The following is an 83,232-nucleotide window of genomic DNA, read 5'->3' as shown; positions in this document are numbered from 1 at the left end:
GTATTAATTATTAACAATCCATACATATATAATTATGTATGGATTAATTTATAAACAGAATATGGATTAAAATAACTTAAAACCAAAAAAAACCCTGCCATTGGCAGGGTTTGTTGATGCTGGACGATAAATTAACGCGCCAGCCAGCCACCGTCGACCGCAACGGTATAACCGTTAATGTAGTCAGATGCGCTGGAGGCCAGGAACACAACAGGCCCCATCAGATCGCTTGGCAGACCCCAACGACCCGCTGGGATACGATCGAGAATTTCGGCGCTACGCTGCTCATCAGCACGCAGCTGCTGCGTGTTATTGGTCGCCATGTAACCCGGCGCGATCGCATTCACGTTGATGTTATGTTTTGCCCACTCGTTGGCCATCAGACGCGTCACGCCCATTACGCCGCTTTTAGACGCGGTATAAGACGGAACACGAATGCCGCCCTGGAAGGAGAGCATAGAGGCGATATTAATAATTTTACCGCCGTTACCCTGGGCAATGAAGTGCTTCGCCGCCGCCTGAGACATAAAGAACACGCTCTTAATGTTCAGGTTCATCACGTCGTCCCAGTCTTTTTCGCTGAAGTCGATAGCATCTTCACGACGGATAAGACCGGCGTTGTTCACCAGAATGTCGATATGACCGAATTCTGCAACCGCACGCTCCAGCAGTGCCGGAATACCATCAATCTGACGCAGATCGGCGGTCAGGCTTAAAAAACGGCGGCCCAGTGCAGTAACACGTTCGATGGTTTCAGTCGGCTCAACAATGTTGATACCCACGATATCACAACCCGCTTCCGCCAGACCCAGCGCCATCCCCTGACCCAAACCGGTGTCACAACCCGTCACAACGGCGACTTTACCTTCAAGAGAGAATGCATTCAAAATCATTGTAAATCCTTATTTTTTATAATGCCCGTCACAGACAGGCTGAGTAGCCGCCCGCGACTAGCGCAGATCTTTGACTGCAACGTGGTCCATATCATCAAAGACCTGATTTTCGCCAACCATACCCCAGATGAAGGTATAGGCTTTCGTACCAACGCCAGAATGGATAGACCAGCTAGGGGAAATTACCGCCTGCTCATTGTGCATGACGATATGACGCGTTTCCTGAGGCTGCCCCATCATGTGGAAGACACAGGTGTCTTCTTCCATATTGAAGTAGAAATAGACTTCCATACGGCGTTCATGGGTATGGCACGGCATGGTGTTCCACAGGTTGCCTGGCGCCAGTTCGGTCAGGCCCATGCTCAGTTGGCAGGTTTCCAGTACGTCCGGCACAAAATACTTGTTGATGGTACGGCGGTTACTCGTGAGATCATCACCCAACGTCACTGGCGCAACGTCGGCTGGGGTCACTTTTTTGGTTGGATAAGTCATGTGTGCCGGCGCGCAGTTATAATAGAACTTGGCGGGTTTTGCAGGGTCAATGCTTGCAAAAACAACTTCTTTTGCCCCTTTACCGACATACAGCGCATCGCGATGACCAATTTCATAGCACTGGCCGTCAACAGTAATCGTGCCCGGCCCACCGATGTTGATCACGCCTAACTCACGGCGCTCCAGGAAGTAGGTTACGCCCAGTTGCTTACCCACTTCGCCACCCACGGATACGGTTTTTCCCACTGGCATAATGCCGCCAACAATAATGCGGTCAATGTGGCTGTAGACCATGGTGTATTCGTCAGCAACAAACACTTCTTCTACCAAAAACTCATTACGCAGCGCCTGGGTATCCAGGGTTTTAGCATGCGCACTATGGATGCTTTGTCTTACGTCCACATTTACCTCCAGTGATAAATTGACCGTGAATTCTTGAGCGATAGCAAAACGCCGTTCCGTTTTACCTAATGCGTTCATGATATCCCTCCCGGAACGGGTTTTCAATTATAACTAAAACGATGTTTCACTTTTTCCGCATCTTATTATCAAAAGTGTAATTGCGATCACGCTAGCCTGGGTAATCTACGAAAGCAGCACCAAAGAGAACAAATAAAACACAAACAAAACAGTTGGTTATAAATAACCAGCAAAGAGTAGATAATAAGAGGTAAAAGAAGCGCTGTGAAAAAACAGCCCTGCTGAAGAGGAATTCACACACCTTTTCTTACAAAGTGCGTTGTGAATCACACGAAATGAAACGCCGTTTTGATAAGTTAACGTTGTTTTAGAGTGGATGTTTCTGTAACTGGCCTTGCCCTCCTTGTGGAGGGCTTTTTTACATGAACCGGAACTGCGCGGTGGTGGTGTATCTGATAGGGGATTTTAAAGAGTTAATCACGTTCGATGGCAAGTGCAACGCCCTGGCCACCACCAATACATAACGTTGCCAGCCCTTTATGCGCCCGGCGTTTAACCATCTCGTGGACCAACGACACCAGAATACGGCAACCAGAGGCACCAATTGGGTGGCCGAGCGCAATGGCCCCACCGTTCACATTCACCCTACGCTCGTCCCATTCCAGCATTTTCCCAACGGATAATGCCTGCGCGGCGAATGCTTCATTGGCTTCAATCAAATCGACATCCGCCAGCTGCCAGCCGACGCGCTCAAGGCAGCGACGCGTCGCGTACACTGGCGCAATCCCCATGAGTGCGGGGTCAACGCCGACGCTGGCAAAAGCGCGAATACGGGCCAGTACCGGTAAATTCAACGCCTGCGCTTTGGACTCGCTCATCATCATCACGGCGGCAGCACCATCGTTTATCGATGACGCATTACCCGCCGTTACCGACCCAAGCCTGTCAAAAGTGGGGTCCAGACGCGCCAGCCCCTCTGCACTGGCATCGGTGCGCGGTTGCTCATCGGTATCCACCACAAAGGATTGCCCATTACGCTGGGTCACCACCGGCACGATTTCATCTTTAAAGCGTCCAGCGTCGATTGCCATCCGCGCTTTGTGCTGCGAGTGCAGCGCGTAGGCGTCCTGTAATTCGCGGCTGATACCGTATTCCCGCGCCAGGTTTTCCGCGGTAACGCCCATATGGTAGTCGTTGAAAGCATCCCACAGACCGTCGTGCACCAGGCTGTCAACCAGTTGACTATTACCCAGTTGCGCGCCAGTTCGGCTGTCGGTGAGGACATGCGGGGCGCGGCTCATATTCTCTTGCCCGCCTGCTATCACGATATCAGCTTCACCACACTGGATAGCCTGAGTCGCCAGGTGCAGCGCTTTCAAACCTGAACCACACACATCATTAATGGTAATAGCGGAAACGGTATTGGGTAATCCACCATTGATAGCAGACTGACGGGCCGGGTTCTGTCCGGCCCCCGCAGTGAGGACCTGACCAAGGATCACCTCATCAACGGCGTGAACATCCACGCCAGTGCGTTCCAGTAATGCCCTGACCACCATGCTGCCGAGTTCAACGGCAGAGTGGCGCGCCAGCGTTCCCTGGAAGCAGCCAATCGGTGTCCTTAACGCCCCCACTATCACAACCTCTTTCATCACCACCTCAGCGCAAAATAACATCGCAATAGTAGATGATTGTTAAAGATAGTTATCGTAGTTGTTTAAAAATGGTGATTTTTATCACAAAGGAAATAGGTATCATTTATTCGTCATCGCGACGCCACTTTGCTGCAAATGGTCACGTAACCAGCTTCCCGCTACCCCCGGAGGGGATTTCTTATTCCATAACAGATCGATTGAGATAGCTTTTGGCCAACCCGGTATCTTCAACTGAACCAGTGGTTTTTCTGCCGCAAACTCTTCCACCAGCGCGCAAGGTAGTGCGCACCAGCCAAATCCCTGTACCGCCATACTCAGCAACAACAGATAGTTGGGAGCAGACCAGACAGGGCCACGTGCGACGTTGGTCCCACTTTCCAGATAAGTATTCAGACGCAGTTCGCGCCAGGTGTGGAGCTGCTCCCATTGCAGATTTTTTAGCGTTGCCAGCGGATGCGTGGCCGCAACGTACAGTCCCATCCAGGTTTGCATCGGCAAACGCGTGACGCCCATATCTGTCGGATAATTTTCTCGCGCTTCGATCAGCCCAACCTGCGCGCGTCCTTTTTGCAGCAGATCGATCACATCGTCATCTTCACCAATCAGACATTCAAATTCTGTGTGGGGGAACTTGCGGTCAAACTGCACCATTAATTCTTCCAGCACATCCGGATGCAGCGTGTCCGAAAGCACAAAGGTCAGACGCGCTTCGGTATCCCCCGACAGCGAAATCGCCGCTTCATCCAGACGCTCGCTGGCTGACAAAATCGCCTGTACGTAGCCAAGCACCCGCTTGCCTTGTTCGGTAAGCGTTGGCTGACGTGACGAACGGTCAAACAGCGCAAAGCCAAGATCGGCCTCCAGATGTGCAATCGCCGTGCTGATGGTGGACTGGCTTTTACGTAGCCGCCGGGCCGCCGCAGAAAATGAACCGCAGGACACCGTCTCAACAAATGCCGTTAATGCTTCAGGAGAGTAACGCATGAACTATCTACTTTATCGATGGATACTATCTTTTAGATATCACATAAAACGATAAAATTGCCACCATTCCGTTATCCGGGCATCAAAGAAGGTTTGTAGGTTATGCAACACGATACTGTCCAACGCCGCTCGTTAGTGGAGCGCATTTTTCATGCTGTCTGTTTTGAGGGCATTGCTACCGCGATTCTTGCACCAACCACCGCATGGTTGATGCAGCGCTCGGTACTGGAAATGGGCGGGCTGACCATTCTGCTGGCAACAACAGCAATGATCTGGAATATCATTTATAACGCCCTGTTTGACCGCTTTTGGCCGTCGCATCAGGTCAAACGTACGGCGAAAGTCCGCGCATTTCACGCCTTAGGTTTCGAGAGTGGTTTTATCGTCATCGGGGTCAGCATCGTGGCGTATGTACTGAACGTTAGCCTGCTTCAGGCATTCACACTGGAAATAGGTTTCTTCCTGTTCTTCCTGCCATACACCATGTTCTATAACTGGGCTTATGACACATTACGCGAGCGCGTAATGAAGCGTCGTCAGCAGCGCGTTACTGCCTGATAATTCAAAGAATAGTCGGAATTTTCTCAATTCCGGCTATTCATCCATTCACCAGCCCACTTGTTCACACCTCCCCCAGCCCCTCTCATTTGTGGTAAATTGCGCTTCTTTTTGTTTATTTTATAGTTGATACGTTCAAATAATGTCGAAATTTTGGTCAAAAGAAGAGACTCTCTGGAGCTTCGCACTATATGGGACTGCCGTCGGCGCAGGAACCCTCTTCCTCCCCATACAGCTGGGTTCTGCAGGCGCAGTGGTACTTTTTATCACCGCACTCGTCGCCTGGCCTTTAACCTACTGGCCGCACAAGGCGCTGTGCCAGTTTATCCTGTCATCAAAAACCTCTGCAGGTGAAGGGATCACCGGTGCAGTCACCCACTACTATGGCAAGAAGATAGGCAGCCTGATCACGACGCTTTATTTTATCGCCTTCTTTGTGGTGGTGCTGATCTACGCTGTCGCGATCACCAATTCACTCACCGAACAGTTGGCAAAACATATCACGATTGATCTACGCGTTCGTATGCTGGTAAGTCTCGGCGTGGTGCTGGTCCTGAATTTAATTTTCCTGATGGGTCGCCAGGCCACCATCCGGGTGATGGGCTTTCTGGTATTCCCACTGATCGCGTACTTTCTGTTTCTCTCGCTGTACCTGACCGGAAGCTGGCAGCCGACGCTACTCACCGGCCAGATGTCTTTCGATCAGCACACGCTGCATCAGGTATGGATCTCGATCCCCGTGATGGTTTTCGCTTTTAGCCATACGCCCATTATCTCCACGTTTGCCATCGACAGACGCGAGAAATACGGCGAGCAGGCCATGGGTAAATGCAAAAAAATCATGAAGGTCGCCTACGTCATCATCTGCCTGAGCGTACTGTTTTTTGTCTTTAGCTGTCTGCTTTCTATTCCGGCAAACTACATTGAAGATGCCAAACATGAAGGTGTAACCATCCTTTCGGCGCTGTCGATGATGCCCAACGCACCGGCATGGTTGTCGATTTCCGGGATTATCGTTGCCGTGGTGGCGATGTCAAAATCGTTCCTCGGCACCTACTTTGGCGTGATTGAAGGGGCGACAGAAGTCGTAAAAACGTCGCTGCATCAGGTAGGCGTGAAGAAAAGCCGGGCCTTTAACCGCGCCCTGTCCATTATGTTGGTTTCGGCCATCACGTTTATCATCTGCTGCATTAACCCTAATGCCATTTCAATGATTTACGCGATCAGTGGCCCGCTCATCGCCATGATTTTGTTTATCATGCCGACTTTATCGACCTATCTGATCCCGGCGCTGAAGCCGTATCGTTCAGTGGGGAACCTGATCACCCTGATTGTCGGTCTGTTGTGCGTATCGGTGATGTTTTTTGGCTAAATGACGTTATCAACGGCTCATTCATCAATGCGTGGATGAGCCGCACTCCGCCTTACTTGATGTAAGAATCCAATACCTTCAGGACCACGTCCAAATCCTCTTCACGCTTTATTTCATCGCCCTGATGCACGATGTGCTCGGTCAGATGACCTTTAATCACCTCACGCATTAATCCGTTTACCGCACCGCGGATCGCCGCAATTTGCTGCAACACAGCCGCGCATTCATGCGGTTCATCAAGCATGGTTTTCAACGCCACTACCTGGCCCTGAATCTTACTGGCACGGGCTTTGAGCTTTTGTTTGTCGCGGATCGTATGTGACATAGCATTACCTTAATTAACGTAAATCCGTAGCGACAATACCATCGACATTCTACTGGGGGGTAGTATTTGATACTGGGGGGGAGTAGAATCAAGCGAAATTAGACAACTAAGAATCATTCTCATGGGTGAATTTTCTACGCTTCTTCAGCAAGGCAACGCCTGGTTCTTCATTCCCAGTGCAATTTTATTGGGGGTGTTACACGGCCTGGAACCGGGACATTCAAAGACAATGATGGCGGCGTTTATTATCGCCATAAAGGGGACTATCAAGCAGGCAGTGATGCTGGGGCTGGCGGCTACCCTGTCGCATACGGCCATAGTATGGTTGATTGCACTCGGCGGAATGTATATCAGCAAAGCGTTCACGGCCCAGGCCGTCGAACCCTGGCTACAATTTGTCTCTGCGATCATTATTTTGGGCACTGCATTCTGGATGTTCTGGCGGACCTGGCAAGGCGAGCAGAACTGGCTGACTCAGACACATCACGACCATCATCATGATCATGACCATGGCCACGCTCACCACCATCATCACGAACATGACCACGATCACGATCACCACCATCATCACGAACATGACCACGATCATAACCATGCCGCGTTGGCAGGGCTGAGCGAGGGTTCGAAAGAGTATCAGGACGCGCACGAACGCGCACATACCAACGATATCCAGCGCCGTTTTCAGGGTAAAGAGGTGACCAACGGGCAAATTTTACTGTTTGGCCTGACCGGCGGGCTGATCCCGTGCCCTGCGGCTATTACCGTCTTACTGATTTGTATCCAGCTCAAAGCCTTTACGCTGGGGGCAACGATGGTACTGTGCTTTAGCCTCGGACTGGCGATAACGCTGGTAACGGTAGGGGTTGGCGCGGCTATCAGCGTACAACAGGCGGCGAAGCGCTGGAGCGGATTTAACACACTGGCGCGTAAAGCGCCCTATTTTTCCAGCGCACTCATCGGCATGGTCGGACTCTACATGGGGATTCACGGCTATCTGGGGATCGTCGGTTAACAGCCAACAGAGGGAAACGCGCAGCAACCTGTGCCGCTGCGCGTGTAGCAAGACTAGCTTGCGACGCTTCCCCACACTAACTGCCCTTTGTGGAAGGTCGCGGTACGAGGGGAAATCCTCGCGACCGCTTCCGCAGAGCAGGACGCATCGACCAGCACAAAACTTGCATCATCCTGTGCTTTCGGCCACACACGTTCGCCTTTATCGTTCAGCGGCAGTACATCACCTGTGGCGAGGAATAGCGCGCGCGACAGGTTGAGTTCGTTCGGGCGAATATACAGCTGAGCATACAGATTGGCTTTCTCCAGCATATCCCCCAGCCCATACGGCGACCAGTGGTCAATCACGCTGTCGGTGCCGGTAATCACCTCCACGCCTTTATCACGCAGCTGTTTCAGCGGCATGTGCAAGGTGCCGATAGGTACCGTCGAGGCAATGGTAATCTGCTGCGCCGCCATACGGGTTGCCAACGCATCAACCTGCTGTTCGTTCAGCGTTGCCAATGCGAAAGCATGGCTGATGGTCAGTTTGCCCTTCAGCTGTGGCGTTTTCTCCACCGTCTCCACCATGTAATTTACCGCCGCCACACCTGCCGGGCTGGTTTCATGCAAATGGATATCCACACCTTTATTGTAATCGAGCGCAATCTGGAACATGGTGTCGAGGGATTTTTCCATGGCCCCATCAACGCTGGTCGGGTCCAGACCGCCCACGTACTGTGCCCCCGCCTGCATTGCTTCACGCATCAGCGGTTCAGACTTCGATAACAGCAGACCATGCTGGGGAAACGCCACGATTTCACAAGCGAAACCGGGCTGACGACGCGCCAGTACCGCCTGCAGGTTCTCCAGATTTTTCAACCCGGAAACTGGCTCAATATTGCAGTGGCTGCGGGCAATCGATGTCCCTTTCGATTGCAGCAGATCGATAAGCTTTTCCGCCCGCTCCTGAGTATAAGGCTGCAGTTCAGGCAGCAGCTTTTGTTCCAGGCGGATCATATCCTGAATGGTGGTGCCCGCCGGACGGTTCAATGAGCGCCACGGGCCACCGTAAAAGGTTTTATCCAGATGAATGTGCATATCGCGCATCGCGGGCAGCATGAGCTTTCCGCCCGCATCGTAATGCGGCAGCGCCGCATCCGAATGCTGCTTATTCTCGTGCAGCGCAACAATCTTCCCGTCCTGAATTTCAACGGTTTGCAGTGCAGTACGGGTATGTACCACCACGGCATTTTCGTAATCAAATCCCGCTTCCAGCAGAACGTTATCAAGGTAGTAGTGTTTATCGTTAATCGTCATGGTGTTCTTCGCCCCGCAGGCTGTCCCGACAGGATTAGCAGCATACGCGACTGGTGCTACTGCGCCAAACAGCGCAGCAGCAGTGACCATTTTTCCGCTCTGACTTAAAAATTCGCGGCGGCTGTTACTTTCCTTCATTCGCATCTCCTCTCAGGAATGGACAATGTGGGTACCCGTTTCACCGCGCAGTGCGGCAGGCAGGCATTCCGGCGTGGTGATGATCACCCGCTTACCGCCACGAGCCAGGAACGTCAGGCTGGCGATAATTTTGGGTAGCATGCTGCCTGGCGGGAAGTGACCTTCCTGCATGTAACGGGTCATTGCCGCGATATCCACTGTATTCAGCGCCTGCTGGTTGGGCTTGCCGAAGTGAATACACACTTTCTCTACGCCAGTGGTGATCACCAGAATGTCGGCGCGGATCTCCTGCGCCAGCAGCGCAGTAGAGAGATCTTTATCAATCACTGCGTCCACGCTGTGATAATCCCCGTGCTCGCTACGGACTACCGGAATCCCGCCGCCGCCTGCGCCAATCACCACAAAACCTTGCTGAGTCAGCGTTTTGATAGCCTCTGCTTCAACAATACGTTTTGGCTCAGGGGAAGCCACAACCCGCCGGTAACCGCGCCCGGAATCCTCTACAAACCGCCAACCCGGATTAACCCGCAGCAGCTCGTCACGCTGAGCTTCACTGAAGAATGCGCCGATAGGCTTGGTTGGATTCGCAAACCCTGGATCGTTCTTGTCGACTTCTACCTGCGTAACCACCGTCACCGCTTTCTGCTCACCGCGTCGCGCCAGACGGTTATTCAGCGCCTGTTGGATCAGGTAGCCAATACCGCCCTGAGTATCAGCGACGCAGTTTGCCAGCGGAGTGAGCGGCAAGCCTTCGCGTTCGTGCGCGATTTCAGCACGCCGTAGATCCAGCCCCACCTGCGGCCCGTTACCGTGTGTCAGCACAATGTTGTAGTCCGATGCCAACATCTCCAGCACCGTGTCCGCCACCGCTTTCACCGCTTCAGCCTGGTGCTCAATAGACTGGCTGGCGTTATCTTTGATAATGCTGTTGCCGCCAATGGCAACGACCACAAGTTCTTTCATCGTATTTTCTTCCGCTTGCAGGCGATTCAGGTTGTTTTCGTCGGTTCCTGCTCAGGCGCAGTAGCCGCTTCACGACTGTCGAGAATATGTTTGACGACGAACATGCCGCTCATCATCAGGTAGGCCACAACAAACATCATCGAGCTGCCTTCGGCAAAACCCACTGCCGGGGAGTGAATCACACCAAACAGCGACAGCAGTGCACCGAAGGCGGCAGCAATCGCCCCACGTAACGGCTTGTTCATGATGGCGAAGATAGCGACACAGCCCCACAGCATACTGGCCAGCGGCGCACCGCTTCCCAGATGCACCAGCCCGTCGTAGTACACGCCTTTACTGTGCAGCAGGTCACTGCCCAGTTTCCCCGCAGAGGTTCCGGCGGCCCCCATCACGCTGTTAACGATGGTCAACGCCCAGTTGGCAATCCACGGGAACAGACAGATGAAGATGACGGGAACCTCGACTTTGGGGGTTTCTCGTACCACCTGGTTGGCGGTTACCACGCCGATAAACACCAGAATCGGCACTATCGCGGTCATCGGAATAATGGCGAGCATAAACGCGCCCAGCCCAAACAGCGGTACCAGGAACATGGTGATACCAGATGCCAGGGTATAACCGATGCTGGCACCCATTGCTTTCCAGCCCGCGTGCCCAACATACACAGTCACCGGGAACGGGTTACCCAACATGCAGCCAAGCATGGAGGCAAAACCGTTCGCCATCATAACTTTACGGGTGTTGTACTCATCGCCCGCGGCGTGCGCACTTTCAATGTTCTCGAGGTCAAAAATATAGTTCGCCAGACCCAGCGGAACTGCAGAAGCCAGATACGGCAGCGCATGCGGTAATCCTTGCAGGAAGCTGTCGACATGGATTTCTGGCGGGTTAAAGCCAAAAGACGACATCGAGGCTTTAATCGCTTCCGGGCTTTGCAGACCGGAGATCCATGCCAGGGCCGTACCGGCAATCAGCAGCAGCAAACCGGTCGGAATGCGGGCAAAAATCGGTTTCTTACCGAACCAGTTGATGAAAATCAGCAACAGGACGATGAAAGAAACGGTTGGCGCTTCAAACGCCTGCAGCATGGGGTTCATCGCCAACAGCAGCAGCCCCAAGCCGGATAAACAGGAGAGCAGTACCGTACGCGGGATCATCTTGCGGATGGTCTCGCCAAGGAAGGAGCCACCCACCAGGATCAACGCTTCCACAAAGCACCATACCAGTGCTATCTGGATGGCGAAGTTAGCATCTTTGGTTTGCTGATAAACCGGCATCAGCACCAGGAACGTCACGGTAAAGATTGACGGTGCGCTGGGACCGGACGGCAACGCCGTCACATCATTACGGCCGGTGTGTTTTGCCATCTGCAAACCAAACCATGCGTAGCAGATACTGGCCACCAGCACCGCCAGACCAAAGGCGGGCGCAATGCGGCCGTAAACTATTTCAGTCGGGATGCCGACAACAAAAATGAGCAGCCCCATCATTGTCAGCAGGTTAGTCAGGTTGTTGGTCATCAGCCCGAAGTAAGCCGCCCAGTCACCACGTTTCCATTCTAGTTTTATGCTGTTCATGGAATATCCTTTACAGGTTAAGCATCGTTTGCGATCGCGGAGATCGCCCAGCCCTGCAGGTAAGCAACGTTTTTCGCTTCGCTACCGTGGGGCTAACGGTGTTAGCCCCAGTTATTGTTATTAGCAGTAGCGGTCACGCCAGTTGAGGATCGCCTTTTCAAAACAGGCGAACGGCGGGTGAACGATTCCGGCGCCGATCATGCCGATCCCCGCATCTTTGTGCGCAATGGCGGTGTTGATCACTGGCAAAATGCCGGTGCTGCCCACGCGCGTAATGTCGATAGCGGTCGGTACGCCCATAAAACCGAGCAACGGAATGGTGACGTTCGGGTTTTCACCAAGCGTGATTTCACGCATCTGGCGAGAGAAATCGACGGCTTCTTCAACCGTACCGCCCACCAGCGCCACGATGGCCGGTGCCGTCGCCATGGCGAAACCGCCAATACCGTAGGTTTCGGTAATCGCGCTATCGCCGATATCGCGTCCTGAGTCTTCCGGCTTGTAGCCCGCAAACATCGGGCCAATCACCTGCTGCGCCGGACCGGTAAACCATTGACCCGGTAAACCACTGATACGCAGACCGAACTCGACGCCGTTACGCGCCATCGTCGTGACCACGGTGCTGTATTCAATGCCGTGTGCGGCGTCCATCGCGGCTTTACACATCGCCATCCAGGTCGGGCCGGAAAAGTAATCGCTGCTAAGGACGAACTCGAATACTTCACGCTGCTGCTCAACCGGATAACCGGTCTGAATAATCCACGGCGTCAGCGCCTGAATCAGTAGCGCAGTCCCGGCATTGTTGCGGTTATGGCATTCATCCCCCATGTGCAGCGCCTGCGCCAACATCAGACGCAGATCGATTTCACCCGCCAGCTTCATGGCATCACGCAGCATTGGGCCCATCACATCGCGCATCCAGTTCAGACGATCGATAACGCTCTGATCGTTCGCCCCCATACGCAGGATCTTCGCCATCTGCTCGCTCATATTGGTATATGCGCGGTTGCCGTAGGTTTTGTTCTCAACGATGTGCATGAACATTGAGGCAGAGGTGACGCCCGCCATCGATCCCACACAGTCATGTTCGTGGCATGGAGAGAAGATAATTTCGCCAGAAGCCGCCAGTTCTGCGGCTGCATCCAGATCTTTTGCCAGCCCTTCAAATACCAGCGCCCCGGTGACCGCCCCTTTCATCGCACCGCACATTTTTTCCCAACGGATTGGCGGCCCGGCGTGCAGGATGGTGTTACGGGTCATACCCGGCACCACGTTAATGGCCTGGTCATACCCCACCAGCACCGGATGTGACTGGATAATGCGTTCCAGCGCCAGCTGATTAGCGGCAGTAATTTTGTCTGCCAGCGGAGAATCGGCAATCTGATCCAGCGCCGCGACCACCTGCATGTTGCCCTGCCCTGGCGGAGTCCAGTCGAGTTGGGTCACAGGTACGTTCTGCTTTTTCAGGTCATCGCTGAACATCGCGATGCCGACGTTAATCACATTCAGCGGCTGGTTAAACAGTGTCTGGCTCATCAGGCTTCCTCCCCTTTACAGATAAATTCACGCGCCAGCAATCCGGTGTTGGTGCTACTGCTCGCCCAGATAACCCCGGCATCGGTCAGCATCTGGCACTGTTTTTCCAGTGACGGCGTATCCTGATCGGTCCCCAGCACATAGCCAAGAATTTCAAGCGGACGCCCCTCTGCAGCGGCGATCGCTTTGGCTTCAACGATCGCCTCAAGCATCACGCCAACCGGATCTTCATGCGATCCAAAGCCGAGGACGAAATCCATCACGATCACGCCCACTTCAGGATCGCGCGCTTCCTGCAACAGACGACTAATGCGGTTGGTCGGATCGATCATCGGGTGCGGTTTGCCGTTGGTAAAATCGTCATCACCGAAATCGAGGAAGGTATGTGCAATACTGTGGTTGAGATCCTGTAGACGGAATGCCGGGTCCGGATGAATGTTGCTGTACACTTCGGCATGTTTTTCCATTGCGGCAAACATCGCTTCATCGCACAGCGTGCCGCCGCAGAACAGCCCACGAATGTACTTTTGCTGTGGCGTCAGACGGGCGCGAACCTCTTCAATCAGCGGCCAGTTCAGCGGATGCAGGTCCAGACTCTCTTTTTTCACACCCGTCAGCAGTACCGCTTTCAGCGCAGCTTCTTTTGTGCCACGTGCGAACTGCAGCCCCGCTTCATCTGCAGGAGCGGCATCACGTCCGAGGAAACAGACCACGACCGGTTTGCGGCAGGCGCGTGCGCGTTCCAGTACCTTACGGGCCACCGCAGGCGCAGGCGGTTTGGAGATCAGTGCAATGATTTCGGTTTGCGGATCGGCTTCCAACATGCCAATCGCGTCAAGCATCATCAGACCACCAATTTTCTCGCTTAGATCGCGTCCACCCGTACCGATCAGTTGGGAAATACCGCCGCCAAACTCATGAATACGCACGCTCAGTTCCTGGCTACCGGTACCGGATGCCCCCACAATGCCAATGTTGCCGCGACGTACCGCATTACCAAAACACAGCGCCGCGCCGTTAATAATGGCGGTCCCGCAGTCTGGCCCCATCATCAACAGCCCTTTTTCGTGTGCCAGCTGCTTAAGTGCCAGTTCGTCCTCAAGAGAAACGTTGTCTGAGAACAGCATCACATTGAGGTTATTTTGCAGTGCCTGGCGTGCCTCACGTGCGGCAAACAGACCGTTAACCGAGATAACCGCCAGGTTGCTGTCAGGTACGTGTTTTTTAGCACTGGCGAGCGTGGCGTAGCGCGCTTCATGCTGACCGCCCTGCTCTTTATGCGTGAACAGATCCTCAATCGCCACCAGCGTCTGCTCGTTCGCCGCTTCACTCGCGCCTTTAATGACAATCATCAGATCGCCACTCTTCGCTTCTTCCAGCTCAGGCGTAAGCAAGCCAAGATTCTTCAGCACGCCCTTGTTCATTTCTGTCGCCATTGCCACGAACGCCTGCTCCACACCATCGAGCTTATTTGCGCGTGTTGAAATAGACATCAGTGAGACAGAATCAAAATACGTATTCTTTTTAACAACTATCCTGATCGACATAATTCCCTCCGGACCTGTGGCTCAGGGCGCAGGCATCCGCCATGCCGTATAGCATGTCGCAGCCAGAACTTGAGCCGATATTTTTAATATCAGTTATATATTGCGTAGAAACGTGTTGTTGCTCATTAATAATATGGTTCAGCAGTCGTGCGACACTTTCCCGATAGCGCTGATGAAAAGCCTCCTCCAGCGTAATTTTACTGAGTAATGTCGTATTATTTCCGTCACGCTGCAAGGCGGCTAAAAACTCTCTCCGATATTTTTCCAGCGGGTGTCCTGGAATAAATAAGATGGTACTTAGACCCACTAAATAATCATCGGATGATGGCGTCAGCCCAATACCGAGACCAATTAAATAGCTGACGGCAGCAGAGATATTTTCTCCTGTGTTCAGCGCCGTCATTAATGACTGGCGACGCTGTAGTAATTCGCGGGTGATCTCCTGATAAAACGGGTTGTCACCCTGGTACAGAAATAATGTGTCATCGTTTTTAAGCTGTTGGCGGATATCCTCTTCCCAGCGTTGCCACCGAATAGCTGAGAACGCGGTTGCATCTGGCGTCCACTGCGGCATTCGCCACGGCAGGCACCCGGAAGTCTCTATCCACTTATCCTTACCAACGACAATCCCTGATTCGGTAAAACTGACCGGCTCACCGGGATGAAACAGGTCTTCACAATGCGTCAGCGCCAGCCGACAGCTATTGGGCGCGTTATCACAGCCTTCACTCAGTAACGTCAATAATCGCTGCTGCTCGGGTATGAACAGATTCACCGCGCGGGAAAATACCTGTTCTACTCGCCCGGTTCCCCGGAATGAAAGAAACGCGCCGTCTGCGGTTAGCGCCCGAACGCATCGCCGTGATGGCGTGGCGATAGCGGCGCTCCTCTGTCAGGCTCCGGCGGCAATCAGCAGCTCGGCAATTTCGTGATACCCCTTTTCCCTCGCCAGCTCTAGCGGGGTTTTACCGTATTTATCCGTCATGTGCGGGTTCGCGCCATGGTCGAGCAGCAGCTTGACGATTTCCTGCTGCTTCGCGCCACCGTCATTGAGTACGATAGCTTCCAGCAACGGCGTCCAGCCAACGAAATTAGTGTGGTTGACGTTAATATCGGTATGCAGCAGCTCACGCACGATCTCAACATGACCTTTCTCACTGGCAGGCGTAATGCCGACACCGCCAAAACGGCTCAGGCGCTCAAGATCCGGGTTAGCCGGTAATACCGTGCGCAGCAGTGTTAAATCATTTGTCAGGCAGCTAATCAGAAATGGATTAAAACAGGTTTGATCTTGTTTATTAATATCAGCACCGGCAGCAATCAATAAAGAAACGCAGTCATAATGTTTATTCAGGCTGGCAATAATAATGGCAGTACGGCCCTGGCGGTTGGTGGCATTAATATCCACATTTTTTTCCAGACAGGATTTTAATCCTTCGGCGTTACCCTGTTCTGCCGCCAGCAGAAATTCAGTAATAAGTTCTTTCTCTGACATAATCACTCTCCTGCAGTTTTTTAGACTCTTCGTATTTCCGATAACCTGAGAATAGCAACAGAGTTTAGAGAATAACATCCGCTTAAATTTCATTCATCGTAAGTGTGTCGATTGTTGAATCAAATTTAATAATGAGAGTAAAACGTGCTGTAGTGCAATCTTTCCCTTATGACTGAAGCCGTTTTAGCGATGAATCAGAGCCTGGGGAAATCAGGCGGCATGCAGCATAAATAGCGGGTCGCAACTAAAATACAGAAGTGTGATTGCCTTCAAATCAAATGTAACTCTAGTGTTAAATTCTGTTCAAAACTGATTGCTCTCGATAAGGATTACAAATACATTCAACAATCATCGTATCGTGGACATCGCAGCATGGCCTGAGGGGAGAACGGATGAATTCAATTTTTACCGAGGAAAACCTGCTGGCCTTTACGATGGCAGCGCGCTATAGCAGCTTCAGCAAGGCCGCTGAGGAGCTTGGCTTAACAACGTCGGCCATCAGCTACACCATCAAACGCATGGAGATGGGACTCGATGTGGTGCTGTTTACCCGCAGTACCCGCAGCATTGAGCTCACCGAGTCCGGTCGCTACTTCTTTCGCAAAGCAACCGATCTGCTGAATGACTTCCACGCCATCAAGCGCAGCATCGATACCATCGCCCAGGGGATTGAAGCCAGGGTGCGCATTTGCATTAACCAGCTGTTGTATACCCCACAGCACACTGCACGGCTGTTACAGGTGCTCAAAAAGCAGTTTCCGACCTGCCAGATAACCGTGACCACCGAGGTCTATAACGGCGTCTGGGACTCCATCATCAATAACCTGGCCAATATCGCTATTGGCGCGCCCGATACCCTGCTGGACGGTGGCGGGATTGATTACACCGAAATCGGTGCGATTCGCTGGTCGTTCGCTATCGCACCGGATCACCCACTGGCTTTTATGCCTGAGCCGATTTCAGAAAGTCAGTTGCGTCTGTACCCAAACATTATGGTGGAGGACACCGCGCACACCATCAACAAGAAGGTCGGCTGGTTGCTGCACGGGCAGGAGTCGATTCTGGTTCCTGATTTTAATACCAAGTGTCAGTGCCAGATTCTGGGTGAAGGCATCGGTTTTTTACCGGACTATATGGTACGCGAAGCGATGGAAAAGTCGCTGCTGGTCACGCGACAGATCCATAACCCTCGTCAGGATTCACGCATGCTGTTGGCAACCCAGCACGCGGCAACCGGTCGCGTGACGCAGTGGATTAAAAAAGAGTTTGGCCCACAAGGGGTACTGACGGGGATATATCAGGATCTGCTGCATCGGCAGTGATGTGCCGGATAAGACTATCCGGCGGAAATCAGTCTTCAGGCGCGAATATCGTCGTACTCGCGCGTTTTATCAAACTCATGTTTGGCAAACGGACACAGCGGGATCACTTTGCGGTTTTCGGCGCGCATTTTCTCCACCACCTTCGCCACCAGCAGTTTACCCACGCCCTGACCTTTCAGACTGGGGTCAACATCGGTATGCTCAATGATGCTCAGATGCTCGCCTGTCGGCACAAAAACAATCTCGGCGACCTGCTTGCCTTCAGCATCGTTAACATAAAACTTGTTATGGCCTGCAAGAATTTCCATGGTTCCCTCACTTATTTCTGGCGATATTTCAGCGCACCGCTCGGACAGGTATCGATGACCCGGATGACCGTCGCAACATCGACTTCATCCGGGATGATCCACGGCTTACGTTTCAGGTTGAACAGCTTTGCGCTGCCCCGCACGCAGTTGCCCGAATGCTGACACATCGCCGTATTGAAGTAGACGTCAATTTTTTCGCCGGTATAGGCCCGGTAACCTGCATCCAGTAGTTCCTTATCCACGACATTGCCTCGCATTTTTTTATTGTCTGGGTCTAATCATAGACCCATGCGAGGCTGAAGGAAGCGGCTGAAAGCAGAAATATCACTCGGCCCTTGTGTGCAACGACGGCTGCGGCTCCATCGGCAAATACTCCAGCATCGCCGGTGTTGGCGGCGGCAGGCGATTATCGGCAATATCTCTGTCCACATCGATATGGCTGATCTCGCCATTCTCATGATGGTGAACCGTCAGCACCCTCGCCTTGTTCAGCTCGATAACCAGTTCCCGGGTAATACGCAAGCTTTCGGCCAGCTCATGGTCTTCCAGACCCGGCCTGCGACTGCGTCGCTCCACCCGGAAACGATACTGGTTGTACTTCGCCCAGCCTATTAGCACCAGCCCGTTGACCAGCGCGATAAGAATGTAAAACGTCACCGTATCCAGGGTCGTGAAAAAGGGACGAACTCCCATATACGGTGAATGCGCCAGTGCGACGATCAGCCCTTTATAAATCAGGTATAAAAACCCAATCCAGGCAATAAGCGTCAACACAACGTCGATGAGGCGCGGCAGCAGGCGCCGTTCGGTAAAAATCAGCGGTTGGTTCATGATTCAATCCTCCCGATACCGCGGTCAGGACTGACCCAGCGCGCCCTGCCGCGTTTGCGTTTGAGCATCACTTTGGGGAACGCCACCAGCGTGGTGAACAGACTCAGCATCCAGTACACCACCGGGAACCAGATGATCCAGAACAACGAGGCCCCAATCCCTTTTTCATAGCGCCGTTCAATCATCAGACTCACCGCGAACTGCAACAGGCAGACCACGCCGAGGATAAGTCCAGTGAAGGCTGGCGGGAACAGATGCTGGACATACAGCGTGTCTGGCATCGGGAATAGCAGCCCTAACAGGAACAGCACGATACTAACCGCATAAGCAAATGCCCAGGCGGTAGAGAAACAGAACTCAAGGAACAGCGGCCACATACGGCGGAATTCCCACGACCACAGGCGACGCATGTTAACGATAAACACCTCCGCCCCACCTTGTGCCCAGCGCAGACGCTGCTTCCACAGTCCTTTCAATGTTTCAGGCATCAGGATCCAGCACAGTGCGCGTGGCTCAAAGAATACCGACCAGTGGCGCAATTGCAGCTTCCAACTGATGTCGATATCTTCGGTGATCATGTCCGGGCTCCAGTAGCCAACTTCAGCCAACGCCCGGCGACGAAACGCGGCAACGACACCTGAAACGGTAAATATCTGCCCGTAGACTCGCTGGGTACGCTTGATTAAGCCGATAATCGACGAGAACTCACCGACCTGTACACGGCCAATTAACGTCGAACGGGTGCGAATACGCGGGTTACCAGTCACCGCACCAACGCGCGGGAACTGGATAAGCGGAGCCACGATATAGGCGACCGCATCACGATCCAGTAACGCATCCCCATCGATGCAGACCAGGTAATCACTGCGCGCTGCTGCTGCACCGGTCTTAAGCGCCAGGGCTTTCCCCTGGTTTTCCGCTAAGTGAATCACTCGCAGGCTTGGGTACTCTGTTGCCAGCTGTTCCAGTACATCGTGCGTGTCATCTGTCGAACCATCATTGATGGCAATAACTTCAATATTCTTATATCGCTGAGCCAGTGCAGCCTCGATCGTCTCACGCGCGTTGATCCCTTCGTTAAAACACGGGATCAAAATCGAGACCAGCGGATTTCCCTCCAAAGTAGGCGGTGGCGTTTCATCTCCCCATTTCCAGTGACGCTCACGGTAAAACCAGAAATAGACCCCGCCGCTTATCCACAATGCAGACATGAACAAGGGCCAGAAGAAGACAAAGTTCAACATCACTTCACCCGTGAAGACGACAGCCACGCCAAACGGCAGGCTGAACATCAGGCAAAGTATCAGGAAAGCAATTATGCGATCGGTCATTTTTGCGGGTACCAGTATGAGGAGAACGTCGAACGAATCTCTGACATCTCAGGTTTATCGCTGATGAAATCATCCGGGTAATAGCCGTAGTTGCCTGCGCCGCTTAACTTAAGCTGACGCATCCATTCGGCGAGTTGTTTACCACTGATTTCGGCCTGTTCCCCGGATTTACGCCAGTCGCGTGCCTGCAGTTCAAACACGGTTTTATCCAGCGCGCCGGGAGTCTGTGCAACAGCATTCACCAGTCGGTCGAGCCAGGCGTTAGCATCATTAGCCGGAATTTTTTCCATGAATGGCATCGCCATGGGGGCTGTCCAGTCATAGGTATTCAGGAAGTCATTCAGGTTTTGTGCAAACCAGGCTTCACTTTCAGGTTCCAGTACCGGCATAGCATAGATATTACGGGCGGTTTGCACCTGCGGACCGCGAATATTGCGTACCGATTGCGTCAACTGCTTAGTGAAGTCGATCAGCATCTTACTTTTCAGGCGAGTCCAGCGCTCAAACGCCTGAGGGTTATTACGGATTTGCTCGATGCTTCCCGGAAGTCCTGCGGCACGGTAGGCGGCTAACGCCTCCGGCGACGCATCTTCAAAATCCGTCAGGAAGGCATCATCATGGAACAAGATACCTTTGAAGCTGGCGTGCTTCGCCAGGTCTTCATAGATCTCGGTAATGCGTTTACGCGCTTCGCTATCCCACGGAGAAAGACGCACATACTGTTCACGATCGATAGCCGTACGTCCGGTTTTTGGATCCCATGCCGTTACACGCGGAATTGAGGCATCCAGATCGAAAGCCAGTACCGGCATCCAGGCGTACACGGTAACCCCAGCACGGGTTTGTAACTGCCAGGAGATATAGTTAAACAGATCGGCGCGCATCGGCAGCCAGCGGTTAGGGAAATAGACCTCGCGAATATTCCCGTCGCCCTGCGGATCGGCATATGCCTGCAGGAAGACATGAGAGATACGCATGTCATAAACACGCTGAATCAGCTTATCGATGTTTCTCTTCTGCTGGGCGGGATCTTTGTCATAGACGTAATCCAGGTCAACATGCATCACGCGCATCGTCTGCGGTTCACGCACCTGAGCAACCTGGCTGGCAAAACGCTTGAGCGATGGGTTATCAGAAATCAGTACGCGAGGGATATCATCAAGGAATGCCGCATTCGCCAGCCCTTCATTGAGCGTAAACGCCATCTTATAACCTTGCTCTTTGGCCAGGTTTAAAGTCGTCCCGCTGGCGGCACCGTATGGCCAGACCCAGGCACGTGGCGATTTCCCCGTTACCGCTTTAATTTTATTGGTAATCAAAGAGATATCGGTATTAATACGGCGATAGTATTGCTCGTCCGTTTCGTAAGTGCCGGTTTTCTTATCGTAAAGACGGTTTGCCACAGCAGGTTCTTTACTTCCCTGCGGGTTCGCCTCAGCACCGAAATGCGAGTTCCAGGTATGCGCGCCGATTTCCACCAACGGCGATTTGCCCATTTCCTCGACCATCTTCCAGGTGGCGAATTTATCGCGCGCCGTCATCAGGCCACCAAAATCGACTTTTTTGTCCGCAGGGGCATCCACCCAGCTTCCAACCGGTGCCCAAAGAGCTGGCCAGTTGTAAGCTTTCAGCAGCGGCCAGACGCGGGTATAGAAACTGCTATACCCGTCATCAAAGGTGAGCAGAACTGCTTTTTCCGGCAGCACGATTTTACCGTCATGAGCATCCAGAATTTGCTGGACGCTGATCGGGTTATAACCATTATCACGCAGCCAGGCTATTTGATCGCTCAGCGCGCTGGTACGCACAGAGAGGTAACGCTGATCGGCTGCATCATCCTCTACATCGTGATAGCCGAGAACCAAAAAACTATTTTTCGGCCACGGGTGATCGGCCGTCAGCGGCGTTCTCTCATCAGGAGGAACGTAGCGAGGCGTCGTATTGTGCGCACTACTGCACGCGGTAATCATCAACCAGCCAGCGATGAGTGCGCTAAGCCATAGGCATCTTTTCAGCATGAACAATCCTTAAAACCTGACATTCAAATCGAAAGCGAGGGAGATATTCCGCTCACGTTTACCGTCGTAGGGGCGTTTATCCCACACCAGCATCACCCCGCCATCTACGACGTTGTTCCATTTAAGCCGTTGACCGTAACCCAACTGGACGATGGCCCCTGCGTCTTCACCTTGTTGCCAGTAGCCGCCCACGCCAGCCACTCCCTGCTGTGTCCACACGGTGTCATAGTGTCGGTAAAGAACCTGCTCCGCGGTCAAGCCGGGTACCACGGAGAAATCACTTTTGGGGTTGTAATACGGCACATTCTCTTTGGTGTTGGTGCTACCGCCGATTCCCGGGGTAAAGTCCAGCGTGAAACGCGGTGTTGTCCACATACGCTCTTTTCCGCTAAGCCCGTATTCGATACGATCGTTACCATCCGAGAAATGTGAGGCAGCAAACGACAATTGATACTCTCGCCGTTCGTTTTGGTACCAGCGGACATACATATCGCCGCCGTTGGCATATACGCCGCTACGCAGCGCTCGCAGTGGCGTATTGCGGGAAAGACGCTCAGCTGACCCACCCACACGCCAGTTATCATTGAAGTCATGCCAGGCTGAAAGACGGCCCCCCATTTTCTGCCCGTCGCCATAATTACGACCAGACAGTTCCATTTCGGCCCAGTAATCACGTGAAGTCCATTCAGCACCGGCCGCCAGATCGCGGCTGATGCCTTTTCCTTCTTCAAACTCGCCGGTGGCAAAGTTGAAACCGGTAAACAGTCGCCAATTGTCATTAATCGGCGGGCTGTAAATCGCAGTATTAATGTTGAAGTCATTCTTACCGCTCACCGGGCTATCGGAGGAGATCCCCTGCGTACCGCTGATACGCACTTCCGACATTTTATGCACATCACGGATCCGTGCCAAGCGCAGCGTCGCTTCGTCATCCGGGCTACGGGCGATGACATCATCGGTCAGCTCGTCGGCCTGTTTCCACTCCTGAAGATCCAGCGCCACATAGGCCTGCTGACGCTCCAGCTCCAGGTTGCTGGGCTCGATCACTTCCGCAAGCTTTAGCTCTTTTTCCGCCGCATGTGGCAATCCACGGGCTTCCAAAACGGAGGCATAGGTTATGCGCAGCCCCTGGTTACCAGAACCCGTTCGTGCCAGATGTTCTGAGAGTTTTTCTGCCTCTGGCAGTTCATTGGCAGCAAGATGATATTGCGTCAGCAGCGTCTGCCCGAGCAGCCAGTTATCGTTAGGCTGTGGCGTTGGCGAGCCATAGATACGACGCAGATACGGGCTCTCTTTGATCAAGTCATCGACTTGTTTTTTAGCGGCAGCAAAGTTTTCATTATCAATATGCGCATAGAACAGATCCTGTTGATCTTCAGGACTGAGCGGCGTCACAGGGATAGGTCCGTTCGGATAATAGATGCTCGCCAGCATTGCTTCGGTCTTTTCCGGCTGACGTTCGCTGAGCCACGCCGAAGCCACCCAACGTTTGGCATAGTTGGGCACTTCACCGTCCGCGGAGAGAGATTCGTATTCCTGAATCACGTCGGCAGTACGCTTACGCACCAGCAGGGCGCCCATGCGATCAATTCTCGCCCGGCGCACATCGCCCTGGGCTGCGGGATCATCTTTCCAGGCTGCCAGCAACTGGTCATAGCGGGCAAGCGCTTTATCCGCCACGAGAAAACGCTCATCTTCATTTCGTGCAGAGGTATAAGAAGCGCGCACCTTTTCGGCTGCAGCATCAAGCGCCAGACGCCGCTTAACGGGGTCAGATGTCGGAACCTCTTCCGTCAGTTCCAACGCAGGTTCAGCGACACGGTTGGCTGACAGCGCTGACAACAGCGTGGATTTCGCATTTTTGTTACCCGGATCGACTTCATCCGCCTGGCTGGCGACTAACAGCGCATCCCAGTTTTTCCCCTGTGAATGATACACATAGGCAAGCAGTGCATCAGAGTCAGCCCCCGGATGCGCGCGTGCCCATTTATTTGCTTCAGTCAGGGCCTGCTGATTGTAACGTGCATCCGCCAGCGTCATGATCCAGCCGGTACGTACATCGGCGTTCTCAGGCTCTTCCTGTACAACGCTCTCCCAGAGCGCTAATGATTCATTCCAGCTCTTCTGATTGCGATACGCACGCGCAGCGGCCACTTTACCGCGTGCAGGCACATCCATCTGCCCACGATACCGCTGCCAGATATCAATGGTTGCTTTATCGTTGTTATCAACCCAACCAGATACTTGCAGCCAGTCAGCCACCTGATTTGGCGTTAACGCACTTTTCTTTCCCTGCTCCTCAAGGTAGCGCAATAACGGTGTGCTATTACCACCTCGCGCTTCAATAATCAACGCATCATAATCTGATACTGCTGCAGAGGCTTGCATTGGGAAAAGAACGCTTGCCGTAAATAAACAGGTTACTGACTTAAAGCGTTTAATAAAGTTGGCATGTCGACGCATACTGAACATATCTGCCCTTATATCTTACATCACAGTAAAAATAAGCGTTTTCAATAAGTTATAGTCATTCCATGACGATTGCCGACCATGTAAAGTGCACTGCCGCTTATTTCGTAATATGACTAGAAATCATTTAATTCTTTCGTCTTATTGACTCTCTATGACTCATCCACTCGTCGTTGAGAGGCAGGCGAAAGCTCAGGAATTTTATCACTCAGTGTGGGGTCTTGCTATGTTATAAGAAAACTCTTAGGCAAAAAAAGTATTTTAAACCAAATTATCCTAATACTCTTGGGATCGAATACTGGATTTAGATTAAGTTTCCGTGACGAAACCACGTAACGATGATAACTATTATCAGCAAATATAGAAACACCAGGTAACTGTTTGCCTGATAAGCATTTTGAGAATTGACAGGAAAAACCTGATAATTAACAGTAACTGATAACACTATAAATAACATCAGTTAATTTTAAACGGCTAAGTTTCAGGGTGAAACGAGCAACACAAAACCAGGTAAAAAGAATTAGATAAAGATGTAACAAAATGAAATTAAAGGATTTTATGAACAGTGGATTTACCCCCTACCAAAAATGGCATTGTGGAATCCCCTAATGAACCACCGCAGGTAATTGTTAATTTCACTATGCCCAAGTGTATTTATCATTCCACAAAACTGTACTTATCTATTTGTTAAATTATTGGCGATATCAACGACAATCAATTTTTACCCTTACAAAATACAAGCCTAATGCTATTGAATGATGTCCATTGAGCCATAAGCGTTTGCGCTTACCCTTTGCGCATTCTTTCAGGTAATCTGGCAAAAGACGCCAACGGGAGCTGGTCAATGAAAATCGTTAACGCAGAAGAAAAGCATATCCCCGCTATCCATACTATCTACGCACATCATGTTCTTCACGGAACTGCCAGCTTTGAGACTGATCCGCCAGATACCCGCGAAATGCTTGTTCGCCTGACTAAGATCCGCGAGCTGGGGTTGCCGTGGGTTGTGGCCCTGCAGGACGAAAAAGTCATCGGTTACTGTTATCTCACCCGCTACCGTGAACGCTATGCCTACCGTTATACGCTCGAAGATTCGATTTATATTGATCCGGCAGCACAACGTCAGGGTGCGGGCAAAGCGCTACTACACCATGTCATTACATGGGCAGAAACACACGGCTACCGACAGATGATTGCCATCGTCGGCGACAGCAATAATCAGGGATCGCTGAAAGTCCACCAACAGGTCGGATTTACCGAGGTCGGCACGTTAAAGAATATTGGCCTCAAGCATGGTCGCTGGCTCGATACCGTATTGCTACAACGTAATCTGGGTGAAGGTAACAGCACACTGCCGCCCGATGCTGGCGTGATACTCTGAGGGAAAACGGAGGGGGGGAAGACCCCCTTAATACTAATTAAGGCCGTTTGCCTGCTTTACCGACCAGCTACTCGCCATCTTCCTTTGCGAAAGCACCTTTTGCGCATCCGGGAGGATTTCCTGCACCTCATCAGGCTCACCGCATCTGCGGGGCGTTTTGGAACATAAAGAATATCTCATTCAAGGATAACCAGTTATCGCAGGTAAATTTATTTTTATAAGCGTTATCAGAGATTGAGTGGTTAATATTAAATCTAATATACTCTTATAATTCTAAAGTGATGCAGGGGGATTATTCAATAGCGAATAATCCCCCTGCACCCCCTATCGTTCTATAAATGGGACACTGCTTCCCACTTTTCAATCTGGACGGGTTATAACACATGAATTATAAATGCATCTGTTTTCTATCTCTGAGGTTACACCATGAACAAGAACATATTGATCGCAGTATGCGCATTAGGTTTTGTGAATATTGCACATGCCGAAGTATATAAATTAGATAGTACGCATACGAATGCGACATTTAATATCGACCATTTTCAGACATCAACCAACCATGGTGGCTTTTACTCCATCAGCGGAGAAGTGAAATATCTTCCAGAGAAACAGCAAGGTGAACTGCAGGTAACCATTCCTGTAAAGTCTCTAAATACCGGTCTGGAAGCATTTGACAAGCATATCCGTAGCAGCGATATACTCGATGCAGAAAAATATCCGGATATTGTATTCAAATCAACAAAATGGAACTTCTCTGAGGGCAAGCCCGCCTCCATTGAAGGGATGTTGACGATGAAGGGGGTTACTAAACCTGTCACGTTAACGACGACAAAATTCGGCTGCTATATGAGTCCGGTTTTCAACGCTCAGGTCTGCGGTGGTGATTTCTCTGCAAAAATTGATCGTACCCAATGGGGGGTTGATTATCTCGTCAACATAGGAATGAGCAAAACAGTTGATATTAACATTCAGGCTGAAGCAATACGCCAATAACAAGGAAGTAAGAATGAAAGTGAATAAAACAGTTCTGGCCATAGCCTCTGTGGCTATGATGATGTCATCGGGTCTGGCGCAGGCCGAAGCATATAAAGCCAGCACCGAAGAGCACCCCATTAAAATGGTTAACATTGACTCTCTTGAAAATCAAGTAAAAGCCAGAATGGAAAAGGGAGCATTTGGTTATATTCGTGGAGGCGCGGAAGATGAAAATAATCTGCGCAGCAATACCGAGAGCTTTGATAAGAAATTTATCGTTCCACGAGTATTGCAAGGTATTGAATTAAAAAATATCAATCTTTCAACCAGCTTGCTGGGCATTCCGCTAAAAACACCAATTATCCAGGCGCCAATGGCAGCCCAGGGGCTGGCGCACGAAACCGGTGAACTCGCCACAGCCAGAGGGATGGCCCAGGTTGGTTCAATTTTCTCTTTAAGCACCTACGGAAATAAAACCATTGAGGACGTTTCCAGAGCATCAGGGGGAAATCCGTTCTTCTTCCAGCTCTATATGAGTAAAAATAATAAATTTAACGAATTTATATTAAATGAAGCGGTTAAACATGGTGCAAAAGCGATCATTCTGACAGTCGATTCACCTGTTGGTGGATATCGCGAAGACGATATAAAGAATAATTTCCAGTTCCCTCTCGGCTTCGCAAATCTTGAGATGTTTGCGAAGCAGAGTGATGACGGTTCAAAAACAGGCAAAGGTTCTGGTATCAGCGAAATTTACGCACAAGCCAAACAAGCCTTCACTCCGGAAGATATTAAATACGTTCACCAAATCTCCGGTCTGCCAGTCATTGTGAAAGGAATTCAGTCGCCGGAAGATGCAGAGGTTGCTATTAAGGCCGGAGCTGCAGCTATCTGGGTTTCTAACCACGGGGGAAGACAACTCGATAGTGGGCCATCCTCATTTGATGTACTGCCCTCTATCGCAAAAGTTGTAAATAAACGCGTGCCAATTATTTTTGATAGTGGTGTACGTCGTGGTTCACATGTATTTAAAGCTATCGCTAGCGGCGCTGATATCGTGGCTATTGGACGTCCTGTCCTGTACGGTCTAAACCTCGGCGGAGCTCAAGGTGTTGCTTCTGTTGTCGAGCAACTCAACAAAGAATTAGTCATCAATATGATGCTCGGTGGAACCAAAGATATCGAACAGGTGAAAAAAACCAAATTGTTGACCTTACGTGATCTGGAAGAATAAGAGCATACTTTGGGTTAACGGCATGAAATATTAGCCCCCTCTATTCCACTCAGCAGAGCCATTATTAAAGAATAGATAATAATGCTGAATACCGGCCACTATGGCCGGTATTTTATTTATTCGCCATGAAGGAAAAACGCCTTAATATCCAAAGTTCAAGCAGGATCTAATCCTGAACATTAAATTGTGAAACGGTTCGCACGCATATGACATGCATATTTTCAATATCGTCAAGGTTCAAGTCAGAAAAAATCGTGGTTGCACGTCTTTTCGGGTTTAACCCGTCGAAGTATGCTTTTCCCGACTCTCATCAGATTCAGGATCGCTTTTCGGCAGTTGTATTAATGCCACAATAGTCCCGACAACGGTCACGGCTACAACAATACCTATCCACACCCCGTAAAGCGCATACCCCATAATGAATCCACCCAGCACTGGCGCGAATATATCCGTAATCGCATTCAAGGCCTGCGCGCTTCCCATTACGAGACCTTGCCGTTCATTAGGGGCATGAACTGACAGGGCGGCTAGATAAGTCGGTTTCGCCAGCGCATCACCAGTACTTATGCAGAGTACCGCAAGAGCAAGTACGGGGATGGTACTGGCAAAACCGGCTATCAGAACGCCACAACAAATAAGCGAGAAAATAAAAATAATCAGATTTCGCTCCGTTGCGTATCTGTTGAGCGAGCCCAGCAGAAATATCTGGACAATCACGTTAATGATACCATCAGCCACAATAATAAAACTCAGTTCCTTTGTACCGAACGCATGACTATTCCAGATAAATGTCTCACCAAGAAAGACGGGCATCTGTGAACTGTACAACCCATATGCAAAGCAATGGCACAGCATCAAAATAATCAGGGTACGGATCACAGGAGACATCAACACAGTACTGAAAGGGACTTTTCTAGTACCGTTAATTACTTTTTGCGGGGGAACCGACGAGGCGTTATTTAGCAGGAGCAATGTAACAACACCAGCTACAAGAGTGAACATCACCGCAGCGTATAATGGTGCGACCAGCGAGTATTCTGATAACAGACCCGCAAGACCGGCACCCAAAATGCCTCCCAACCCTACGCAGCCTGTCAGAATACCAATGGCCTGTCGCCGGTGCGATGGCAATGAATAATCTGCAATGTAAGCCGCTGCAACCGGGATATTTCCAGCCGTGATACCGAATAGCATCCGCGCCAGCATGACAATAATTATACCAGGGGCACTTGCCAACATAAGCAGGCTGACGGTGCCGAGGAACTGGCTCGCAAACAATATCCTTTTGCGTCCAAACCGATCGGATAGTTGGCCCAGCACAGGTGCTGAGGTGAACTGGATCAAGGCTTCAGTGGCCATGATTATCCCCAGAATGAGCGGAGAACCGCCCATATCCCGCACGTAGAAGGGTAACACTGGCAGTACCGCGGCCGTACCTGCGGCATACAGACTGACCATCACAAAAATAGGCAGGCACATACGCCATTCCTGAGTACTCATCTTCTCTGCGGCTATTTTCAGTGAGGGATTAATAGCCATCTCCGGCTCCTCCTGCATCCATGATGAATACCGTACGGCAGCGACTGTCGTCACAGCCCCATGCCCGTTCAAAGTCGGAAAATGGAACTGGGCTGTACGCTATTTGTAGCCCTGCAGGAATGGTTGCGCGCAGGACGTCACTTGCTATATCCATCAGACGTGGCATCGGGACACTGCCGTGACCGCTACCCATAATGTGTATCGCCGAGGACCGCAGAACGGAGCCAGGAAGCGTGATGTCAGGGGCCGAAACAGAACCGACCTGCACAAAGCGTACAGGGGTTGCTTCACGACCGGCTCGGGCAGCCGCCATTAACAGAAACTCAGCGATTGGCCCCCACAGGTAATCAATGACGATATCAATACCATCATGAAAGGCCTGCATAAGCTTAAACTCGTGGGTACTGGCGTTTTCATCAAGCAGAATTATCACGTCCGCACCAAGCATCTCCACTTCCCTGAGTGCACTAGCATTACGACCAGTGGCGATAATTCGACCTGCGCCGAGGTAACGCGCAATCTGAACAGCAAGACGGCCTGACGTACCGGTAGCACCGTTGATGAGAACAGTCTCTCCAACCTTTAGCGCTGCGCGTTCGGTAAGGGCCATCCATGATGACATGCCGGGATTAACGATTGCGGCAGCAGTGATATCATCAACTTCATCAGGCACCTGTACACATAGCGAAGGGTCTGTCACGGTCATATCAGCCATACTGCCATGTGGCGGTCGTGGTAGTGCAAAGTAAACCCGTTGACCATTACTGAGAGAACCAACACCATCGACCCCGGCCACAAAGGGAAATAGATTATCCGAACTGTAGTGCGTACCCGCAGCCCTCGCTCTGACGACGTTGCTTATCGCTGCAGCCTTTACCCGAATAAGCTGTTCGTTTCCTGCGGCAACTGGAATACCCAATCCCCCCAAAACGGGAGCCTTTCCCTCTGCAGTCACTAATGCAGCTCTCATGATTAACTCTCCGTGGGTAATAGGTGGACGCCCATACGGGCCATATATAAGTCGAATTTAGCGGTATGGTCCGTGTGGAAAAATGCGCCAATATACCCGTCCGGACGAATAAGCACGCATTCATCTCTCCTGAGCGTATAGGTGTCGTTAATCTCCCCCCAGGTATCAATGACATCACCACTCAATCCGATATAGTGGATATGCAATCCTGGGCGTGGCCTGATGCTCACACCGGCGACTTTACAGACCAGTAGCGTCCAGTGTGGGCCCCGAAATAACAGAAACAGCCGTGAAGGTTGACCCGCAGCACCGCAGAATCTGGCATCTGGAGCACGGTCTCCCGCTCTCAGTCCCGCTGTACGCTCTGGCAGTTCCTTTGACAGCGGAGATTCTGGGTAGCCAATATCAAGCTGGCGAACATCCCGGCCACGTTGGAATGAACCACGCTGTCGGTGCTCATCAAGCAAGCGGGTCGACAGACACAACATATCTGCAGCAACCTGCCGACGTTCAGTCTCATAACTGTCGAGAAGATCTTCGCGTGCACCCTGCAGTGAAGCGGCCAGCTTCCACGCAAGATTTGAGGCATCCTGCACACTGGTATTAAGCCCCTGCCCGCCGGTTGGTGGATGCACGTGTGCGGCATCACCCGCAAGAAAAACTCTACCGACACGGTAACGTTCGGCGAGGCGCGCGTTCATATGGTAATCTGAGGCCCATGCTACCGACTGCACCAAGATGTTCTGTCGTCCCGTTCGCGTGGCAATTAGCGCAGTCAGCCCCCCGGCTGACAGGTCTGTCTGTGCATCCGGTAAAACAGGAGCCTGTATCTGAAACAGACCGGTACCCGCTAGCGGACATATCGTGAGCATCCGTTGCATATCGCCCTCACCGAACTGATGCCAGACATCCCGGCTGAGCCCGGTTAATACGACATCTGCGACCAGAGCGTGCACGTTCAGTGTTTTTCCTGGGAAATCCACACCCAGGGTCTTCCTCACCAGACTACGACCACCATCCGCACCGACCAGGTAGCAGGCATGAACCGTACTTTCATTCTCATTAGCACAAGACAAACGCGCGGTGACATGGGAGTTGTTTTGCACGAAACCAGTCAGCCTGCAGCCGAATTCCACGTTATGGCCCAGTTCATTAAGTCGTTCACGCAGAATGCGTTCGGTAGTGAACTGCGGAACCATCAGGGGAAGGCTATAAGGCTCTTCTGAGGTCGGACTGACCTGCTCTGCAATATCAGATTCAGTGTAATTGCCGTTATCCCGATAACGGCGCTGGCGTGGGTACAATCCACCGGCCGCTACAACCCGATCCAGGACTCCAATATCTTCAAACATTTCCTGAGTACGGGGCTGAATACCTTTCCCCCGCGACCCAGGAAAAGGAACGGATATTTTATCAATGAGCCTGAATGTGACACCGCGGCGTGCAAGTTCGATGGCCAGTGTCAGGCCACACGCTCCTGCTCCGCAAATCAGTACGTCAATCCTGGAATGGCTTGTCATAAATGCCCCAATATGTGTATTATGCACTTAACAGGAGTCATACTATGTCATCAAATAAAAATGTGCAAGATACACATATTACCGAACAAATGAAGGTGCTTCACAGTGCCCTGTTGACAATCGTCAGCGTTATGAACCAACCGCGCAATGATGAGAAAATGATCGAAGAGGCGGGGATTAAACTCGATCGCGCGCTCTTTTCTGTGCTTGTGGGGATAGAACGGTTGGGTCCCATAGGGGTAGTAGAACTCGCAGAGCGGACAGGAAGAGATTACACAACGATTAGCCGACAGGTCGCCAGACTGGAAAAACTGGAACTTGTGATCCGCCGGGAAAGCGATGCGGATCGCCGCGTACGTGAGGCGGTAATATCCGCGAAAGGCAAGGCGATGACAGATCTCATTGATGCCGCTCGTGAACGGATGGGCAATGAGGTTTTCAGGGACTGGAGCAGAGATGAAATTGATGTATTTGTGCGCCTCCTTGATAAATTTGCCCGTGCGCTTAACAAATAACCGGTGATATCTCCTGCATATTGTGGAGTCAGTCCTGGCCAAGAGCCTGGTTTTCGAACGGTTTTGTGCAAAGACCGCCACAGACACTGTGGCCACATCAACGATTGTCATTACGCTGATAAAACCAGGTTCTTAATTGCGAATGTATATCAACAAACTGAGTTTCAATGAGTAAAACTATTGAAAAGCGTTAAGCCGTATCCCTTAGGATTCAGTAAATTGGAATACTTTAAGAAAGGTCATGGAGCGGGCGAAGGGAAATCCCCCCCGCTCCAAAGATCTCGTAATCCCATAGATTTATTAACAAAAATTTGACGCATTGATAGGAGGGTTTTGTAGGGGGAACTACAACTTTCTTGCAATGCCACCCCTCAAAGCGGACAGTTTTCGAGACTCCGGCAAAAGTAATAATTCTTTGAAGATGCAACAGAAATACGATTCAACTCACGCACTTTATGAACATTGATCTTAGTATCTGGAGCATTAGCAAAGAACACATGCTGAGGAGACACTGGAATAAAAGGCGTTAAACCATCACTATCTCCAGGATAGTAATCAGCAGCTAAAAACTCCCCCCTAGCAGCTGTCCATAATCCCCATCTTATTGGTTTCATGAAATGGCTAGCTTTATCGATCATCATTTGTATCTCAATACCTTTAGCGAAGTGATGCGGAAGTTCTCCACCTTCTGCAATAAATATTGCATGCTTACTTTCCACAATCTCTTGCTGATCGATAGTTAACCCCCCTCCTGTAACACCATTAAGTAGTAAATCTTTTTTCTCACCATCTCTTGCAGACCCTCTAAGGCGCCACAAATGGAAATAACGAGTTATAGCGTCATGATTTCTATTTATGATGGTGGTATCAATACTATCGATCACCTCAAAAAATGCGTTTTCTATACTGTTCATATAACCTTTTTCAGCGCGTTGATCCCAAGCTCTTTTTGCACAAAAAAGAGCAGCATCTGGCTTACGCTGCACCCATTGTGAAATTGATTTATCAAAAACGTTCACCAAACCTTTTTCACCGGCAAACTTTTTTATGCAATGAGCTGCGTGGATGTGTTGATCAACAACTAATTGATAAGGATTTCTTTTTTGAACTCTTCTGAAATTTGGCTGTGTCATAATGATTTCCCAAGCGCCCATAACCGAAACATAGACGCAGACTCACCGCTAGGTGAAATATTAAGGTCTCTCCTCATCTCGATAAGCAGCAACGACAGTAACTCATCATAACGCTCAAGTGTTCGGCTCGGATTGTTTGACTTTGTCTCGTCCTGAAACCCTTGCAGGGCTTTGATCACTGATGCTGGTGCAACGAGATTGAGGTTATTGCAAGCTAGCGCAAACCGCTTTTGCCCTTGAAAATTATTGCAGCCTTCAAGAATGTCACTCAGACTTGAAACAAGTTCTTTATAGTGATCTAAGCGTTCTTTTCGTAACTCGGCTTCTCGATCACATTTTATTGTGAACCAGTAACTAACAACTGCAACTACTAATGCCGTAGAGGATGCTATTACTGTCGTGACAATTGCAAAAGCCATCAACTCACCCCCGCGATATATCAGTTCTTTTCTCAGATAAACGCCACTGTAACGCCTGCGTAACGCACCTGTATTTTGATGTTTTATTAACTGTCATAGGAAGAAAGAGGCTGATGACACGAAAAATTATCAGGATTACATGAACACGGTTCATTCATCCAGCCTTAGAATTCTTACCCTTACACCTGACGCTACTTTCTCAGTTTGCCCCATCGCACCGCCGAAACAATACCCCAGTTGCCACTAGGATAGTGCCTGCGCCATTTTGCCGTCTCCATGCTGCGGAGCTTCTGAAAACGTCCCAAAGCGCTTCTGAGCGGTCTTATCACCCACACCAAAGTAACCATCTCTGGAACTCGCCAGGCCGGGGTGAAAACACGAACCATCGCTGCGTATGGAACGAACAGCTCCAGGTCATTATTTTCGGATGAGTCAGGCGCTAACAACTGCCACGACTCAACACTGAGAGCGTAAGCCAGCACCTCAATCGCATCCAGAGACGCATTAGAACCGCCGCGTTCAATGCGGCTCATATAGCTGCGTGCAAACCCACACCGATCAGCAAACGCTTCCTGACTCATTCCGGTAGCAACGCGCAACGCTTTTACCCTCTCGCCAAACTGTATTCTCAGGGATTTTTTCATGCACTGAATGTGCAATATTGACCACTGTAAGGCCACGCTCTATATGAGACATTTTGAATCTAAAAGTCCTATTTGTGAGCACACTCTCCCCGCAAGAATTTTATATCACCACAATCAATAGATTCAAAAAAACACCAATAGTGACATATTAAATCCACAAAGTGTGATGATCGTCATTGGTTTGGCGTCGCCATCGTTCGCTATCAGGCGCGATGCGGTTTGGAAAGTGAGGGAATCATGGCAGGAGCAGACTTTTTATTACCGATGTCAGCGGGAGCCACGCATAGCTGGGCCAGTTATGGTGTGGTAGCCCATCTTGTATCAAAGCAGCACATCGGCACGCGACGCGCAATTGTATAGAGGCTCTGGGCACTCTCTCATTGGTGCTGGGCGAATACCACTTCTCCAGCAAATGCGCGGCAATAGCTCTGGCATTTGCAAGGCGAGTTGTGCGGGTAGAAGCATGAATTTCACGCTGCCCTATCAGGGCGCGATAACGAACCGGAACGGCGATCCGCAGAACATAGATACCGCTTGGACGTCGATAGAGATTATCACGCTGCGCCATCAGCTGTATGACCCCCTTGTAGGAGGATCACGAGCGCTGTCACGTATGAATCAGAAAAGGCGGAGGGATGAATACGTTAGGGAGTTTTTGGAGCGGGCGAAGGGAATCGAACCCTCGTATAGAGCTTGGGAAGCTCTCGTTCTACCATTGAACTACGCCCGCGAAGAGGTGTGTGGGCCATTATAGACCTTACGCACCCTCTGACAAGCCCAAACTATGCTAACTGCTGATAAAATAGCCTGTTAGCACTTAGGTTTACTCCCCTGCGGCGGTAAATAACGCAGTGGATCAATCGCCGTTGCGCGATAGCGAATCTGGAAATGCAGGCGTACAGATGCCGCATCAGTGCTACCCATGGTGGCAATTTTCTGCCCGGCCTTCACGCTCTGCCCGTTGTTCACCAGTAGCGTATCATTATGCGCATAAGCGGTAATGTAATCCTCACTGTGTTTAATCATGATGAGGTTGCCATAGCCCCGCAGCTGGTTGCCGACATAAACTACCTTCCCTGCCCCCGCAGCATAAACCGGTGTGCCGCGCGCAGCTGAGATATCAATACCCTTGTTGCCGCCATCCGCCGTTGAATAAGGCAGGATCACTTTTCCGCTGGCTGGCCACAGCCAGCAGCGTTGTCCCACCGGCGGCCAGGATGACTGCGGTACGGAGGACGACGGTCTGACTGCCGCTGTTTTTGTAGAAGATTTTGTGGTGCTCTTGCCGGTAGTCGGGCTGGTTTTCGTGCTACCGCTAAGCTTCAGCCTTTGCCCTACTTCGATGGTATAGGGAGGAGATATGTTGTTGAGACGGGCGAGATCCCTGACGCTGGTACCGGTAGAGCGCGAAATCGCGTACAGCGTATCGCCACGCTTCACGGTATACGTAGAGCCGGAATCAGATGAACTGGAACATCCTGCAACGATCAGGCTGCCTACCAACATTATCAAGATATAAAAGCGTTTACTCATCAGACATTCTGCACTAAACACGAACGTTCACCTCCAAACCAGAGGTAATTATCATACCAGCCAGCCGGACGATCCCCAATCGCTTCGGCTCAACCTGATGTATTAAACGGATATCCCTGTGCAATAATATCCATCAGCGCGGGCAAGTAAGGCATGGACGGTAATTTCACCAGCGCCGGATAAAATATTTGTGGCGAGGGGAATACATCCACCACGTAGCACTGGCTGAGTTTATCCGCGTCGACTTCTGAAGAGGGTAGCAATGTCGCGGCTTCAAGGCCGGACTCCAGCCAGTCGAGGATCACTCCCGGCTGTGTGATATGCATGATCACCCTGGCGTTCACACCAGATTTACGAAACAGATCCATGAGCATTTCGTAAGTCCCTGAATCCTTCGCTCTGTGCAACAACACCAACGGCAGTGCCGCCAGTGATGTGTAGTTATAGGGATTCGATGGTGGACCCGACAGACATTTTTTATTGATAACCGCCACCAGCTTAATCGGGTCAAAAGAAACATAATCAAAACCTTCACTACGATAGGGCCGTTGTATTAGCGCCAGGTCAATTCCACCTTCCGTTAATAACGTTTCAAGATGGCTAGAGTCAGTAACTGAAATATTTATCGTGGTTTCTGGATTACGTCGATGAACCTCCATCAATAACGCTTTAAAATAATTCTGATAGAGATGCGTTAATCCAATTCTTAATTCAGTTCGGTTTTTCTGCGCAATGTCTGCCGTTTCGCGAGCCGTGTCCTCAACCTGACGTAATATTTCACAGCCTTTTCGATAGAGGAAAAATCCGGCTTCCGTGGGTTCAATACGGTTTCCGCGGCGCATAAAAAGCGATACCTGAAGTTCTTCCTCCAGTTCCTGAATTCGTTTACTGAGTGGCGGTTGCGCCATGTTCAGCGATTTCGCCGCCTGGCTGACGGAACCTTGCTCCACCACCCGACAAAAATACCGTAAGCGCTTCAAATCCATCATGATCACCTGTAGTTTCATTTATCTCCAGTATCACACTTACCTGGGAAAATAAAAAGCCAGCCCATTACACATCATATTGGTTAATCACTATTTAACACGTCATTAAAATAAACTTTTTTGATCTACTGACCATCCGGTAAACGGTATTTGTTTAAAAGCGCCATGGGAAATATTGTGCCGGCAGCGAAACTTCTTTTCCAAAGGAACATCCCATGGCAAATGCTGATTACAAAACACCCTCAACAGTGCATGATTTACGCTCCGCACTCGAACTTCTTAAAACACTGCCCGGCGAATACGTTGAGACCAATACCGAAGTTGACCCACACGCTGAACTCTCCGGTGTTTATCGCTATGTTGGCGCAGGCGGCACCTGCCAGCGTCCAACACGCAAGAACGGTCCAGTAATGGTCTTCAATAAAATCAAAGGATTTGCAGATATCAGCGTAGCAATTGGCCTGAACGGCTCACGTCAACGTGTCAGTCATTTTCTTCAGTGTGAACCTGAAAAACTGGGGCATCTGCTGAAGGATTCTGTGGAAAACGCAATCGCACCGGTAATAGCCCAGGGGAGTGCCGTATGCCAGGACGTCGTGCATCTGGCGAGCGATGCCGATTTTGACCTGCGTAAATTACTGCCTGCACCAACCAATACCGAAGAGGACGCTGGTCCCTATATCACTATGGGCCTGTGCTATGCCTCGGACCCGGAAACCCACGAATCCGACATCACCATTCACCGTCTGTGCGTACAGAGCCGTGACGAGCTCTCGATGTGGCTGACACCGGGCCGCCATATTGATGCGTTTCGTATGAAAGCAGAGGCTGCCGGACGGCCACTACCGATCTCTATCAGCATCGGGGTGGACCCCGCGATTGAAATTGCCGCCTGTTTTGAACCCCCCACTACCCCACTGGGCTTTAACGAACTGAGCATCGCGGGCGCACTGCGCGGGAAGGCGGTTGAGATGGTTCAGTGTAAAACCATCAACGAAAAAGCCATCGCGCATGCCGAGATCGTGATTGAAGGCGAGCTGCTGCCAAACGCACGTGTACGGGAAGACCAGAACACCAATACCGGTCGTGCTATGCCCGAGTTTCCCGGCTATACCGGCGAAGCCAAAGAGTCTATCCCAGTCATCAAAGTGAAAGCCGTGACACACCGCATCAACCCTATCTGGCGCACCACCGTAGGTCCAGGCGAAGAACACGTCAATATGGCCGGGATCCCTACCGAAGCCAGCATTCTGGATATGGTTGAACGTGCCATGCCGGGAAAACTGCTCAACGTTTTCGCCCACTCTGCAGGCGGCGGTAAGCTGCTGGCAGTTCTGCAGTTTAAAAAATCATCCCCGGCGGATGAAGGCCGTCAACGTCAGGCGGCTTTGCTGGCTTTCTCTGCGTTCCCGGAACTGAAACATGTCATCCTGGTAGATGAAGATGTTGATATTTTCGACAGCGACGACGTGCTATGGGCTATGCAGACCCGCTATCAGGGCGATGTCGATACGATTACGATCCCCGGTGTCCGCTGCCACCCTCTCGATCCGTCACAAGTACCAGAATACAGCCCGAGCATTCTGCAACAAGGGATGTCCTGTAAAACGATTTTCGACTGTACGGTGCCATTCCACCTAAAGCACAACTTCCAGCGTTCTGCATTTAAAGATGTGGATGTGAAGCGCTTCCTGCCGGATTTCGAATAAAGGAACGCACCATGACAGCACGCATCATCATAGGTATCAGCGGAGCATCCGGATTTCAGTACGGTGTAAAAGCGCTGGAGCTGCTTCGCCCGCTTCCCGTTGAGGTCCATCTGGTTGTCTCGAAAGGCGCAGAAAAAACCTGCGAACTGGAGACGGATTACCGCCTGGATGAAGTTATGGCACTGGCTGACGTGGTGCATCCCATCGCTAATCTTGGGGCAGCTATCTCCAGCGGTTCATTTAAAACGCTGGGTATGCTGATTGCGCCTTGTTCAATGCGCTCACTGGGCGCAATCGCCCACAGCCTGACGGACAACTTGCTCACCCGGGCAGCGGACGTGGTACTGAAAGAGCGACGTCGTCTGGTGCTGCTAGCCAGAGAAACGCCGCTGAACCTCGGTCATATTCGCAACATGGCCGCCGTCACCGAGATGGGTGGAATTATCTTTCCGCCAGTGCCGGCGCTTTACCAGCGTCCGCAAACGGCAGACGACATCATTACTCATAGCGTTAATCGCGCGCTCGATTTGTTTGACCTTGAGATCAACAACATCCCTCGCTGGGGTGAAGGCGAACTACGTTTTAATTAACAGGATATTCTGCAATGCTAATCGGCCCATATGTAAATGGCTCCGCCGTCATAATTGGTGGACTAGTTGGCGCAATGGCGGGCGGTAAGCTCCCCGAACGCGTCAAAACAGCGCTGCCAATGACCTTCGGTCTGTGCTCCGTTGGTTTAGGCATCACCCTGGTGCTAAAAGTAAAATATATGCCCGCCGTGGTCCTCGCCATGGTGATTGGTGCAATTCTTGGTGAGCTACTGCATCTGGAAAAGGGCATTGGCAAAGCCGCTGGCTCCACGCGTGGTTTGATCAATAAAGTTCTGCCGCCGGTCAACGGGCTTGGCCATGATGAATTCACCGAGAAATTCGTCGCGATTCTGGTGCTCTTTTGCGCCAGTGGCACCGGCATTTTCGGTGCGATGACCGAAGGTATGAGTGGCGATCCGTCGATTCTGTACATCAAAACGATTCTGGATCTATTTACCGCTGGGATCTTCGCGACGCTGTTAGGTTACGCGGTGATGACCATTGCTATCCCACAAATCATTATCCAGGTCGCGCTGGCGATGCTGGCAGTGGTTATTCTGCCGATGATCACCCCGGACATGATGGCGGATTTTTCCTGTGCTGGCGGATTGCTAATGGTCGCGACCGGATTGCGCATCTGCAACATTAAACTATTTCCGGTCGCCAACATGCTGCCAGGGCTTGTTTTGGTAATGCCTTTGTCCCATTTATGGGCTACCCTAGTGGCCTGAGTACATGACCCGGCGGGTTTGTGCCGGGTTATTTTTTCTTTTCAGGAGTTGTCATGGCCGGGGAACATGTCGTTTTGCTGGATGAGCAAGATATACCTTCAGGTATACTCGAGAAGTATGCCGCCCACACCCACAATACCCCTCTACATCTCGCGTTTTCCTGTTGGATTTTTAACGACCAGGGACAACTGTTGGTTACCCGTCGTTCACTGCACAAAAAAGCCTGGCCGGGTGTCTGGACAAATTCGGTGTGCGGTCATCCACAATCAGGGGAAACAACTGAAGACGCCATTATCCGTCGCGCCCGCTTCGAGTTGGGAGCTGACATTCGCGCACTCACGCCCGTATACACTGATTTTCGCTATTGTGCCGCAGATCCCAGTGGAATTGTGGAAAATGAAGTTTGCCCGGTATATGCCGCACAGCTAATCAGCACGCTACAGCCTAATGCAGAGGAAGTGATGGATTCTCGGTGGAGCAATCTTGAGGATGTGTTATGCGGGATTGACGCTACACCGTGGGCCTTCAGCCCGTGGATGGTAATGCAGGTTTCAGACGATAAGGCACGTAAATTATTGCGCGCATTTTCCAACGGTCATTAATTGCCGGATAACAACGCAAAAGCGTTTTATCCGGCCTACGAATCGTCTCCGCGTAGGCCGGATAAGGCATCAGCCACCATCCGGCAGTTCACATCTTACTTAACCGGACGCATTGCCGGGAACAGGATCACGTCGCGGATGGTGTGACTGTTAGTAAACAGCATAACCATACGGTCGATACCAATACCCAGACCAGCAGTCGGCGGGAGACCATGTTCCAGAGCGGTGACGTAGTCTTCGTCGTAGAACATCGCTTCGTCATCGCCTGCATCTTTAGCGTTAACCTGATCCTGGAAACGCTGTGCCTGATCTTCAGCATCGTTCAGCTCGCTGAAACCGTTACCGATTTCGCGACCGCCAATGAAGAATTCAAAGCGATCGGTGATTTCCGGGTTTTCATCATTACGACGCGCCAACGGAGAAACCTCTGCCGGATATTCGGTGATGAAGGTCGGCTGAATCAGGTGCGCTTCCGCCACTTCTTCAAAGATCTCCGTCACGATACGGCCCAGACCCCAGCTCTTCTCAACTTTGATGCCGATAGATTCAGCAATCGCTTTCGCTGAGTCGAAGTTGTCCAGATCCGCCATATTGGTTTCCGGACGGTATTTCTGAATCGCTTCGCGCATGGTCAGTTTTTCGAACGGTTTGCCAAAGTCGAAGACTTCTTCACCGTAGGGCACTTCGGTCGTTCCAAGAACGTTCTGTGCCAGAGTACGGAACAACGATTCGGTCAGTTCGATCAGATCTTTGTAGTCCGCATAAGCCATGTAGAGTTCCATCATGGTGAACTCAGGGTTATGGCGAACAGAGATGCCTTCATTACGGAAGTTACGGTTAATTTCGAATACGCGTTCGAAACCACCAACCACCAGACGCTTGAGGTACAGTTCCGGCGCAATACGCAGGTACATGTCCAGATCCAGCGCGTTATGGTGGGTGATGAACGGACGTGCTGCCGCACCGCCGGGGATCACCTGCATCATTGGGGTTTCAACTTCCATAAAGCCGCGGCCCACCATGAACTGACGGATACCAGCCATAATCTGTGAGCGCACTTTAAAGGTGTTGCGGGATTCATCGTTAGAGATGAGATCCAGGTAACGCTGGCGGTAACGCGCTTCCTGATCCTGCAGACCATGGAATTTATCCGGCAGTGGACGCAGGGCTTTGGTCAGCAGACGCAGCTCGGTGCAATGGATGGACAGTTCGCCGGTTTTGGTCTTAAACAACTTACCTTTCGCGCCGAGGATATCGCCCAGATCCCATTTTTTGAACTGCTCGTTGTAGACGCCTTCCGGCAGATCGTCGCGCGCAACGTACAGCTGAATACGGCCGCCAACATCCTGCAGCGTAACGAATGATGCTTTACCCATAATACGACGGGTCATCATGCGGCCAGCAACGGATACCTCAATGTTCAGCGCTTCCAGCTCTTCGTTTTCTTTCGCGTCGAAGTCAGCGTGCAGTTGGTCTGAGGTATGATCGCGACGGAAATCGTTCGGGAACGGAATCCCCTGCTCACGCAGGCTAGCCAGCTTCTCACGACGCGTTTTCAGTTCATTGTTAAGGTCGGCTACCGCGTCAGCGCCCTGTGCGTGTTGTTCAGACATGTTGGTTCCTCATAACCCTGCTTTCAAACTTGCTTCGATAAATTGATCCAGGCTGCCATCCAGCACTGCCTGCGTGTTGCGGGTTTCAACCCCGGTACGCAGATCTTTAATGCGGGAGTCATCAAGGACATAAGAACGAATCTGGCTACCCCAGCCGATGTCGGACTTGGTGTCTTCCATCGCCTGTTTCTCGGCATTCTTCTTCTGCATTTCCAGTTCATAAAGCTTTGCTTTCATCTGCTTCATGGCCTGGTCTTTGTTCTTGTGCTGGGAACGGTCGTTCTGGCACTGCGTTACAATCCCGGTCGGGATGTGAGTGATACGCACCGCAGATTCCGTACGGTTAACGTGCTGACCGCCCGCCCCCGAGGCGCGGTAAACGTCGATACGCAGGTCTGCCGGGTTGATATCGATATCAATATCATCGTCAACTTCCGGATAAACAAACGCAGAACTAAACGACGTATGGCGACGGCCACCGGAATCGAACGGGCTCTTACGTACCAGACGATGTACACCGGTTTCCGTGCGCAGCCAACCGTAAGCATATTCTCCAGCGATTCTGATGGTCACGGATTTAATACCCGCCACTTCGCCTTCAGACTCTTCAATAATTTCCGTCTTAAAGCCGCGAGCTTCAGCCCAACGCAGATACATACGCATCAGCATGCTGGCCCAATCCTGCGCTTCGGTACCGCCGGAGCCGGCCTGAATATCAAGATAGCAATCTGCGCTGTCATATTCACCGGAGAACATACGACGGAATTCCAGCTGTGCCAGTTTATCTTCCAGCGTATCGAGTTCTGCTACGGCTTCGTTAAAGGTTTCTTCGTCGTCGGCTTCTACAGCCAGTTCCAGCAGGCCGGAGACATCTTCCAGGCCCTGGCTCATCTGGTCGAGCGTGTCGACAATGGCCTCAAGGGAAGAACGTTCTTTACCCAGCGCCTGTGCGCGTTCGGGTTCGTTCCAGACGTCAGGCTGTTCCAGCTCGGCGTTTACTTCTTCCAGACGCTCTTTCTTAGCATCATAGTCAAAGATACCCCCTAAGAACGTCAGAGCGTTCCGTGAGGTCCTGAATGCGGTTATTTACCGGATTAATTTCAAACATGGTCTGATTTCTTTTATTGAACGAGTCAAAATGCGGTTATAAGAGCGGGATTGTAACCAATTCACGCTCTTTTTTATAGATATAGTGACGCTAAAGTGGCCAGATATTATCGATAATAATTTGCAATGAGCGGTTGCCGCGAAACTCATTAATATCCAGTTTGTAGGCAAGCTGAACTTCGCGAACACCGTTATCCGGCCAGCAACGGGTGTCGACGTTAAACGCAATACCGTCCAGCAGCGGCCCGCCGCCAACCGGTTCCACCATCACTTTCAGGTGACGCTCACCAACCAGGCGTTGCTGGAGCAGGCGAAAATGTCCATCAAACAGCGGCTCCGGGAACATTTGCCCCCACGGACCGGCATCACGCAGCATTTGCGCGACTTCCATGGTCATCTCTGCCGCACTCAGCGGACCATCAGAGACTACCTCACCCTGTAATAAAGCAGGGTCTAGCCATTCTGTTACCAGCTCGCCAAAACGCTGCTGGAAATGCTCGAACTGCGCTTCTTCCAGCGACAGGCCTGCTGCCATCGCATGTCCACCAAACTTGATGATCATGCCGGGATAAAGTGTATCCAGACGCTCCAGCACATCACGCATATGCAGTCCCTGGATCGAACGTCCGGAACCTTTTAAGGTGCCATCCCCCGCAGGAGCAAAAGCGATTACCGGACGATGGAAACGCTCTTTAATACGCGATGCCAGAATGCCGACCACCCCCTGGTGCCATTCGGGATGATACATCGCCAGGCCCCCCGGGAGAGTGTCACTACTGCGCTCCAGTTTTTCACACAGGGTCAGAGCTTCTGCCTGCATCCCCTGTTCAATCTCTTTTCGCGTCTGGTTGAGTGCATCCAGTTCATTGGCCAGCATACGCGCCTCACCAATGTTATCGCACAGCAACAGCGCAACGCCGACGGACATATCATCCAGACGACCTGCCGCGTTCAGCCGAGGGCCAAGCGCAAAACCTAAATCACTGGCGGCCAGTTTAAGCGGGTCGCGATTGGAAATCTCCAGTAGCGCCTTAATGCCAGGGCGGCACTTTCCCGCACGAATTCGGCTTAAACCTTGCCACGTCAGGATACGGTTATTGGCATCCAGCGGCACCACGTCCGCTACTGTGCCCAAAGCAACCAGATCAAGCAAATCGGCCAGATTAGGCGGTGCGATACCACGTTCATCAAACCAGCCTTTGTCACGCAGGAAGGTGCGCAGCGCCAACATCAGGTAGAAGGCTACCCCCACGCCTGCCAGCGATTTCGACGGAAATTCACAGTCGTGCAGGTTAGGATTGATGATTGCTTCCGCGCCCGGCAGCGTATCACCGGGTAGGTGGTGATCCGTCACCACCACCGGAATATTCAGCGTTCTGGCATGCTCAATCCCCGCATGAGAAGAGATGCCGTTATCCACAGTAACGATCAGTTGAGCGCCCCGGGCATGCGCCTGATCCACGACTTCCGGGCTTAAGCCATATCCGTCTTCAAAACGGTTGGGCACCAGGTAGTCAACATTACTACAGCCCAACGCACGCATCGCCAGGATGCTCAGTGCCGTGCTGGTCGCACCATCGGCATCGAAATCCCCCACCACAATGATGCGGGTTCCTTCGCGAAAGGCGTTATAGAGGATCTCAACCGCTTTTTCGACGCCGTTCAAATGCTGCCACGGCAACATCCCTTTCACGCTACGTTCAAGCTCCTGCGCACTACGCACGCCACGACTGGCGTACAAACGACGCAACAAGGGAGGTAAATCCGCAGGCAGTTCAGCAGTCTCGTCGGCCTCACGCCGACGGAGTTGTATCTGTTGTTTCACGCGAATTATTTACCGCTGGTCTGTTTTTCGTGTGCGTCGAGGAATTCTTTCATCTCTTTCGGCCCCTGATAGCCCGGAACAACATAGCCGTTGCTCAGGACAATCGCCGGTGTGCCACTGACGCCAAACTGCACGCCCAGCGCGTAATGATTCGCGATATCCACATCACAGGTCGCCGCTTTCACGCCCTTACCCGCCATCGCATCGTCAAAGGCTTTGTTTTTGTCTTTTGCACACCAGATTGACTTCATGTCCTGCTCGGCCTGGCTTTCCAGCCCCTGTCGAGGGAAGGCCAGATAACGGACTGTGATGCCCAGCGCGTTGTAGTCTTTCATTTCTTCATGCAACTTGTGGCAGTAGCCACAAGTGATGTCGGTGAAAACGGTGATGACGTGTTTTTCCTGCGGCGCCTTGTAGACGATCATCTCTTTTTCCAGCGCATTCAGATGCTTCATCAGCAGTTGGTTAGTGACATTCACCGGGCTTGCGCCACTTACGTCATACATCGGCCCCTGAATAATATGCTTGCCGTCTTCAGTAACGTACAGCACACCGCTATTGGTCAGTACGGTTTTCATGCCCGCAACCGGAGCAGGTTGAATTTCGGTGCTCTGCACGCCCAGCTTCGCTAATGACTGGCGAATAGCCGCATCGTCTGCATGCACCATGCCTGAAAACGCAGTAGCCAGCAGGGTGAGCATCATAAAACGTTTCTTCATAACCTATCCTTTACTGTCAGCACTCACGCTCGTGGGTGATGCTGTTGATGTAGTTGACGCAAGCGCTCCGTTGCGACATGTGTATAAATCTGTGTAGTCGAGAGATCGCTATGCCCCAGCAGCATCTGCACCACGCGCAGGTCAGCGCCGTGATTGAGCAGATGCGTGGCAAAAGCGTGCCGCAATACGTGCGGCGACAGTTTCTCGCTGTCGATCCCTGCTAACACAGCATAGTGTTTAATACGATGCCAGAAAGTCTGACGGGTCATCTGCTGCGCACGCTGGCTGGGAAACAGTACGTCAATCGATACGCCGTTGAGCAACCACGGACGACCGTGTTCCAGGTATGTTTCCAGCCAGTACACGGCTTCTTCGCCCAGCGGCACAAGCCGCTCTTTGTTACCTTTACCAATCACCCGCACAACGCCCTGGCGCAGACTAATATCGCTCATCGTCAGCCCCACCAACTCTGATACGCGCAACCCCGTGGCGTACAAAACCTCCAGCATCGCTTTGTCGCGTAGCTCAAGCGGTTGGTCGATAAGCGGGGCCTGCAGCAGCCGTTCTACCTGCGCTTCGCTAAGATCTTTTGGCAAACGCTGCGGAAGTTTAGGTGAAGCAAGCGAGGCGCTTGGATCGTCTTCGCGAAATTTTTCGCCATAAAGATGCTGAAAAAAACGCCGCATGGCACTGAGCAAACGTGCTGAACTGGTGGCTTTATACCCGCCATCCATTCGCTCAGCCAGCAATGCCTGCAAATCATCGCTCTGCGCGGTCGCCAGTGAAATGCCACGATGGTGCAACCATTCAACAAGCATTGTCAGATCGCGACGATACGCACTTAACGTGTTCTCCGCCAGATTTCGCTCCAGCCACAGGGCATCAAGAAATTGCTCGATGCGTGCCAGATCTTGTTCCACTCGCGCCCCTTAATTCACTCTCATTTTTGATGCATTATGCCTCATTGTGCCGAGATTGCGGCGATTCTGTTACACTAGCCGCAACGCTACAGCAGAATTGAGATGTTTACGTCATGAACATGGGTCTTTTTTACGGTTCCAGCACGTGCTACACCGAAATGGCAGCAGAAAAAATCCGCGATATCCTTGGTCCCGAACTGGTGACACTGCACAATCTCAAGGATGATTCCCCCGCCCTAATGGAGCAGTATGACGTGCTCATTTTGGGTATTCCAACCTGGGATTTCGGTGAAATTCAGGAAGACTGGGAAGCGGTCTGGGAGCAACTGGACAACCTCAACCTGGAAGGCAAGATTGTCGCGCTTTACGGCATGGGTGATCAACTGGGGTACGGTGAGTGGTTCCTTGATGCTCTGGGTATGCTGCATGATAAACTGGTCACCAAAGGTGTTAAGTTTGTCGGTTACTGGCCAACAGAAGGTTATGAATTCACCAGCGATAAACCCGTGATTGCCGATGGGCAGCTGTTTGTCGGTTTAGCTCTGGATGAAACTAACCAATACGACCTCAGCGATGAACGTATCCAGACCTGGTGTGAGCAAATTCTCGGTGAAATGGCCGAACACTGGTCCTGAAAACCGTGTTGCCGGATGACGGCGTGAATGCCTTCTCCGGCCTACATAGCGCACTAAACTATAGCTGCTCGCCATCGGTCATTCGCCGGCGTTAACCCTGCTTCGCCTGTTGCAGCATTAACCGCCGCAAATCCCGCCACTCTGTGTCATCCATGCTGTCCGCTGCCAGCCACAAATGCTGACGTTTTCCTGCATCTGAACGCAAACGCAGCATCATGCCCGTTTTAATCATCCAGGGTGCACAAACGATAGACCACTCCTGCCCCTGCCAGCGCAGGCGACCGTCCATTAACAGTCTAATCTCTCCCTGACAAGCGTTAATGCGACGCTGACTGCGTACGCTATCAAACACCACCAGAGAGAGCAGCACCAGCCATAATGGGGTGTAACTCAAAGGCCAGGGCATCAATAAAATGAATACCGCAACCAGCCCATGAATGAGCAGAGAGAGCCACTGTGCGCGCCATGAAACGCGTAAATCAGATTGCCACTGGACCACGTTCCCGATTCCGTGTCTGGATGAGTCGCACCATCTGCTCCAGCTGCTCATCAGCCGGTTTCCCATGATTCATCAACCAGTTAAATAAGTCTGGATCATCGCATTCCAGCAGACGGATAAAGATGCGTTTTTCTTCGTCACTTAAGTTGTCATACTCATGTTCGAAAAACGGCATGATAGAGATGTCCAGTTCACGCATACCGCGGCGGCATGCCCAATGAATACGTGCTTTGTTGTTAATATCCATGTTCTTTTCCCTGTCTCGCGAAAACGAAGTATCCGGCTATTGTAACGTGTTTTTCACGCTCTTTTACGGGAATATCAGTAAACGGAAGCGCGATCGCTAAATAAAACCACATTAAGTCAAAGGGTTCACTTTTTTTGGATGTCTCCTCGCAAAGCTTAATATAAGGCACAAACAGGATGTTTAAACCGCTTGCAATAGCCCATAGCTCTTTTACCATTAGTCATTATTACCGCGTTAAGCAAATCAGGACATTATTATGGCTTTTACATCGTTTCCTCCTCGCCAGCCGTTTGCGTCGGCACGTTTGCCTCTGACGCTAATGACGCTCGACGATTGGGCTCTCGCCACCATTACCGGTGTCGACAGTGAAAAATACATCCAGGGTCAGGTCACCGCAGATGTCAGCCAGATGACCGAACAGCAACACCTGCTGGCAGCTCACTGCGACGCCAAAGGCAAAATGTGGAGCAACCTGCGTCTCTTCCGTCAGGCTGATGGCTTTGCCTGGCTTGAACGCCGTAGCCTGCGTGATGCCCAATTAACCGAACTGAAAAAATACGCCGTCTTCTCGAAGGTCGTGATTGCCCCGGATGATGAGCGCGTCCTGCTGGGTGTAGCGGGCTTCCAGGCGCGTGCAGCGCTGGCCAATCTCTTTAGCGAACTGCCAACCAGCGATAAGCAGGTCGTTACCCACGGCGCTTCCACCCTGCTGTGGTTCGAGCATCCGTCTGAACGCTTCCTGCTGATCGTTGATGTCGCAACCGCTGAGATGATTGCAGAGAAACTGCGCGGCGAAGCAGAATTGAATAACAGCCAGCAATGGCTGGCGCTGGATATCGAAGCGGGTATCCCGGTGATCGACACCGCCAACAGCGGTCAGTTTATTCCACAGGCCACTAACCTTCAGGCTCTGGGTGGTATTAGCTTCAAAAAAGGCTGTTACACCGGCCAGGAAATGGTTGCCCGCGCAAAATTCCGCGGCGCCAATAAGCGCGCAATGTGGACCCTGGCGGGTACTGCCAGCCGGGTACCAGAAGCGGGTGAAGATCTGGAGCTAAAAATGGGTGAGAACTGGCGTCGTACCGGTACCGTTCTTGCTGCCGTGCAACTGGCCGATGGTCAGGTGTTAGTACAGGTCGTGATGAATAACGATATGGAAGCAGACAGCGTGTTCCGCGTGCGTAATGATGCGAAAACGCTGCATATTGTGCCGCTGCCGTATTCGTTAAACGAAGAGTAATTAGTAGGCCTGATAAGCGCAGCGCCATCAGGCAATTCAGGGCATGCCGCCGGATGGCGGCGTTGCCTTATCCGGCCTACAAAACATATCCAGGGCGAGGCGTTTACGCCGCCCCTGGGGTTGCACTGGATCTATGCGTGTTACCCAACATACAAATAAATCGCCAGAAAGTGACAAACACTGCCACCCAGCACAAACCCATGCCAGATAGCATGGTTGTAAGGAATACGTTTGCAGACGTAGAAAATCACGCCCAGCGAATACACAACGCCCCCCACTGCCAATAACGTCACACCGCCTGCGGCCAGTTTAATCGCCAGTTGATACACCACAATCAACGATAACCACCCCATCGTCAGATAGGTCACCAGCGACAAAACCTTAAAGCGGTGAGCAATAGTCAGTTTGAATAAAATACCAAGCAGCGCCAGACTCCAGATAACGATCATCAATCCACGCGCCAGTGGCGAATCCAGTCCCACCAACAGAAACGGCGTGTAAGTCCCGGCAATCAGCAGATAAATAGCGCAGTGGTCGAATTTTTTCAGCCAGATTTTCGCTTTCTGATGAGGGATGGCGTGATACAAGGTTGAAGCAAGGAATAGCAGGATCATGCTGCCGCCATACAGGCTATAGCTGGTAATCGCCATAGCACTGGCATTGGTATCCACTGCCTGAACCAGCAACAGCACCAGTCCGACAATCCCAAACACCAGCCCGATACCGTGACTGATGCTATTGGCTATTTCCTCAGCCAGCGAATATCCCTGCGCGATTAATGGCTTCTGAACCATACGTTACTCCGGTAAAACGAACACTTTCGTGATTGCGTCTCTAGCGTAACTGAGAATGGTTCCAGTGAACACCTGTTAGCTAAAATATTTATCAAATAATAAATAATCAATAAAAATCATACAATTATATTTTATATTTCAGCTAACAACTGTACCAGTCAAGTTAAAGACATTTAAAATCAATCACATAAAATTGCGTTTGATCCGGGTAAATCTCGGCAATCACCTGTTTAAGTTCTTCAAGCGTCATGTTTTCCTGCTGGGCATGTTTTTCCGTTAGCGTATCCAGTGTAACGGTTGAAGTGCCGACAACTTCAATCGTGCAGAAGTAACCATCATCCTCGAAGCGCCCAACGCGCAGAATATCGCCGGCTTTGAAGTGTGATTCAGACTCATCACGAATGGTGATGGTCTTACGTCCGGCCAGAATGTCATCCTGGAAGCGTTGAAAAAAAGTGATGTCATTTGGCTGCATGTTATTATTCCCTGTAGATGAAGTCTGATGAGTGAGTTTTGCCATTGTGAGTATGTTCTCCCACGCTGCCATCGCCAGTCTCAACAATCTTGAGATGCTGGTCTATAACTATGTCATCAAAAACCGTGACAAAGTCATGTACATGACCATTCGCGAACTGGCCGATGCCGTGGGCGTATCCACAACTACCGTGTTGCGCTTTTGCCGCAAGCTTAAATGTGAGGGCTACTCAGAATTTCGCGTACGCTTTAAATTATATTTAGAGCAGAATGAACCGCAACAGGCTAATTTTGGCGCCAGCGAGATAATTAGCTTTTTTAAAGGCGTAAACAATGACGAGTTTGATAAACTGCTCGAACAGGCTGTTGATATTATATTATCTTCCGAGCGTATCATATTCGTCGGTGCGGGAACATCAGGGGCGCTTGCAAAATATGGCGCACGTTTTTTCTCCAATGTGGGTAAATTCAGTAACCATATCGACGATCCTTATTTTCCGGTAACCAATGATATGGCCAGAAACGCGCTGGCGATTGTCCTGTCCGTCTCTGGCGAAACAGAGGAAATCCTGCGTTTCGCCAGCCAGTTCAGCCTACATAACTGTAAAGTCCTGTCGATTACCTGCCATGAGCACTCACGACTGGCGAAACTCGCCGACTTTAACCTCTCCTGGCACGTACCGCAAACCCGCATTGCGGGGGTCTATGATATTACCACGCAAATTCCTGTTATTTATATTCTGGAATCACTCGGCCGCAAGCTGGCGAAAAGATTAGCGTAAAAAAAACAATATGTTTTTTTGATGTAACAAATCACATTTCCGCTATTTTGTTATATCGTGACATTTATCTTTCCTTTGTTAGACTCAAAATCAGATTGTATTAATTTGAGACTGAGCGCAGATGAAAAAACTTACCTTACCAAAAGATTTTTTATGGGGCGGCGCAGTAGCGGCGCATCAGGTTGAAGGCGGCTGGAACAAAGGTGGCAAAGGTCCCAGTATTTGCGACGTACTGACCGGAGGCGCACATGGTGTTCCCCGTGAGATCACTCAAGACATTGTGCCCGGCAAGTACTATCCCAACCATGAAGCTGTCGATTTTTACAGTCATTACAAAGAAGACATCAAGCTGTTTGCTGAAATGGGTTTCAAGTGCTTCCGTACCTCTATCGCATGGACTCGTATCTTCCCGCAAGGTGACGAATCACAACCGAACGAAGAAGGTCTGAAGTTCTACGATGATATGTTCGATGAATTGCTCAAATACAACATCGAGCCGGTTATCACACTTTCCCACTTCGAAATGCCGCTGCATCTGGTTCAACAGTACGGAAGCTGGACCAATCGCAACGTCGTCGATTTCTTTGTTCGTTTTGCTGAAGTTGTCTTTGAGCGCTACAAGCACAAGGTCAAATACTGGATGACCTTTAACGAGATCAACAACCAGCGTAACTGGCGCGCACCACTGTTTGGCTATTGCTGCTCCGGCGTGGTGTATACCGAACATGAAAATCCAGAAGAAACCATGTACCAGGTGCTGCATCACCAGTTCGTGGCCAGCGCTCTGGCAGTGAAAGCCGCACGCCGCATCAACCCTGAAATGAAAGTCGGTTGCATGCTGGCGATGGTACCGCTGTATCCGTTCTCCTGTAAGCCTGAGGATGTCATGTTCGCGCAGGAATCTATGCGTGAGCGCTATGTTTTCACCGACGTTCAACTGCGCGGCTACTATCCATCATATGTACTGAACGAGTGGGAACGCCGCGAATTCAACATCCGAATGGAAGCAGGAGATGAGCAAATCCTGCGTGAAGGGACCTGCGATTATCTCGGCTTTAGCTATTACATGACTAACGCAGTAAAAGCAGAAGGTGGTAGCGGCGATGCAATCTCGGGTTTTGAAGGCAGTGTGCCAAACCCACACGTAAAGGCCTCCGACTGGGGCTGGCAGGTAGATCCAGTTGGGCTGCGCTATGCATTATGCGAACTGTACGAGCGTTATCAGAAACCGCTGTTTATCGTCGAAAACGGTTTTGGCGCCTACGATAAAGTAGAAGAAGACGGTAGCATCAACGATGACTATCGTATCGACTATCTGCGTGCTCATGTCGAAGAGATGATGAAAGCAGTAACGTATGATGGCGTGGATCTGATGGGCTACACACCGTGGGGCTGCATCGACTGCGTATCATTCACCACCGGCCAGTACAGCAAACGATATGGCTTTATCTATGTGAATAAACACGACGATGGCACCGGCGATATGTCGCGTTCGCGCAAGAAAAGTTTTAACTGGTACAAAGAAGTGATTGCCAGCAACGGCGAGAAACGTTGATTTTTGCCGGATGGCGGCGTAAACATCTTATCCGGCCTACAGGTTATGCTCCCGTAGGCCGGATAAGCGCAGCGCCATCCGGCAATTAAATGCCTACTTCCCGCCCGCCAGCTCCAGAAAACTGCCCGTCACGTAAGAGGCCTTTTCGCTCAACAACCAAACTATCGCCTGCGCGACCTCTTCCGGCTGTCCGCCTCGCTGCATCGGCAAAATGGGTTTCACGCGATCAACCCTTCCTGGCTCTCCACCTGACGCATGCATCTCAGTGTAGATCAGGCCCGGTCGTACGCAGTTTACACGAATCCCCTGTGCCGCCACTTCCAGCGCCAGTCCGGTCGTTAACGAATCCACAGCGCCTTTCGATGCGGCATAATCAACATATTCGAAAGGCGCACCAAGTCTTGATGCTGCTGAAGAAACATTCACAATCGCCCCACCCTGACCACCGTGTTTTAACGACATCCGTTTTACCGCTTCCCGACAACACAGAAAATAGCCAGTCACATTGGTTGCCAGGACACGATTGATTCGCTCAGCCGTTAGGTTCTCCACCGTGCTCTGCTCAAACAAGATCCCAGCATTATTGACCAGTGCAGCCAATGGTTCGCCTTCGCGGTCAATAGCATCGAACATCGCCACCACCTGGCTCTCATCACTGATATCCGCACGCAGAATAAACGCGCGCCCTCCAGCAGCGATGATGCGATTGACCACCTCCGTTGCTGCGCGAATATTATGATGAAAGTTAACCGCAACCGTGTAGCCCTCTTCTGCCAACTGCAACGCTGTTGCCCGTCCAATACCACGACTGCCGCCAGTAACCAGTGCGATTCCCATGCTTTCCTCCAGATATGAAAAGGCCGGGAGGCGGCTTCGCCTTACCCGGCCAGGAAACGGCTTTACTACGCGAAAAAGTTACTGATATTCACTCATCGGTACGCAAGAGCAGAACAGGTTACGGTCACCGTAAACATCATCGAGACGCTTCACGGTCGGCCAGTATTTGTTCGCGACACCCGCCGGGAAGACAGCGATTTCGCGGCTATAACCGTGAGTCCACTCAGACACCAGTTCATTCTGGGTATGCGGAGAGTTAACCAGCGGGTTATCTTCCAGCGGCCACTCACCGACTTTCACGCGCTCGATCTCAGCGCGGATAGCCAGCATCGCATTGATAAAGCGATCCAATTCTACTTTGCTTTCGGATTCCGTTGGTTCGACCATCAGCGTACCCGCAACCGGGAATGACATGGTCGGCGCATGGAAACCATAATCGATCAGACGCTTGGCAATATCCAGTTCGCTGATACCGGTCTCTTCTTTCAGTGGGCGAATATCGAGAATACATTCATGAGCCACACGGCCATCACGACCGGTATACAGCACCGGATATGCATCCTTCAGACGGCTGGCAATGTAGTTGGCATTTAGAATAGCCACCTGGCTTGCCTGCTTCAGGCCTTCTGCCCCCATCATGCGGATGTACATCCAACTGATTGGCAGAATAGATGCACTACCGAACGGGGCCGCAGAAACTGCGCCCTGACGGGTGAGCATCCCTTCAATCTGTACCACACTGTGGCCCGGCACGAACGGTGCCAGATGCGATTTAACGCCAATTGGTCCCATACCTGGGCCGCCGCCGCCGTGCGGAATGCAGAACGTTTTATGCAAGTTGAGGTGCGATACATCTGCGCCGATAAAGCCTGGCGAAGTGATACCAACCTGGGCGTTCATGTTCGCACCATCAAGGTAAACCTGACCGCCAAACTGATGCACAATTTCACATACTTCACGGATGGTTTCTTCATATACGCCGTGCGTAGACGGATAGGTGACCATGATGCAAGAGAGGTTTTCACCCGCCTGTGCCGCTTTTTCGCGCAGATCGCCAAGATCGATGTTACCGTTCTTATCACACGCAACAACGACGACCTGCATACCTGCCATTTGAGCAGAGGCCGGGTTGGTACCATGCGCAGAAGCCGGGATCAGGCAGATATCACGATGACCTTCATTACGGCTTTCGTGATAATGACGAATTGCCAGCAGGCCAGCATATTCGCCCTGTGCACCGGAGTTCGGCTGCATGCAGACAGCGTCATAACCGGTCAGTTTTACCAGCCACTCGGAAAGCTGGCCGATCATCTGGTGATAACCTTCTGCCTGTTCTGGCGGGCAGAACGGGTGCAGTTCGGCAAATTCCGGCCAGGTGATTGGAATCATCTCAGCTGCCGCATTAAGCTTCATGGTGCAGGAGCCCAGCGGGATCATCGCCTGGTTCAGCGCCAGATCTTTACGCTCCAGCGAGTGCATGTAGCGCATCATTTCAGTTTCGCTATGGTAGCGATTAAATACCGGATGGCTGAGGATTGCGTCATCACGCAGCATGCTGTCCTGAATAGAACGGCTGTCGAGCGCTACATCTTTATCCAGCGCGTCGATGTTCAGGCCGTGGCTGTCGCCCAGCAGAACATTGAACAGCTGCACCACGTTTTCACGGGTGGTGGTTTCATCGAGCGTGATACCTACTGCGTTATGAATATCGCTGCGCAGGTTGATTTCAGCCGCCTCAGCACGCGCCAGTACCGCCGCTTTATCGGCCACTTCTACACACAAGGTGTCGAAGTAATGCGCATGTCGCAGCTTCAGCCCTTTCTGTTGCAGACCCGCCGCCAGAATATCGGCCAGGCGGTGGATGCGGTTAGCAATACGTTTCAGGCCTACCGGACCATGATAAACAGCATACAGGCTGGCGATGTTGGCCAGCAGGACCTGCGAGGTACAAATGTTGGAGTTCGCTTTCTCGCGACGGATATGCTGCTCACGAGTCTGCATCGCCATACGCAGTGCGGTATTGCCCGCCGCATCTTTCGATACGCCGATAATACGGCCTGGCATGGAGCGTTTGAATTCGTCTTTAGCAGCAAAGAACGCTGCGTGCGGACCACCGTATCCCATCGGTACGCCGAAACGCTGTGCAGAGCCGAACACAATGTCTGCGCCCTGTTTACCCGGGGCGGTCAGCAGAACCAGCGCCATAAAATCGGCAGCAACGCTGACCACGACCTTACGGGATTTCAACTCAGCAATCAGTTTGCTGTAGTCGTGCACTTCACCGGTAGTACCAACCTGCTGTAACAGCACGCCGAACACATCCTGGTGATCCAGTGCTTTTTCCGCATCATCGACGATAACGTCAAAACCGAAGGTTTGTGCACGGGTACGCACGACATCCAGGGTTTGCGGATGAACATCAGCAGCGACAAAGAAACGGTTGGCGTTTTTCAGCTTACTGATGCGTTTTGCCATCGCCATAGCTTCAGCTGCAGCGGTGGCTTCATCCAGCAGAGATGCGGATGCCATGTCCAGCCCCGTCAGGTCCAGCGTCACCTGCTGGAAGTTCAGCAGCGCTTCCAGACGGCCCTGAGAAACTTCTGGCTGATACGGCGTGTACGCGGTGTACCAGCCCGGGTTTTCCAGCATGTTGCGCAGGATAACCGGCGGCAACTGCACGGCGGTGTAGCCCATGCCAATGTAGGACGTGAAGCGCTTGTTACGCCCGGCGATGGCTTTTAATTCAGCCAGCGCAGCGTATTCGGTCGCCGCCTCGCCTACCTGCGGCGGGGTTGCGAGCTGAATGTCTTTCGGCACAATCTGGCCGATCAGCGCGTTTAACGACTCGGCGCCTACCGCATTCAGCATCTCTTGCTGCTGCGCGGCGTCCGGTCCGATGTGGCGTTCAATGAAAGCGCCGCTGTTTTCAAGCTGGCTTAACGTCTGTGTCATGGGCGATGGTTCCTGAAACGTGCAGTGAATCGTGATTGTCTCTGTCTACGTGCCCGGTGGCGCTAGCGCTTACCGGGCCTACGCATGCTTTGTAGGCCGGATAAGCGCAGCGCCATCCGGCAAAAGCGTATTTACTCGTCTTCTAACAAAGCTTCATATGCGGTCGCATCCAGCAGTGATTCAATCTCACTTTCATCGCTGGCTTTGATTTTGAAGATCCAGCCGCCGGTATACGGCTCGCTGTTAACCAGCTCCGGAGAATCGCTGAGTGCATCATTAACCGCAACAATCTCACCGCCGACTGGCGCATAAATATCAGATGCCGCTTTTACGGATTCCGCAACGGCGCAGTCATCACCCGCGCTTACGGTCGTGCCAACGTCAGGCAGATCAACGAAAACCATGTCGCCCAACAGCTCCTGAGCGTGTTCGGTGATACCAACGGTGTAAGAACCGTCAGCTTCTTTGCGCAACCATTCGTGTTCTTTGCTGTATTTCAGTTCTGCAGGTACGTTGCTCATCAATCAATCTCCAAAAAAGGATGAATTACGCGACGGCTTTGCCGTTACGCACAAAAATAGGTTTAGTGACTTTAACTGGCATTTCGCGGTTACGAATTTGCACAATCGCCGTTTCGCCGATACCTGCCGGAACGCGTGCCAGCGCGATGCTGTAGCCCAACGTTGGGGAGAAGGTTCCGCTGGTGATGATGCCTTCATGCTGGTTGCCCGACGCATCAGTAAAACGCACTGGCAGTTCATTGCGCAGCACACCTTTCTCCGTCATGACCAGGCCGACCAGTTGCTCGTGGCCTTTTTCGCGCTGCATTTCCAGCGCTTCACGACCAATAAAGTCGCGATCGGTCGGTTCCCACGCGATAGTCCAGCCCATATTGGCTGCCAGCGGGGAGATACCCTCATCCATCTCCTGACCATACAGGTTCATACCGGCTTCTAAACGAAGCGTATCACGCGCGCCCAGACCGCAAGGCTGAACACCGGCTTCGACCAGCGCACGCCAGAAATCCGCAGCCTTTTCATTCGGCATGGCAATTTCATATCCCGCTTCACCGGTATAACCCGTGGTCGCGATAAACAAATCACCCGCCTGCACGCCGAAGAACGGTTTCATACCTTCAACAGCATGGCGTTGTTCGTCAGTAAACAACGTGGCAGCTTTTGCCTGCGCGTTTGGTCCCTGCACCGCGATCAGCGACAGGTCATCACGAACAGTGATGTCGATGGCGTAAGGTTCAGCGTGTTGGGTAATCCAGGAGAGGTCTTTTTCGCGGGTGGCGGAGTTTACAACGAGGCGGAAGAAATCTTCAGTGAAGTAGTAGACAATCAGGTCATCTATCACGCCGCCCGAAGCATTGAGCATACCGGAGTAAAGGGCTTTACCTGTCTTCGTTAGCTTCGCGACGTCGTTTGCCAGCAGATAGCGCAAGAACTCCCGGGTGCGGCTGCCGCGCAGGTCGACGATGGTCATGTGCGACACATCAAACATACCGGCATCGGTGCGGACAGCATGGTGCTCATCGAGCTGAGAACCGTAATGCAGTGGCATCATCCAGCCATGGAAATCAACCATGCGCGCGCCACATAGCGTGTGTTGTTCGTACAAAGGAGTCTGTTGAGCCATCTTTTCCTCGTTGAATAAGCGGGGCTATCAACTCTTTCGTGGTGAAATCTTCGCCACGAAACCCAGCACCACAGCCGCTCCAGGGGCTGCGACGCAAACGTTCTCTTTGTCCTGAACTTACCACCGAAACAGGCGCTAAACCATAAGGCAAAATTAACCATCACATTAGCTTATGACTAAAAATAGTCAGATCGCCGACAGCATAAAAAACCAGTTAAATGCCATTATGTCAGAACAACAGGCGAAGATAAGTGAAGTTAAGCCGCATCAATCCATATTAAATGTGGAAAAAATGTCAAAAATGGCGTTATGAAAAAAACGTAATATTAAAAAAACTAATGCGAAAAAAGGCGTGGAATTAGATTATTTCAAATGAGAGAGCCATCCCGGCGCGCACGCCGGGAGAGGAAAGTGTGACGGGTTTCAAACTCTTAAGATTGTCCTTACGGACACTAGCGAAGCCACTCAGGAAGATCGTTCAGCCCCATCGCCTGGCGGATGAGTTGTGGTTTTACGCCCGGGAGGGTATCGGCCAGTTTCAGACCAATATCACGCAGTAATTTCTTCGCCGGATTTTCCCCGGCAAACAGTTCACGGAACCCCTGCATTCCAGCCAGCATCAGCGCAGCACTGTGCTTGCGGCTACGCTCATAACGGCGCAGATAGAGGTACTGACCGATGTCTTTCCCCTGACGTTGCAGGCGCTTAAGTTCATCAATCAGCTCCGCTGCATCCATAAAACCGAGGTTCACCCCCTGCCCTGCCAGCGGATGAATGGTATGCGCCGCGTCCCCTACCAGGGCCATACGATGGGCGGCAAACTGGCGGGCATAGCGCCCCGTCAGCGGAAACGTCTGGCGTTCGCTTTCAAGCTGGCATAACCCCAGACGATTATCGAAAGCGATATTCAGAGCCTGATTGAAATCATCTGTACTTGCCTGCTGCATACGTTCAGCGTCCTGCGGCGAGAGAGACCAGACAATAGAGCACAAATGTGGGTCGCTAAGCGGCAGGAACGCCAGGATACCTTCGCCATGAAACGCCTGACGCGCAACCGCGCCATGGGCTTCTTGCGTGCGGATCGTCGCCACCAGCGCATGATGACGGTAATCCCAGAACGTCAGCGGAATATCCGCTTTGTTGCGCAGCCACGAGTTTGCACCGTCAGCACCAATCACCAGACGGGCGGTCAGCATGGAGCCATCTTTCAGCGTCAGGAACGCCTCATTCTCTCCCCAGGCCACCTGCTGTAACTCAGCCGGTGCCATCAGCGAGATATCTGCTGAACGCTGTGCTTTTTGCCACAGTGCGTAGTGAATCACCGAGTTTTCAACGATATGCCCCAAATGGCTGTAACCCATACTCTGGTCATCAAATTCAATGCGTCCAAAGCTGTCTTTATCCCAGACTTCCATGCCGTGGTAGCAGCAAGCGCGACGGGCAACAATATCCGACCATACGCCAAGGCGCGTCAGCAGTTTTTCACTGGCCGCGTTAATTGCCGACACGCGAAGCTGAGGGGGTGCATCCGCCGCCAAAGGCTGTGGAACATGTTGTTCTAACACAGCAACGCGTAATCCGCTGCCCTGCAGGCCGCAGGCAACCGCCAGTCCCACCATGCCGCCACCAACAATTGCTACATCAACACTTTGCACTGTTTGCTCCTGAAAATAGGACAATCAAAAACCGTAGGCCGGATAAGGCAAAGCCGCCATCCGGCATCAATTCCGCGACATTGCCTGATGGCGCTGCGCTTATCAGGCCTACTTCTTTAATTCGGCCTACAGGTCATATTTATCGCGCAACCCAACCCAGGGTCCGCTCCGCCAACGCATCGCGCGCGGGTGTAAATAATTCCATTGCTATCAGTCCGGCATTACGCCCAACGACCAACGGAGCCCAGCGATTGGCAAACAGATACACCAGACTGTTGGTGACACCAATCGTTACCTCGCGATCGCGCTGACGGCGCTGTTGATAACGCGACAGCACCGCATAATCGCCCACATCTTCCGCGTCATCCTGGGCCTGAGTCAACGTTTCGGCAAGACTCATGGCATCACGAAGTCCAAGGTTAAAACCTTGTCCGGCAATAGGATGCAGCGTCTGTGCCGCATTACCCACCAGCACCGTACGATGGGTAATCGCTTTCAGCGCGGTTGTTAAAGACAGCGGGTAAGCGTTGCGTTTACCTGCCTGAGTAATACGCCCCAGCCGCCAGCCAAATGCGCGTTGCAGTTCGCGGCAAAACTGTTCATCTGACCAGGACATGATCTCTTCACGCTTCTCCAGCGGATGGCACCACACCAGCGAGCATCGCCCCTCCGCCATTGGCAGCATGGCCAGCGGACCATGCGGCGTGAAACGCTCGTAGGCACGTCCGTCGTGAGGAACGGAAGTCGTGACGTTAGCAATGACGGCCAGTTGTTCATACGGCTGTTGCTGCCAGTCAACCCCACAGGCTGTCGCCAACGCAGAGCGCGTGCCATCTGCAGCCACCAGCAGATGCCCCGTAATCATTTCGCCATTTTCCAGTGTAACATCAACACGTTCTTGCGTGCGCGACACGCTGGCAACACGAGCGGGACAGTGCAATGTGACACCCGGCGCTTTACGCAGCAGCGCAAACAGACGTAGCCCCACATCGTGCAGTTCTACCACCTGACCGAGCGCTGAAATATGGTATTCCTGTGCATCCAGTGTTACGAATCCGGCATGCCCACGGTCACTGACGTGTACCGTTTTGATTGCCGTTGCGCAATCAGCAATTGCCTGCCACACGCCAATTCGCGCCAGCTGTTGGCTGGTTCCTGCCGCCAGCGCAATTGCCCGGGCGTCAAATCCCGGGTGGCGATCGGTTTCAGGTTCGCTCGCTTCTATCAGATGAACAGGCAGCGTCCCATGGCTCAGCGCTGAAATGGCCAGCGCCAGCGTCGCGCCGACCATGCCGCCACCGACGATAATCACGCTCATTGCAGTCGCGCCGCAGCCATCAAGGCTTCAATGTCATCCGCCTTCTTGACCACTCCGGCGGTCAGATTTTCATTACCGTCTTCGGTAATAAGGATGTCATCTTCAATACGAATGCCGATACCGCGGTAAGCAGGAGGGACATCGGCATCCGGAGCGATATACAACCCTGGCTCAACCGTGAGTACCATTCCCGGCTCCAGGACACGCGAACGGTCCTGACCATAAACACCGACGTCATGGACATCCAGACCCAGCCAGTGGCTGAGACCGTGCATAAAGAAAGGTCGGTGCGCATTCTCGGTAATCAACTGATCGACTTCACCGTGCAGGATACCAAGCTTCACCAGGCCGGTAATCATGATGCGCACCACTTCGCCAGTCACCTCCTGAATGGAGGTCCCTGGACGATACAGACGCAGGCTGGTTTCTAACGACTCCAGTACGATGTCGTAGACCTCACGCTGGGCTGGTGTAAATTTGCCGTTAACCGGGAAGGTACGCGTGATATCGCCCGCGTAGCCTTTGTATTCACATCCAGCATCAATCAGCACCAGGTCGCCATCACGCATTTCACTTTCGTTTTCGGTGTAATGCAGGATACAGCCGTTTGCGCCGCTGCCAACGATGGTGTTATAGGATGGGTAACGCGCACCATGACGGGTGAATTCGTGATGAATTTCCCCTTCCAGGTGGTACTCAAACATCCCCGGACGGCATTTTTCCATCGCCCGGGTATGCGCCAGGGCGGTAATTTCCCCAGCCCGGCGCATAACAGCAATCTCTTCTGCCGATTTAAACAGGCGCATCTCATGCACCATCGGACGCCAGTCGATAATTGCTGCAGGCGCGTGCAGATTTTGCCGGGAACCTTTACGCAGCTTATCCAGCGCCGTACTGACTATCTCGTCGGCCCAGGCATATTCACCCTGCGCGTGATACACCGCGTCCAGGCCATTGAGCAACAGGTGCAACTGTTGGTTGATTTCGCTGAAGGCCAGCGCCCGGTCAACGCCCAGTTTTGCCGGGGCTGCATCCTGGCCCAGACGGCGGCCAAACCAGATCTCTGCAGTCAGGTCGCGAACCCGGTTGAACAAAACGCTATGGTTATGCGTGTCATCACTTTTAATCAGCACCAGCACAGCTTCTGGTTCGTTAAAACCGGTGAAGTACCAGAAATCGCTGCTCTGGCGGTACGGATATTCACTGTCCGCGCTGCGTGTCGCTTCCGGTGCAGCGAAAATTAGCGCAGCACTGCCGGGCTGCATTTGCGCCAACAAAGCCTGGCGGCGGCGTAAGTATTCTTGCTGAGTCATGACACTCTCCCTCATACACTTCCTCCTTCAGGCCGCAACATCATTGCAGCCCGCTCTCACCCCAGTCACTTGGTCAATTAAGCACCAGGGTGTTCACTCAATGGCCGTCTTGCGGCAGCCTGAACGAGTTTGTGTATGGAAATTGTTCTTAGTGCAGAGTCGGTTTACGGACTTCCGGTGCGGTCGGTTGCTGACGCGTGAATGTGTCATGGCACAGCAATGCAGCAACACGCACGTATTCGATGATCTCTTCGAGTGACATTTCCAGCTCTTCCTGATCTTCGTCTTCGTCATAGCCCAACTGGGCGATATTACGCAGATCATCGATCGCTTCGCCGGTTTCACCTGTCACTTTATCGAGCTTCGGTTGTGTCACACCGAGGCCCAGCAAAAAGTGGTTTACCCAGCCAGCCAGTGCATCGGCGCGATCGAACACGCTAACGTCATCGCCTTCAGGCAGATAAAGCTGAAAAAGGAAGCCATCATCTTCCAGCGCATCGCTGGTGGCAGAGTGCATTTTCAGCAGAGCCTGAGCCAGCTCGTGACCGAAAGCCAGACCTTCGTTCGTCAGGTCGTGCAACAGCGGCTGCCATGAGCTGTCGTTGTTGCCACCGCAAATCATCCCGCTGATCAAACCGTGCATTTCAGCGGGGGTCAATCCGGCCCCTTGTTGGTTCAAAAACTGGCTAACTTCGTTGTAACCAGGCATTTCGTTCTGTATAGACATAAGCATTCGTCATCAAAGGGAGGATATTCATGATATGCTACCACTTTGGACCCTGGTGGACCAGAAAAGGGCTTGTATCTTGATACCAGGGTAGCTATAGTGTCGCCCCTTCGCGGACCCACGGTCTGGAGACGAAGGCAGCGCAGTCAATCAGCAGGAAGGTGGCATGTCTGCACAACCCGTCGATATCCAAATATTTGGCCGTTCACTGCGAGTGAATTGCCCGCCTGAACAAAGGGATGCGTTGAATCAGGCTGCGGACGATCTGAATCAGCGATTGCAAGATCTGAAAGTTCGCACTAGAGTCACAAATACTGAGCAGCTGGTTTTCATCGCCGCGTTGAACATCAGCTATGAATTAACTCAGGAAAAAGCGAAGACGCGTGATTACGCGGCGAGCATGGAACAACGTATTCGGATGCTACAACAGACCATCGAACAAGCGTTGCTTGATCAGGGTCGCATAACCGAAAAAACGGGCCAAAACTTTGAATAACACTTTTCGGTTTACTGTGGTAGAGTGACCGTGAAGACAAAATTTCTCTGAGATGTTTGCAAGCGGGCCAGTCCCCTGAGCCGATATTTCATACCACAAGAATGTGGCGCTCCACGGTTGGTGAGCATGCTCGGCCCGTCCGAGAAGCCTTAAAACTGTGACGACGCATTCACCTTGAACCAAGGGTTCAAGGGTTACAGCCTGCGGCGGCATCTCGGAGATTCCCTTCTACCTGGCAACAGCCATGACACTACTTTCTGAACTTCCTTTATCCCGGCAAGAAATACGTCAACTCATTCGGCAACGCCGCCGTGCATTAACGCCTGATCAACAAAGACATTTCGGCCAGCAAGCCGCGACCAGAATGCTGAGTTTTCCCCCAGTGGTACTCGCTCATACCGTGGCGGTGTTTCTTTCTTTTGATGGCGAACTCGATACCCAACCGTTGATCGAACAGCTCTGGCGGGCTGGCAAGCGCGTCTATCTCCCAGTTCTTCATCCCTTCAGCCCCGGTAATTTACTGTTCCTGCACTATCATCCTCAGAGTGAGCTGGTCACCAATCGCTTAAAGATCCAGGAACCACGCCTTGATGTACGCGACGTATTGCCGCTGTCACAGCTGGATGTGCTAATTACGCCGCTAGTCGCGTTTGATGAAGACGGGCAAAGACTGGGCATGGGCGGCGGTTTTTACGATCGGACGCTACAAAACTGGCAGCAGCATCAGATCCAACCCGTAGGCTACGCGCATGATTGTCAGCGAGTGGAAAAATTGCCTGTCGAAGAGTGGGATATCCCACTGCCTGCGGTGGTAACGCCGTCCAAAATTTGGGCGTGGTAACCGTTTTTTGCCGATTGACAGCGCCGTTTTTTTGACCTAAATTCCTCGGTGAAGGGTGAGGGAGGCGAACCTCCCTCCTGCGTACTCTCTGTTAATATGCTGGGCAAGCGATGATTAACAGGATTAGCAGCATGATGACGACTCTCATCATCGTCCCTTTCCTTTTTAGAGCCCCTGCTTCGGTAGGGGCTTTCCCGTTTCAGCGCGATGCTGAGCCTCTATCGTAAATTCCTTTTAGTGCTGTACAACACGCAGCACTGCCTTTAGTTGCCAATTGCGGCAAGGCTCGAAAACAGAATGTATGCGTTACAGAAAGAAATTTTGAGGCAGGGAAATCAGAGGAAAGATGGGCAGGTCATCGCCTGCCCATGTAGAGGAAATCAGTACAGCAGACGAGCGCGAATGGTTCCCGGCAGGGCTTTCATCGCCAGCAGCGCTTTCTCCGCCACATCTTCATCCGCTTCAATATCGATAACCACGTAACCTACCTGCGCGGACGTCTGCAGATACTGCGCGGCAATGTTGACGCCCTGCTCGGCAAAAATCTGGTTTAGCGCGGTCAGTACGCCTGGGCGGTTTTCGTGAATGTGCATCAGACGACGACCACCGTGCAGCGGCAGCGAAACTTCCGGGAAGTTAACGGCAGACAGCGTAGAGCCATTGTCGGAATACTTCGTCAGTTTACCCGCCACTTCCAGGCCGATGTTTTCCTGCGCTTCCAGAGTGGAACCACCGATATGCGGCGTCAGGATCACGTTATCAAAATCACACAGTGGCGAGGTGAACGGATCGCTGTTAGATGCAGGCTCCGTTGGGAAGACGTCGATGGCCGCTCCCGCCAGATGTTTCGTTGCCAGCGCATCACACAGCGCAGGAATATCGACAACCGTTCCACGTGCAGCGTTGATCAGCAGTGCGCCTGGTTTCATCAGCGCAATCTCATGCGCGCCCATCAGATTTTTGGTGGAGGCGTTTTCCGGCACGTGGAGGCTGACCACATCGCTCATATTCAGCAGGTCGGAAAGATGCTGTACCTGCGTGGCGTTGCCCAGCGGCAGTTTATTTTCAATATCATAGAAATAAACGTGCATCCCCAGCGATTCAGCCAGAATACCCAACTGAGTACCAATGTGGCCGTAGCCGATGATCCCCAGTTTTTTGCCACGCGCTTCAAAAGAGCCGGTAGCCAGTTTATTCCACACGCCGCGGTGCGCTTTGGCGTTCGCTTCCGGCACGCCGCGTAGCAGTAGTAGCAGTTCGCCAATCACCAGTTCGGCAACGGAACGTGTGTTAGAGAATGGCGCGTTAAACACGGGGATCCCGCGTTTTGCCGCCGCGCTCAGATCAACCTGATTGGTGCCAATGCAGAAGCAGCCAATCGCGACCAGTTTCTCTGCGGCGTCAATCACATCTTCAGTCAGATGGGTTCGGGATCGCAGGCCAATGAAGTGGGCATCACGGATGGACTCTTTCAGCTGTTCGGTGTCCAGAGCGCCTTTATGAAACTCAATGTTGGTATAACCTGCTGCACGAAGGTTTTCGAGTGCTTTTTGGTGCACACCTTCAACCAGCAGAAATTTAATCTTATCTTTCTCCAGTGATACCTTTGCCATTTCCCGACCCTGTCTTTTTTTGTTCAAACTGATGTGTTGTGTGTGGGATTTTCATCCTCCTCTTCAACATATCAAAAAATAATATTGCGGCAATATGAACGTTTGCGTCGTCATGCTGAGGAAATGTCATTCAGCGGGAATTGTCAGAGGAAAATACTGGCGATAACTTTTTCTTTGGAGGGATCGGCAGGACAATATTATAAACGTGACACAAGTCACCAAATTTGCCCTGCCAAAATTTTTTTAACAGGAGAAGACTCTCCCGTCAGATCATTTTACGATAGTTTTCACGCCGTCCGGTGTGCCAATCAGCGCCACATCGGCACCACGATTGGCGAACAGACCCACGGTTACAACGCCCGGAATCGCATTGATGGCGTTTTCCATGGCCACGGCGTCAAGGATCTCCAGGCCGTGCACATCAAGGATCACGTTACCATTGTCAGTGACCACGCCCTGACGATATTCAGGACGACCGCCCAACTTCACCAGCTGACGTGCGACTGCGCTACGCGCCATTGGGATCACTTCCACCGGCAGCGGGAAGTTGCCAAGAATATCGACTTCTTTGGACGCGTCCGCGATGCAGATAAATTTCTTCGCCACGGAAGCAATGATTTTTTCACGCGTCAGCGCTGCGCCGCCGCCTTTGATCATCTGCATATGGCCGTTGATTTCATCCGCGCCATCAACGTATACGCCGAGGCTGTCCACTTCGTTAAGATCGAATACGTGGATACCAAGGCTTTTCAGTTTTTCAGTCGAGGCGTCCGAGCTGGACACTGCGCCTTCAATCTGACCTTTCATTGTGCCCAGCGCATCAATAAAGTGTGCGGCTGTTGAACCGGTACCTACGCCCACAATGGTGCCGGGCTGTACATACTGAAGTGCCGCCCATCCTACTGCTTTTTTCAGTTCATCCTGCGTCATGATCGTTTCGCCTGTGGTGTGAATATGGTGGGAAAATTCACGCGCATTATAGAACATTGTGCAGAAAAATGTTCCCACACCCGCAAGCTGGCGGCGGATTTCGTCTTTACCCAACCTAAAATTGTGTCATAGTGCAGAACAAGCAAAAATTTCAGGAGTGCGCCAAAGCAATGAAACGTCCGGACTACAGAACACTACAAGCACTGGATGCGGTTATTCGTGAACGAGGATTTGAGCGCGCGGCGCAAAAGCTGTGCATCACGCAATCCGCGGTTTCACAGCGCATAAAACAGCTTGAGAATATGTTCGGACAACCGCTGCTGGTGCGTACCGTCCCCCCGCGCCCTACCGAACAAGGACAAAAACTTCTGGCCCTGTTGCGCCAGGTTGAACTGCTGGAAGATGAGTGGCTGGGTGATGAACAAACCGGATCCACGCCACTGCTGCTCTCTCTGGCAGTGAACGCCGACAGCCTGGCAACCTGGTTACTTCCGGCGCTGGCGCCGGTACTGGCCAATTCACCGATTCGTCTGAACCTGCAGGTTGAAGATGAAACCCGGACCCAGGAACGTCTGCGCCGGGGTGAAGTTGTGGGTGCGGTGAGTATCCAGCATCAGGCGCTGCCAAGCTGCCTGGTGGATAAGCTCGGTGCGCTCGACTATCTTTTTGTTGGCTCCAAAGCGTTTGCCGAACGCTACTTCCCAAATGGTGTTACCCGCTCCGCCCTGCTGAAAGCACCAGCGGTGGCTTTTGACCACCTCGACGATATGCATCAGGCCTTCCTGCAGCAGAACTTCGATTTGCCGCCGGGTAGTGTGCCATGCCACATCGTTAACTCATCCGAAGCCTTCGTTCAGCTGGCGCGTCAGGGCACGACCTGTTGTATGATCCCTCACCTGCAAATTGAAAAAGAGCTAGAAAGCGGTGAGCTTATCGACTTAACGCCAGGACTGTTCCAGCGCCGGATGCTCTACTGGCATCGCTTTGCACCGGAAAGCCGCATGATGCGCAACGTCACCGACGCTCTGCTGGCTTACGGTCACAACGTGCTGCGCCAGGATTAAACTGTTTATAGCCTCTGAGTGCCGGATGGCGGCGTAACGCCTTATCCGGCCTCCCCCTCTTACCGCTTTTTCATGTTATTCATACCACGTCTTTGAAATACATCACAAAACCAAACACACCATGCGGCAAAAAACGACGCCCTGTTGGCTATTTTTTGCTGGCGACAAGCTGACTGAAAAAGCTCACCGTATTCGTAAAGATTCAACTTATTGCGTAATACGGAGCAAAAAATGGCAAACGTACAGGAGTGGCAAACACTCGCCAATAAAGAACTCAGTCGCCGGGAAAAAACCGTCGAATCTCTGGAAAGACAAACGGCGGAAGGGATTGCCATCAAGCCGCTGTATACCGAGGCCGATCTCGATAATCTGGAAGTAACAGGTACTCTCCCCGGCCTGCCGCCTTACGTGCGCGGCCCACGCGCCACCATGTATACCGCGCAGCCGTGGACCATTCGCCAGTACGCCGGTTTCTCAACTGCTAAAGAGTCGAATGCGTTTTATCGCCGCAACCTCGCTGCCGGACAAAAGGGGCTCTCCGTCGCGTTTGATCTTGCCACTCATCGTGGCTATGACTCTGATAATCCTCGCGTGGCGGGTGACGTCGGCAAAGCGGGCGTAGCGATCGATACCGTCGAAGATATGAAGATACTGTTCGACCAGATCCCGCTGGATAAAATGTCAGTCTCAATGACCATGAATGGTGCAGTCCTGCCCGTGTTGGCGTTTTATATTGTGGCGGCGCAGGAGCAAGGCGTGACGCCGGAACAACTCACCGGCACGATTCAGAACGACATACTGAAAGAATATCTGTGTCGTAACACCTACATTTACCCGCCGAAGCCCTCAATGCGCATTATCGCCGACATCATCGCCTGGTGTTCTGGCAACATGCCACGCTTTAATACCATCAGTATCAGCGGCTACCACATGGGCGAAGCCGGCGCGAACTGCGTGCAGCAGGTGGCATTTACGCTGGCTGACGGTATTGAATACATCAAAGCCGCACTCTCTGCAGGATTGAAAATTGATGACTTTGCCCCGCGCCTGTCATTCTTCTTCGGTATCGGCATGGATCTGTTCATGAACGTCGCCATGTTGCGCGCAGCGCGTTATTTGTGGAGCGAAGCGGTCAGCAGTTTTGGCGCGACCAACCCGAAATCCTTAGCCCTGCGCACCCACTGTCAGACATCCGGCTGGAGCCTGACCGAGCAGGACCCCTACAACAACGTCATTCGCACCACCATCGAAGCACTCGGTGCCACACTCGGCGGTACGCAGTCTTTGCATACCAACGCCTTTGATGAAGCGCTCGGTCTGCCGACGGATTTCTCCGCGCGCATTGCGCGCAATACGCAGATCATCATTCAGGAAGAATCGGAGATCTGCCGCACCGTCGATCCGCTGGCCGGATCGTATTACGTCGAATCGCTCACCGATCACATCGTTAAGCAGGCACGCACGATCATCAAACAGATCGATGAAGTCGGCGGCATGGCGAAAGCGATCGAAGCCGGGTTGCCGAAACGGATGATCGAAGAAGCCTCGGCACGTGAACAATCGCTGATCGACCAGGGCAAGCGCGTCATCGTTGGCGTGAACAAGTACAAGCTGGATAAAGAAGACGAGACGTCGGTGCTGGAGATCGACAACGTGAAGGTGCGTAACGAGCAGATTGCTTCGTTGCAGCATATCCGCGCAACGCGTGACAATGATGCCGTCAAAACTGCACTGTCAGCGCTGACCCACGCCGCACAGCACAATGAAAACCTGTTGGCCGCGGCGATTAACGCCGCCCGTGTTCGCGCCACGCTGGGTGAAATCTCCGACGCACTGGAGGTTGCCTTTGACCGCTATCTGGTTCCCAGCCAGTGCGTTACCGGCGTGATTGCGCAAAGCTATCACCAGTCTGATAAATCCGCCGATGAGTTTGACGCTATCGTTGCGCAAACTGAGCAATTTCTGGCTGAGCATGGCCGTCGCCCGCGCATTCTAATCGCCAAGATGGGCCAGGACGGCCACGATCGCGGCGCGAAGGTGATCGCCAGCGCCTACTCCGATCTCGGATTCGATGTTGATCTCAGCCCGATGTTCTCCACACCGGAAGAGATCGCCCGCCTGGCCGTAGAAAACGATGTGCATGTGATTGGTGCATCATCACTGGCAGCAGGTCATAAAACGCTAATCCCGGAACTGGTAACCGCGCTCAAAAACTGGGGGCGCGAAGATATTTGCGTGGTCGCGGGAGGGGTTATCCCGCCGCAGGATTACGCCTTCCTGCATGAGCGTGGCGTCGCTGCCATTTATGGCCCAGGTACGCCGATGCTCGATAGCGTCCGCGATGTGTTAACCCGCATTAGCCAACATCATGATTAACGCCGCCACGCTTGAGGATACCGTCCGGCGCCTGCGCCTGGGTGAGCGCGCCACGCTCGCGCAGGCGATGACGCTGGTCGAAAGTAGCCACCCGCGCCACCAGTCCCTGAGTACGCAATTACTGGACGCCATTATGCCGTTCACCGGTCATGCCCTGCGTCTGGGTATTACCGGTACGCCAGGCGCGGGCAAAAGTACCTTTCTGGAAGCGTTCGGTATGCTGCTCATCCGCCACGGATTACGGGTGGCAGTTATTGCAGTCGATCCCAGCAGCCCGGTTAGCGGCGGCAGCATTCTTGGCGATAAAACCAGGATGACCGAGCTGGCTCGCGCAGAATCCGCGTTCATTCGCCCGGTGCCTTCCGGCGGGCATTTAGGCGGTGCCAGTCAGCGCGCGCGTGAGTTAATGCTACTGTGCGAAGCGGCGGGCTTTGACGTGGTGATTGTGGAAACCGTCGGTGTCGGGCAGTCCGAAACCGAAGTGGCCCGGATGGTTGATTGTTTTATCTCGTTGCAGATTGCCGGTGGCGGTGACGATCTACAGGGCATCAAGAAAGGGATTATGGAGATGGCTGACCTGATCGTAATCAACAAAGATGATGGTGATAACCGCAGCAACGTCGCCATTACCCGCCACATGTATCAATCCGCCCTGCATATTCTGCGCCGCAAGTATGACGAGTGGCAGCCGCAGGTTCTGACCTGTAGTGCGCTGGAAAAGCGAGGCATCGAGGAAATCTGGCAGACGATAACCGACTTCAAAACGCGTCTTACCACCAGCGGTCGGCTGGAAAAAGTGCGTCAACAACAGGCAGTTGAGTGGATACAGAAACAAGCTGAAGAAGAAGCGCTGCATCTGCTGTTTGCCTGTGCGGACTTCGACCACTACTTCCAGCAAACGCTACAGTCCGTGAAAAACAATGATCTTTCGCCGCGCACCGGGCTGCGACACATCAGCGAATTTATCCAGCATCATTACTTTGAATAAAGAGAACATTATGTCTTATCAATACGTCAACGTTGTCATCATCCAGAAAGTCGCGGTCATTGAATTCAACTATGCCCGCAAGCTCAATGCCCTGAGCAAAGTATTTATCGACGATCTGATACAGGCGCTGAGCGATCTCAATCGCCCGGAAATTCGCTGCATTATTCTGCGCGCACCAAGCGGGGCAAAAGTGTTCTCTGCCGGGCATGACATTCATGAACTCCCCACCGGACGTCGCGATCCCCTCTCCTATGACGATCCGCTGCGTCAGATAACCCGCATGATCCAAAAATATCCGAAACCCGTGATCTCCATGGTTGAAGGCAGCGTCTGGGGTGGTGCATTTGAAATGATCATGAGCTCCGATCTGATTATCTCCGCTGAAACGTCCACCTTTTCGATGACGCCAGTCAACCTTGGTGTGCCCTATAACCTGGTGGGCATCCACAACCTGACCCGTGATGCAGGCTTTCACATCGTGAAAGAGCTGATTTTTACCGCCTCGCCCATTACAGCACAACGCGCCATGGCCGTTGGGATCCTTAACCATGTCGTCCCTGTCGACGAACTGGAAGATTTCACTTTGCAAATGGCGCACCACATCTCAGAAAAAGCGCCGCTGGCGATCGCCGTTATCAAAGAAGAGCTACGCGTGCTGGGTGAAGCACACACCATGAATTCCGACGAGTTCGAGCGTATTCAGGGTATGCGTCGCGCGGTGTACGACAGCGAAGATTATCAGGAAGGGATGAATGCGTTTATGGAAAAACGTAAACCGAATTTTGTCGGCCACTAATTGCGGTCAGAGAAAGGAGAGAGCCATGAAACGGATGAGCGCTGAAGAAGCGGCAGAAATTATCCAACACGATGATATGGTGGCATTTAGCGGATTCACACCAGCAGGCTCACCAAAAGCATTGCCGACAGCGCTTGCCCGACGCGCCTGCGAACAGCATCAGGCCGGGCAACCCTTTCAGATTCGCTTGCTGACTGGGGCGTCAATCGGCGCTGCCGCTGACGATGCATTATCAGAGGCAGATGCCGTTTCCTGGCGTGCGCCTTATCAAACCTCCTCCGGCCTGCGCGAGAAAATTAACCAGGGCCAGGTGAGATTTGTCGATCTCCATCTGAGTGAGGTTGCGCAGATGGTCAATTACGGTTTTTTTGGCGAGATCGATATTGCCGTTATTGAAGCTTCAGCCATCGCGCCAGATGGACGGATTTGGCTCACAAGCGGGATAGGCAATGCGCCAACCTGGCTGCTGCGGGCAAAAAAAGTGGTAATCGAACTGAACCACTACCATAACCCGCGCGTAGCAGAGCTTGCCGACATTGTTATTCCAGGCGCACCACCACGGCGGAACAGCGTGCCCATTTTTCATACCATGGATCGTGTCGGGACACAGTGCGTGCAGATAGACCCGAAAAAGGTCGTTGCGATAGTGGATACCGAACTGCCAGATGCCGGTAATGCGTCAGATAAAACCAACCCGGTCAGCCAACAAATAGCCGATAACGTGGTCACCTTTCTGCTGGCAGAAATGGCGCACAAGCGAATTCCACCTGAGTTTTTGCCCCTTCAGAGTGGCGTTGGCAATATCAATAACGCAGTGATGGCGCGACTGGGTGAGAACCCGGATATTCCGCCCTTTATGATGTATTCGGAGGTGCTGCAGGAATCGGTGGTGCATCTGCTGGAAACAGGGAAAGTAACCGGCGCCAGCGCCTCGAGTCTGACCATTTCCGCCCCATCGCTGCAAAAAATCTACAACAACATGGATTTCTTCACCAGCCGGATTGTGTTGCGCCCGCAGGAGATCTCCAACAATCCGGAGATCATCCGTCGTCTGGGGGTTATTGCGCTTAATGTCGGCCTGGAGTTTGATATTTATGGTCATGCTAACTCCACGCATGTCGCGGGGGTCAATCTGATGAACGGTATTGGCGGCAGCGGCGATTTCGAACGTAACGCCTATCTGTCGATCTTTATGGCTCCGTCGATCGCCAAAGGCGGGAAAATATCCACTATTGTGCCGATGTGCAGCCATGTCGATCACAGCGAGCATAGTGTGAAAGTGATCATCACTGAACAGGGTATTGCCGATCTGCGCGGGTTATCTCCTCTGCAACGGGCACATACCATCATCGACAACTGTGCTCATCCCCTGTACCGGGACTACCTGCACCACTATCTGGAAAAAGCGCCCGGCGGGCATATTCATCACGATCTCAGTCATGCCTTTGATCTGCATCGCAATCTTATCGAGACCGGTTCCATGCTGGGTTAAGTTGCAGTACCGTCACGATCCTCAGCAATATGCTGCAGCATTGTGGCGGTGTAGCGATGGTTTTTCAGCGAATACAGAAACTCCTGCATATACATGGGACTGCCGGGCGCATCGAAATATTTCAGCGTCGACGGGTTCACCAGTCGCCAGGCAAAATGCGGGATGACCGTCAGAAACTGCCCCCGCTCCACGGCGCTGATCTTGGCCATAAAGCTGTACGGGCGATAGATAATCGTCGGATTGACCCCACAGGGACGCATGTAAGCATCCAGCATCGCCTCAAAGTTGGCGCGATTCTGGAAGCGCATTTGCAGCCAGGGCAGCTCACGCAGCAAATCCTGTGGTTGTTTTTCTTCGTAACGCCGGGATACCAGAAACCCCAGGCGTAACGGCGGTAATTCACTTACTGCCAGATTATCCAGCTCTTGCACCCGGGGAGACACATGTTGCGGCGAGATAATAAAATCAAGTTGTCGGTCGAACAGATTATCAATCACCCCATTTTCACTGAACTCGACAGCCTGGGCGCTGATACCATCGTACTTATCGCCAAGGCTAATCAGCTGGTCAAAAATAATGGTTGGGTAGGTGTTGTCGATGCCGATGACGATTTCCCGCGAGCGACGAGAGGCATTATGGATTTCGTTATCAATAGCAGATAGCCGCTGATAGACGGGAAATAATTTCTGATACAGCTCCTGACCGGCTTTGTTCAGACTGATGTTGTTATCTTTACGGGTAAACAGCGTATAGCCGATTTGATCTTCCAGTGCAGCAATGCTTTTGCCAAACGGCGATGCGGTCATGTGTATTTTTTCTGCCGCTCTAGCGATGTTATTCGTTTGCGCCAGCAGAATAAAATTGCGCATCTTTTTCGAGATAAAAATATCCATAGTCACCTCATAAAATCACTACGGCATATCCTCATCAAGACAAAAAAAAGACTCGCGACGCGGTCGCATTTTTACAGTTGTTCACAGAAAAAACCCGGCGGATAAGCCGGGTCTGAAAAGATTACTGCGTTTTGGCAGGCGCTGCTGCTGGCTGACCCGCTGCGGGTTCGATCTGGAAGACCACATCAACCTGATCGTCAAACTGAATGACCGGCTGTTCGTAGGTTTCCTGAGCCGATGCAGCAGGTGCCGCGTCTGCCTTCATCATCCGTACCATTGGGCTCGGCTGATAATTGGAAACGTGGTAGCGCACACTGTACACCGGGCCAAGTTTGCTATTGAAGCCCGCAGCCAGCTGTTCAGCCTGATGAATGGCATCATCAATTGCGGCTTTACGCGCCTTGTCTTTGTAGGTATCTGGCTGAGCCACACCCAGCGATACCGAGCGGATCTCATTCAGACCCGCTTTCAGCGCGCCATCCAACAGGGCGTTCAGCTTATCCAACTGACGCAGCGTAACCTCAACAGTACGTACCGCACGGTAGCCTTTCAGTACGCTTTTACCATTCTGGTAGTCGTAGTCCGGCTGTGTACGCAGATTGGCGGCGCTAATATCTTTCTTCGCTATCTGGTTTTGCTCAAGGAAGGAAAGATACTGCGCCACACGCTCGTCGGCTTGCTTTTTCGCAGATGCTGCATCCTTGGCCGCTACGTTCACTTCAATTGCCAGAGTGGCAATATCAGGTGTCGCATCGACGCTTGCCGTTCCGGAAGTCACGATGTGCGGTCCATTGGGCAATTCGTTTGCCTGTACCGATAGTGCGCTGAATCCGACTAATGCCGCCAGGGCGATGACTTTGAACTTCACTGTCGTTCCTCCATGTTACATATACCCCTAAACTCAGGGCGCATGCAGGCAAGCTTAGCCGATCTCGCCACGTTGTCCATCAGACAACACTTAGTTGAACAGCGCATGAACGTGCGCAACACCTTCTTTTGCCAGCTGAAAAGCGATAAACCACATCACTAATCCTACCAGCGTGTTGATAATGCGCTGGGCTTTAGCAGTACGCAGACGCGGGGCCAGCCAGGCCGCCAGCAGTGCCAGACCAAAGAACCACAGGAACGACGCGCTGACGGTTCCCAGTGCAAACCAGCGCTTAGGTTCCACATCCAGCTGGCCGCCAAGGCTGCCCAGCACGACAAAAGTATCCAAATAGACATGTGGGTTTAACCAGGTTACCGCTAGCATGGTGGCGATGATTTTCCAGCGGCCCTGCTTCATCACCTCGGCACTGGCCAGCTCCAGGTTGCTGCTCATCGCCGTTTTTAACGCACCAAAGCCATACCAGAGTAAAAACGCCACCCCGCCCCAGGTCACCAGCGCCATCAACCACGGCGACTGCATCAACAAGGCACTACCACCAAAGATACCGGCACAGATAAGCACTAAGTCACTGATGGCGCAAAGTAAGGCAATCATGATGTGATACTGGCGACGAATACCCTGATTCATCACAAAAGCGTTCTGCGGTCCAAGTGGAAGGATCATGGCTGCGCCAAGCGCAAGACCTTGAAAATAATAAGATATCACGTTTTTTATCCCGAGCTATTTCTCTTAAGCGCAGACTATAGCGCGGGAAAATCATTAGCGGAAATTGATAATATTAATCAGGGATAAGAGGAATTAATACCTGGGGAGAAAATGCCGGATGGCGGCTTGTGCCTGATCCGGCCTACAGTATAGAAATCTGAATAGGCCGGATAAGCGAAGCGCCATCCGGCACCGTAGTACGGAAAAGATTACTCGGCCGCGCGCTCTTTCACGCGCTTAAAATTCACATCCATCTGCGGATATGGGAAGTTGATACCGTTGGCATCGAACTCACGTTTAATACGCTCCAGCACATCCCAGTAGACACTTTGCAGGTCGCCGCTGTTACTCCAGACACGTACCACAAAGTTAATGGAGGAAGCCCCCAGTTCATTCAGACGCACCGTCATTTCTCGATCTTTCAGGATACGATCATCAGACTGGATGATATCGGTAAGGATTTTCTTCACCTGATCGATATCGGAATCGTAGGCTACACCGATAATAAATTCGTTACGGCGAACCGGTTCACGAGAGAAGTTGATGATATTCCCGGCGATGATTTTACCGTTTGGGATCACAACAATCTTGCCATCCACGGTACGCATGGTAGTGGAGAATATCTGCACGTTAAGCACGGTTCCGGCTACGCCGCCGAGGTCAACATACTCACTCGCACGGAACGGGCGGAACATCACCAGCAGTACGCCAGCGGCAAGGTTCGACAATGAACCTTGTAATGCCAGACCAACGGCTAAACCTGCCGCACCGAGAACGGCAATCACCGAAGCCGTCTGCACCCCAACGCGTCCGAGGGCGGCAATCAGCGTGAACGCAATGATCCCGTAGCGCACCAGCGCAGAGAGGAAGTCGGCTACGGTCGCATCAATCTTACGCGCCACCATCAGACGGTTAACCGTGTTCGATACGATACGCGCCACAATCATACCGATAATAACAATGGCGATGGCCGCAACGATGTTGACGGCATAACTCAACAGCAGTTCCTGGTTGCGGACCAGCCAGGTGCCCGCACCATTTATGCTGTCGACAACATTCAAATCTTCCATTTACTATTCCTTTTTTGCTTACCCAAACGGGAGAAATAAAGCCACCCCACCGGGGCGGGCAACCTGACAAGGGTAAACAATAAACCCGAATTTTGCCAAACAGATCACAGAATTCTCTGTCAGCAGCACATTGTCATGGCAATAAAAAAGGCCCGCATTTGCGGGCCTCATGTCACGTAGAACGGCGTAAATTACAGCACGTCAACCGCGTTCAGTTCTTTGAAAGCCTGTTCCAGACGGGTGATCATGGTTGCCTGACCAGCACGCAGCCATACGCGCGGATCGTAGTATTTCTTGTTCGGCTGATCTTCGCCTTTCGGGTTGCCCAGCTGACCCTGCAGGTAAGCTTCGTTGGCTTTGTAGTAGTTCAGAACGCCTTCCCAGGTAGCCCATTGGGTATCGGTATCGATGTTCATTTTCACTACGCCGTAGCTTACGGAGTCTTTGATTTCCTGAGCAGTAGAACCGGAACCGCCGTGGAACACGAAGTTCAGGCTGTTGTGCGGCAGGTTATGTTTCTTAGAAACATAGTCCTGAGAATCGCGCAGGATGGTCGGAGTCAGAACCACGTTGCCTGGCTTGTACACGCCGTGTACGTTACCGAAGGAAGCAGCGATGGTGAAACGCGGGCTGATTTTGCTCAGCTCGGTGTACGCATAATCAACGTCTTCCGGCTGGGTGTACAGGGCAGAAGCGTCCATGTGGCTGTTGTCCACGCCGTCTTCTTCACCACCGGTGCAACCCAGTTCGATTTCCAGAGTCATGCCCATTTTGGACATACGCGCCAGATATTTGGAGCAGATTTCGATATTCTCTTCCAGAGACTCTTCAGACAGGTCGATCATGTGAGAAGAGAACAGCGGTTTGCCGGTTGCTGCGAAGTGTTTTTCACCCGCGTCCAGCAGACCGTCGATCCACGGCAGCAGTTTCTTCGCGCAGTGGTCAGTGTGCAGGATAACCGGAACACCGTAGTGTTCAGCCATCTGGTGAACGTGATGTGCGCCAGAGATAGCACCCAGGATTGCAGCGCCCTGAGGAACGTCGGACTTCACGCCTTTACCCGCGATGAAAGAAGCACCACCGTTGGAGAACTGAACGATTACCGGCGCTTTAACTTTTGCAGCGGTTTCCAGAACGGCGTTAATGGAGTCGGTACCAACGCAGTTAACAGCTGGCAGAGCAAAGTTGTTTTCTTTAGCTACCTGGAAAACTTTCTGAACGTCGTCGCCAGTGATGACGCCCGGTTTTACGAAATCAAAAATTTTAGACATGTTACGTAGTCCTGTATCTGTATCTTCGACCGTTGAAGAAGGTTCGCGAGCGTTTAAGCGCGCTTAAAAACAGGCGGGTCACCCCGCCTGAACTGAATTACTTCTTAGCGCGCTCTTCGAGCATCGCTACTGCTGGCAGGACTTTGCCTTCCACGAATTCGAGGAATGCGCCGCCGCCAGTAGAGATGTAGGAGATTTTGTCAGCAATACCGAACAGGTCGATTGCTGCCAGGGTGTCACCGCCGCCTGCGATAGAGAACGCTTCGCTGTCTGCGATCGCGTTAGCAACGATTTCAGTACCTTTGCGGAAGTTCGGGAATTCAAACACACCAACCGGGCCGTTCCACAGAATGGTTTTCGCATTCTTCAGGATGTCAGCCAGTTGCTGTGCAGAAGCGTCGCCGATATCCAGAATTTGCTCGTCTTCTTTCACATCGCTAACGGATTTCAGCGTAGCCGGTGCAGTTTCAGAGAATTCAGTCGCTACGCGAACGTCAGTCGGAACCGGGATGTCACAAGTGGTCAGCAGACGCTTAGCTTCATCAACCAGGTCAGCTTCGTACAGGGATTTACCCACGTTGTGGCCTTGAGCGGCAACGAAGGTGTTCGCGATACCACCGCCTACGATCAACTGGTCGGCGATTTTAGACAGGGAGTCCAGAACAGTCAGTTTGGTAGAGACTTTAGAACCACCAACAATAGCCACCATCGGACGAGCAGGTTCTTTCAGTGCTTTACCCAGTGCATCCAGCTCAGCTGCCAACAGCGGACCCGCACACGCTACATCAGCGAATTTACCGATACCATGAGTGGAAGCCTGTGCACGGTGAGCCGTGCCGAAAGCGTCCATTACGAATACATCGCACAGTGCGGCATATTTTTTGGACAGCGCTTCGTCGTCTTTCTTCTCGCCTTTGTTGAAGCGAACGTTTTCCAGAACAACCAGTTCACCGGCAGCGACTTCAACGCCGTCCAGGTAATCTTTTACCAGGCGAACCGGAGCAGACAGTTTGTCTTTCAGGTAGTTAACAACCGGCAGCAGAGAGAATTCTTCGTTGTACTCGCCTTCGGTAGGACGACCCAGGTGGGAAGTTACCATCACTTTTGCGCCCTGCTTCAGTGCCAGCTCGATGGTTGGCAGAGAGGCACGAATACGCGCATCGCTGGTTACTTTCCCTTCTTTAACTGGTACGTTCAGATCCGCACGGATAAAAACACGTTTACCAGCAAGATCCAGATCGGTCATCTTAATTACAGACATGGTGAATCCTCTCGTTGATTCTTAAAGTTTTGCAAGCGCTCACGCGCCTTACCTGAAACCAATAGCAGCCATCGCTAACGTTGTGTCGAGCATACGGTTAGCAAAGCCCCATTCATTATCGCACCAGACCAGGGTCTTGATCAGGTGAGCGCCACTCACGCGCGTTTGCGTACCATCAACGATGGCGCTGTGCGGGTCGTGGTTAAAATCTACAGAGACCAACGGTAATTCCGTATAGTCAACTATACCATGAAATGCACCTTGTGCTGCTTTTTGCAGCAACTGGTTGACTTCACTGGCTTTTACCGGTTTTTTCACCGTCACGCTTAAGTCGATCGCCGTCACATTAATGGTCGGTACACGCACCGCAATCGCTTCAAAACGATCGTTAAATTGCGGAAAAATTCGTGTGATACCCGCCGCCAGTTTGGTATCAACCGGGATGATCGACTGGCTAGCCGCTCGCGTGCGGCGCAGGTCAGGATGATAAGCATCAATAACCTGCTGATCGTGCATCGCGGAGTGGATCGTCGTGACGGTACCAGACTCGATGCCGTAAGCATCATCCAGCAATTTAATGACGGGAATTATACAATTCGTGGTGCAGGAGGCGTTGGAGACGATCCGGTGCTCAGCGCGCAGTTGATCCTGGTTAACGCCAAACACAACGGTTGCGTCGATGTCGTGACTGCCAGGATGTGAAAAGAGCACTTTTTTAGCACCAGCGGCAATGTGCGCCTCGCCGTGTTCGCGGTTGCCGAAGACACCTGTGCAGTCCAGCACAACGTCGACGCCCAATTCACGCCACGGAAGCGCATCAAGGGTTCGCTCATGCAGAATGCGAATCGCGTCATCGCCAACGATGAGCTGGTCACGTTCCTGACGAACATCCCAGGCAAAACGCCCATGGCTGGTGTCATATTTCAACAAATGCGCCATGCCTGCGGCATCCGCCAGTTCGTTGATAGCCACCACGGTGATTTCCGCCCGACGCCCGGATTCATACAAAGCACGAACCACGTTACGTCCGATGCGACCGAAACCATTAATCGCTACGCGTACGGTCATAGGTCTCCTGCAAGGATTTCTCAGAAACGATGTGGCTGACAGAGTAATGCAGCAAACCGCTCAGGGAAACCTTACCTGTCGCAAACTGCGACTAATTGATTAATTGTCGAACATTTAATCGACTGAAACGCTTCAGCTAGAATAAGCGAAACAAGGAATAAAAGGAATGATTGTCCAGCAACAGAACACAATTATCTGACTTGCGTCACATTTTCATGCTCGCAATGGGAATTTTAATCCAGAAAGCAGGAATAAGTTCATAGTTTAACTGAACTGGACACTTTCAGTTCTAATGTCAAACAGCAACCGTTGAACAGGCACAGCATTTTACTGGTCCTTCAAAACATATTGCGGTAAAGCTCTTTTCCGAGCTTATCTTTAGGCATTTTGTATCAGTACTTCGGGGCCATGCGAGATGCTAATGAAAGCAATAATGAACGTTCACCACCTCCACAGGAGTTGGTTGAAGATTGATAAAAAATAGACAAGACACTACTAAATATGATTCAGCAGTGCCTTTATAATAGCTTCATCCTTATCTATTATAGCAGGTTATCTTTTATATAAACTCCCTTAGGAAAGTCAACTTTCGCAGATTCATAATCAACTGTAACACATTTCATAATGTCCGCGTATAATCCTGAATAATCTTTCTTTATTTGAATAAGTGCGTTCTTGTCATAACCTGGTAAGCGTTCACTCTGTAGCTTTTTAAATTCATCTTTCTCAGCAATGGTTTTCAGAGCATTTATATTAAAACTAAGATTGGCTTTTCTGCTTACCGTTGCTCCCTTGTTGCAAAAACCATTGACAACCTCAACCCCCTTTAACTCTTTACTTTTATCTTCAGAGATAAACATGAAATTCTTTAAACTTGCTGAATTCTCATATGAAATAGTTATTTTATCATTATCATTGTGAATATCTGTTACAAATTCAGTAGCGCCCTCAATATTATAACCATCAACAAAGCCATGAACAGCACCAAGTGTCGCTGGCATAGCCTGATGAGACATACTGGTTACCAATCTTCTCACATTAATATCTGCACTAATACTCTCAATTTTTTCGCTATTTTCTTTATTGAGCGCTTCATCATTCAATATATATCCACTTTTCCTGTTAGCTGTCTTATCAAATACTGAGCCACCACGAATATCACTAACAAAAGTCTTGCTATAATCGCCCTCGTCAAAACCACTTTTAACAAATGAGTCCTCAGATTTGATACCTACAAAAGCACAAAAAATACCATCAGAGATATTCGTCTTTAATTGCTCACTCAAATCAGACCGCCGCTCAGCAACTTTGGCTTCCGTATTTATATTTATATTGATTTTTTTACTCTGATAGCTGTTAATATTTGTTTTTGTGTTAAAATCAATATACCCCATACTAAGGAATTTGGATCCCTTTGAAATTTTCCCTGGTTCTGCCCCAACGTTTTTAACGTTATTAATATTTTCTGCAAATTCTTTTTTTACCCCATGATTTTTACTATCATGATGAGGTCGATGAATATGCAAGAATGATGCAAGCTTACTAAATGGTAACATCATTAATTCCTTTTAAAAATAAATTTAGAAAATGGAATACTACAC

75 protein-coding genes, 1 tRNA gene, 1 other RNA gene and 2 pseudogenes are annotated in these 83,232 nt (G+C 51.7%); 24 read left to right on the top strand and 55 right to left on the bottom strand.

Annotated elements, in window-relative coordinates; translation table 11 throughout:
• Positions 1-131 precede the first annotated feature (131 nt).
• The 4 genes from kduD to NNO03_RS15405 all read right to left on the bottom strand — a co-directional run bounded on the left by kduD (position 132) and on the right by NNO03_RS15405 (position 4,444).
• A complete protein-coding gene (kduD, locus tag NNO03_RS15420; RefSeq protein WP_005123393.1) occupies positions 132-893 on the bottom strand; it encodes a 2-dehydro-3-deoxy-D-gluconate 5-dehydrogenase KduD in 762 nt (253 codons plus the stop codon).
• A 57-nt stretch (positions 894-950) separates the two neighbouring features.
• A complete protein-coding gene (gene kduI / locus NNO03_RS15415) occupies positions 951-1,787 on the bottom strand; it encodes a 5-dehydro-4-deoxy-D-glucuronate isomerase (RefSeq protein WP_005123391.1) in 837 nt (278 codons plus the stop codon).
• Positions 1,788-2,278: 491 nt separating this feature from the next.
• Positions 2,279-3,457: an acetyl-CoA C-acetyltransferase gene (locus NNO03_RS15410; RefSeq protein ID WP_137382683.1), complete on the bottom strand. Its 1,179-nt coding sequence runs from the start codon at positions 3,455-3,457 to the stop codon at positions 2,279-2,281.
• A 102-nt stretch (positions 3,458-3,559) separates the two neighbouring features.
• Positions 3,560-4,444 (bottom strand): LysR family transcriptional regulator, encoded by an 885-nt coding sequence (locus tag NNO03_RS15405; RefSeq protein WP_271449908.1) that lies wholly within the window; start codon positions 4,442-4,444, stop codon positions 3,560-3,562.
• 102 nt (positions 4,445-4,546) lie between these two features.
• Here NNO03_RS15405 and NNO03_RS15400 point away from each other — a divergent pair, with 102 nt between their 5' ends.
• Both NNO03_RS15400 and NNO03_RS15395 read left to right on the top strand, forming a co-directional pair.
• Positions 4,547-5,002: a multidrug/biocide efflux PACE transporter gene (locus NNO03_RS15400; RefSeq protein ID WP_271449907.1), complete on the top strand. Its 456-nt coding sequence runs from the start codon at positions 4,547-4,549 to the stop codon at positions 5,000-5,002.
• A gap of 142 nt (positions 5,003-5,144) precedes the next feature.
• Positions 5,145-6,374 (top strand): amino acid permease, encoded by a 1,230-nt coding sequence (locus NNO03_RS15395; RefSeq protein ID WP_137382681.1) that lies wholly within the window; start codon positions 5,145-5,147, stop codon positions 6,372-6,374.
• A 52-nt stretch (positions 6,375-6,426) separates the two neighbouring features.
• Here NNO03_RS15395 and rcnR read toward each other — a convergent pair whose 3' ends face one another.
• The gene (gene rcnR, locus NNO03_RS15390) at positions 6,427-6,699 is read right to left on the bottom strand and encodes a Ni(II)/Co(II)-binding transcriptional repressor RcnR (protein ID WP_005123385.1); all 273 of its coding nucleotides are present in this window, start codon (positions 6,697-6,699) and stop codon (positions 6,427-6,429) included.
• 121 nt (positions 6,700-6,820) lie between these two features.
• Here rcnR and NNO03_RS15385 point away from each other — a divergent pair, with 121 nt between their 5' ends.
• Positions 6,821-7,711, top strand: coding sequence for a nickel/cobalt efflux protein RcnA (locus tag NNO03_RS15385; RefSeq protein WP_271449906.1), 891 nt, complete (start codon positions 6,821-6,823; stop codon positions 7,709-7,711).
• Positions 7,712-7,764: 53 nt separating this feature from the next.
• Here the strand turns inward: NNO03_RS15385 and NNO03_RS15380 are convergent, their stop codons facing one another.
• The 7 genes from NNO03_RS15380 to NNO03_RS15350 all read right to left on the bottom strand — a co-directional run bounded on the left by NNO03_RS15380 (position 7,765) and on the right by NNO03_RS15350 (position 16,265).
• Positions 7,765-9,147, bottom strand: coding sequence for an amidohydrolase family protein (locus NNO03_RS15380; RefSeq protein ID WP_271449905.1), 1,383 nt, complete (start codon positions 9,145-9,147; stop codon positions 7,765-7,767).
• A gap of 12 nt (positions 9,148-9,159) precedes the next feature.
• Positions 9,160-10,110 (bottom strand): carbamate kinase family protein, encoded by a 951-nt coding sequence (locus NNO03_RS15375; protein ID WP_271442351.1) that lies wholly within the window; start codon positions 10,108-10,110, stop codon positions 9,160-9,162.
• Positions 10,111-10,136: 26 nt separating this feature from the next.
• Entirely contained in the window at positions 10,137-11,687 is a 1,551-nt protein-coding gene (locus NNO03_RS15370) for a xanthine permease (RefSeq protein WP_137382677.1), read from the bottom strand.
• Between the two features lie 120 nt (positions 11,688-11,807).
• Positions 11,808-13,223, bottom strand: a complete 1,416-nt coding sequence (locus NNO03_RS15365) for a DUF1116 domain-containing protein (protein ID WP_271449904.1) — start codon at positions 13,221-13,223, stop codon at positions 11,808-11,810.
• A complete protein-coding gene (fdrA, locus tag NNO03_RS15360) occupies positions 13,223-14,770 on the bottom strand; it encodes an acyl-CoA synthetase FdrA (protein WP_271449903.1) in 1,548 nt (515 codons plus the stop codon). The genes NNO03_RS15365 and fdrA overlap by 1 nt, the downstream gene beginning before the upstream one ends.
• Positions 14,748-15,545 (bottom strand): DUF2877 domain-containing protein, encoded by a 798-nt coding sequence (locus NNO03_RS15355; protein WP_271449902.1) that lies wholly within the window; start codon positions 15,543-15,545, stop codon positions 14,748-14,750. The genes fdrA and NNO03_RS15355 overlap by 23 nt, the downstream gene beginning before the upstream one ends.
• Positions 15,546-15,662: 117 nt before the next feature.
• The gene (locus NNO03_RS15350) at positions 15,663-16,265 is read right to left on the bottom strand and encodes an ankyrin repeat domain-containing protein (protein ID WP_271449901.1); all 603 of its coding nucleotides are present in this window, start codon (positions 16,263-16,265) and stop codon (positions 15,663-15,665) included.
• 392 nt (positions 16,266-16,657) lie between these two features.
• Between NNO03_RS15350 and NNO03_RS15345 the strand changes: the two genes are divergently transcribed.
• Positions 16,658-17,587, top strand: coding sequence for a LysR substrate-binding domain-containing protein (locus tag NNO03_RS15345; protein ID WP_005123372.1), 930 nt, complete (start codon positions 16,658-16,660; stop codon positions 17,585-17,587).
• 35 nt (positions 17,588-17,622) lie between these two features.
• Here NNO03_RS15345 and NNO03_RS15340 read toward each other — a convergent pair whose 3' ends face one another.
• The 6 genes from NNO03_RS15340 to pgaA form a co-directional block, all read right to left on the bottom strand.
• On the bottom strand, positions 17,623-17,895 hold the full coding sequence (locus NNO03_RS15340; protein WP_101741591.1) for a GNAT family N-acetyltransferase: 273 nt from the start codon (positions 17,893-17,895) through the stop codon (positions 17,623-17,625).
• Between the two features lie 11 nt (positions 17,896-17,906).
• Complete coding sequence (yjdI, locus tag NNO03_RS15335) at positions 17,907-18,137, bottom strand: 4Fe-4S mono-cluster protein YjdI (RefSeq protein WP_271449900.1); 231 nt, start codon at positions 18,135-18,137, stop codon at positions 17,907-17,909.
• 82 nt (positions 18,138-18,219) lie between these two features.
• Positions 18,220-18,726, bottom strand: coding sequence for a poly-beta-1,6-N-acetyl-D-glucosamine biosynthesis protein PgaD (gene pgaD / locus NNO03_RS15330; RefSeq protein ID WP_271449899.1), 507 nt, complete (start codon positions 18,724-18,726; stop codon positions 18,220-18,222).
• Positions 18,723-20,057 carry a poly-beta-1,6-N-acetyl-D-glucosamine synthase gene (pgaC, locus tag NNO03_RS15325; protein ID WP_040232145.1) on the bottom strand — a complete coding sequence of 445 codons (1,335 nt, stop codon included), beginning with the start codon at positions 20,055-20,057 and terminating at the stop codon, positions 18,723-18,725. Before pgaC ends, pgaD begins: the two co-directional genes overlap by 4 nt.
• On the bottom strand, positions 20,054-22,075 hold the full coding sequence (gene pgaB, locus NNO03_RS15320; protein WP_137382670.1) for a poly-beta-1,6-N-acetyl-D-glucosamine N-deacetylase PgaB: 2,022 nt from the start codon (positions 22,073-22,075) through the stop codon (positions 20,054-20,056). Before pgaB ends, pgaC begins: the two co-directional genes overlap by 4 nt.
• A gap of 9 nt (positions 22,076-22,084) precedes the next feature.
• The gene (gene pgaA / locus NNO03_RS15315) at positions 22,085-24,547 is read right to left on the bottom strand and encodes a poly-beta-1,6 N-acetyl-D-glucosamine export porin PgaA (RefSeq protein ID WP_271449898.1); all 2,463 of its coding nucleotides are present in this window, start codon (positions 24,545-24,547) and stop codon (positions 22,085-22,087) included.
• An 841-nt stretch (positions 24,548-25,388) separates the two neighbouring features.
• Here pgaA and NNO03_RS15310 point away from each other — a divergent pair.
• From NNO03_RS15310 to NNO03_RS15300, 3 genes are all read left to right on the top strand, one after another.
• Positions 25,389-25,925 carry a GNAT family N-acetyltransferase gene (locus NNO03_RS15310; RefSeq protein ID WP_271449897.1) on the top strand — a complete coding sequence of 179 codons (537 nt, stop codon included), beginning with the start codon at positions 25,389-25,391 and terminating at the stop codon, positions 25,923-25,925.
• Positions 25,926-26,351: 426 nt separating this feature from the next.
• Entirely contained in the window at positions 26,352-26,918 is a 567-nt protein-coding gene (locus NNO03_RS15305; protein ID WP_271449896.1) for a YceI family protein, read from the top strand.
• 13 nt (positions 26,919-26,931) lie between these two features.
• Entirely contained in the window at positions 26,932-28,134 is a 1,203-nt protein-coding gene (locus NNO03_RS15300) for a lactate oxidase (RefSeq protein WP_271449895.1), read from the top strand.
• Positions 28,135-28,410: 276 nt separating this feature from the next.
• On the opposite strand, the gene NNO03_RS15295 is transcribed toward NNO03_RS15300, so the two are convergent.
• The 3 genes from NNO03_RS15295 to NNO03_RS15285 are packed head-to-tail and all read right to left on the bottom strand — an operon-like array spanning position 28,411 to position 32,163.
• Entirely contained in the window at positions 28,411-29,673 is a 1,263-nt protein-coding gene (locus NNO03_RS15295) for an MFS transporter (protein ID WP_271442499.1), read from the bottom strand.
• On the bottom strand, positions 29,663-30,643 hold the full coding sequence (locus tag NNO03_RS15290) for a zinc-binding dehydrogenase (protein WP_271442498.1): 981 nt from the start codon (positions 30,641-30,643) through the stop codon (positions 29,663-29,665). Before NNO03_RS15290 ends, NNO03_RS15295 begins: the two co-directional genes overlap by 11 nt.
• A 2-nt stretch (positions 30,644-30,645) precedes the next feature.
• Positions 30,646-32,163, bottom strand: a complete 1,518-nt coding sequence (locus tag NNO03_RS15285; RefSeq protein WP_271442497.1) for an FAD-dependent oxidoreductase — start codon at positions 32,161-32,163, stop codon at positions 30,646-30,648.
• 44 nt (positions 32,164-32,207) lie between these two features.
• On the opposite strand from NNO03_RS15285, the gene NNO03_RS15280 reads away from it, so the two are divergent.
• Positions 32,208-32,678 carry a MarR family winged helix-turn-helix transcriptional regulator gene (locus NNO03_RS15280; RefSeq protein WP_271449894.1) on the top strand — a complete coding sequence of 157 codons (471 nt, stop codon included), beginning with the start codon at positions 32,208-32,210 and terminating at the stop codon, positions 32,676-32,678.
• Positions 32,679-33,049: 371 nt separating this feature from the next.
• Here the strand turns inward: NNO03_RS15280 and NNO03_RS15275 are convergent, their stop codons facing one another.
• From NNO03_RS15275 to NNO03_RS15245, 7 genes and pseudogenes are all read right to left on the bottom strand, one after another.
• Positions 33,050-33,811 (bottom strand): hypothetical protein, encoded by a 762-nt coding sequence (locus NNO03_RS15275; protein WP_271449893.1) that lies wholly within the window; start codon positions 33,809-33,811, stop codon positions 33,050-33,052.
• Entirely contained in the window at positions 33,808-34,230 is a 423-nt protein-coding gene (locus NNO03_RS15270) for a hypothetical protein (protein ID WP_271449892.1), read from the bottom strand. The genes NNO03_RS15275 and NNO03_RS15270 overlap by 4 nt, the downstream gene beginning before the upstream one ends.
• A gap of 191 nt (positions 34,231-34,421) precedes the next feature.
• A pseudogene (locus NNO03_RS15265) lies at positions 34,422-34,874 on the bottom strand (helix-turn-helix domain-containing protein).
• A gap of 406 nt (positions 34,875-35,280) precedes the next feature.
• Positions 35,281-35,442: pseudogene (locus NNO03_RS15260) on the bottom strand (DUF6538 domain-containing protein); the annotation flags it as partial.
• 88 nt (positions 35,443-35,530) lie between these two features.
• A tRNA-Gly gene (locus tag NNO03_RS15255) sits at positions 35,531-35,604 on the bottom strand.
• Positions 35,605-35,684: 80 nt separating this feature from the next.
• Positions 35,685-36,407 (bottom strand): amidase activator ActS, encoded by a 723-nt coding sequence (gene actS / locus NNO03_RS15250; RefSeq protein WP_271442494.1) that lies wholly within the window; start codon positions 36,405-36,407, stop codon positions 35,685-35,687.
• Between the two features lie 89 nt (positions 36,408-36,496).
• Complete coding sequence (locus tag NNO03_RS15245; RefSeq protein WP_271442501.1) at positions 36,497-37,393, bottom strand: LysR family transcriptional regulator; 897 nt, start codon at positions 37,391-37,393, stop codon at positions 36,497-36,499.
• A 215-nt stretch (positions 37,394-37,608) separates the two neighbouring features.
• Here NNO03_RS15245 and NNO03_RS15240 point away from each other — a divergent pair, with 215 nt between their 5' ends.
• Genes NNO03_RS15240 through idi form a run of 4 tightly spaced genes read left to right on the top strand, consistent with a single transcriptional unit; the run spans position 37,609 to position 41,025 of the window.
• Complete coding sequence (locus NNO03_RS15240; RefSeq protein ID WP_271449891.1) at positions 37,609-39,102, top strand: UbiD family decarboxylase; 1,494 nt, start codon at positions 37,609-37,611, stop codon at positions 39,100-39,102.
• 11 nt (positions 39,103-39,113) lie between these two features.
• Positions 39,114-39,692, top strand: a complete 579-nt coding sequence (locus NNO03_RS15235) for a UbiX family flavin prenyltransferase (protein ID WP_271449890.1) — start codon at positions 39,114-39,116, stop codon at positions 39,690-39,692.
• A 14-nt stretch (positions 39,693-39,706) separates the two neighbouring features.
• The gene (locus NNO03_RS15230; RefSeq protein ID WP_271442491.1) at positions 39,707-40,423 is read left to right on the top strand and encodes a DUF554 domain-containing protein; all 717 of its coding nucleotides are present in this window, start codon (positions 39,707-39,709) and stop codon (positions 40,421-40,423) included.
• A gap of 53 nt (positions 40,424-40,476) precedes the next feature.
• Entirely contained in the window at positions 40,477-41,025 is a 549-nt protein-coding gene (gene idi, locus NNO03_RS15225; RefSeq protein ID WP_271442490.1) for an isopentenyl-diphosphate Delta-isomerase, read from the top strand.
• Between the two features lie 95 nt (positions 41,026-41,120).
• Here idi and lysS read toward each other — a convergent pair whose 3' ends face one another.
• From lysS to xerD, 5 genes are all read right to left on the bottom strand, one after another.
• Positions 41,121-42,638 (bottom strand): lysine--tRNA ligase, encoded by a 1,518-nt coding sequence (lysS, locus tag NNO03_RS15220; RefSeq protein WP_115642921.1) that lies wholly within the window; start codon positions 42,636-42,638, stop codon positions 41,121-41,123.
• Positions 42,639-42,647: 9 nt separating this feature from the next.
• A protein-coding gene (gene prfB / locus NNO03_RS15215; RefSeq protein WP_096878465.1) for a peptide chain release factor 2 occupies positions 42,648-43,746 on the bottom strand; the annotation gives its coding sequence in 2 pieces (ribosomal slippage) (positions 42,648-43,670 and positions 43,672-43,746; 1,098 coding nt in all).
• 90 nt (positions 43,747-43,836) lie between these two features.
• Complete coding sequence (gene recJ, locus NNO03_RS15210) at positions 43,837-45,570, bottom strand: single-stranded-DNA-specific exonuclease RecJ (RefSeq protein WP_271449889.1); 1,734 nt, start codon at positions 45,568-45,570, stop codon at positions 43,837-43,839.
• Positions 45,571-45,575: 5 nt separating this feature from the next.
• Positions 45,576-46,289 (bottom strand): bifunctional protein-disulfide isomerase/oxidoreductase DsbC, encoded by a 714-nt coding sequence (gene dsbC / locus NNO03_RS15205; RefSeq protein WP_101742745.1) that lies wholly within the window; start codon positions 46,287-46,289, stop codon positions 45,576-45,578.
• 23 nt (positions 46,290-46,312) lie between these two features.
• Positions 46,313-47,209, bottom strand: a complete 897-nt coding sequence (xerD, locus tag NNO03_RS15200; RefSeq protein WP_005123354.1) for a site-specific tyrosine recombinase XerD — start codon at positions 47,207-47,209, stop codon at positions 46,313-46,315.
• A gap of 113 nt (positions 47,210-47,322) precedes the next feature.
• Between xerD and fldB the strand changes: the two genes are divergently transcribed.
• Positions 47,323-47,844 (top strand): flavodoxin FldB, encoded by a 522-nt coding sequence (fldB, locus tag NNO03_RS15195; RefSeq protein WP_271442487.1) that lies wholly within the window; start codon positions 47,323-47,325, stop codon positions 47,842-47,844.
• Positions 47,845-47,935: 91 nt separating this feature from the next.
• Here fldB and NNO03_RS15190 read toward each other — a convergent pair whose 3' ends face one another.
• Positions 47,936-48,343, bottom strand: coding sequence for a protein YgfX (locus NNO03_RS15190; protein WP_271442486.1), 408 nt, complete (start codon positions 48,341-48,343; stop codon positions 47,936-47,938).
• Positions 48,324-48,590 carry an FAD assembly factor SdhE gene (gene sdhE / locus NNO03_RS15185; RefSeq protein ID WP_005123351.1) on the bottom strand — a complete coding sequence of 89 codons (267 nt, stop codon included), beginning with the start codon at positions 48,588-48,590 and terminating at the stop codon, positions 48,324-48,326. The genes NNO03_RS15190 and sdhE overlap by 20 nt, the downstream gene beginning before the upstream one ends.
• Positions 48,591-48,846: 256 nt before the next feature.
• Here sdhE and ygfZ point away from each other — a divergent pair, with 256 nt between their 5' ends.
• Complete coding sequence (ygfZ, locus tag NNO03_RS15180; protein WP_271449888.1) at positions 48,847-49,830, top strand: tRNA-modifying protein YgfZ; 984 nt, start codon at positions 48,847-48,849, stop codon at positions 49,828-49,830.
• A gap of 140 nt (positions 49,831-49,970) precedes the next feature.
• Here ygfZ and NNO03_RS15175 read toward each other — a convergent pair whose 3' ends face one another.
• Complete coding sequence (locus NNO03_RS15175) at positions 49,971-50,624, bottom strand: hemolysin III family protein (RefSeq protein ID WP_271442484.1); 654 nt, start codon at positions 50,622-50,624, stop codon at positions 49,971-49,973.
• Positions 50,625-50,787: 163 nt separating this feature from the next.
• On the bottom strand, positions 50,788-51,099 hold the full coding sequence (gene yqfB, locus NNO03_RS15170; protein WP_202037821.1) for a N(4)-acetylcytidine aminohydrolase: 312 nt from the start codon (positions 51,097-51,099) through the stop codon (positions 50,788-50,790).
• Positions 51,100-51,151: 52 nt separating this feature from the next.
• Between yqfB and NNO03_RS15165 the strand changes: the two genes are divergently transcribed.
• Both NNO03_RS15165 and bglA read left to right on the top strand, forming a co-directional pair.
• Complete coding sequence (locus NNO03_RS15165) at positions 51,152-51,880, top strand: MurR/RpiR family transcriptional regulator (protein WP_271449909.1); 729 nt, start codon at positions 51,152-51,154, stop codon at positions 51,878-51,880.
• Positions 51,881-52,001: 121 nt separating this feature from the next.
• The gene (bglA, locus tag NNO03_RS15160; protein WP_271449887.1) at positions 52,002-53,435 is read left to right on the top strand and encodes a 6-phospho-beta-glucosidase BglA; all 1,434 of its coding nucleotides are present in this window, start codon (positions 52,002-52,004) and stop codon (positions 53,433-53,435) included.
• 93 nt (positions 53,436-53,528) lie between these two features.
• Here the strand turns inward: bglA and NNO03_RS15155 are convergent, their stop codons facing one another.
• From NNO03_RS15155 to NNO03_RS15120, 8 genes are all read right to left on the bottom strand, one after another.
• A complete protein-coding gene (locus NNO03_RS15155) occupies positions 53,529-54,272 on the bottom strand; it encodes an SDR family oxidoreductase (RefSeq protein ID WP_271449886.1) in 744 nt (247 codons plus the stop codon).
• Positions 54,273-54,350: 78 nt separating this feature from the next.
• Positions 54,351-57,224, bottom strand: coding sequence for an aminomethyl-transferring glycine dehydrogenase (gene gcvP, locus NNO03_RS15150; RefSeq protein ID WP_271441219.1), 2,874 nt, complete (start codon positions 57,222-57,224; stop codon positions 54,351-54,353).
• Between the two features lie 131 nt (positions 57,225-57,355).
• Positions 57,356-57,745, bottom strand: coding sequence for a glycine cleavage system protein GcvH (gene gcvH / locus NNO03_RS15145; RefSeq protein ID WP_271441218.1), 390 nt, complete (start codon positions 57,743-57,745; stop codon positions 57,356-57,358).
• Between the two features lie 25 nt (positions 57,746-57,770).
• Positions 57,771-58,865, bottom strand: a complete 1,095-nt coding sequence (gene gcvT, locus NNO03_RS15140) for a glycine cleavage system aminomethyltransferase GcvT (protein ID WP_271441217.1) — start codon at positions 58,863-58,865, stop codon at positions 57,771-57,773.
• Positions 58,866-59,317: 452 nt separating this feature from the next.
• Positions 59,318-60,520: an FAD-dependent 2-octaprenylphenol hydroxylase gene (ubiI, locus tag NNO03_RS15135; RefSeq protein ID WP_271449885.1), complete on the bottom strand. Its 1,203-nt coding sequence runs from the start codon at positions 60,518-60,520 to the stop codon at positions 59,318-59,320.
• Between the two features lie 139 nt (positions 60,521-60,659).
• Positions 60,660-61,838 carry a 2-octaprenyl-6-methoxyphenyl hydroxylase gene (gene ubiH / locus NNO03_RS15130; RefSeq protein WP_271449884.1) on the bottom strand — a complete coding sequence of 393 codons (1,179 nt, stop codon included), beginning with the start codon at positions 61,836-61,838 and terminating at the stop codon, positions 60,660-60,662.
• The gene (pepP, locus tag NNO03_RS15125) at positions 61,835-63,151 is read right to left on the bottom strand and encodes a Xaa-Pro aminopeptidase (protein ID WP_271449883.1); all 1,317 of its coding nucleotides are present in this window, start codon (positions 63,149-63,151) and stop codon (positions 61,835-61,837) included. The genes ubiH and pepP overlap by 4 nt, the downstream gene beginning before the upstream one ends.
• 148 nt (positions 63,152-63,299) lie before the next feature.
• Positions 63,300-63,878 (bottom strand): YecA family protein, encoded by a 579-nt coding sequence (locus tag NNO03_RS15120; RefSeq protein ID WP_003026978.1) that lies wholly within the window; start codon positions 63,876-63,878, stop codon positions 63,300-63,302.
• Positions 63,879-64,044: 166 nt separating this feature from the next.
• Between NNO03_RS15120 and zapA the strand changes: the two genes are divergently transcribed.
• The 3 genes from zapA (at position 64,045) to NNO03_RS15105 (ending at position 65,215) form a co-directional block, all read left to right on the top strand.
• Positions 64,045-64,374 (top strand): cell division protein ZapA, encoded by a 330-nt coding sequence (gene zapA, locus NNO03_RS15115; RefSeq protein WP_006686880.1) that lies wholly within the window; start codon positions 64,045-64,047, stop codon positions 64,372-64,374.
• Positions 64,375-64,415: 41 nt separating this feature from the next.
• A non-coding RNA gene (ssrS, locus tag NNO03_RS15110) (6S RNA) lies at positions 64,416-64,599 on the top strand.
• Positions 64,600-64,618: 19 nt separating this feature from the next.
• Complete coding sequence (locus tag NNO03_RS15105) at positions 64,619-65,215, top strand: 5-formyltetrahydrofolate cyclo-ligase (RefSeq protein WP_271449882.1); 597 nt, start codon at positions 64,619-64,621, stop codon at positions 65,213-65,215.
• A gap of 380 nt (positions 65,216-65,595) precedes the next feature.
• On the opposite strand, the gene serA is transcribed toward NNO03_RS15105, so the two are convergent.
• Together serA and rpiA are read right to left on the bottom strand one after the other, a co-directional pair.
• Complete coding sequence (gene serA, locus NNO03_RS15100; RefSeq protein WP_137382644.1) at positions 65,596-66,828, bottom strand: phosphoglycerate dehydrogenase; 1,233 nt, start codon at positions 66,826-66,828, stop codon at positions 65,596-65,598.
• Between the two features lie 270 nt (positions 66,829-67,098).
• Complete coding sequence (gene rpiA / locus NNO03_RS15095) at positions 67,099-67,758, bottom strand: ribose-5-phosphate isomerase RpiA (protein ID WP_003026986.1); 660 nt, start codon at positions 67,756-67,758, stop codon at positions 67,099-67,101.
• A 170-nt stretch (positions 67,759-67,928) separates the two neighbouring features.
• On the opposite strand from rpiA, the gene argP reads away from it, so the two are divergent.
• The 5 genes from argP to NNO03_RS15070 all read left to right on the top strand — a co-directional run bounded on the left by argP (position 67,929) and on the right by NNO03_RS15070 (position 74,474).
• The gene (gene argP, locus NNO03_RS15090; RefSeq protein WP_032940465.1) at positions 67,929-68,822 is read left to right on the top strand and encodes a DNA-binding transcriptional regulator ArgP; all 894 of its coding nucleotides are present in this window, start codon (positions 67,929-67,931) and stop codon (positions 68,820-68,822) included.
• A gap of 231 nt (positions 68,823-69,053) precedes the next feature.
• The gene (gene scpA / locus NNO03_RS15085) at positions 69,054-71,198 is read left to right on the top strand and encodes a methylmalonyl-CoA mutase (RefSeq protein ID WP_271449881.1); all 2,145 of its coding nucleotides are present in this window, start codon (positions 69,054-69,056) and stop codon (positions 71,196-71,198) included.
• Positions 71,191-72,186 carry a methylmalonyl Co-A mutase-associated GTPase MeaB gene (meaB, locus tag NNO03_RS15080; protein ID WP_271449880.1) on the top strand — a complete coding sequence of 332 codons (996 nt, stop codon included), beginning with the start codon at positions 71,191-71,193 and terminating at the stop codon, positions 72,184-72,186. The genes scpA and meaB overlap by 8 nt, the downstream gene beginning before the upstream one ends.
• Positions 72,187-72,196: 10 nt before the next feature.
• A complete protein-coding gene (gene scpB, locus NNO03_RS15075) occupies positions 72,197-72,982 on the top strand; it encodes a methylmalonyl-CoA decarboxylase (RefSeq protein ID WP_137382640.1) in 786 nt (261 codons plus the stop codon).
• Positions 72,983-73,007: 25 nt separating this feature from the next.
• Positions 73,008-74,474 (top strand): acetyl-CoA hydrolase/transferase family protein, encoded by a 1,467-nt coding sequence (locus NNO03_RS15070; protein WP_271449879.1) that lies wholly within the window; start codon positions 73,008-73,010, stop codon positions 74,472-74,474.
• Here the strand turns inward: NNO03_RS15070 and NNO03_RS15065 are convergent.
• The 8 genes from NNO03_RS15065 to NNO03_RS15030 all read right to left on the bottom strand — a co-directional run bounded on the left by NNO03_RS15065 (position 74,471) and on the right by NNO03_RS15030 (position 83,190).
• On the bottom strand, positions 74,471-75,367 hold the full coding sequence (locus NNO03_RS15065) for a LysR family transcriptional regulator (RefSeq protein WP_271449878.1): 897 nt from the start codon (positions 75,365-75,367) through the stop codon (positions 74,471-74,473). The genes NNO03_RS15070 and NNO03_RS15065 overlap by 4 nt on opposite strands.
• Before the next feature lie 121 nt (positions 75,368-75,488).
• Positions 75,489-76,235, bottom strand: a complete 747-nt coding sequence (locus NNO03_RS15060) for an oxidative stress defense protein (RefSeq protein ID WP_271441208.1) — start codon at positions 76,233-76,235, stop codon at positions 75,489-75,491.
• A 90-nt stretch (positions 76,236-76,325) separates the two neighbouring features.
• Positions 76,326-76,961 (bottom strand): arginine exporter ArgO, encoded by a 636-nt coding sequence (argO, locus tag NNO03_RS15055; protein WP_032940461.1) that lies wholly within the window; start codon positions 76,959-76,961, stop codon positions 76,326-76,328.
• Between the two features lie 209 nt (positions 76,962-77,170).
• Positions 77,171-78,031 (bottom strand): small-conductance mechanosensitive channel MscS, encoded by an 861-nt coding sequence (locus tag NNO03_RS15050; protein WP_271449877.1) that lies wholly within the window; start codon positions 78,029-78,031, stop codon positions 77,171-77,173.
• A 191-nt stretch (positions 78,032-78,222) separates the two neighbouring features.
• Entirely contained in the window at positions 78,223-79,302 is a 1,080-nt protein-coding gene (fbaA, locus tag NNO03_RS15045) for a class II fructose-bisphosphate aldolase (RefSeq protein ID WP_003027029.1), read from the bottom strand.
• Between the two features lie 97 nt (positions 79,303-79,399).
• On the bottom strand, positions 79,400-80,563 hold the full coding sequence (pgk, locus tag NNO03_RS15040; protein ID WP_003027032.1) for a phosphoglycerate kinase: 1,164 nt from the start codon (positions 80,561-80,563) through the stop codon (positions 79,400-79,402).
• 48 nt (positions 80,564-80,611) lie between these two features.
• Positions 80,612-81,631, bottom strand: a complete 1,020-nt coding sequence (gene epd / locus NNO03_RS15035) for an erythrose-4-phosphate dehydrogenase (RefSeq protein WP_271441207.1) — start codon at positions 81,629-81,631, stop codon at positions 80,612-80,614.
• A gap of 542 nt (positions 81,632-82,173) precedes the next feature.
• On the bottom strand, positions 82,174-83,190 hold the full coding sequence (locus NNO03_RS15030; RefSeq protein WP_271449876.1) for a hypothetical protein: 1,017 nt from the start codon (positions 83,188-83,190) through the stop codon (positions 82,174-82,176).
• Positions 83,191-83,232 lie beyond the last annotated feature (42 nt).

The organism is Citrobacter sp. Igbk 16, assembly GCF_028069755.1.
In the GTDB taxonomy this organism is placed as follows: Bacteria; Pseudomonadota; Gammaproteobacteria; order Enterobacterales; family Enterobacteriaceae; genus Citrobacter.
Note: the sequence above shows the minus strand (reverse complement) of the source record. Positions and strands in the feature narration are given on the sequence as shown.

Bases quoted from the DNA above. Each gene is read 5' to 3' on its own strand.
- pgaD (WP_271449899.1), bottom strand. From the start codon at position 18,726: ATGAACCAACCGCTGATTTTTACCGAACGGCGCCTGCTGCCGCGCCTC.
- NNO03_RS15375 (WP_271442351.1), bottom strand. From the start codon at position 10,110: ATGAAAGAACTTGTGGTCGTTGCCATTGGCGGCAACAGCATTATCAAA.
- pepP (WP_271449883.1), bottom strand. From the start codon at position 63,151: ATGACTCAGCAAGAATACTTACGCCGCCGCCAGGCTTTGTTGGCGCAA.
- epd (WP_271441207.1), bottom strand. From the start codon at position 81,631: ATGACCGTACGCGTAGCGATTAATGGTTTCGGTCGCATCGGACGTAAC.
- argP (WP_032940465.1), top strand. From the start codon at position 67,929: ATGAAACGTCCGGACTACAGAACACTACAAGCACTGGATGCGGTTATT.
- NNO03_RS15030 (WP_271449876.1), bottom strand. From the start codon at position 83,190: ATGATGTTACCATTTAGTAAGCTTGCATCATTCTTGCATATTCATCGA.
- pgaB (WP_137382670.1), bottom strand. From the start codon at position 22,075: ATGCTGAAAAGATGCCTATGGCTTAGCGCACTCATCGCTGGCTGGTTG.
- NNO03_RS15285 (WP_271442497.1), bottom strand. From the start codon at position 32,163: ATGACAAGCCATTCCAGGATTGACGTACTGATTTGCGGAGCAGGAGCG.
- ygfZ (WP_271449888.1), top strand. From the start codon at position 48,847: ATGGCTTTTACATCGTTTCCTCCTCGCCAGCCGTTTGCGTCGGCACGT.
- NNO03_RS15305 (WP_271449896.1), top strand. From the start codon at position 26,352: ATGAACAAGAACATATTGATCGCAGTATGCGCATTAGGTTTTGTGAAT.
- scpA (WP_271449881.1), top strand. From the start codon at position 69,054: ATGGCAAACGTACAGGAGTGGCAAACACTCGCCAATAAAGAACTCAGT.
- NNO03_RS15300 (WP_271449895.1), top strand. From the start codon at position 26,932: ATGAAAGTGAATAAAACAGTTCTGGCCATAGCCTCTGTGGCTATGATG.
- lysS (WP_115642921.1), bottom strand. From the start codon at position 42,638: ATGTCTGAACAACACGCACAGGGCGCTGACGCGGTAGCCGACCTTAAC.
- fdrA (WP_271449903.1), bottom strand. From the start codon at position 14,770: ATGTCGATCAGGATAGTTGTTAAAAAGAATACGTATTTTGATTCTGTC.
- NNO03_RS15245 (WP_271442501.1), bottom strand. From the start codon at position 37,393: ATGGATTTGAAGCGCTTACGGTATTTTTGTCGGGTGGTGGAGCAAGGT.
- NNO03_RS15280 (WP_271449894.1), top strand. From the start codon at position 32,208: ATGTCATCAAATAAAAATGTGCAAGATACACATATTACCGAACAAATG.
- NNO03_RS15310 (WP_271449897.1), top strand. From the start codon at position 25,389: ATGAAAATCGTTAACGCAGAAGAAAAGCATATCCCCGCTATCCATACT.
- NNO03_RS15370 (WP_137382677.1), bottom strand. From the start codon at position 11,687: ATGAACAGCATAAAACTAGAATGGAAACGTGGTGACTGGGCGGCTTAC.
- NNO03_RS15240 (WP_271449891.1), top strand. From the start codon at position 37,609: ATGGCAAATGCTGATTACAAAACACCCTCAACAGTGCATGATTTACGC.
- pgaC (WP_040232145.1), bottom strand. From the start codon at position 20,057: ATGACCGATCGCATAATTGCTTTCCTGATACTTTGCCTGATGTTCAGC.
- pgaA (WP_271449898.1), bottom strand. From the start codon at position 24,547: ATGTTCAGTATGCGTCGACATGCCAACTTTATTAAACGCTTTAAGTCA.
- NNO03_RS15065 (WP_271449878.1), bottom strand. From the start codon at position 75,367: ATGGATATTTTTATCTCGAAAAAGATGCGCAATTTTATTCTGCTGGCG.
- zapA (WP_006686880.1), top strand. From the start codon at position 64,045: ATGTCTGCACAACCCGTCGATATCCAAATATTTGGCCGTTCACTGCGA.
- scpB (WP_137382640.1), top strand. From the start codon at position 72,197: ATGTCTTATCAATACGTCAACGTTGTCATCATCCAGAAAGTCGCGGTC.
- sdhE (WP_005123351.1), bottom strand. From the start codon at position 48,590: ATGGATATTAACAACAAAGCACGTATTCATTGGGCATGCCGCCGCGGT.
- NNO03_RS15395 (WP_137382681.1), top strand. From the start codon at position 5,145: ATGTCGAAATTTTGGTCAAAAGAAGAGACTCTCTGGAGCTTCGCACTA.
- NNO03_RS15365 (WP_271449904.1), bottom strand. From the start codon at position 13,223: ATGAGCCAGACACTGTTTAACCAGCCGCTGAATGTGATTAACGTCGGC.
- pgk (WP_003027032.1), bottom strand. From the start codon at position 80,563: ATGTCTGTAATTAAGATGACCGATCTGGATCTTGCTGGTAAACGTGTT.
- NNO03_RS15270 (WP_271449892.1), bottom strand. From the start codon at position 34,230: ATGGCTTTTGCAATTGTCACGACAGTAATAGCATCCTCTACGGCATTA.
- NNO03_RS15155 (WP_271449886.1), bottom strand. From the start codon at position 54,272: ATGGGAATCGCACTGGTTACTGGCGGCAGTCGTGGTATTGGACGGGCA.
- NNO03_RS15295 (WP_271442499.1), bottom strand. From the start codon at position 29,673: ATGGCTATTAATCCCTCACTGAAAATAGCCGCAGAGAAGATGAGTACT.
- NNO03_RS15070 (WP_271449879.1), top strand. From the start codon at position 73,008: ATGAAACGGATGAGCGCTGAAGAAGCGGCAGAAATTATCCAACACGAT.
- NNO03_RS15340 (WP_101741591.1), bottom strand. From the start codon at position 17,895: ATGGAAATTCTTGCAGGCCATAACAAGTTTTATGTTAACGATGCTGAA.
- NNO03_RS15050 (WP_271449877.1), bottom strand. From the start codon at position 78,031: ATGGAAGATTTGAATGTTGTCGACAGCATAAATGGTGCGGGCACCTGG.
- ubiH (WP_271449884.1), bottom strand. From the start codon at position 61,838: ATGAGCGTGATTATCGTCGGTGGCGGCATGGTCGGCGCGACGCTGGCG.
- NNO03_RS15350 (WP_271449901.1), bottom strand. From the start codon at position 16,265: ATGTCAGAGAAAGAACTTATTACTGAATTTCTGCTGGCGGCAGAACAG.
- NNO03_RS15385 (WP_271449906.1), top strand. From the start codon at position 6,821: ATGGGTGAATTTTCTACGCTTCTTCAGCAAGGCAACGCCTGGTTCTTC.
- NNO03_RS15230 (WP_271442491.1), top strand. From the start codon at position 39,707: ATGCTAATCGGCCCATATGTAAATGGCTCCGCCGTCATAATTGGTGGA.
- idi (WP_271442490.1), top strand. From the start codon at position 40,477: ATGGCCGGGGAACATGTCGTTTTGCTGGATGAGCAAGATATACCTTCA.
- kduD (WP_005123393.1), bottom strand. From the start codon at position 893: ATGATTTTGAATGCATTCTCTCTTGAAGGTAAAGTCGCCGTTGTGACG.
- actS (WP_271442494.1), bottom strand. From the start codon at position 36,407: ATGAGTAAACGCTTTTATATCTTGATAATGTTGGTAGGCAGCCTGATC.
- NNO03_RS15175 (WP_271442484.1), bottom strand. From the start codon at position 50,624: ATGGTTCAGAAGCCATTAATCGCGCAGGGATATTCGCTGGCTGAGGAA.
- NNO03_RS15290 (WP_271442498.1), bottom strand. From the start codon at position 30,643: ATGAGAGCTGCATTAGTGACTGCAGAGGGAAAGGCTCCCGTTTTGGGG.
- NNO03_RS15380 (WP_271449905.1), bottom strand. From the start codon at position 9,147: ATGAAGGAAAGTAACAGCCGCCGCGAATTTTTAAGTCAGAGCGGAAAA.
- NNO03_RS15410 (WP_137382683.1), bottom strand. From the start codon at position 3,457: ATGAAAGAGGTTGTGATAGTGGGGGCGTTAAGGACACCGATTGGCTGC.
- gcvP (WP_271441219.1), bottom strand. From the start codon at position 57,224: ATGACACAGACGTTAAGCCAGCTTGAAAACAGCGGCGCTTTCATTGAA.
- meaB (WP_271449880.1), top strand. From the start codon at position 71,191: ATGATTAACGCCGCCACGCTTGAGGATACCGTCCGGCGCCTGCGCCTG.
- NNO03_RS15235 (WP_271449890.1), top strand. From the start codon at position 39,114: ATGACAGCACGCATCATCATAGGTATCAGCGGAGCATCCGGATTTCAG.
- fldB (WP_271442487.1), top strand. From the start codon at position 47,323: ATGAACATGGGTCTTTTTTACGGTTCCAGCACGTGCTACACCGAAATG.
- NNO03_RS15120 (WP_003026978.1), bottom strand. From the start codon at position 63,878: ATGTCTATACAGAACGAAATGCCTGGTTACAACGAAGTTAGCCAGTTT.
- gcvH (WP_271441218.1), bottom strand. From the start codon at position 57,745: ATGAGCAACGTACCTGCAGAACTGAAATACAGCAAAGAACACGAATGG.
- NNO03_RS15400 (WP_271449907.1), top strand. From the start codon at position 4,547: ATGCAACACGATACTGTCCAACGCCGCTCGTTAGTGGAGCGCATTTTT.
- fbaA (WP_003027029.1), bottom strand. From the start codon at position 79,302: ATGTCTAAAATTTTTGATTTCGTAAAACCGGGCGTCATCACTGGCGAC.
- rcnR (WP_005123385.1), bottom strand. From the start codon at position 6,699: ATGTCACATACGATCCGCGACAAACAAAAGCTCAAAGCCCGTGCCAGT.
- serA (WP_137382644.1), bottom strand. From the start codon at position 66,828: ATGGCAAAGGTATCACTGGAGAAAGATAAGATTAAATTTCTGCTGGTT.
- NNO03_RS15275 (WP_271449893.1), bottom strand. From the start codon at position 33,811: ATGACACAGCCAAATTTCAGAAGAGTTCAAAAAAGAAATCCTTATCAA.
- dsbC (WP_101742745.1), bottom strand. From the start codon at position 46,289: ATGAAGAAACGTTTTATGATGCTCACCCTGCTGGCTACTGCGTTTTCA.
- NNO03_RS15165 (WP_271449909.1), top strand. From the start codon at position 51,152: ATGTTCTCCCACGCTGCCATCGCCAGTCTCAACAATCTTGAGATGCTG.
- bglA (WP_271449887.1), top strand. From the start codon at position 52,002: ATGAAAAAACTTACCTTACCAAAAGATTTTTTATGGGGCGGCGCAGTA.
- yqfB (WP_202037821.1), bottom strand. From the start codon at position 51,099: ATGCAGCCAAATGACATCACTTTTTTTCAACGCTTCCAGGATGACATT.
- NNO03_RS15105 (WP_271449882.1), top strand. From the start codon at position 64,619: ATGACACTACTTTCTGAACTTCCTTTATCCCGGCAAGAAATACGTCAA.
- NNO03_RS15405 (WP_271449908.1), bottom strand. From the start codon at position 4,444: ATGCGTTACTCTCCTGAAGCATTAACGGCATTTGTTGAGACGGTGTCC.
- NNO03_RS15345 (WP_005123372.1), top strand. From the start codon at position 16,658: ATGAATTCAATTTTTACCGAGGAAAACCTGCTGGCCTTTACGATGGCA.
- gcvT (WP_271441217.1), bottom strand. From the start codon at position 58,865: ATGGCTCAACAGACTCCTTTGTACGAACAACACACGCTATGTGGCGCG.
- rpiA (WP_003026986.1), bottom strand. From the start codon at position 67,758: ATGACGCAGGATGAACTGAAAAAAGCAGTAGGATGGGCGGCACTTCAG.